Origin of the sequence: Microbacterium sp. S1037 (genome assembly GCF_048381605.1) — a bacterium.
Taxonomy (GTDB): domain Bacteria; phylum Actinomycetota; class Actinomycetes; order Actinomycetales; family Microbacteriaceae; genus Microbacterium; species Microbacterium testaceum_B.
Genome location: NZ_JBLWIG010000001.1, coordinates 932676 through 1046619 on the forward strand (window position 1 = coordinate 932676; position 113944 = coordinate 1046619).

Sequence of the window (113944 nt, forward strand, 5' to 3'; positions counted from 1 at the left end):
GGGCGGCGACCTCGGGGCCGAGGCCGAGCCAGTTGAGCACCTTCACGCCGTTCGACCACAGCGACAGGGCGGCGCCCACCGGGCGGTTCTCGCGCATGCGGTCGTACACGACGACCTCGTGGCCGAGCTTCTGCAGGGCGAGGGCCGCGGAGGTTCCGCCGACTCCCGCCCCGATCACGATGACTCTCATGCCTCTCCTCAGCTGCCGCGGTAGGTCGAGTAGGCGAACGGGCTCAGCAGCAGCGGCACGTGCAGATGCGCCTCGCCGCTCACGGTGAACGCGACCGTCGCGATCGGGTGGAACGACGCGACCCCGCGCGCGCGGAAGTACGCACCGGTGGCGAAGGTCAGCGCGTAGTCGCCGTCGTCGAGTCGTTCGGGGCCGAGGGCGAGGCGTCCGTCTCCGTCGGTCGTGCCCTCGGCGACGGGGGTGCCGTCGAGTCGGGCCAGTGCGACGGCGACGCCGGTCGCGGGCGTGCCCGCCGTGGCATCCAGGATGTGGGTGGTGAGGTGGGTCATTCGGCGTCCTCGGGGTCGGCCGGCGCCTCGTCGGCGAACGTCGTCCGCAGGCGCAGCAGGGCGATCTCGGCGAGCTGGCGGGTGGCTTCCACGGTCTCGGTGTCGGGGTCGTTGCCGAGGCGACGTTCGAGCTCGGCGCGCATCTCGCTCGGCGTGCGTCCGGCCGCGCGGATGAGGAAGACGCGGCCGAACCGCTCCTCGTATGCCGCGTTCCCGGCGGCGATCGCGGCGACGTCGTCGTCGGCGGCGGAGGCCATGGACCCCTGTTCGCGACGGGATGCCGCGGCCTCGGCGCCGTCGCCTGAGACCTTCGCGCCGATGCGGGGGTGCGCGTGCAGCGCCGCCTCGAGGTCGTCCGGCGACCAGACGGCGGCGAGGTCTCCGGCGTACGCGGCGAGGGCGTCGACGTCGGCGTAGGGGCGACCCGCGACGACGGCATCGACCCAGCCCGGGATGTCGGCCCAGACGCGGACGACGGCCGTGGCATCCGCCGTCGAGGCCGCGTTGAAGTGGTGCAAGTGCATGCCGGTCAGGCTAGGCGCGCCGCGTTACGGGGCTGTGGCGGGATGTGTCGGCGATGTTGCTGTGGGGAACATTCGTGTGCGGCGATCGGCCGCGCCCGTCCACGCGGCGAGAACCCGCCGTTCATCTCTAGATACCGCCCGTGAGAGTTGCCGGGCAGATCGCGTGGATAGCTTCTGTCCGGCCCGCCCGAGGGCCGACGCCTGGAAAGGGCGCCCCATCCGCGAGAGGACCCCGTTTCCCATGCCCCCCACGTCTCCGAGACGGTCCCTGCGACTTCTCGCCGCCGTCGCCGTCTCACTCGTCGGGCTGATGGTCGCCGCACCGGCTTCAGCCGCGCCGATCGACCGCGTCCAGGCATCCACCTCCGCCCTCCCCTCGGGAGTCGGGGCTCCCACGCTCCTGCTGCTGGAGAGCGTGAACGCGACAGGAAAGGTCCTGCAGATCGGCGACACGAACGCGCAGGTGTCATCGGCGCCCGGCGCGACGGACCGCGCCGCCGCCGCGATCGAGACCATGAGGACCGGCAACGCAGCGTCGCTGAAGGCGCAGGCGTTGCGCTTCTATCCCGTCACGGGATCGGCCAACACCTACCTGATCGCCGATCAGCAGGACCGGGTCCTCGTCCGTTCCCGCAACAGCGAGACGGCCTTCCGCTACCTCCAGCTCGCCGATGTCGCGGACTCCGCGTCAGATCCCTACGCCCAGTGGGAGGCGCGCGACGCCGGCGACGGCACCGTCAACCTCGTGAACGTGCAGCCGGATCCGTCGTCGCAATCCGCCGCGCTCGATCTGTACAACTGGAAGACCACCGACGGCTCGGAGGTGCAGACGTACACGCTCAACACGGGTGCCGCCGTGCAGAAGTGGCGGATGCACACGCTGCAGGCCACCGTGGCGGTCCCCAGCGCGGTGGTCCCCGCGGGGTCGGCGCCGTCGATGCCGACGAGCCTTGCTGCCCGATACGGCTGGGGAGGATCGGTTCCCCTGACGTCGATCGCCTGGCGCATGCCCGATCGATCGGTCTGGAACAGCAGCGGCGAGGTCGACGTGACCGGAACGGCATCCGGTTTCTTTGGTGAGGCGGTCGCGGTCACGGCGCACTTCTCCGTCGGTTCGCCCGGTCAGGCGGACGATTCGGCGCTGAAGTCCTACGCGGGTGTGAGCGTGAAGGAGCTGCGGATGCTCGCCCCGCGCACGGTCGTCCGCAAGGTCGGCGGAACGGCGGCGACCGTGACCTCCCCGGTGTCGTGGGACTGGTCGGCGCTCACGGATGCCGCGCTCGCGCAGCCCGGAACCGTCACGGTCGAGGCGGTCGCCGGATCGGGCTTCAGCGCGCGACTGATCATCACGCTCGTCGCACCCGAGCGCGTGAACCTGCTGCGGCAGAACGGTGTGCGTCCGGACTGGACGTTCAAGGACGGCACGACGTTCGCCCTCACCGATGGCAACCGCAACGCCGTCGGTTTCGCCGACTGGCGCAGCGGTGGAGCCGCCAACCGGGTCAACCCCAACCGGGTGTCGTTCTCGTTCGATCAGCCTCGCCAGATCACCGGGGTGAACGTCTACGACATCGGCGGGAAGCAGAACATCGGCACCGTGACCGTCCAGTACCGCACCCTGCTCGGCGGGTGGAAGAACCTGCCGACCGCGTCGGGCTGGCCCGTCACCAACGCGACCGCCAACCTCTCCCTCGAGGTCACCTCCACCCCCGTGCTCGCCACCGGCCTGCGCGTGATCGTCGGCAACAAGTCGTCCGGCACGTGGATGACCCTCTCGGAGGTCGAGGCCTACGGGCCCCGCACCCCCGCTTCCTGACTCGCCGTTCCGCTTTCCCGCATCTGATGAGAAGAGAGATGTCCATCCAGCCTCGTCGCGCCTCGCGCGCACGTTCCGTGGTCGCCGCCGTGACGGCGTTCGCCCTGTCCACCCTCGTCCTCGGCAATGCCTCCGTCGCGCTCGCGGCTGACGGGAACACCCCCTCGTCGGCCCCGTCCGCCGCCGCATCAGCCGACGCGCCCGCCACCGCGGACCGATCCAGCTTCCTCCTGCCGGTCCTCCCCGACACGCAGTTCTACTCGCGCTACAGCGCGTCGCAGTTCTACCCCCAGTACGGAACGAACCCGTTCGAGGCGCAGACGCAGTGGGTCGTCGACCACAAGAACGACCTGAACATCCCGTTCGCCGTGCAGCTCGGCGACGTCGTCGACCAGCAGTGGGTGGGCGATCAGTGGACCGCCGCGTCGAAGGCCATGCGGATCCTCGAGGACGGGGGCGTGCCGTACTCGATCATCCCGGGCAACCACGACGTGGCCGACCAGGGCGCACGCTCGTCGGAGGCCAACGCGGCGAACTACCTGACGAACTTCGGGGCGACGACGCTGAAGCGGCAGGCCGGAGGAACGCTGCTCGGCACCTTCCAGAACGGGTACTCCTCGGCTTACGACTTCCAGGCGGAGGGACACGACTGGATCGTCCTCTCGCTCGGCTGGAACGCCTCCGACGACACGTTCGCGTGGGCACAGGGCATCCTCGATGCCCACCCCGGTGTCCCCGTGATCTTGAACTCGCACGCGATCATCGGCATCGACCAGGACCAGATCTCGCCCACGAGCTGGTGGTACGGCGACCTGCTGTGGGACAAGCTCATCCGCAAGAACGACCAGATCGTCCTGACCCTGAACGGTCACTTCCACGGGGCGACCCAACGAACCCTGACCAACGACTTCGGACACCCCGTGTTCGAGGTGCTGACGGACTACCAGATGGCCGCGGACGGCGGTAACGGCATCATGACGCTGTTCGAGTTCGACCTCACGAACAACAGCATCGACGTCGACACCGTCTCGCCCTGGGTGTCGAAGAAGCACGCCGATGCACTCACGTCGACGGACACCCCCGTGCTCGACGGGAAGTGGCAGCAGTTCAGCCTCCCGATCGACTTCGGCGCCCGCTTCGGTTGGTCGGCCCCCACCGCGGCGCAGGCCGACAACGTCGATCTGTCGGAGCGAGCCAAGCAGATCGTGTCGGCGGGATGGACCGGACAGGGGAAGGAGCAGCAGCTCGCCGTCGCCGGGAACGACAGCGACTACGTGCGCGTCGACGGGACGATCGCGCACTGGCGGTTCGGCGGCGTCGCCGGGGGCGACATGACGGACACGACCGAGATCCCCGACATCGCCGGGTCGAGCCCGATGTACCGCAACCCCGTGGACGACACCGACGCGCCCGACACGAGCGACGACGTCTCGATCTCGCACGCCAACGTGCCGGTGTACTCGGCCGACAAGGGCGCGGTGTGCTTCACCGACGTCCACCGTAATGCGGGCGCGCGCGACAACCTCGGCTACATCACCACCGAGTACGGGGCCCCGGCCACCTTCGCGCACCTCGACGCGAGCACCGGTTACACGCTCGAGACGTTCCTTCAGATGGACACCAACTGGACCGAGGCGGCCAACCGCTGGGGAGCAGCCATCACGCGCGGCGGTGCCCGGCAGTGGATGGGGATCAACGACTCCTCCGACCCCGGTGCCGGTGCCGCCTGGCTGGGCATCTCCAACCTCCGCGAGTACCAGTACTCGGCAGCGGATCCGCGCTCGAAGAACTCCTACACCCTCTGGTCGGGCGAGATCATGCCCGGGGCGTGGCACCACGTCGCGATCGTGAACAACCCGGCCTCGGGGACGGTCATCATGTACGTCGACGGCGTGCCGGTGCTGCGCAACGCCTCGCAGGTCGGCGGGATGATGGCCGCGGACTTCATGCCGTGGATCATCGGCGCCTCGACGTGGAACACCGAGCCGGAGCACGGCTGGTACGGCTGCGTCGGTGAGACGCGTCTCGTCGACCACGCCCTGACCACCGACCAGTTCCTGTACCAGCGTCAGAACATCGACGCCGGCGGACCGCAGTTCGCCCTGGCGACGGACGTGGCGTCGGCGCAGCCGGCGGGGACGTCTCTCGCGTCGTTCGAGGGCACCGGGCTCGCCGGCGCCGACGTGCGCGTCGTCGACCAGGGCCGCACGATCGGTCGGGCAGCGGTCGCCGCGGACGGCACCTGGCACATCGCCCTCGACACCCCCGTCTCGGGCGCCGGTGCTCACCCGCTGAGCTTCGTGCAGTCGCTGGGCAGTCGCGACGGGAAGCCCCTCGAGGCGACGGTGACCATCTCGGCGCCCGTGCCGACGCTCACCGACCCGTCGGAACAGCGCGTGCTGGTGGGGGGAACGGCGACGTTCTCGGTGACCGCGGGGGGATCGCCCGCTCCGACCGTCGCCTGGCAGTCGTCGGCAGACGGATCGACCTGGGCGGATGTCGCGGATGCCACCTCGTCGATCCTGACGGTGAAGGATGCCACGACCGCGATGAACGGCCGGAAGTTCCGCGCCGTGGCCTCCAACGTCGAGGGCGGCAAGACCGTGTCGGCGGCGGCGACCCTCACCGTCATCGATCCGACCCCGTCGGTGCCGTCCTCGTCGGACCTGGCTCCCGTGGACGTCACGGGTCCTCTCGACGGGGGGACCACCGTGACGGTGCACGCGGGCGCGGCGCATAAGGGTCAGACTCTGCGGGCGTGGGCGTGGTCCTCGCCGACGGACCTCGGACAGGTGACGACGGATGCCGCGGGCGACGCGATCGTCGACGTCTCCGCGCTCGAAGCGGGCCGCCACACCGTCGCGCTCACGCAGCCGAACGATCCGACCGTCCTCGCCTGGGGCACGTTCGAGATCCCGGTGCACCCGACCACGCTGCGCGACAACGCGGAGCTGCGCACCACGGTGACCGCGAGCGATCTGTGGTCTCTCGATGCGCAGAAGTCCTCGGTGGACTTCGGCTCGGTCGAGCGGGGGATGCGTGCGACGGCGAACCTCGGCAAGGTCACCGTCGTGGATGATCGTGCCGCGCTGACGGGATGGACGCTCACCGCGACGGCCACGCCTTTCACCAGCGGCACCTACTCCGCCCCGGCGGACGCGCTCGGCATCCGACCCATCTCGTTCGCGGGCGAGGTCCTGCTGCCGGGTCTCGCCGTCGGCACGGGCGGAGGGGTCATCGCCACGGGCGCGGCCGGCGTGTCCACGGGGGTCGGCGGCGCGCGCTTCGACGCCGGCCTGGACTTCACGCCACCCAAGGATGCGCCCGTCGGTGTCTACCACTCGACGCTGACGCTGACGCTCGTCGCGAAGTAGAGCACGGAGGAGCCCCCGTCGACCTTCGGGTCGGCGGGGGCTCCGCCGTGCTGTGAGGTCTTCGCAGGTCCGCGCGGTCGCGCCCCGCGTCAGGCGTGCACGATCAACCAGTGCGCCACGGCATCCGTCTCACCGGTGTTGTGCAGGCGGTGGGGGACCGAGCAGGGGTAGCTGATGGCATCCCCCGCTCGCAGGATCACGCGCTCCGCTTCGAAGTCGATCGTGAGCTCACCCGCGACGACCGTGCCGACCTCGTAGCCCTCGTGATGGAAGAGGCCGTCGGCGCCGTGGGCGGACGCCCCGGGCGGGTAGATCGACTCGAAGTAGTCGACGCCGGGCGACGACCCGGGGGTCAGGCGACGGAACGAGACGCCGCTGTCGAGCACGATGTCGGGCGACTGCCCCGCGCGCTGAAGGGTGAAGCCCGAGGGCCCGGCGGGTTCGACGGGACGGTCGGATGCCGGATCGAAGGCCGCGACGAGCGGAACGCCGAGCGCGTCGGTGATGGCGATGAGCCTCGAGACGCTCGGCTGCATGACCCCGCGCTCGATCTGCGAGACGGCGCTGGGGGAGATGCCGAGCTTCGCGGCGAGCGCGCGGGCGGAGATCCCCCGCGCGGTGCGCAGCGCGCGGATGCGCTCGCCGACGCCGCCGGCGGGGACGGCGGTCTCCTCAATGGTGGCGGGCTGCGTCATGCCCCCGAGTCTAGGGAGCCGCGGAGCGTGAAGGAGCGACTTCACACGCTCGTTACATGAGCGAAACCAGCGGCGTTGTGTGAACCCATAACTTCACATCAGAGCTCCACTCCGGCCGCGGACTCCACGTCGTGGCATCCATCGTCCTGAGAGGAATGACATGACTTCCACACCGCTCACCGGCCCCCACGATCTCGTGGAGGCCGCCGGCCACCCCCACGGGGGCGGCAACATGAAGCCCCACTACGACGACCGTCTCGCCAACGAAGACCTCGCGCCGCTGCGCAAGCAGAAGTGGTCGAGCTACAACATCTTCGCGTTCTGGATGAGCGACGTGCACTCGGTCGGCGGCTACGTCACCGCCGGTTCGCTGTTCGCCCTCGGTCTGCAGTCGTGGCAGGTGCTCGTCGCGCTCATCGCCGGCATCGTCATCGTGCAGGTCTTCGCGAACATGGTCGCCAAGCCCAGTCAGAAGACGGGTGTTCCGTACCCGGTGATCAACCGTGTGGTGTTCGGCATCCGGGGTGCGAACATCCCCGCGATCATCCGCGGCCTCATCGCGATCGCCTGGTACGGCGTGCAGACGTTCCTCGCCGCGGAGTCGCTGAACATCATCTTCCTGAAGTTCGTGCCGGGATCCGCGGCGCTGCTCGACGTCTCGTTCGCAGGTCTGTCGGCGCTCGGGTGGATCTCGTACGCGATCCTGTGGACCGCGCAGTTCCTGCTGTTCTGGAACGGCATGGAGGTCATCCGCCGCTTCATCGACTGGGCGGGCCCCGCCGTCTACGTCGTGATGATCGTGCTCGCGGTGTACCTCGTGTCGCAGGCCGGCATCCAGAACATCTCGTTCACCCTGTCGACGAACCAGCTCGACTTCTGGGCGTCGATCCCCGTGATGTTCGGCGCGATCGCGCTGGTCGTCTCGTACTTCTCCGGTCCGATGCTGAACTTCGGCGACTTCGCCCGTTACGGCAAGAGCTTCGCCGCAGTGAAGAAGGGCAACTTCTGGGGCCTGCCCGTCAACTTCGTGTTCTTCTCGCTGCTGACGGTCATCACGGCATCGGCGACCGTGCCGGTGTTCGGCTCGCTCATCACCGATCCGATCAAGACGGTGGAGCAGATCGACACGCCCTTCGCGATCCTGCTGGGCGGCCTGACCTTCGTCACCGCCACGGTGGGCATCAACATCGTCGCGAACTTCATCTCGCCCGCCTTCGACTTCTCCAATGTCGCACCGAAGAAGATCTCGTGGCGCGCGGGCGGCATGATCGCCGCCGTCGGCTCGACGTTCCTCATGCCCTGGAACTGGTACTCCAACAGCGATGCGATCCACTACTCGCTCGGCGTCCTCGGCGCGCTGATCGGTCCCCTCTTCGGCATCCTGATCGCCGGGTACTACATCGCCGCCCGTCAGCGCGTGAAGGTCGACGCGATGTTCACGATGGATGCCAAGGGGCCCTACTGGTACCGCAACGGTTTCAACCCGAACGCGGTCAAGGCCGTCATCGCGACGGGTGTGCCGACCGTGGCGATCGCCGTCTTCCCGAAGCTGTTCGCCGACCTGGGACTCTTCAACGTCTCGTGGATCAGCGACTACAGCTGGTTCATCGGCTGCGGCCTCGGCTACGTGCTCTTCCTGCTCTTCGAGCGTCTCGACCCGCGGGTGCCGACGTTCGAGGGCGAGACCGAGGGCATCTCGGACGGCACGGTGGATGCCGTGGAGGCTCCCGCCGAGGCCGAGGCCGAGGCCGAGGCGCTGGTGCTGGCGCAGACGGCCGCGGATGCCGGGACCCCGGTGCCGGGCTCCGGAGCCGCGGCGCCCGCGGTGCTCGCGCAGACGGTTCAGGATGCCGTCGTTCCGGAGCGCGGGACAGCAGCGTCCGGGCGCCCGACCGCCGCCGGCCCGCGCGAGGCGCTCGCGTGAGGATCCTGCTCATCAACCCCAACACCTCCCGGGCGATGACCGCGAAGATCGCGGAAGCCGCCCGGGGGGTGGCGGGACCCGACGTGGTCGTCGACGCGGTGTGTCCCGCGGTCGGAGCGTCCGCGATCGAGAGCCACGTCGACGAGGTCGCCGCTGCCGCCGCGGTCGTCGAGCTGGTCGCCGCCGACCGCGACGGCGCGAGCCCCGCGGATGCCTACGTGATCGCGTGCTTCGGCGACCCGGGGCTCGACGCGGCGCGCGAGCTGGTCGACGCTCCCGTCGTCGGGATCGCCGAGGCCGCGATGCACCTGGCCACGGTGTCGGGTCGGCACTTCGGGGTCGTCACGACACTCAGTCGGACCCTCGGTCGTGCCCACGACCTCGTCGCGCGGTACGGCATGGAACGGGCGTGCGTGTCGCTCGCCGCGACCGGGATCCCCGTGCTCGACCTCGAGGAGACCGGGTCGCTCGCGGTAGAGACCATCGCGAGTTACAGCGCCGACGCCGCCGCGGGCGGAGCCGACGTCATCGTGCTCGGCTGCGCCGGCATGGCCGACCTCTGCGCCGAGCTGACGGCACGCGTCGGTGTCCCGGTCGTGGACGGGGTCGCGGCGGCGGTGGGGATGGCATCCGGGATGGTCCGCATGGGACTCGGGACGAGCAAGCGCGACGAGTACGCGCTTCCGGCTCGTGGGGCAGCTGCGCCCGCCCTTCCTCCCCAGGCGGCGAATCTCGAGGTGTTTGCATGAATGTTGATCACGGTTACATCTGCGAAACGCGGGGCGCTTAGCGTGGCCGGTATGAGCACACGGATCGCCGCACGACGGGTCTATCTCGACGGGGAGTTCCGCCCCGCGACAGTCGTGAGCGAGGGCGGGGTCATCACCGCGGTCGAGCCGTTCGACGCCGCGGCCGAGACGGTGCTGCCGGGCGATTCCGTGCTCCTGCCGGGCCTCGTCGACTCGCACGTGCACCTCGACGAACCGGGCCGCACCGAGTGGGAGGGCTTCGCGACCGGCACCGCCGCAGCCGCCGCCGGCGGCGTGACGACCATCGTCGACATGCCGCTGAACAGCCTCCCTGTCACAACCACGACGGATGCTCTGGATGCCAAGCGCGCGGCCGCCGCGGGAAAGCTCGCGGTCGACGTCGCCTACTGGGGTGGCGCGGTGCCCGAGAATCTCGGATCCTTGCGCGAGCTCGCCGACGCCGGGGTCGTGGGTTTCAAGTGCTTCCTGTCGCCGAGCGGCATCGACGAGTTCGGACATCTCGATGCCGAGCAGCTCGAGCGCTGCCTCGCCGAGCTCGCCACCTTCGACGGACTGCTGATCGTCCACGCCGAAGACCCCGCGCACCTGCACGCCGACGGCGCGCTCGGTCCGCGCTACCGCGATTTCGAGGCCAGCCGTCCGCCCCTGAGCGAGAGGGCGGCCATCCGCCGGGTCATCGAGGCCGCGCGCCGCACGGGCGCCCGAGCGCACATCGTCCACGTGGCCGACGGGGGAGCGCTCGACGACGTGCGCGCCGCCAAGGCCGAGGGCGTGCGGCTGACGGTCGAGACCTGCCCGCATTACCTGACGCTCGACGCCGAGGCGGTGCCCGACGGGGCGGGCGCGTTCAAGTGCTGCCCTCCGATCCGCGGCGGTGACAACCGCGACCTGCTGTGGGCCGGGATCGTCGACGGCACGATCGACGCGATCGTCAGCGACCACTCGCCGGCGACCGTGGAGCTGAAGGGCAACCCCGATTTCGGTCTCGCCTGGGGCGGGATCGCGGGCCTGCAGACCGGACTTTCGGCCGTGCACTCCACGGCCCGCGCCCGGGGCTTGGCGTTCGAGAGCATCCTGCCGCTCCTCACGACCGGGCCGGCCCGCATCGCGGGCCTCGACGGGCTCGGCGTCATCGAGCCGGGCGCCCCGGCGCACCTCGTCGCGTTCGCTCCCGATGAGGAGTTCGTCGTGGATGCCGCCGCCCTCGAGTACCGCAATCCGGTCTCACCGTGGCATGGGCAGACGCTCACGGGCGTCGTGCGAGAGACCTGGCTCCGCGGCGAGTCGGTGTACCGCCGCGGCTCCGCGGTGACGGAGCGCGGGGGACGCGAGATCCTGCGCGCAACCGCGGCGGTGGACGCGTGAGCGGTGGCGAGGCGCGCCGCGCCGCGTCCGAGGTCCCCGTCCCGATCCTGCAGCCCGGCACCGGTCCGATCCCCGGTGACCACTACCTCCCCGCGACCCCGACCACCGTCCTCTGGGGTCGCCTTCCCTGCGCCGCCGACGCCGCCGTGCTCGAGATCGCGTCCGGCGAGACCGTGACCTTCGACACCGTCAGCCACGAGGGAATCCTCGACGATCAGGGCAAAGACCCGGGCGCCTACTTCGCGGCCCACGGGGTGCCGCGCGAACAGGTGCTCGACGATGCGGTCGAGATCGCGGCATCCGTTCTCCGCGATCCCGTCGCCGACGGACCCCACGTGGTCGTCGGACCCGTGCACGTGGACGGAGCGCACCCGGGCGACCTGCTCAAGATCACCGTAGAGACCCTCGTGCCGCGCGTGCCGTACGGCGTGATCTCGAACCGCCACGGCAAGGGCGCGCTCGTCGGAGAGCTGCCGCGCGGTGAGCACAACGTCAGCGTGTTCGCGGCGGTCGCCGAGCGAGAGGGAGTCCTGCACGGAACGCTTCCCGTCGTCGAGGGCGGCGAGCCCGTCGTGGCGTTCCCGCTCGCGCCGTTCCTCGGGACGATGGGCGTCGCGGTCGCGGACGATGAGCGCCCCCACTCGGTCCCGCCCGGAACGCACGGCGGCAACATCGACATCAACCTCCTCGTCGAGGGCACCACGCTGTTCCTCCCCGTCCAGGTCGAGGGCGCGCTCGCGTACGTCGGCGATCCGCACTTCGCGCAGGGCGACGGCGAGGTGGCGCTGACCGCCCTCGAGGCGTCGCTGCGCGCCACGCTGCGCTTCGAGGTGATACCCGCGGACGCCGCGCGCGCGGCATTCGGCGAGGTCACCGGGCCGCTGGTCCGGACGCCGGAGTACCTCGTCCCGACCGGGATGGACGTCGACCTCGACGAGGCGATGCGCGCGTGCGTCCGCGCCTCGCTCGCTCTGCTGAACGGGCGGTGGGGGATGGACGAGCACGTCGCCTACGCCTACCTCAGCGCCGCGACCGATTTCGACATCTCGCAGGTCGTCGACATCGTGTCGGGAGTGCACGCGCGGATCCGCGAGGCGGACTTCGCGGGCGTGCCGTCGATGGAGCCCGAGGGCGTGGCATCCGGGCTCCGGTCTTCAGTGTCCAGAACACCCGGAGGTTTCGCCGAGGAGTCCGGGTTTCTTGGACACTCAACGCCCGAGCGCGAAGGAGACACCGCATGACCCCCGCCCTCGCCGCCGCAATCGCCCGCGCTGAAAACTCGGGCGCGCCGGGTCGCGCCCTGCGTGCCGATGCCGCCGCGCTGTCCGCCGCCGCGCGCTCTGCCGCCGCGCGCTCTGCCGCTTCAGTGTCCAAAACACCCGGACGTTTTTCCGAAGAGTCCGGGTTTCTTGGACACTCGACCGACCAGCCCGACGGTGACGCACGCAGGAACGGACGACGGCCATGACGGATGCCACGATCCCGGCCGAACTCCGCGACGCCTTCGACGCGTACGAGCGCGCGATCGTCGCGAACGACCTCGACGCTCTCGACGCCTTCTTCGCCCCGGGGTCCGACACACTCCGCGGCGACCCCGCGGGGCTGCTCGTCGGACACGACGCGATCAGCGGGTTCCGCTCACTTCGTGGCGGCGTACCCCCGCGCGACATCACCGACGTGCACTATCGCCCGCTCGGGCCCGACGTCGCCCTGCTCATGTCGGTCTCGCGCTTCCGCGGCGGAGGCCGGGGCCTGCAGACGCAGGTGTGGCAGCGCATCGACGGCACCTGGCTCATCACCGCGGCCCACGTCGCCCCTCGCACGCCCGCGCTCGACCGGTCGATCTGGCGTAGCGTCGGCGACCCCTTCCAACAGGGCGCCTGGGAAGGTCCGCTTGCCGGACTCACCGTCGCCGTGAAAGACCTGTTCGCGATCGCGGGTTTCCGCATCGGGGCGGGCAACCCGACCTACCTCGAGGGGGCGCGGCCCGAGAAGGTCACCGCGCCCGCCGTCGCCGACCTCCTCCGCGCCGGAGCGTCACTGCGCGGCATCGCCCGCACCGACGAGTTCGCCTACTCGATCGCCGGCGACAACGTGCACTACGGCACCCCGCCCAACGGTGCGGTCGTCGGGGCGCTCCCCGGCGGATCGTCGAGCGGTCCCGCATCTGCCGTCGCCGTGGGACACGCCGACATCGGCCTCGCCACCGACACCGCCGGGTCCATTCGCGTCCCCGCGTCGTACCAGGGCCTCTGGGGCCTGCGCACGACGCACGACCTCGTTCCGCGACAGGGCATGCTGCCGCTCGCTCAGTCGTTCGACACGATCGGTTGGCTCACCCGCGACGGCGACACGCTCGAGCGTGTGGCCGAGTGGTGCCTCAGCTACGACGGCTCGGCGTCGACCGAGAACGTCTACGGCGCCTCCGGCGGCGACCTGCCGTGGCGGTTCCTCGTCCCCGACGAGATCCTCGCGTGCGTCGAACCGACGACCCGCGAGGCGTTTTCGAAGCTGTTGGCCGCGCTCTCGGCATCCGACGATCCGCCGCCCTTCCGTGCCGTCGAAACGGGCGATCTGGATGCCGCCTTCACGGCGTTCCGTACCGTGCAGGGGGCCGAAGCCTGGCGCAACAACGGCGAGTGGCTGCGGGCGCACCCCGGGGCGGTGGGTCCGGCGGTCGCCGAGCGCTTCGCCGTCGCGGCGCGGATCACCCCCGCCGACGAAGACGCGGCGCGTCGAGACCTCGAACCGATCGCGGCGCACCTGGCCGAGCTCGTCGACGGGGCCGTCCTCGTGTTCCCGACCGTTCCGGGCCCCGCGCCGCAGCGCACGGCCGATGTCGACGCCGTCCGCGCGGCGACCCTGCGCATGACGGCTCCGGCCGCGATCGCGGGCCTTCCCTCGATCTCCGTACCGCTCCTGACGGTCGACGGCGCACCCGTCGGCGTGTGCCTCGTGTCGCGCGCGGGCACCGACATCGCGCTGGTGCGCCTGGCGCGGCGCCTTGCGGCCCTGGTCGAGGCGGGGGGCGGCCGATGACCCGTGTCGCTCTGTCGCCTCGCCGTGCGAAACTCCTGACTTTTCGCCCTCAAATGGCGGCCAAGCCCATTCCGGTGGCACCCATCGTGCGTTCTTCAGGAGCTCGGCCCGCTCACCCTGGGCCAACGACCCGGACTCGGCGCCCCGGCTCCTCGCTCGGCGCTGGCGCGGCGCACCGAGCGAAACTCCTGAGATTCACGCGCCACCTCGCCATGAGACCGGTGCAGGCGGCCTCCGCGGCCGAATTCTCAGGAGTTCGGCCCGCCGGCTCGCTCGCGCCGCTTCACCCCGCCCACCCCCGCACCACGGAGTCCCGATGACCCACCTCCCCGGCCCGATCGACCCGCCCGCCCGCCTGCTGATGGGCCCGGGCCCCATCTCGGCGTACCCGAGCGTGCTGCGCGCGATGGGGGCGCCGCTCGTCGGGCAGTACGACCCGTTCATGACCGCGACGATGAACGAGACGCAAGAGCTCTACCGCCAGGTCTGGGGCACCGCGAACGACGCGACCCTGCTCATCGACGGCACGAGCCGCGCCGGCATCGAGGCCGCGATGGTCTCGCTCATCCGCCCCGGCGACCGCGTGCTCGTGCCCGTCTTCGGCCGCTTCGGGCACCTCCTCGCAGAGATCGCCGAGCGCGCGCTCGCCGAGGTCCACACGATCGAGGTGCCGTGGGGCCAGGTGTTCCCCGTCTCGACAATTCGCGAGGCCGTCGAGCGCGTGAAGCCGCACCTCGTCGCGTGCGTGCAGGGCGACACGTCGACCACGATGCTCCAGCCGCTCGACGAGATCGGCGAGATCTGCCGCGCCCACGGCGCCCTGTTCTACACCGACGCCACGGCCTCGCTCGGTGGCAACCCGTTCGAGATGGATGCCTGGGGCCTGGATGCCGCGACCGCGGGCCTGCAGAAGTGCCTCGGCGGACCCTCGGGCTCGGCGCCGATCAGCCTCTCCGACCGCGCTGTCGAGGTGGTGCGCTCGCGTGCCCGCGTCGAGGCGGGGATCAGGGAAGAGGGGGATGCCGTGGCATCCGACTTCATCCGTTCGAACTACTTCGACCTCGCGATGATCCTCGACTACTGGGGACCGCGGCGCCTCAACCACCACACCGAGGCGACCACGATGCTCTACGGCGCGCGCGAGTGCGCCCGTGTGCTGCTGCTCGAGGGCCGCGACGAGGTGATCGCGCGGCACCAGCTGCACGGCGACGCGATGCTCGCCGGCGTCGAGGGCCTCGGCCTCACCGTCTTCGGCGACGTCGCGCACAAGATGACGAACGTGGTCGCGGTCGAGATTCCGGATGCCGTCGTCGGCGACGCGGTGCGCAGCGAACTGTTGAGCGACTTCGGGATCGAGATCGGCACGTCGTTCGGCCCGCTGCACGGGCGCGTCTGGCGCATCGGCACGATGGGCTACAACGCGCGCAAGGACGCCGTGCTCACCACCCTCGCCGCCCTCGAGACGGTGCTCCGCCGCCATGGCGCGTCGGTCGCCGCGGGCGGTGGCGTCGAGGCCGCGCAGGGCGTGTACGGGTCCGCCGGATGAAGACGCGGCTCCAGGTCGAGCCCGAGCGCATCGCCGCGGCCGCGCGGCGCGTGATGGGGCGGTGCGAAGAGCTCGCGCGGGTCTCGTCGATGACCGACGGCATCGAGCGCGTCTACCTCTCGCCCGAGCACGCCCGCGTGAACCGCCTCGCGGCCGAGTGGATGCGCGAGCTCGGCATGTCCACCCGGCAAGACGCGGCGGGCAACCAGGTCGGTCGCCTCGCCCCCGCCGCAGACCGCGATGCCCCCGCCCTGCTGATGGGTTCGCACCTCGACACGGTTCCGGATGCCGGTCGCTTCGACGGCATCGTGGGTGTGCTGATGGCGCTCGAGGTCGTGCGGCTCCTCCGCCGCGTCGACGACGAGGGGATGGCATCCAGTCCCTTTCCGTTCGCGCTCGAGGTGATCGCGTTCTCGGACGAAGAGGGCACGCGCTTCGGCAAGGCGCTGCTGGGCTCGTCGGCCGTGGCCGGCCGGTGGGATCCCGCCTGGTGGGACCTGACGGATGCCGACGGCTCGACGCTGCGTGAGGCATTCCGCGAGTTCGGTCTCGACCCGGGTCGCATCGGCGAGGCCGCGCGGCGGCCCGACCAGCTCGTCGGGTATCTCGAGGCGCACATCGAGCAGGGCCCCGAGCTCGACCGGGCGGGGTTGCCGCTCGCGGCGGTGTCGTCGATCGCGTCGGCGCGGCGGTTCCAGCTGGTCGTCGAGGGCGAGGCGCGGCACGCCGGTGGGACGCCGTATGACATGCGCCGCGACGCGCTCCTCGGGGCGAGCGAGGCGGCACTCGCGGTGGAGCGCATCTGCCGCGCCGAGCACCACATCGTCGGCACAGTTGGGCAGCTGGAGGCGTTTCCGGGAGCGGTGAACGTCGTGCCCGGTGAGGCGGTGTTCTCACTCGACCTGCGCGGCGAGTTCGACGAGACCCGCGACCACACGTGGGATCAGATCTCGGCGGAACTGGATGCCATCATGGGCCGCCGCGGCCTGCGCTGGCGGTCACGCGAGGTGCACTCCGCGCCGGCGGTGTTCTGCGAGCCGCTGCTGCAGGACGTCGTGCGCGCGGGTATCGGTGGTGAGGCCCCGACCTTGTTCAGTCGCGCCGGTCACGACGCGATGGCGATCGGGGCCATCACCGGGGTGGGGATGCTGTTCCTCCGCAACCCCGACGGGATCAGTCACCACCCCGACGAGGCCGTCTCCTCCGCCGACGTCGCGGCGGGGATCCGGGCACTCGCCGAGGCGGTGCTGGGGTTGGGGGCGGAGCGGCGCTGAACCTAGGCGACCAGTCCACGAACCCGCGACTGGTCTCCTCCCGTGCCGGGCGCGGTCGGCGAGAATCGTCGCATGACCGAGCCCCCTGGCATCCTGCAGCTGCTCGCTTTCGCCGAAGTTCCGGGCGGCGGCAACCCCGCGGGTGTGGTCCTGGATGCCACGGCCCTCGACGACACCGAGATGCAGCGCATCGCGACCGACCTGGGGCACCCCGAGACGGCGTTCGTGACGGAGCGCGACGGGCGGCGGCTGCGCGTGCGCTACTTTTCGCCCGGCGCGGAGGTTCCGTTCTGCGGACACGCGACGATCGCCACGGCGGTGGCGCTCGCCGAGGCCGAGGGCGTCGGCCCGTTCACGTTCGACACGGCCGCCGGGCCCGTCGAGGTGGTCACGACGGCCGAGGGCGCGCGGATCGTCGCGGGCTTCACGAGCGTCGAACCTCACGTGGACGACCTCGACGACGACACCGCCGACCGTATCCTCGCTCTTCTCGGCCTGACGCGTGATGACCTGGATTCCCGGATGCCACTCGCCCAAGCCTTCGCGGGCAACGTGCACCCGGTGGTTGCGGTGGCCTCCCGGGATAGGTTCGATGAGTTCGGCTTCGACCCCGCGGCGCTGCGCGCCCTGATGGACGAGCGGGACTGGCGGGGGACCGTCATCGTCGTCCACGTGGGCGGTGAGGTGGCGGACGGTCTCGTCGCCGAGGCGCGCAACCTCTTCCCGGTCGGCGACATCACGGAGGATCCCGCGACCGGGTCCGCCGCCGCGTCGCTGGGCGCGTATCTGCGCGATCGGGTGGGTGTGCCGGCACCGTTCGGGTTCACGGTGCGTCAGGGGAAGCACGTGGGGCGGCCGAGTGTGCTGGGGGTCGAGGTCCCAGTGGTGGGTGGTGTGTCGGTGCGGGGTGAGGCGACGCGGCTTTAGGTCGCTTCACGGACGGGGAATGAAGACCGTGGCGGCCTTGTGTGGCGGTCTTCCCGCTAGCGTCCGGCGGAGTTGCCGGGGTGGGCGCGGCATCCGCTGGCGTGCCCGCAGGGTGCACTCCGCGCCCGCGGTGTTTGCGAGCCGCTGCTGCAGGACGTCGTTCGGGCGGGTATCGGTGGGGAGGCCCCGACCCTGTTCAGTCGCGCCGGTCACGACGCGATGGCGATCGGGGCCGTCACGGGGGTGGGGATGCTGTTCCTCCGCAACCCCGACGGGATCAGTCACCACCCCGACGAGGCCGTCTCCTCCGTCGATATCGCGGCGGGGATCCGGGCACTCGCCGAGGCGGTGCTGGGTTAGGGGGCTGAGCGGAGTCGTGTGCTTAGCACGCCGGTGCGCTGGTGAACTCGATGACGTACTGTCCGTATTCGTCTATTCCGCCGACTGCTTTCGAAACGCCTGTTGCTACCTTCCCGTTGTTTGCCCAGTAGAGGTCGCCGGCGGGAGAGAGGAAGCCGATTCCGCCGACGGGCGTTGATCCGTTGGGGACGCTTGTGAAGTCTGCGATTCCTGAGTTGCCGTTTTTGTTGTGGGAGTAGCGGTGTACAGACCCGTCGTTCGAACTGGTGAACTCGATGACGTACTGTCCGTATTCGTCTATTCCGCCGACTGCTTTCGAAACGCCTGTTGCCACCTTCCCGTTGTTTGCCCAGTAGAGGTCGCCGGCGGGAGAGAGGAAGCCGATTCCGCCGACGGGCGTTGATCCGTTGGGGACGCTTGTGAAGTCTGCGATTCCTGAGTTGCCGTTTTTGTTGTGGAAGTAGCGGTGCGCAGAGCCGATCGCGGGTGCGGAAAGCGAGGAGGAGGCAACCGCTGAGTTGCTCGATGTCGCGGACGCGACCGCGCTTCCTCCCGAGCTCGGAACGTTGATCGTCGGCAGATTCACACGCCCATCCGCCCCGCTCACTTGCGTGTTCGTCGTTGTGTCGTCGGAGAACTTGTACCCATTGCTCAGCGTCGTGGTTACGCTCTTCCCCGCGGTAGCGACGTTGTTCACCGTCACCGTGACGTACGCGCCGGTGATCGTGCCGCAGGCCGTGCCGTTGTAGGTCGACTTGTCGAAGGCGAGAACCGGCGCGTTCGAAGCCGCGGCCATCGGCGTGATGGTCGCCGCGGCGATGACCGGAAGCGTCCAAGCAGCGCCGGTGAGGACGGTGCGGCGGGTCGGGGAAAGAGCGGGAGCGTTCTGCTCGATGTCGTGCGTCATCAGGGACCTTTCGGGATGGGTTGCCGCCACCCTGTCGAGGCAGGCGCGCGTGCGCCAAACGTGAGTTGTCATCGTCGCCACAGGTGAGGACGGGACGGTGGTTTCGGCATCCGGGATCGAGAGGGAGTGAACGTGAGGGTGAACGGGTCGGGGGGTGGCGGAGGGACCGGTGGGGCGCCGGAGAGGCTGAAAGAACACCCCTGAGATCGGAGCCGCATGACCCGAACCCTGCGTACCGAGGGGAGCGCGGTCGTCGAATGGTTCGCTCAGCGCTCGTTCGTCGCGACGCCCGTCGGCTCGGGCCCATCAGCGCTCGTCGTCGATGAGGTGGAGGTCGCGGGGGTGGCGGTCCGTCGCCTGTGGCATACCCCGCTCACGATCGAGCCGACACCGGGGCTTCGGAACGGCTCCACGCTCGTCCTCCAGGCCGAAGGCACCGTCGCGCTGAGCTTCGTGGGCGGCCACATGTCAGATCTCGACGCCGGTGACGCGCTCGTCTATCCCGAGACGGTGCTGTCCTGCGTGACGGCCACGCAGCCGAGTGCGCGCATCGAGATCGTCTCGGCGCACCGACTGCTCGATGAACCCACGTCGCTGCCCGGCGCCGATGATGGGCCGGCGTGGAGGGCTCTGGCATCCACCGTCAATGCGATCCTGAACGGCGACCATCGCGTGAGCATCGCCGTCGAGTCGGCCCTCGGCCATGCGATCGAGAGTCTGTGCGCGGCGCTCGTCGCGGGGCGGGCGGGAGCGGATGCCGACGGCTCGGCGGTGCGATCTGCTCAGGCCACGTTCGCCGCCGCCACACGGATCCTCATCGAGCGAGCCGAAGACCCGCTCTTCACCGTCGAAGAACTCGCCGATGCCCTGCGCGTGTCGCGGCAGTACCTCTCTCGCGTGTTCGCGCGGCGAGGGAGCACGCCGAGCGCCGCCCTCCGCGCGCGGCGCCTCGAGCTCGCCGACGCCCTCGTGGGGAGCGGCTTCCCGATCGCCGAGATCGCTCGTCGCTCCGGCTTCGCTTCCGCGCGGGCTCTGTCACGGGCGCGGCGGGAACGCGATTCGCGAGTTGCGGAGTCATGGGAGTGAGCGGGAACGTCGTGGCAGGAGGCGCGGCGCGGGCCCGTGGCATCCAGGTCTCGAAGACGACTGTGCCGATCCAGAGCAGCGCCTGATGTCCCACTTCGTGCAGAAATCGGCCTCGCCACCTGCACAAAGTGGGACATGCCTGGTGGGGGCGCGGCGGGCGTTAGCGCTGAGGGGCAGCGCCGCGTCGCGTGTCCCACTTTGTGCATGGCTGAGCCGCCGAAATCGCACAAAGAGGGACACGCAACCTCGCGCTGAGCGACGTGGCGTCTCACGCGACGCCGCGCTGCGCTACCCGGCGGCGCGCGCAACGCCTCACCGCACCGGCCGCAGCCTCACTCCCCGCCCGCCAACCTCCACACGCGGTCGCGCGAGAACGGCAGCTCGTAGCCGCGGCGACCGAGCGCGCGCGAGACCGCGTTGCCGATCGCGGCGCCGACCGGGTTGTACGGCGACTCGCTCATCGACTTCGCGCCGAAGGGGCCCAGGGTGTCATCGGTCTCGGCGAAGTACACCTCGGTGTCGGGGACGTCGGCGAACTGCGGCACGCGATACGTGCGGAACACCGGGTTCTGCACCACGCCGTCCTCGAGGTACACCTCTTCGTACAGCGCGCCGCCGAGGGCCTGAGCGGCCCCGCCCTCGATCTGCCCGCGGCACTGCGCGGGGTTGATCACGACGCCGGCGTCGGCGGACTGGACCGACTGCAGCACTCGCACCGTCCCCGTCTCGGGGTCGACGGCCACCCGCACGGCGTGCACGTTGAACGCGAGCGACCGTACCTCGCCGAACTCCGCGCCGTCGGCGGTGAGACCCTGCTCGTCACGCATCGTCGCGGGCGCGGCATCCACGATCCGTTTCCACGAGACGATCTCGTCTCCGGCGAGGATTCCGGATGCCACGACCTCGGCGGACGCGGCATCCCCTCCGGCGAGCTCCGCGGCGATGTCGATCATGCGTCGCCGCAGAGCCGTACAGGCGCCGAACAGGGCCTTGCCCGCGACGACCGTGCCGGCCGAGGCGAAAGCGCCGGTGTCGTGGCGGACGGCGTCGGTGTCGGCGGCCCAGAGCTCCAGCCGGTCCGGCGAGGCGTCCAGCACCGTCGCGGCGATCTGCCGGTGCACCGTCGAGGTGCCGTTGCCGAACTCGGCGGTGCCGACGCGCAGCAGGAACGTGCCGTCGGGGCGGAGGGTCGCGGTCGTGTGCGCGATGTGCCCGCGCGGGGCCATCGTCGCGATCATCGCGGCGGCCATTCCCTCGCCGACGGCCCACCCCTTCGGGGCCTCGACGCCGTTGCCCCGGCGCAGCGCGTCCTGTGCGAGGTCGAGGCACTGGTCGAGGCCGTAGCTGCCCCAGATCAGGTCTTCCTCGTACTTCTCGTCGTCGTCGGGGTGGAGGGGGTCGCCCTCCTTGACGGCATTGATGCGGCGGAGGTCGAACGGGTCGATCCCCAGCTTCTCGGCGAGGGCGTCCATCGCCGACTCGACACCGAAGACCACCTGCCCGAGCCCGTAGCCGCGGAACGCACCCGACGGCGGGTTGTTCGTATACACCGCTTCGGCATCGATCCACTTCGTCGGCACCCGGTACAGCGTCGTGGACTCGGCGCACGAGTGGAACAGCACGCCGATCGCGTGGTTGCCGTACGCGCCGGTGTCGCTCAGGACGTCGATCTTCATCGCGGTGAGGGTGCCGTCGGCATCCGCCCCGAGGGTGACCCGCACGCGCATCGGGTGCCGGAGCGACGCCCGAACGAACTGGTCGGTGCGCGAGAACTCGTATGCCACCGGACGACCGAGCTTCAGCACGGCGAGGGCCGTGAGATCTTCGGTGAAGAGCTCCTGCTTGCCGCCGAAGCCGCCGCCGACGCGCGCCGCGAAGACGCGGATGCGGTCGCGCTCGAGCCCGAAGATGTGCGCGAGCTCGTTGCGGGCGAGGAACGGCACCTGCGTCGACGAACGGATCACGAGACGGCCGTCGTCGTCGAGCCAGCCGACGGCGCCGTGCGTCTCGAGGGCCGCGTGCGTGACGCGGGCCGAGGTCCATTCACCGGAGACGGTGGCGTGACTCGCGGCCAGCGCCGCGTCGATGTCGCCGCCGTGGCCGGTGTGGAATCCGGCGACGACGTTGCGTCCGGCATCCATCACCCGCTCCTCGGGCGTGCGGTCGGGGTGCAGCAGCGGAGCGCCCGGGGTTCGTGCCTCTTCGGGGTCGAAGACCGCGGGGAGCACGTCGTAGACGACGCGGACGGCGCGGCAGCCGGCATCCGCCGCCTCCGCCGACTCGCCGACGACCGCGGCGACCCGCTGGCCGACGTGGCGCACGACGTCGTCGAGCATCCGCGTGTCGTCGGGGTCGTCGGTGCGGTGCTCGTGACGACCCGTGGAGTAGCGGATGTCGGGGACGTCCTCGTGCGTGAACACCGCGACGACGCCGGGGACGGCGAGGGCCGCCGCGGTGTCGATCGCGACGATCCGCGCGTGGGCGTGCGGAGAGGTGACGACGCGCAGCACGAGCGGCGGGCCGCCGGGCACGGGCTCGTCGAAAGTGAACGGCTCGCGACCCTGCACGATGCGCCGCGCGGCCTCGGGGATGGTCGAGGAGCCGATCCGGCCGCTCGTTGCGTCTGCGCGTGGTTCACCTGCATGACCCGTGGGGCAGGAGTGGTCCGGTGGGGCGGCGGGGAGGGCGTGATGGGCGTCGGTCATGCATCCGGACCGCTCTGCTTGCGCGGCACCGGCGCCGGTCTCGCGCACGGGCCCCAGGACAGACTCGCGGATCGCCGCGCGGATCGGGCGGTAGCCCGTGCAACGGCAGAGGTTGCCCTTCATGCGCCGGTCGAGGTCGGGAAGGTCGGCGGCGGTCAGGGTCGAGGCCGTGACGCTCATCCCCGGCGTGCAGAACCCGCACTGGAAGCCGAAGCCCGACGCCAGGGCCTCCTGCACGGGGTGCAGCTCGTCGCCGGGCGCGAGGCCCGCGGCGGTCGTGATAGCGCGCCCCTCGAGACGCATCGCCGGGATGATGCACGAGTGCGTCGGCTCCCCGTCGAGCAGCACCGAGCACGCGCCGCAGTCGCCCGCGTCGCAGCCCTTCTTCACCTCGACGTGGCCCGTCTCGCGCAGCAGTGTGCGCGCACTCTGACCGGGGCGGGGCTCGGCGTCGACCGGCTCCCCGTTGACCTGGAACTTCACGCGGTGCCCTCCCGTTGCGCCCCGACCGGGCGCCCTGCGTGCCGTGCTCCGGAAGAAGCCGGCCGAATCCGCCAGGGGCAGACCGCGGTGCGCGCCGCGGCGCCCGGCGTTCCGGAGCGCGGGACAGTCATCAGGCGTGCCGCGCTCACGCGGTGCCCTCCGCGAGATCGCGGGCGAACGCCGCGCGCAGCCGCTCGGCGAGCACGACGCTCACGCCGCGCCGCCAGTCGGCGCTGCCCAGCGGGTCGGTGTAGAAGTCGGTCGCGGAGGCCACGGCATCCCGAAGCTCTCCGGCACCCGGAACGCGGGCGAATCTCAGGACGCGCGGACGTCGGACGGCGGCGGTGACGACGAAGACCGCCGAACCGTCCGGATCGACGCGCGCGGTCACGACAGCCCCGGACCGGCCGAGCTCGGCGAGCGCGATCTTCTGCAGTCCGACGCGCGAGCGCAGCGCGTGCATCGGGATGTCGAGGGCGCGCACCACCTCGCCCGGGGCGAGAGAGGTTGCCTGGTTGTCGATCACGAGGTCGGCCACCGCGATCACGCGCTCGCCGCCGTCGGGGGTCCAGATGAGCGCCGTGGCATCCAGGGTCGAGAGCATCGCGATCATCGCGCCGGCTGCGAAGGCCTGGCAGACGTTGCCTCCGACGGTCGCGGTGTTCCAGATCTTGAACGACGCGAGGAGGGCATCGGCGGACGGGCGGGCCAGGGCGAGCGAGGTCCATTCGGCGGGGGCCTCGGTCTCGGCCCAGGCGAGAAGGCGGGCGATCGTGCAGGTCGCGCCGATGCGCAGGCCGTCGGGCGTGATCTCGACGTCGGGCCAGCCGAGGGTCGTGAGGTCGACGAACCCGGTCGTCGTCGGTTGCGGCTCGCTCATCAGCCAGGTGCCGCCCGCCATGACGACCTCGCCCGGCGCGAGCGCGAGATCGGCGCGCGTGCGCGCGGGGCGGAACGAGGTGACGGTGGTGATGTCCATCTCAGCCCGCCAGGATCCGACCCGACCAGCGGCCGTCGGCGAGCGTGTAGTGCTGGCGCGTGCTCTGTCCGATCGGGTCGCCACGCCAGAACGTCAGGGTGACGGGGCGCAGGCGGAAACCGACCCAGCGCGGAGGCGGATCGAGCGTCGGGTGCGCGGCATCGAACTCGGCCCACAGGTGCTGGCGGGCCGCGGTGTCGAGCTGGGCGTTCTCGCGCGTGTTCAGCCACGCCAGCAGCTGCAGGTAGCGCGAGCGCTGGGCGTACACGGCCGCGGCCTCCGCGGGGGTCACGCGCTCGACGATTCCCCGCACGACGAGCTGGCGCCCGACCTCGGGCCATGCCACCGCCACTGCGGCCACCGGGTTCGCGACGATCTCGGCGACCTTCGCGCTCGCCTCATCGGTGTGGAAGGTCAGGCCCGCGGCATCCCTGTCGCTGACGAGCACATGGCGGAGGGACGGGATGCCGTCGAGCCCGATCGTCGAGAGGGCGGCAAGGGGGCGCAGCTCGCTGTCGTGCGACGGCAGCCACCGGACCATGAGCGCGATCGGGTCGGCGACGAGCTCGTCGGTGACGTCGACATCGGAACCGAAGGTGGTGCCGGCCGTGATCATGGGTCCTCCCGGGTGCTGGGGTTATCGCCGAGCGTAGGGACGCCGCGTTTCGGCGATGTTGCCACCACGAACATTCGCTGAAACACGCGGTCCCTACACTCGCGGCCATGAGCTCGCTGCCCCTCATCGACGCGTGCCCCAAGCGCATGGAATACGGCCCGTGCGGGGGTGTCGGCTTCGACGGCGCGTGCGAGATCGACGCGGCCCACCGCTGCGCGTTCCTCCCCCGCCCGACCGTGCCGTGGACCGGCGTCGACCGCACGACCCCGGTGAGCCCCGGCCCGCGCACCGCAGCGGCGGCGGACACCCTGACCTCCCTCGACACGCGCCCGTGGGTCGTGGCCGACCTGCCGGCGCGCGCGTTGAGCGTGGCATCCATCGACGCCTGCGCCGCCGTCCTCGCGGGAGAAGTGGATGCCGTCCTCGCCGGCGACGCGGGAAGCGCGCGCGTGCAGTTCCCTCCCGCCTATCGCGCGCACCTGTTGCAGCGACGGGGGCTGCGCGTGTGGACGGGGCTGAACATGCGCGACCGCAACCGCGTCGCGATCGAGGGGGAGCTCGCGGCGCTCGCCGTGGAAGGCGTGGCCGGGGTCCACTGCGTCACGGGCGACCACACTCAGACGGGACACCGGCCCGACGCCGCCCCCGTGTTCGACCTCGACTCGACCGAGGCCACGGCGCTCGCGCGCGCAGCGGGGCACGTCGTGTCGGTCGCCGGGTCGCCCGCGGCCCCGCCTGTGGAGCGCCGCGCCGCGCGATTGCGCGAGAAGCTGCGCGCGGGCGCCGACGTGTGCTTCGTCAATCACGCGGGCGGCGCGGCGCCGGTGCGGCGGTTCATCGACGAGGTGGGGGAGCCGGTGCGGTACATCCCGTGCGTCCCGGTGGTGGTGGATCACGCCTCGGCCGCTCTGCTCGAGTCGTTCACGACGCTCGTGCTGCCGGACGGGTTCCTCGCGCGGGTTCGTTCGGCACGGGAACCGCGGGCCGAGGGGATCGCGCTGGCGGTCGCGCTGGCCGAGGAGATGCTCGCGCTCCCCGGGGTCGTGGGCGTGAATCTCTCCGGCGGTCGCGAGGGCGCCGAGGAGTCGTTCGCCGAGGCGATGGCGGAGGTCGCGCGGCGTCTGCGGTGAGTGGCGCGGCCGCCGTGCTGCGTGTGAGGCGTCCCGCGGGCGCGCGCTCGCCAGGTTGAGTGTCCAAGACACCCGGACGTCGAAAAAATTCGTCCGGGTGTTTTGGACACTCAATGTTGGTACGGCGCCGACCCGAGGGGAGCGTCCGCGGGGGCGGAGCGGGCACGGCGCACGGGACGGGCGCCGCGGCGCCGCACGCCGTGTCAGCGCGGCGCGGGCGTCAGCGCGAGAACGCCCAGCGCCGCTCGGACACCGCGGCCACCGCCTCGGACACCGCGCCCGCGACGCGGTCGGTGTGCCGGAGTGACAGGGCATTGGAGCGCGGGCGGGTGAACGCCCCGGCCTCCATGCCCGAGGTGAAGGGGCCGATGGCGAAGAGCGTCGCGTGCGGGATGCCGTTGCGTGAGACGACGCGTCCGTCGGCGTCGGTGTCGATGCGGCCGAGCGAACCCGTGAAGGTCTCGTCGGCGACGTGCACCTCGCGGCCGTGCCGCGTCGCCAGTTCGCGCAAGGCCGCGTTGTCGCTCGAGGCCGCCTCGGCGCTCGGGAGCCACGCGTCGAGGAGCGCGCCCGCGCGAACCTCTCCCGGAACCCGCGGAGAGGATGCCACGAACCGCCCGTCGTCGACGCGAACCGCGATCTCGGGTCCGAGGAACCGCACGATCCCGGCATCCGCGAGCGCGCCGATCTCTTCGAGGCGATGGGCCGGCGGCCCCGACGCGACGTAGCTGAAGAAGGTGTGCCACGTCACGGGGAGATCGATCGCGCGCGACCGCGCGCCCCACCGCTCGGCGGGGATCTCGGACACCGCGAGGAACGACTGCAGGATCGTGAGGAACAGCGCCTGCGCGGTGCTGCGTTCGGGGGTCGTGCGCAGATGCAGGTCGTCCACGATGTGCTGGCGGACGCGGCGGTGCACCTCGGCGGCATCCGCGAACGCCTCGTGGCCGAGAGGCACATCGAGCGCGGGGACGTCGAAACGGTCCAGCGGGTCGGGGACGACCTCCGCGACCGCGCGCCGCAGGGCTGCCGTGTCACCGTCCACGGCGCTCAGCGTCTCGCGGAAGACGCCCCACGCGACCAGGACCCGCTCGGGGTGCCCCGTGAACAGCTCGCGGTAGTGCCCCCACACGAGCTCGCGGGCGATCAGCGGCCATACGTCGTCGAGGAAGTCGATCGTGCCGGGACGCGCCAACAGGTCCGCGATCGCGGCGGGGGTGAGCACCTCGCGCGCGGGAGGGTCGCCCCTCAGCTCCGACGACACCTTCGAGCGGTACGGCACGCCGCGGCGCGAGCCGAGGTGCAGACGCGGTTCCCGCCCCGAGGGCTCGTACCGCACGCGTCCCTCCGGCGTTCGGACGAACCGGCCGCCGCGTCCCTCGGCCAGCAGCACGACGGCATCCACCGCCGCCAGTCCCATGCCGCGCACGATGACGTCGTCGCCCGCACCGAGCACAGAGAGGTCGGCGTCGGCGGTGAACGACGGCGGCACGTAGGTCAGGCCCGCGTCCGCGGCCGCGGTGATCAACGCGCGGGTCTCGCCGTCGGGGTCGCGTCCGTTGTGCCCGAGCGCGTACACGACGATGTCGGCGGGAAGACGGATGCCATCGGCCAACGCCACCTCGTACCCCTCGGTCGTGTCATCGACCCACTGCACGATTCCGCGGTGCTCGTGCACCTCGACCCCGGGTGGCGCGATCGCGACCGTGCGTCGCCAGAACCAGTCGAGGTAGACGCTCTGGAGGCGGCGCGTGGGGAAGCTGTCTCCGCGCAGCGTCAGGAGCTCGGCATCCAGATCCGGATCGTCGATCGCGACATCGGGGAGGGTCCCGGCGCGGACGCGCTCGGCCCACTCGATGAGCGACGGCCCGGAACGCACCGGCCCCGAGATCGTGCATGTCTCGTCGGTGAACACGGTCACGTCGCGCGCCATCGAGTTGAGCTTCAGCAGCGGCGACTGATCGCGGCGCCAGATGCGTCCGGCCCCCGGCGGGTGCGGGTCGACGAGCGTGATGTGCAGGCGCGGACTGGCCGCGCGGGTCCGGCGGGCGAGCAGGCGCTCGACCAGCATCACCGCGCGCGGGCCGGCCCCCACGATGACCACCCGGATCATCGCACGGCGGGAGTGAGGACGGGCGGCAGGCCCAGCAGATCGTGCAGCGTCGCCCCGTCGTCGTACGAGCGGCGGTACGAGCCGCGCTCCTGCAGCAGCGGCACGACCCGGTCGGCGAACTCGTCGAGGCCGTGCGGGGTGACGTGTCCGACGACGGTGAACCCGTCGGTCGCGCGCTCCTGCACGTAGCGGTCGATCTCGGATGCCACGTGCTCCGGCGTCCCGACGAAGGTGTGCTTCGCGGTCAGACGGATCACGAGCTCCCGGATGCTGAGGTTCTCTGCGGCCGCCTGCTCGCGCAGCTGCCCGACGCGCGCGCGGATCGCGGCGTGGCGGCCGGCGAAGCCCTGCGCGGTCTCGACGCCGGTGTCGGGCTCGACGTCGGGGAGCGGACCCTCGGGGTCGTACCCGCTGAGGTCGCGGTTCCAGATCTGCTCGAGGTAGGTGATCGCGGTCTGCGGGCGCACCTGGGCGAGGGCGATCTCGCGCGAGCGTTCGCGGGCCTCGTCGGCGGTGTCACCGAGCACGAAGGTGGCTGCCGGGAGGATCTTGAGCGAATCCTCGTCGCGGCCGTGCGCCGCGAGGCGGCCCTTCACATCGCGGTAGAACTGCTGCGCGTCGGCGAACTCGGTGTGCAGCGAGAAGATGACGTCGGCGTGCTCCGTGGCGAAGTCGCGGCCGTCGGGGGAGTCCCCGGCCTGCACGATCACGGGTCTCCCCTGCGGGGAGCGCGGAACGTCGAACACCGCGTCGACGTCGAACAGACGGGACTCGTGCCGGACCCGCTCGATCGCGTCGTCGCGGAGGAACGCCCCGGTCTCGGCATCCGCCACGATCGCGTCGTCGCGCCACGACGACCAGAGCGCCTTCGACAGCGCCGCGAACTCCGACGCCCGCACGTACCGGTCGGCGTGGTCGAGGTAGCCCCCGCGGCGGAAGTTCGCGCCGTGGAACGCGTCGGAGCTGGTCACGGCGTTCCACCCAGCCCGGCCGTTCGACAGCAGGTCGAGCGTGCCGAGCTGACGGGCGAGCTCGTACGGCTCGTTGAAGGTCGTGTTGAGCGTTCCGACGAGCCCGATGTGTTCGGTGACCGCCGCGAGTGCGGTGAGGATCGCGAGGGTGTTCGGGCGCCCGGCGACGTCGAGGTCGTGCAGCTGCCCGCGGTGCTCCCGCAGGCGCAGGCCCTCGGCGAGGAAGAGGTAGTCGAAGAAACCGCGCTCGGCCGTGCGGGCGAAGTACTCGAACGACGAGAAGTCGATCTGGCTCCCCGCGCTCGGGTCGGTCCAGACGGTTGTGTTGTTCACACCCGGGAAGTGGGCGGCGAGGTGGATCTGACGGCCGGTCATGCGCCGACCTCCTGACGGGCGTAGCGGCTGGCGAGACGGGGGAGTCCGACGCGTTCGCGCAGCGTCGGTGCGCCGTCGTCGGGGAGCAGGATGCCGGCGGCCGCCGCGCGCGGCACGACCCGCTCGGCGATCGCGTCGAGGTCGGCGGGCAGGCGCGCGGGGCGCAGACGGACGCCGTCGGCCCCGGCCTCGGCGAGGGCGCGGATCTCGTCCACGACGTCGTCGGCGGTGCCGACCACGACCCGGGCGTCGGTGGTGAGCGGGGAGCGGTCCTGGAGGCGGTTCCAGACCGCCTCGGCCTCCCGGCGTGTGTCCTCCACGAGGATCAGGAGGTCGGCGAACACGCGCAGCGGCTCGTCGAGCGTGCGCACCTCGTCCGCGGCATCCGCCAGTTCGTTCAGGATGCCGCCGACCGCCGCCGCATCCGCGGGTGTGACGAAGACGAGGTCGGCGTGCTCCGCGGCGAAACGGTACGGGATCGTCTGGTGCGCGAGGGCGGTGATGAGCGGCTGGCCCTGCGGGGAGCGCGGCACGATCGAGGCGCCCGTGATCGAGAAGAACTCGCCCTCGAACTCGACGTTGTGCACGCGCTCCCGGTCGAGGAACTTCCCGGTCTCGAGGTCGCGCACGATCGCGTCGTCCTCCCACGAGTCGGCGAGACGCCGGATGACCTCGGCCACTTCGCCGGCCTCGCGGAACGCCGCGAGCAGCGCGGGGTCGGCTTCGACGCGACCGGATGCCGGGATCCCGGTCGGTCCGTCGGCGCGGCGCCCGAAGTTCGCGCGCTCCTGCGGCGTCGAGCCCGCGACGAGGCGGACACCCGCGCGGCCCCGGCTGGCGTGGTCGAGGGTCTGGAGTCCGGTGGCGAGATGGAACGGTTCGGGATGCGCGGTGGTCGCGGTCGGCACGAGACCCAGGCGACGCGTGACCGGGGCCAGGAATGACGCCAACAGCACCGCGTCGAGGCGGCCCCGCACGCGGTCGCGCCGGGTCTCGGCATCCGGCTCGAAGGATCGCCCGCCCAGGCTCAGGGCGTCCTCGATGGTCGCGAAGAGGAGCCCGGCGCCGTCGGCCGTGCGGGCGAGGTCACGCCAGTAGGCGGGCGTCGTGAGCTCGGTGGGGCGCGCGGTGGACTCGCGCCACGCGGCCGGGTGCCAGCCGGCGCCGTCCAGGGCGACGGCGAGGTGGATGCGGTCGGGCATCGGGACTCCTTCGCAGCGGGCCGGTCCCGCCGAAACGCCCACTGTGCCGCCGGTGCCGCGTCGGCACAATCGCGTCCGTAACGCAGCGCCGCGAGGCGTCATTGTTACGGCGGTTCGGTGTCCGCGCCGGGCGTTGAGTGTCCAAGACACCCGGACACCGCGTGCCGCATGTCGCGCGCCCGGCGTTGAGTGTCCAGAACACCCGGACGCCGCAGAAATTCGTCCGGGTGTTTTGGACACTCGGCGTGCATGGCGCAGCGAGGGGCGGCGAGGCGGGGGCGGCGGCGCGGGCGTCGTGTCCGCGCCCGGCGTTGAGTGTCCAGAACACCCGGACTCCGCGAAAATTCGTCCGGGTGTTTTGGACACTCGGCGTGCATCGCGCAGCGAGGGAGGTGCGGGCGCGGAAGGGTAGCCCGGGCCGCCTGCGCGGTGCGGGAGTGTGACGCCGCGCGACGTTCCGTGACGGACCGCGACGCATCGCGACGGCGCGTTTCCGCCGAGATGACCGCCGCCCGGGCATCGCCCTACCTTCGGCTGCACTCCCGTCCCCACCCAGAGAGGCACGCCCATGAGCGCTTCCACCGCGACCGCCCCGCGCACGGGCCTGTCCGCCCTGCTCGACGACATCGAGCGCGACGCCCCCGGCATCGACGTGCGCCCGTCGTCCCCCGAGACGGCGCACTACGCCCATGACGCGGGCACCGCGCCCCGAACCGTCACGGGCGCGACCGACGGACCCGCGGTCGCCTTCCCCGCCACCGTCGGCGAGGTCCAGCAGCTCGTGCGCCTCGCCGCGCGTCACGGCGTGAGCATCGTTCCCCGGGGCGCCGGTACCGGTCTCTCCGGCGGCGCCGTGGCGCACGCCGAGCAGCTCGTCGTCTCGACCGACCGCCTGAACCGGATCGTCGAGGTCTCGCCCGCCGACGAGGTCGCGGTCGTCGAGCCGGGTGTCCTCAACGCGACGCTCAACGAGCACCTCGCCCCGCTCGGCCTCTTCTACGCCCCCGACCCCGCGAGCTGGCGCATCTCGACCATGGGCGGCAACATCGCCACCAACGCCGGCGGCCTCCGCTGCGCCAAGTACGGCGTCACCCGAGAGTCGGTGCTCGCCCTCGACGTCGTCCTCGCCGACGGGAGCCTCGTCTCGATCGGCCACCGCTCGATCAAGGGCGTGACCGGACTCGACCTCGTGTCGCTGTTCGTCGGGTCGGAGGGGGTGCTCGGCATCCTGGTCGGCGCGACCGTTCGCATCCGTCCCCTCCCCGTCGCCCGGCGTACGGTGTCGGCGTTCTTCGACTCCACCCCCGCGGGGGCCGCGGCCATCGGTGCGATCACGGCCTCACGCGTGCGCCCGAGCGTGATCGAGTTCCTCGACGAGCCGACCCTCGAGGGCATCGACGCGGCGAACGACTCGGGCCTTCGCGCCCGCGGCGCGGCCCTCCTGCTCATCGAGCTCGACGGGTTCGGCATCGACGAGCAGACCGCCGAGCTGACGACAGCGCTCGCCGCCGCCGGTGGGCGCGTGCAGGTCGAGAGCGGACCGGATGCCGAGGTCCTCTGGGAACTGCGACGTTCGGGGCGGCGCTTCGACGAGGGATCCTGGTTTGTCGGCGGCGACGTCGCGGTCCCGAAGTCGCGCATCGCCGAGGTCTTCGCGGCCTTCCCCGCGATCGAGGCGCGACACGGGGTGGCGGTGAGCGCCGTCGCCCACGCCGGCGACGGCAACCTGCACCCCGTCGTCACACTCCCGGTTCCGGCGGGCGCCGATGCCGCCCTCGTCCCTGCGGCGCTGCACGACGCCGCCGACGACATCGTGCGCACCGCCCTCGCCCTCGGCGGAACCGTCAGCGGCGAGCACGGCATCGGCACGGTCAAGCGCGCGCTCGCCGCCGAGGAGCTCGCCGCGCGCGTGCGGTCGGCTCAGCTCGCGATCAAGGACGCGCTCGATCCCGCCGGTCTCTTCAACCCCGGCAAAGCCCTGTAATCCGTTTCCCCAGCACACTCCCCACGACACGTCTCCACAGCACAAGGACCCTCATGACCACTCGCTTCCGACGCCTCCTCGGCGTCGCCTCCGCCCTCACCGTCGGCGCCGTCCTCCTCAGCGGATGCGGCGCGGGAACCTCGGCCGCTCCGGCCGAGAGCTCCACGCCGAAGCCCGGCGGCGACCTCGTCTTCCTCATCGACTCGCTCGGCGCCACCTGGATCCCCAACAACAGCGCGATCTCGAGCTACCAGGGCCAGATCTGGGGCAACGTGACCGACAAGCTGGTCTACGTCGACGCCGAGGGCAACCTCAGCCCGTGGATCGCGGAGAGCTGGGACGAGAACGCCGACAAGACGCAGTTCACGCTCCACCTCAAAGAGGGCGTGACCTTCTCGGATGGCACGCCGCTGGACGCGGCCGCGGTCGTCGCGAACATCGAGATCTGGGCGAAGGGTCGGCCCGACGAGGGCATCAACCGCATCGGCCTGTTCCCCTCCGCCAACTACGCGGGGGCGGAGGCGGTGGATGCCACGACGGTGAAGGTGTCGTTCTCGGCACCGACGCTCAGCTTCATCCCGACGCTGGCGTATCACGGCTCGATCCTCCTGTCCCCGGCCACGCTCGCACTCCCCGCCGACCAGCAGGCCGATCTCACGAAGGACATCGGCAGCGGACCGTTCACCGTCGAGAAGGTCGCCGAGGGTGACAGCGTCGTGCTGAAGAAGCGCGACGACTACGACTGGGGTCCCGAAGCCGTCGGCCACGAAGGTGCCGCGTACCTCGACACGATCACCTACAAGCAGGTCGCGGAGCCGACGCTGCGCACCGCCTCGGTCGAGTCGGGCCAGGCGCAGGTCGCCTACAACGCGAGCCCGCAGGACCTCGACGCGCTGAAGCAGGAGGGGCTGACCGTCGAGACCCCGCGCTACCTCGGGTTCGTCAACGGATACGCGCTCAACACCTCCGTCGCCCCCTTCGACGACGTGAAGGTGCGCCAAGCCGTGCAGCACGGCATCGACCGCGACGAGATCCTCTCGACCGTCTACACCCCCGACTGGCACGCGGCGGAGTCGCTGTTCCAGAGCACCGTGCCCGAGGCGACCGACCACAGCGCCGACTTCGCGTACGACCCCGACAAGGCCGCCGCTCTCCTCGACGCCGCCGGCTGGGTCAAGGGCGCCGACGGCGTCCGCACGAAGAACGGGCAGAAGCTGTCGTTCACGCTCTACCCCAACCCGTACCTGCAGGCGTCCCAGTCGGTCGACGAGCTCGTCGACCAGCAGCTCACGAGCCTCGGCTTCGAGGTGAACCTCGAGACCTACGACGTCCCGACCTACGGCCAGAAGGTCATCGGCAACGCCACGGTCCCCGCGAACGAGATCACGCGCAGCTTCGTCGACGTGGGAACCGTCGCCGGGGTCCTCACCTCGCAGAAGAAGGGCGACGAGGACTGGTTCAAGCTCGGAACCTCGGATGCCACGCTCAACGACCTCTCGACGCGCATCGCCACGGCCACCGACCGTGACGCCCGCGCGAAGGTCGCCGACGAGCTGCAGAGCTACGTGCTCGACCAGGGGTACTTCGTCCCGCTGACGCAGATCGTGCAGCGCGTGTACGTGCAGGCCCCCGAGGTGAGCGGCGTCAGCTACAACGGCCTCGCCTACGCGTACTACCTGGACGCCTGGCTGAACGGCTGATCCCGGAAGGGGCGGATGCCATGGCGTCCGCCCCTTCCCGACTCACTGACACGAAAGGACGAAGCATGCTCCGCACCTATGGGCGCTTCGCGCTGCGACGCACCGGGCAGGCGATCGTCGTCGTCCTGTTGGCGTACCTGTTCACGTTCCTGGTGATCAGCATCCTCCCGGGCGACCCGATCACGAGCACGCTGCGCAACCCCGACAATGGCTTCACCGAAGACGACATCGCTCGCATCGTGGCGTACTACGGGCTGGATCAGCCGTGGTGGGTGCAGCTCGGCTCATCGCTCGGCCGCTTCGTGGTCGGTGATCTCGGGGTCTCGCTGCGGTCGAACCTGCCGGTGGGCGGACTCGTGCTCGATGCGCTCGGGTCGACGCTCGCGCTCGCGGGGGCGGCGCTCGTGGTCGCCGTCGTGTTGGCCGTCGTGATCGCGTACGGCACGCAGTTCCTGCCGCCGCGATTCGGCCAGGGCGTTCTGCGCTCGCTGCCCTCGCTGTTCCTCTCTGTGCCGAACTTCGTGATCGGCCTGCTGCTGATCCACGTGTTCGCCTTCGGTCTCGGGCTGTTCAGCATGATCGACACCGAGACGCCCTGGGGAACGTTCTTCGCGGCGGTGGCGCTCGGCATCCCGGTGTCCGCCCAGCTCGCCGAGGTGCTCATCGCCTCTCTCGATCACGAGTCCCGGCAGGAGTACGTGGCGGTGGCCCGCTCGCGGGGGCTCCGGCAGGGGGCGCTCTTCCTCCGCCACCTCGTGAAGCCCTCGTCGCTGCCGACGGTGACGGTGCTCGCGCTGATCGTCGGAGAGCTGCTCGGCGGGGCGCTCATCACCGAGGCGATCTTCGGCCGCGTGGGCATCGGCACGCTCGTGCAGTCGGCCGTGGCGAGCCAGGATCTCCCGGTGCTGCAGGCGGTGGTCTCTCTCGCCGCGATCGTGTTCGTGGTCGTGAACCTCCTCGCCGACCTCGCCTATCCGCTGCTCGACCCCCGCGTGTCGATCGGGGCGCGCGGGCGCACGGCGACCGCGGCTCCCCAGGACGATCCCGCGCCGCTGCTGCGCGAGGAAGTGAGCATCGTATGACCGCGACCCTCACCGCCCCGGGGCGGGTGACGAACGCCCGAGTCCGTGGCATCCGTCTCGCCGTTCCGGTCAGCGTCATCGTCTCGTTCGCGGTCGTCGCCGTGGTGCTGGCCTTCTCGATCGCGCCCGCGCTGTTCACCTCGCAGAATCCCGCGCAGGGAGTGCCCGCCGACAAGCTGCAGGCGCCGAGCGCCGCGCACCTGCTGGGCACCGATCACCTCGGCCGCGACCTGTTCGCGCGGATCGTGTTCGGTGCGCAGTCCTCGGTCACCAGCGCTCTCGTCGCCGTGGCGATCGGGGTCGTCGTCGGCGGGCTCATCGGCCTGCTCGCGGGCTTCCTCGGATCGTGGACCGACGTCGTGCTCGCGCGTTTCGTCGACGTGCTGCTCGCGATCCCGGCGTTCCTGCTCGCGGTCGTGATCGTCAGCTCGCTCGGCTTCCAGACCATCAACGCCGCGATCGCGACGGGCGTCTCGGCCGTCGCGGTGTTCGCCCGGGTGATGCGATCCGAGGTGATCCGCGTGCGCTCCTCGGTGTTCGTCGAGGCCGCGCGGCTGCAGGGCGGCTCGACGGTCCACGTGCTGTTGCGCCACGTGCTCCCCAACGCGTCGCGCTCGCTGATCCCGCTCGCCGTGCTGCAGTTCGGGCTGTCGATCCTCGTCATCGCGGGGCTCGCGTTCCTGGGGTACGGCGATCCGCCCCCGGCATCCGACTGGGGGTTGCTCATCTCGGCGGGCAAGGACTACCCGCGGGCACCGTGGCTCGTCGTCTGGCCCGCCCTGGTCACGGTGGCGACCGTGCTCTCGATCAACCGCATCAGCCGCTGGCTCCGGAGGACGTCATGACCACCACTCTTCCCGTGCGCTCCGAGGCGCACACCGCGACCGCGCTCCTCGCTGTCGAAGGTCTGTCGGTCGCCTACGGCCGCACCCCCGTGGTGCACGACGTCTCGTTCGCGATCCCGCGCGGCGGCAGCCTCGCCCTCATCGGCGAATCGGGCTCGGGGAAGTCGACGATCGCGCGCTCGATCCTGCGCCTGCTGCCACGCGGAACGGCGACCGCACGGGGGCGCATCGCGTTCGACGGCGACGACCTGCTGGGGCTGTCGGAGGCGCGGTTCCGCCCGTTCCGGGGGCGTCGTATCGGCTTCGTCCCCCAAGACCCCTCGCACGCGCTGAACCCCGTGCGCACCGTCGGGTCGCAAGCCCACGAGGCAGCGGCCCTGGCAGGGCTCACCGACGCCCGCGCGCAGCGCGCGGCGATCCTCGACGTGTTCGCGCGCGTGGGCCTGCCCGACCCCGCCCGTGTCTACGGGGCGTACCCGCACCAGCTCTCCGGGGGGATGCTCCAGCGCGTGCTGATCGGTCTCGCGGTGCTGCCGCGTCCCGACCTGCTCGTCGCCGACGAGCCGACCAGCGCCCTCGACGTCACGATCCAGAAGCGCATCCTCGATCTGCTCGACGACCTGCGCGAGGACCTCGGGATCGGTCTGCTGCTCGTCACCCACGACCTCGCGATCGCGGCCGAGCGCACCGACGAGATCGTCGTGCTGAAGGACGGGCGGGTCCAAGAGGCGGGGGCCACCCGCGAGGTCTTCGCGGCCCCCACCTCGCCGTACACGGTGCAGTTGCAGGCCGATGCCCCCGCACTGAACCCCGACCGCTACCGGCGTGACGTCGACGAGCGCGGCGTCGACGCGTGGACCACCGACACCACCGCGACCCGCATCGACGTGCGCGAGGTGTCGAAGAGCTTCGTGGTCGACGGGGTGGCCCGCCCCGCCGTCTCGGGCGTCTCGTTCCGCGTCCCGCCCGGCACGACGCACGCCCTCGTGGGGGAGTCGGGCTCGGGCAAGACCACCACGGTGCGTCTGCTTCTGGGGCTCGAGAGCCCGGATACCGGAGAGATCCTCGTCGACGGCGTGGCGGTCTCGGGCCGGACGCCGGCGGAGCTCCGCGGCATCCGTCGGCACCTCCAGCTCGTCTACCAGAACCCCTTCACCTCTCTCGATCCCACGTGGAGCGTCGGGAGCATCGTGCGCGAGCCCCTCGACCAGTACCGGATCGGCACGCGCGCCGAGAGGGCGGCGAAAGTGACGGAGGCTCTGGATGCCGTGGGCCTCCCGCCGCACCTCGCCCGCCGCCGTCCGGCCGAGCTGTCGGGCGGCCAGCGTCAGCGCGTGGCCATCGCGCGCGTCCTCGTGCTCGAGCCCGACGTGATCGTGCTCGACGAGCCGACCTCGGCCCTCGACGTGACCGTGCAGGCCGGGGTGTTCGACGTGTTGCGTCGCCTCCAGCGCGAGCGGGGCCTCACGTACCTCTTCGTCTCGCACGACCTCGCCCTCGTGCGCCAGATCGCCGACACGGTGTCGGTGCTGAAAGACGGGCGGGTGGTCGAGTCCGGCCGCGTCGCCGACGTGCTCTCGCGCCCCCGCGAGGAGTACACCCGCGCCCTCGTCGACGCGATCCCGTTCCGCGACCCCCGGAGTTCCCGATGACCCTGCTCTCCCCACCCCGCTCCCGTCCCGCGCTCATCGAGGCGTTCACCGCGCCGAAGGGGTTCGGTGACCAGACCCTGCGCGATCGTCGACCCGACGCGATCGAGCTGCTCGGTGGCATCCCGGATCCGTCGGTGCTGCCGACCGCCGAGCTGGCCGCCGCGACCGCTCGGGTGCTGAGCGCGCCGGGGGCGCCGTCGCTGCAGTATTCGCGGACCGAGGGCATCCCGGCGCTGCGCGAATGGATCGCGGCCCGCGAGGGCGTCGCCGTGGACCGCGTGCTGATCACGAACGGCGGCTTCCACGGCCTCGCGATCGCGGTGCAGACGGTGCTCGAGCGCGGTGACCTCGTCGTGGTCGACAACCCCGTGTTCCCGCTGTTCCTGCGGGGCCTCGAGCTGGCCGACGCGCGCGTGCTCCCGATCCGCGTCGGCGCCGACGGGCTCGACGTCGACGCGCTCGCCGCGGAGCTTCGGGCCGGGGCGCGTCCCGCCGCGGTGTACACGGTGCCCGAGTTCCACAACCCGTCGCAGTCGTCGCTGCCCACGGCCCGCCGCCGCGAGCTCGTCGACCTCGCCGAGAGGTACGGCTTCGTCGTGTTCGCCGACGATCCGTACCGCGAACTGCGCTTCGCCGGCGAGCCCGAGTCGATCGCCCCGTTCCACGACTCCGAGCACGTCATCCACGTCAACACCTTCACCAAGACGCTGGGCCCGGGGCTCCGCCTGGGCTGGGTCGTGCTGCCCGAGCGGTTGGTCCCGGATGCCGTGGCCCTCCGTAGCCGCCAGGATTCGCACTCGTCGACTTTCGTGCAGGCGGTGGTCGCGGAACTGCTGACGAGCGACGCCGGGCTCTTCGACCGGGTGCTCGGGCGGGCGCGGGCGCTGTACCGGTCGCGGGCTCATGCCCTGGCCGATGCGCTCTCGGCATCCGGAGCCTTCGACGTGACCGTGCCCGACGGCGGGTTGTTCCTCTGGCCGCGTCTGACGGACGACTCGCTGGACGCCGACCGGCTCGCCGCCGACGCGAGCGCGGAGGGCGTCGAGTACCAGCGCGGCTCGTTCTTCCCCTCGGGGCCCGGGACGGACGCCGACCGGCACCTGCGCCTGGCCTACGGCGACACGTCGGAGGAGCTGCTGCGCGAGGCCGCTGCGCGGCTGGGACGGGCGGTCGAGCGGCAGCGCTGAGCGGCGTTCCCCGGCATCCCTGCCCGTCGAGTGTCCAGAACACGCCGTTACGCGCCATGCCGTTGCGGCGTGTTCTGGACACTCATCGGGCTCGTGACGACCCTCGCGCCGCCGACCGGTTCAGGGGGGTGAGTGTCCACAACACCCGGACGCCTCGAAGAATCGTCCGGGTGTTCTGGACACTCGATGCGGCTTGCGCGCGCGTCAGGCGGGAGCCGCGGGCTCCCAGCCGAGGAGCAGTCCGAGTCGGCCCGCGATGTCCTCGAGGATCTGCGCGTAGTCGTCGGGGGCGAACGAGAACGGCAGCGCGAAGGCGACCTCGTCGACCTCGGGGAACGCCCGCGACGACAGCAACCGCTCGGCGATCTGCTCCGACGTGCCGACGAGATCTTCGGCGAACAGCATCCGGCGCGGACCCTGAGGGATGCCGACGCGCCCGCGCCGCGACTCGGCATAGGCCTCGTACCGTCGACGCTGATCGGGCGTCGCCGAATCGGTCGGCACGACCACCAGGCCCTGCGAGACCCGGGCGCGCTCGCCGTCGGGGTGCGTGTCGCGGTAGAGGCGGATCTGCGCATGCTGCTCGGCGTCGAAGTCGGTCGAGGTCGTCGACTGGATCACGCTGCTGGTCAGCAGGTGGAAGCCGTTCTCGGCCGCCCACGTGGTCGAGGCGGGGCTGCCGGCGCCGTACCAGAGGCGGTCAGTGAGGCCGGCCGCGTGCGGCTCGACGCGCTCGGAGTACTCCTCGATGCCCTCGGTCCCGGCGCGGGCACTGACGGGTTCCCCCGCGAGAAAACGGCGCAGGCGCGCGAGGCGTTCGTACCCGAACTCCTCGTGCTCGACGGTGTCGGGGTAGAGCGCCGCCGCGACGTCGTCGAGGCGCGGCGGTGGACCGACGGAGAACCCCGGTTCAAGGCGTCCTCCCGATAGCACATCGACGGTCGCGAGGTCTTCGGCCAAGCGGAGCGGGTTCTCCCATCCCAGGGGAATGACCGCCGTGCCCAGCCGGATCCGGCTCGTGCGCTGGGACGCCGCGGCGAGCACCGCGACGGGGGAGGAGATGCCGTACTGCAGGTGCCGGTCGCGCAGCCAGGCGCTGTCGAAGCCGAGGCGCTCGCCGCGCTCGATGATCGACAGCGTGGTCTCGTGCCCCGCCCGCGGGTTCTCGCGGTCGAAGAGGCCGATGGTGAGGAAGCCGAGGGAGCGCAGTGCACGGGCCATGTCGGTCACGCTAGCCGGGGCGCGAACGGCGAGGGCCGGGCGCCGTCACGGACAGTCACGTGCGGTCACGGCATCCGGTGTCCAAAACACCCGGACGCCTCAGAAATTCGTCCGGGTTTCTTGGACACTCGGTGGGTCTGAGCAGAGCGGCCGCGCTTTCGTGCCGTCACGTGCTTCGGTACCGTCTCCCCATGGGGAAAACAGTGGGGTTCGTTCTCGCAGGTGGTCTGCTGATTGCAGCGTTCCTCACCTGGATGCTCCTGAAGGGGACGGACGCGGTCCAGGCCTGGCTCGAACCCAACCCCGTCCTCGGCTTCCTCGTCTGGGGTGTCGCGGTGCTGTGCGGCTTCGCGGGCGCGGCCCTCATCGCGCGCGTCGTCTTCCGTGGCGGACCCCGGACGACCGACGAGGCTCGCTGACGCGCCTCGGCGCGGGAGGGCGAGCTTCGCGTCCGGCGTCGGGGCGTCGAGCGCCACGTCGAAGACGTCGGCGGTGCCGTCGCTCGTGAAGTTCGCGGCGCTGGTGGTGCTGTCACGGATGTGCACGCACGGGTCGGCGCCTGCCCCCACGGCCAGGGGAGGCCGCATCGTCACGGGCCGTCATCGCGGAACGCATGCGGGTCGAGCAGCGACGAAACGCGGTGCCGAACTCCGGAACAAGCGCCGTCTCCGGTCATTCCCATCCCGAAAAAACCGTCCGCCCGCCGATCTTTCCGGAGTTTCGCACACCGTGCCTGGCCCCCACGCCGCCGCAGGCGCCTCCGCGACGCACCCTCCTGCGGGATCGCGAAACAGAACCGCTATCCGCTCGACGTCGTATCGAAACACCCCGTCGTTCTACTGGACTGCATGGACAACGCTTCAGCGCTCGCACCCGCAGACCGTGACCGCGTTTCGACGCGTGTCAGCCTAGCCCTGCTCGGCGTCCGCAGCGACGCACCCGTGCGCCGCACGGGCGGGGCCGGCCCCAGTGACGACGGTCACTTCGTCATCGACGGCGACGGGGCCGCGATCCCCCTGAACCCGAACAGTCCGTACGTGATCACCGCCTCCGGACGACTCACCCGTGACGGCGCCGATCTCGGTTTCGACGTCGCCCCGGTGGTTCGCCCGCGGTTCTACGACCTCGAGACCGCCGAGGGCGTCTCGTACGACAAGATCGCGAAGCTGCACGGCAAGAACGTGCTCGCGACGACGGTCGTGCAGACGTGCGTGCGCTACGACGAGAGTGAGCGGTGCCGCTTCTGCGCGATCGAGGCGTCGCTCGATGCGGGTACCACCATCGCGGTCAAGACGCCCGCGATGCTCGCCGAGGTCGCCGAGGCCGCGGTCCGCCTCGACGGCGTGACGCACATGGTCATGACGACGGGCACGTCGAACGGCTGGGACCGCGGTGCCAAGCACCTGGCCCGATGCGTCCGCGCGGTCAAGGCCGCCGTTCCCGAGCTCGAGATCCAGGTGCAGTGCGAGCCGCCCGCCGACCTGCAGGCCATCACCGACCTGTACGACGCAGGCGCCCGGTCCATCGGCATCCATGTCGAGTCGATGGACGACGAGGTGCGTCGGCGATGGATGCCAGGAAAATCCCGCGTGAGCATGGACGAGTACCGCGCCGCGTGGCGTGAAGCCGTGCGGGTGTTCGGTTGGAATCAGGTGTCGACCTACCTCATCGTGGGGATGGGGGAAGACCCCGACGAGGCGGTCGAGGGAGCCCGCGAACTCATCGACATGGGTGTCTACCCCTTCGTCGTGCCGTTCCGGCCGCTGAAGGGCACGCTCGCGACCGACGTCGACAAGGTCCCGGCGCCGCACCGCGCGGTCGTGGACGACATCACCTCTCGCGTGGCCGGGTTGCTGCACGCGGCCGGCATGCGCGGCGAGGACCAGCGCGCGGGCTGCGCCGCCTGCGGGGCGTGCAGCATCCTGAAGACGGCGGGCGCGTGATGTTCGACGTTCCCGTGCTGACCGGGGCGCCCCGGCGGCAGGAGGCGCCGCCATGGGTGATCCGGGTGGCGGATGCCGCCGACATCGCCGCCTACCGCTCGATCCGGCGCGACGTGTTCGTCGACGAGCAAGGGCTGTTCGCCGGCACCGACCACGATGACATCGACGACGACCACCGCACCGTGGTGTTGGTTGCGGCCACCGCCACGGGCGATGTGCTCGGCGGGGTGCGCCTCGCCCCCGCCACCGCTCGAGACATCGGCTGGTGGACGGGCGGTCGGCTCGTCGTACGGCGCGGTGCCCGGCAGGCCGGCGGCATCGGCTCAGCGCTCGTGAAGGCCGCGTGTCGCGAGGCGGTGAGCCGGGGCGTGCTGCGCTTCGACGCGACGGTGCAGGAGCGCAACGAACCCCTGTTCCGCCACCTCGGCTGGGTGCGCGGGGGAGAGACCGCGATCGGCGGAGCCCCGCACGTGCGGATGCGCTGGCCCATCGAGCGCATCTCCGACCTCGTCGGGGCGATGAAGCTCCCCCTCGGCGACGTGCTCGCAGGCATCCGCGATGACCACCCCGAAGCCCTGGGCGGCGACGGCTGGGTGGGCGACGATGGCGCGCTGGTTTCGGGTACCGACGTGGTGGTCGCCACCGACGCGATCCTGCCCGCGCTCATCGACAAAGACCCCGAGTGGGCGGGCTGGTGCGGCGTGCTCGTCAACGTGAACGACCTGTCGGCGATGGGCGCGCGGGCGGTGGGACTGATGGATGCCGTGTCGGCTGCCACCCCGTCGGCGGTGCGCCGCATCGTCTCGGGGCTGCGCAGCGCTGCCGTGGCGTGGGACGTCCCGGTCCTCGGCGGGCATACACAGCTACGTGGGGCGGCGTCACTCGCGGTGACGGCCCTCGGGCGCACGACGGCGCCGATCCCCGGCGGGGGCGGACGGGTCGGGCATCGGCTCGGTCTGACGGTCGACCTTCACGGCCGCTGGCGGCGCGGCTTCGAGGGGCGCCAGTGGGATTCGACCTCGACCCGCACGGGGGAGGAGCTCCGGCACCTCGCGGGCCTTCTCGCCGCGCACCGGCCGGCCGCGGCCAAGGACGTCAGCATGGCCGGCATCGTCGGCACGGCGGCGATGCTCGCTGAGGCGTCGGGAACCGGCGCGCTGATCGACGTGGCCGAGATCCCCGCGCCGCCCGACGTCGCCTTCGGCGACTGGCTGACCTGCTTCCCGGGGTTCGGCATGCTCACCGCCGAGGCTCCCGAGATCCGCTCGCCCCTCGCGCAGTCGGCCACCATCGGCGTGCTCAGCGCCGAGCCCGGCGTCGTGTTGCGCTGGCCCGACGGTGTCGAGACCCGCGCTCTCGACACGGATGCCACCGGGCTCGGCAAGGCGTAACGCAAGCTCATTCCCGTTGAAACCAATCCGAAACACACGGACGCGAGCCTGGTATCAGGCACACGCGCTCCATCCCCGGCTCCACCCGACGCGAAGGACACGACAATGACCACCGACATCGACGCTCAGATCGCCGAGAACATCGCGAAGTCCCTCGGCGAGGTTCCGCACCCGTCGCTTCCCAAGGGCAGCAACATCTATGGCTCCACCAAGCTGTTCCCCGACTTCCAGGCCGAGAACGGCGAGTCGTACTTCACGCTCATCCACGGCATCCCGCACGAGTCATCGGTGAGTTTCGTCGCGATCCTCCAGGCCACCCGCGCCCTGCGGAAGGGCTTCGAGTCGGCCATCTACCTGTACGGCCCGGGCACGCTCGCCGCCACGGCGAACCGTGGCTTCCCGACCACGGGCGACGCGGGCTTCCCGGGTGAGCTCAACATGAACAACTCGCTCGAGACGTTCATCAAGGAGGGCGGCACGGTCTACTGCTGCCGCTTCGGCCTGGCCCTGCACGGCATCCGCGAAGAGGACCTCATCGAGGGCGTCATCCCCGCGCACCCGCTCGATGTGCAGGACGCCCTCATCTACTACGCGCGCAAGGGCGCCATCATCAACTCCACGTACAACCTCTGAGGCTCGCCATGTCGATCACCGTTGCCTCCGTCTCGGCCAACTTCACGCGAGACCTGGAGCAGAATTACGCGCTCATCGCCGACCTGGTGGCCGAGGCGCGGGCCGCGGGGGTGTCGTTGCTGGCGTTCCCCGAGGCCGCGATCGGCGGGTACCTGTCGTCGCTCGGCAACCACGGCGACACGATCAAGACCACCACGAAGTCGATGCCGCCTGCCATCCGCCTCGACGGCCCCGAGATCGCCCGGGTGCAGGAGCTCGTGGGCGACATGATCGTCACGATCGGCTTCTGCGAGCTGGCCGACGACGGCGAGACCCGCTACAACGCGGCGGTGTGCCTGGACGGCGAGAACATCTACGGGTCCTACCGCAAGGTTCACCAGCCGCTCGGCGAGAACATGTCGTACTCTGCCGGCGACACCTACGAGGCGTTCGACACCCCCGTGGGGCGCGTCGGGATGCAGATCTGCTACGACAAGGCGTTCCCCGAGGCCGCGCGCATGCTCGCCCTCGACGGTGCCGAGATCGTGGTGAGCATGTCGGCCTGGCCCGCGGCCCGCACCGCCACCGCTGAGAATCTGCAGGACGACCGGTGGACGTACCGGTTCAACCAGTTCGACATCGCGCGGGCGCTCGACAATCAGGTGTTCTGGATGGCATCCAATCAGTCGGGGACCTTCGGGTCGCTCCGCTACGTCGGCAATGCGAAGGTCGTGGATCCGGGCGGCAACATCCTCGCCACGACCCTGCTCGGCACGGGTCTCGCGATCGCCGAGATCGACATCGAAGAGACCTTCCGGGCGATGCGCGGGGGCATGTTCCATCTGCGTGACCGTCGCCCCGATGTCTACGGCCCGGTCGCCGAGACCGTCGGCGCGCACGTCGAGGGATGGAAGGAGTTGGCCCGTGCCTGAGATGCGCTTCGCCGTCCGCTGGCCCGACGGTGCCGAGACGTCGCACTACTCACCGAGCCTGGTGATGCACGACTACCTCTCTACCGGCGGCCGCTACGGTGTGACCGACTTCGTCGAGCGCTCGCGTGAAGCTCTGGATGCCGCAGCCGAACGCGTGCGGGCCGCTTACGGCTTCGCGTGCACCTCCGCCATGGCATCCCGAGACGAGATCGTGCGGACCGCCGCCGCGTATGCCGAGGGAGAGGTCACCGTGCTGCGCATGGAGCCGCCCCTCCCCGCGAGGGCGTCGTGATCCCCGTCGAGCTGCGGGCGGGCGACCACTATCCCGCCGTGATCGTCGGTGGGGGACAGGCCGGGCTGTCGGTCAGCTGGCACCTCGTCCAGGCCGGGGTGCGGCACGTGGTCATCGAGCGGGATTCGGCGGCGCACGAATGGCGCGACGGTCGCTGGGACAACTTCACGCTGGTGACGCCGAACTGGCACTGCCGGCTGCCCGGGTACGCCTACGACGGTCCCGACCCCGACGGGTTCATGACCCGCGACGAGGTCTACGCGTGGGTGCATGGCTATGCCGACACCTTCGATGCGCCCCTCGCGGAGGGAGTCGAGGTGCGGCGGGTCGACCGCCGCGACGACGGGGTGTTCGTCGTGCAGACCAGTGCAGGAGAGATCACCGCGGATGCCGTCACCTCGGCGACCGGGGGGTATCACCGCCCCATCACCCCGTCGTGGGCCGAGGACCTGCCCGCGCGCATCGTGCAGATGCACTCCCACCACTACCGCAACGCGGGGCAGCTCCCGGGAACCGTGCTCGTGGTCGGCACGGGCCAGTCGGGCACCCAGATCGCCGAAGACCTCCACCTCGAGGGGCGACAGGTGCACCTCGCGGTCGGCCGGGCACCGCGCGTCGCGCGGTTCTACCGCGGCCGCGACTGCATGACGTGGCTCGCCGACATGGGCGTCTACGACGTGCCGGTGGGGGAGCAGGCCGCGGCCAAACGCGCCGCGACCAACCACTACGTCACCGGGCGCGACGGGGGGCGTGACATCGATCTGCGGGCGTTCGCCGCCCAGGGGATGGGCCTGCACGGGCGAGCGATCGGCATCGTCGACGGCATCCTGGCGTTCGATGACACCCTGACGTCCAACCTCGATCGTGCCGACTCGGTGGCCGAGTCGATCAAGAACGACATCGACGCCTACATCGAGCGCGAGGGGATCGACGCGCCGACCGAGGAGCGTTACCGACCGGTGTGGACGCCCGACGGGGGTCCGACGCACCTCGACCTCGACGAGATCGACGCGGTGGTCTGGGCCATCGGCTTCCGGGCCGACTGGTCGTGGCTCGGCGACCTCGACGTCCTCGACGCGGGCGGGCACCCCGTGCACGAGCGCGGCATGACCGCGGTACCGGGTTTCTCGTTCGTCGGTCTTCCCTGGCTGCACACGTGGGGCTCAGGGCGGTTCCACGCGATCGCCCGGGATGCCGAGCACGTCGCGGCCGGAGTCGTCGAGGCGTCGCGCGGTGTCCTCGCGGTGCGCTGATCGGCCACCGCGTACTCTCGGGGAATGGCATCCGTCACGATGGCTGCGGTGGCGGCCCACTTCGGTCGCGACGTCGAACGCACGCTCGCGAAGCTCCCCGGCATCGTCGAGGACGCACGCGGACGCGGGGTGAACCTCCTCGTGCTGCCGGACGCCACCATCGGCGGCTACCTGCTCGACCTGCACCACCCGGTGGAGGAGGGCGACGGCATCCCGCACTCCGTCGAGATCGACGGGCCCGAGGTGGCGGCGATCATGCAGCTCGCGGGCGACATGACGGTGTGCTTCGGCATCGCCGAGCGAGCCGTCGAGAACGGCGAGGAGCGGCGCTACAACACCGCGGTGTGCGTGACCGGCGACGGCGTGCTCGGCGTGCACCGGAAGGTGCACCTGCCGCTGGGCGAGTCCGACGTCTACGCCGCGGGCGCCGACTTCCGTGCCTTCGACACCCCGGTGGGGCGGGTCGGCATGCTGATCGACTTCGACAAGACCTTCCCCGAAGCGGCGCGCTCGGTCGCCCTCGACGGCGCGCAGATCATCGCGTGCCTGAGCGCGTGGCCGGCGAGCGTCACCGACCGATCCGACCGCATCCGCAACGACCGTCAGGCGCACCTGTTCGACCTGTACGACTGCGCGCGCGCGGCGGAGAACCAGGTCTACCTCGTGTCGTCGAACCAGACCGGCGTGCTCGGCGGGCTTCGGTTCCTCGGCCAGGCGAAGGTCGTCGACCCCGCCGGTGAGATCATCGCGAAGACCTGGGCCAAGGGTGGGCTCGCCGTCGCCGAGGCCGACGTCGCCGCCCACATCGCGCGCGCCCGGCGCAAGCTCAACCACCTGGCGCAGCGGGCGGAACACACCTACCGGCTCAGCGCCCCCGCGTGAGCCGCCCCGGAAAGGACATCGATGCGCATCGCGCAGCTGACGTACTCCACCAAGCCCCGCGGTGGGGTCGTTCACACCGTCGCGCTCGCCGAGGCGCTCACCGCCCGTGGCCATGAGGTCGAGGTCTGGACGCTCGGACGCGGCGACGACACGACGTTCTTCCGCCCGGTCGATCCGCGCGTGCGCGTGCGGGTCGTGCCGTTCCCCCCGCTCGACGGTGAGGGTGTGGGGGAGCGCATCGAGCGCTCGATCGAGCTGATGGCTGCGGCTCTCGAAGCCGACGCTGACATCGTGCACGCGCAGGACTGCATCTCGGCGAATGCGGCGCTGCGCCGCGGCATCCCGGTCGTCCGAACGATCCACCACCTCGACGCGTTCACGACCCCGCAGCTCGTCGCGTGCCACGACCGTGCGGTGGTCGAGCCGGTGGCCCGGCTGTGCGTCTCGGACGCGGTCTCCCGCGAGGTCGAGCAGAGGTACGGCGTGCGCCCCGAGGTGATCGCGAACGGGGTGGATGCCGAGCGCTTCGCCGCCGCGGTGGGCGCCGACGACGCACGCGCCGCCTGGCGGGCACAGCTCGGCGCCTACGTGCTGGCGCTCGGCGGCATTGAACCGCGGAAGGGCTCCCTCGACCTGCTCGAGGCATATGCGCGTCTGCGCGACGCCCACCCCGAGGTGCGCCTCGTGTTCGGCGGCGGCGAGACGCTGTTCGACTACCGCGAGTACCGCGAGCGGTTCGAGTCTCGCGCCGACGAGCTCGGCATCCGACCGACGATCCTCGGCCCGGTCGACGACGACGCGTTGCCGTCCCTCGTCGCGGAGGCCCGTGCGCTGGCTTTCGTCTCGACGAAAGAGGGCTTCGGACTCGCCGCGATGGAAGCGCTTGCCGCCTCGACACCGGTCGTGGCGCGCGATCTGCCCGTGATCCGGGAGGTGTTCGGCGACACCGTGCTCTACGCGTCGACTCCCGGAGAGATCGCCGTGCGGCTCGACGCGGTGCTGCGGGGCGATGCGCCGACCGACACGGCCGCCGGGCTGGCACTCGCCCGCGCGCACACCTGGGAGCGGGCTGCCGAGGCACACGAGCGGTTCTACGCACGCGTGCCGCAGCGGAGCGCGCGGTGACCGAGCGCTCGTTCTCGGCGATCCTCGCCGACCGCGCTCGGGGCGCCCCCGACGAACCGCTCGTCATCGACGGTGCCGGCGTGATGACGGCGGGGGAACTGGATGCCGCCGCCTCGGCCCTCGCGCACGAGCTCCTCTCCCGCGGCGTCCGCCGCGACGACACGGTCGCTGTGTCTCTGCCGAACGGGCGGGACATGGTCATCGCCTGCTTCGGGATCTGGCGGGCAGGTGCGACGCCGCAGCCGCTGTCGACCTCGCTCACCGCGGCGGAGCGCACCGACCTCGAGGCGATCGCCCTGCCCGCCGCCGCCGTGGGCGTGCGACCCGCGTCACCCGACGTCACATGGGTGCCCGGAGCGCGGGTCGAGCCGTGGGCGGGCGATCTCCCCGATGTCGCGGCGTCGTGCTGGAAGGCACCGGCCACTTCGGGATCGACGGGGCGGCCGAAGATCGTGCGGGCGGCGGCACCGGCGACGCTCGATCCCTCGCGCCCGGTGGCAGCTTTCCTCCCGCGGGCGGCGACGCAGATCGTCGCCGGTCCGCTGTGGCATTCGGCGGTTTTCACGTACGCGTTCCGGGGTCTGCTCACGGGGCACCGGCTCGTCATCCTGGAGCACTTCGACGCGCACGCATGGGTCGACGCCGTCGAGACGCACGGTGCGACGTGGGGGCTGCTCGTGCCGACGATGATGGCCCGGCTGCTGCGCCTGCCCGCCGAGGCACGGCGGCCCGTGCGCGTCGCGAGCCTCGAGAGAGTGCTGCACATGGGAGCGCCGTGCGCGCCGGCTCTGAAGCGGGCGTTCCTCGACTGGCTCGGCGCCGAACGGGTCGACGAGGTGTACGCGGGCAGCGAGTCGAACGGCCTCACGCGCATCACCGGAACGGAGTGGCTCGAACGCCCGGGCAGCGTCGGGCGACCCATCGGCGGCACCGAGGTTCGTGTCCGCGACGATGTCGGAGCCGACCTCCCATTCGGGCAGAGCGGTCTGGTGTGGATGCGCCGGGGCGATACGGCGGCGTACTCCTACGTGGGAGCGACCTCCCGCCGCGACGACGAGGGGTGGGACACGCTCGGCGACGTCGGACACCTGGATGCCGAGGGCTACCTCTTCCTGCACGACCGGGCCGACGACCTCATCAACCGCGGCGGCGACAAGATCGCGCCCGCTGCCGTCGAGGCGGTGCTCGAGGAACACCCCGCCGTCGAGGAGGCCGTCGCCTTCGGCATCCCGGACGACGATCTGGGCCACGTGGTCCACGCCGCCGTCCGGCTCGCCGACCCCGCGGCATCCGCGTCGGTGATGGTGCACGCGCGGACGCATCTGGGCCGGCGATCGCCCGTCACGTTGCACGTGGTGACGACGTCGCTACGCAACGACGCCGGAAAGGTTCGGCGTTCCGCGCTCGCCAAGCAGTTCGGCGGCTGAGAGAGGCGGGATCAGATCTCGACGTCGTACGTCGGCACGTCCGCCTCGGCCGTGCTCGTCTCCCCGAGGGTCGCGGGCGTCCGCGCCGTGCGATCGACCGTCAGCGTGAACACGTCGGGCCGGCTGTAGTGGCCCACGGGGTCGGCGAACTTCTTCGCGATGTCGATCGCGGAGAGATCGATGTCGGCATACACGAGCCCTTCGGTGTGCGTGTCGAGCGGCTCGGTGAGCAGCGCGCCGTCCGGCCCGTAGATGCGCGCGTAGCCCCCGCCGAAGTCGACGATGGGCGACGGTGCGCCGTTGACGAGGAAGTTCTGCGCCCCGGTCTCGCTGAGGATCTGGGTCGACACCACCACGAAAGCACCGCCCTCCAGCGCGTAGGTGCGGCTGACGGCCATCGACGGCTCCCACCCGAGGGAGGGGTGCTCGGCGAAGATGCCGAAGCACGGCCAGCCGGCGACGTGGATCTGCTCGTGCTGCGCGTACATCGTGAATTTCACGAGCGGTTGCAGGTGCTCCCAGCAGTTGAGGGCGCCCAGGCGACCGTGCGGGGTCTCGATGACCTGCAGGTCGCCGCCGTCACCCTCCCCGAAGAGCGTCCGTTCGGCGTGCGTCGGCTTGAGCTTGCGGCGGTGGAGAAGGATGTCGCCGGTCGGACCGATGATCAGCTGCGCCATGTAGAGCGAGCCGTGGTCCTGCTCGCTCAGGCCGAGGACGACGGTGATGCCGTGCGCGGCGGCTGCTGCACGGATCGTCGCGATCTCCGGGCCATCCACGGTCGGTGATGCGGCGTGGTAGCGGGCGAGGTGGGGGATCTGCTCGGGGACCGGGTACGCCCACAGGAAGACCGGGTAACCGGGAAGCCACGTCTCCGGGAAGGTGACGATCTCGGCGCCGTGGGCGGCGGCTTCGGCGATGAGATCGACCGTCTTGGCGACGGTTGCGGGAAGGTCGAACCAGCCGGGTTCGGCCTGAACGGCGGCGATGCGAGTGGTCATGGGATCTCCTCGGGGTCGTGGTGAGGAGACAGTAGGACTGCCGTGGGGGCACGGCGAAGACGATTCGTGCGTCCCGTCGTGCAATTTCTGCATCGTGGCCCGGAGAAACAGAATCGTCATCGGGCGCTACCTCCGCGGCATCCGGATGGCACATCATCGATTCATGACAGTGCGCACCGCGGTGTCCGCTCCCGAGTGGGAGACGCTCTCGAGTCAGGCGTTCGTGCCGCTCCGTGTGCGAACGGGCGCTCATTTCGTCGCTTCCCTCGATCACCGCGGGTATGCGAGCGCGGCGCTGTCGGCCATCCACTCGGGTGCCTGTCACATCGCGCGGGATCGGGCTCTGTTGTCCCCGGCCGCGGATGACATGGCGTTGTTCTCCTTCCAGGTCTCGGGTCGGAATCTGGTGGAGCAGAACGACCGGCAGGCGACGATCGGCCCGGGCGACGGCGTCCTGTACGTCACCCGATCCGCGTACGACCTCGACTTCCCCGACGACGCGGAGCTCGTCGTGCTGCAGGTGCCGACGGAGTGGCTGGGTCTATCGGCATCCACCCTTTCCACGATCGCGGCGCAGCGTCTGTCCGCGCGCCGTGATCTCCTGCTGCGCACCGCGAGCCGGGTTGTGCGCTCGCACTTCACCGGCAGGCCGGTCCTCGACGACACCGCACAGTCGATCCGCGTGGCGACCGAGTTGCTCGCCGCGGCTCTGCGCGGGGGAGGGCGGCGCAGCTCCCCACCCCGTTCTCACGCGGCGCTGTTCGCCTCGTTCCACCGCATCGTGGCGGAGCACCTGGACGACCCTCGCCTCGATGTCTCCGCGCTCGCCGCGGTCGAGAACGTCTCCGTGCGCACGGTGCACCAGGTCTTCTCCGAGCGCGGACTGCGCGCTGCCGCGTTTATCCGGTCGGAGCGCATGTCGCGCGCGTGCCGTCTGCTGCGCGAGACGACGCTCGCCATCCCGGACATCGCTCTGCGCTGCGGCGTCGCCGACCCGAGCGTGTTCGCGCGGACGTTCCGCAACGAGGTCGGCATGAGCCCCACGCGGTACCGCGCGCAGCTCGCCGCTGATTGACGTCCCGGCGCGAGACGCCGCGTGCGACGCGGAGAACGGCCCCGCCGCGCCGGCGCGCAACGGGACCGTTCGACGGAGGGGCCGTCAGGCCCGCATCACCCCGCGGATCGGGCTGACCGTCTGCTCGGCCTCGTGGTCGGGACCGAGGGGGATGCCGCTGCGGTCGCGCAGAAGCAGCGTCGCTACGACGCCGATCAGGGTCATGCCGGCGAGGTACCACGTCACCGCCGTCGTGCCGCCCGTCGCATCGACCAGCGCCTGCGCGATGGACGGCGCGAACGCGCCACCCAGGACGGCTCCGAGCGCGTACGAGATCGACACTCCCGAGAAGCGAATGGATGCCGGGAACAACTCGGCGTACAGGGCGGCCTGGGGGCCGTACGTCAGTCCGAGACCGACCGACAGGATCACGAGGCCCAGGGTGAGCAGCCCCACGCTGGCCGTGTTGACCAGGGGGAAGAGCAGGAAGACGCCCACGAGCTGCGCGGCCCAGCCGACGAAGTAGGTGTTGCGTCGGCCGATCCGGTCGGCGACCCACCCGCCGATCCAGGTGAACAGCAGCCACGACGCGGCCGAGAGGGTCACCGCGCCGAGCACGTCGGCGGTGGCGAGACCGACGGGACCGTCGGGGTTGGTGGCGTAGCGCTGGATGTAGCCCCCGGTGGTCATGTAGCCGACGGCGTTGTTGCCCGCGAAGACGAGGGCGGCGATGAGAACGAGAAGGGCGTGCTTGCGGAACAGCTGGACGATGGGGGCGCGCGTCTTCTCCTTGCGCTCGCTGAGTTCGAGGAAGACGGGGCTCTCCTCGACCTTCTTGCGCACGTAGTAGCCGACGATGATGAGGACGAACGACAGCAGGAACGGCACGCGCCAGCCCCAGGCGAGGAACGCGTCGCCGGAGGCGATGAGCGCCATCAGCCCCAGCATGCCGCTCGCGAGCAGCAGGCCGAGCGGCGTGCCCAGCTGCGGCGCGGCTCCGAACACTCCGCGCTTGGTCTTGGGGGCGTGCTCGACGGCCATGAGCACCGCACCGCCCCACTCCCCGCCGGCCGAGATGCCCTGGAGGATGCGCAGCAGGATGAGCAGCACGGGCGCGGCGACCCCGATGACGTCGAACGTCGGCAAGAGGCCGATGAGCGTCGTCGAGGCACCCATCAGCGTGAGCGTCAGCATCAGCACCACGCGTCGGCCGTACTTGTCGCCGAGGTGACCGGCGAGGAAAGCGCCGAGGGGGCGGAAGAGGAAGCTGAGGCCCACCGTGAGGAACGACAGCACCTGCGCGATGCCGGGGCCGGCGGGAGCGAAGAACAGCTGGCCGAAGACGAGTCCGGCGGCCGAGGCGTAGAGGAAGAAGTCGTACCACTCGACGGTGGTGCCGACCACCGTGGCGAACACGACGCGGCGTCGGTCGGCGGGGGCGGAAATCGTGCCGGTCGGGGTGAAACCGCCCGACCGGCGCGAGGGGTGGGTGGACATGGGAGCGCTCCTGTGACGTCGTTGTCGGAACCGCGGCTTCTCGTCGCGGGGGTGTGGCGGGCGGGCTCAGCGCTGAGAGAGCTGAGGGACGACCGCGAGGCGGGGACCGGTCGCGGTGGCGGCGCCCCGGACGAACTCCTCGAGGTCGTCGAGGCTGTCGAGGCGGTGCGCGTCGACGCCGTAGCCGCGGGCCACGGCGCACGGGTCGAGGCCGGGGAGGTCGAGGTAGCCGCCGTCGGGGACGTCCATGATCCGCGAGAAGCGCTGCAGCGCTCCGTACTCCTCGTTCTGGGGGATCACGAAGGTCACCGGGATGCCGTAGCGAGCGGCCGTCCACAGCGCCGCGGGGGTGTACTGCATGGCGCCGTCACCGATCAGCGCCACGACCGGCCGCGACGGGTCGGCGAGTTGCACCCCGATCGCCGCGGGGAGCCCCCAGCCGAGCCCGCCGTTGGCGGGGAAGTAGTACGACTGGGCGCGATCGAAGGTGAACCGCGCCCAGAGGGCGTCGGCGGAAGTCCATTCCAAGACCACCACGGCGTCGGCGGGCTTCGCGCGGTCGACGGCGTCGAGGATTGCCTGCGCCGAGTGGCGTCCCCCGACGGTCGGGGGAGCGGCATCCGGAACGAAGGCGCCGTCCGCGGGACCGTCGCTCTCGCGCACCCGTGCCGCCAGTCGCGCCGCCGCATCGACGGGGTCGCCCACGTGGATCGCGCCCGCCGCCGCACGCGCCGCCTCGCCCGGGTCGGACGTGACCCCGATGAGGCGCGTTCCCGGACGCAAGGGCGCGCCTTCGACGAACTGGTGGTAGCGGAAGACGGCCGCGCCGAGGGTGAGGACCACGTCGTGCTCGGAGAGGAGCTCCGCCACCGCGCCGAGGCCCGTCGGGAGGATGCCGCGGAAATGCGGATGCCGGGTGGCGAACGGCGCACGCGAGGGACTCGGTGCGACCCACACCGGCAGGCCGCGACGCTCGCTGAGCGCCCGTGTTGCCGCCCACCCGGCCTCGGTGTCGACGCCCGGCCCGAGGACGAGAACCGGCGAGGAGGCGGCATCCAGCTCCGCGACGATCTCGTCGATGCTCGCCTCGGACAGCACCGGTGTCCCCGCCACCGAACGCGCTGGGAGGCCGGCAGAGACCTGCTCGTCGGCCGGTCGTGCCCAGTCGTCGAGCGGAATCGAGACGTAGGTCGGTCCGGTCGGTGCCGACATCGCCAGCAGCGCCGCCTGGGACACCACCGCGGGGACGTCCTCGGGGCGGAGAGGCTCGGCCGACCATTTCACCAGCGGATCCGCCAAGCGTGTGGCATCCACGTTCGTCAGCATCGCGTTGAGCGGAACGTAGCGCCGGCTCTGCTGGCCCGCGATGACGAGCACCGGCGCGTGCGCCGCTGCGCTGTTCGTCAGGTTGCCCATGGCGTTACCGGTGCCCGACGACGAGTGCAGGTTGACGACGCCGAGCGATCCGGAGGCCTGCGCGTAACCGTCGGCCATCGCGACCGCCGCCCCCTCTTGCAGGGCGAGGACGTACTCGATGTCGTCGGGCAGGTGCTTCAGCATCGTCAACTCGTTGGAGCCGGGGTTGCCGAAGATCCGGGTGACGCCGCGCGCACGCAGCACCTCGTAGAACGCCTGGGCGACGTCGGGAGCAGACATGGGGGTCCCTTCGCGGGTGTCAGAACGGGTAGGTCGCGACGTCGGCCTGCATCGTGACCCACTGGGTCTCGGTGAACGCCTCGATGTTCGCCTCGTGCCCACCGAACCGGGCACCCGTACCGGACGCGCCGACACCGCCGAACGGTGCCTGCGACTCGTCGTCGACGGTCTGGTCGTTGATGTGCAGGATGCCGCTGGGCAGGCGATCGGCCAGCTCGTAGGCGCGGAACGCGTCTTTCGCGAGGATGCCGAGGGACAGGCCGTAGTCGCTCGCGTTGACGAGGTCGACGAGCTCGTCGACCGAGCTGAACCGCGTCACGGGGGCGACGGGCCCGAAGATCTCCTTCTGGAAGGCGGCGTGCTCGGGGGTCACGTCGGCGAGCACCGTCGCCTCGAAGAAGAGCCGGTCGTAGCCGCCGCCCGCGGTCACGCGAGCTCCGGCGTCGACCGTCTCGCGCACGATCGCGTCGATCTTGTCGCGCTGACGCTCGTCGATGATCGGGCCGAGGGGCGCGCCGGTCGAGGGGTCGCCCGCGGGGAGGGCCGCCGCCTTCGCGCTGAGGGTCTCGACGTACTCGTCGTAGATGCTGTCGTGCACGAGGTGGCGTCCGGTCGTCATGCAGATCTGCCCCTGGTGCAGGAACGATCCCCAGGCGCCCGCGGATGCCGCGGCCGCGACGTCGACGTCACCGAGCACGACCAGGGCGTTGTTGCCGCCGAGCTCGAGGTGCGCGCGCTTGAGCAGTTGTCCCGCCCGCGCGCCGATGATGCGGCCGGCCTCGGTCGACCCGGTGAACGAGATGATCGGCACGGCGGGGTGGTCGACGAGCGCCGAACCGACCTCGACGCCACCGGGCAGCACCGAGAAGACGCCGGCGGGAACGCCCGCGGCTTCCAGCACCGCGGCGAAGAACAGACCGCCGCTGACGCTCGTGCGCGGGTCGGGCTTGAGGACGACGGCGTTGCCGAGCGCGAGCGCGGGGGCGATGGACCGCGCGGACAGGATGCCGGGGAAATTGAACGGAGAGATCACACCGACCACTCCCACGGGGCGGCGACGGCTGAGGCTCAGGCGCGGGCGGGCCGAGCGCAGCAGCTGACCGTACGGCATCATCGCGGTCGCCGCGGCGAGGTGGAACTCGTTCGCGACGAGGCTCGCCTCGAAGTGCGCCTTGCCCTGGGCCGAGCCCGCCTCGTCGCTGAGCCAGCGGGCGAGGGTCTCGGTGTTCTCCTCGATGATCGCCGCGGCGCGGCGCATCACGGCGGCGCGCTCCTCGGCGGGGGCGCTCGCCCACGCGGTCTGCGCGCGGCGCGCGGCCTTCACCGTGCGGTCGAGGTCGGCGGCGGTCGCGGCGGCGACGCGGCCGATCGTCTCACCGGTCGAGGGGGAGACGACCGCGGCGGTGTCGGGGGTGCTCACCCACGATCCGTCGAAGTAGCGGCCATCCCAGGTCTGCGGGTCGAAGAACGTCATCGGTCGGTCCCTTTCCAGTGGTTCAGTGAGTGAGTGCGCCGGCGCGTGATGCTTTGTCGGCGAGGGCCGCGGAGGCCTCGTCGACGGCGGCGCGCTCGGCGTCGTCGAGGTAGTCGAGGGGAGTCGGCACGACCGCCCCGTCACGAACGACGGCGAGCAGCGTCGTGTGCGAACCGTTGCCCTCGGCGTCGCGACGCCACACCGCGACCGGCATCGGTTCGTCGGCGGCGAGTCCCGCGATCGTGCGGGCGGATCCCAGCGGCGTGGTCCAACCGGAGCTCCGGCCGGGCCGGAGGTCGGACCACCGGCGGAACCACCCGCGCGCGTCGGCGTCGATACGGGCACGCTGGTCGGCGGTGAGCTCGAGGGGCGCGCTGTCGAGTCGGAGGCCGCTCCACACCGGGACCTGGCCGTCGCCGTGCTCGCCGACGACGAGGGCGTCAATGCGCGTGGGGTCGACCTTCAGCTCGCGGGCGATCGCCGCGGTGAAACGGATGCTGTCGTTCAGGCAGTAGCCGAAGATGCGCGCGGGGTCGATGTCGCTGAGGTGCGCGAGGCACGTGGCGAGCACGTCGGCCGGGTTGGTGAGGATCATCACCAACCCGCTCTCGCCCGCGAGCGCGGAGATCGCCGGTTGCACTGCCCGCAGGACACCGAGGTTGCCCTCGAGGAATGCCTCGCGGCTGCCGTCAGGCGTCTCGGGGAGAGAAGCGGCGAAGACGACGAGGTCTACGGGAGTCTGGGCGACGGCCTCGTCGAGAGGGAGGACCGTGAGGCGGGCGCGTGTACGGCCGGCGACGATCTGCGCTTCCCGCATGTCGATCGCGTGCGCCTGCAGCACGTTCTCTTTGAGGTCGAAGAGCAGGATCTCGTCGTACTCGTCGGCCAGCGAGAGCTGGTGGGCGAGGCCTGCGCCGGTGAGGCCGGAAGCCCCGAGGATCGCGACGCGTCGCGGCGACCATGTCTGCGTCATTGCACATTCCTTCCGCGCCGTCCCTGGCGCCGTTATCGATTGAACGCCTCGATGAGTGGTGCGTCCAGACGAGGTTTCGGATGCCACGGATAGAATCTCTCTATGTCGCACGCGGACGTGCGCGGAAAGGCCGGGTCATGACATCCGTGGATCTGGATCTGATGCGGACGTTCGTCGCGATCTACGAACGGCGCAGCCTGACGCTCGCCGCGGGCGCGCTCAACGTCACCCAGCCCTCGGTGAGCTACGCGCTCGGGCGTCTGCGGCGTGATCTGGGCGACACCCTGTTCGTCCGGTCGGCGCAGGGCATGGCCCCGACCGCCCGCGCGGATCAGCTCTACGCGGTCGCCCGGTCGGCGATCGACGCGATCGACGACGTCGTCGCCGGCCGCGAGTTCGACCCGGCCACCGCTCGCACGCGGTTCCGCGTCGCGCTCACCGACATGGGGGAGTACGCCTATCTCCCCACCCTCATGGAACGCCTCTCCCTGGATGCTCCCGGAGTGGGCCTGGATGTCGTTCCCGTGGATGTCGACGCCGTCGACCGGTGGATCGCGAGCGGCGAGGTCGACGCGGCCGTCAGCAGTGCGGCGCCCAGCGGGCGGACGGCCTCAGTCGACCTCTTCAGCGAGACGTACGTCTGCGTGGCGACCTGGCCCGACGACCTGCGGGGCGTCGCGGTGAGCCCCGCGGAGCTGGCCGATCTGCGACTGGCCGTGATCGACACCTCTTCGGGCCACGACCGCGTCGGCCGCGCACTCGACGACGCCGGCATCGCCCCCCTGGCGGTGCTGCGCGCGCACCACTTCTCGACGCTTCCCGAAACCCTCGTCCGTTCGGGCGGGGCGGCGATCGTGCCGCGCCGGGTCGCGGGGATGTTCGCCCGCCGCTGGCCGCTGCACGCTCGGCCCCTGGACGGGCTGGTCGAGGAGTTCCACGTCCGTCTCTTCGCCAATCCGGCGCTGCACCCGACGGCCGCGCGTCGGTGGTTTCTCGGCGTCCTCGAGGAGGCGGTGCGCTCCTTCGCCGCCGAGCACGATCCTCAGTCGGACGCGGCGGGGAGCGACGCCCGCGCGATGTGAAGAGCGAGGTACGCGACCTCTTCGTCGGGCACCGCCACCCCGTACTCGCGGTCGATGAACGTGCGCACGCGTTCCGCGGTGGTCACGGCGTCGGGGTGCCGCGTCCGCATCGTCTGCAGCAGGAAGTCGTCGTCACCGAGCATCCGCTCCGCGAACAGGCGCTCGGCGAAGAAGTGGAGATGCGTCAGGAAGCGTGCGCCGTGCAGGTCGTCGCCGACGACGGCGATGGTGCTCGCGTGCGTGACGATCTTGATGATGGATGCCACCAACGACACGACGCCCGCGGCATCCATGTCCTCACGTCCCACCTGCGCATTGACGAGGTGGAAGGCGATGTTCGCGGCCTCATCGGTGGGGATGTCGACGCCGAACTTCTCGCGCAGGAGGCCCACCGCCCGCAGGCCGATGCGGTGCTCGAGCGGATAGAGGTTGCGCACCTCGGCCACGAGACGGTTGACGATCGCGATCCCGCGACGCTCGCGCTCGATCGCGAAGTGCAGGTGGTCGGTGAGGGCGAGGTAGATGTGGGGATCGAACTCCAGTCCCTCCGACTCGGCATCGGCGACGATGCGCCGCGTGAGCTCGACGAAGTCGACGGGGATCTGCGAGACGAGATCGACGAAGTTGCGTTGATCGGTCTCTCGGAGCTCGACGAAGACACGGTCGTGCGCGCCGGGCGGCACGACGTCTCCGGGGCGGTGGGCGAACCCGATGCCCTTGCCGAGGAGAACGCGCTCGACGCCGCGGTCGTCCTCGACGAGCACGACGCTCGAGTTGAGGACCTTCTTGATGATCTGCATGGTGGTTGTCTCCGTCGACACCGTCCGATGAAGCGTCGCGGGTGTGGGGGCCGACGTGTGCCGGCCCCCGAACCCGTCAGGTGAGGTCGGTGCCGCCCGACGCGATGACCTTGCGATACCAGTCGAACGAATCCTTGCGGATGCGCTCGCCGCTGCCCCGGCCCTCGTCGTCCTGATCAACGTAGATGAAGCCGTAGCGCTTCGACATCTGCGACGTGGACAGGCTGACCGTGTCGATCGGCGACCAGCACGCGTAGCCGAGCATCTCGACGCCCTCGTCCACGGCGACGATCATCTCCGCGAGGTGCGAGCGCAGGTAGTCGATGCGGTAGTCGTCGTGCACCTTCCGGTCGTCGGTCAGCACGTCGCGCATGCCCACGCCGTTCTCGACGATGAACAGCGGCTTGCGGTAGCGGTCGTACAGCGCGATCAGCGAGATGCGCAGCCCCACGGGGTCGATCTGCCACCCCCAGTCCGTGGACGGGAGGTAGGGGTTCTTCACTCCGAACACCGTGTTGCCCGGGGTGCGCTCGACGGTCGGGTCGACCGACTCGGTCATCGACATGTAGTACGAGAACGACACGAAGTCGACGGTGTTCTCGCGCAGGATGTCGAGGTCGCCGGGTTCGATCGGGATCGTCACGCCGCGCTGAGCGAGCGTGCGTAGCGCGAGCGGCGAGTACTCCCCGCCGGCCTGCACGTCGCTCGAGTGGTACATCAGGCGATCCTTGGCCTGCGTGGCGGCCACGTCGTCGGGGTGGCACGTGAGCGGGTAGGTCGTCAGCATCGTGAGCATGCAGCCGAGCTTCGCGTCGGGGTGCAGCTCGCGGAGCATCGCGGTGATGCGGGCGGATGCCACGAGCTGGTGGTGCAGCGCCGTGTAGCACGCCTGCTCGAGCGAGCCCTCGACCAGTTCCTCGATGATGGCCCCCGAGGTGAAGGGATGCCGCAGCACGCTGTCGATCTCGTTGAACGACAGCCACAGCTTCACGAGGTGGCCGAAGCGCTCGAAGCACGTGCGCGCGAACCGCTCGAACAGCGCGATGAGGCGTCGATCGGTCCAGCCGTTGTACGTCGTCGCGAGGTGCAGCGGTGCGTCGTAGTGGGCCAGGGTCACCAGGGGCTGGATGCCGTGGACCCGCATGTTCTCGAACAGGGCGAGGTAGAAGGCCACCCCCTCTTCGTTCGGCTCGGTCTCCTCCCCGGTCGGGTACAGCCGCGACCACGCGATGGAGACGCGCAGCACCGTGAACCCCATCTCGGCGAACAGCGCGAGGTCCTCCGGGTAGCGGTGGTAGAAGTCGATCCCGCGCCGCTTGCCGTAGAAGGTCGGGTCGGGGTCGCTCATCGCCTCCTCGATGGACGCGAGGCTGACGTGGTGCTGAGCCGCGTAGTCCTTCGGGTCGGCGTTCGGGCGGTACTTCGAGATGTCCGACACGGCGGGCCCCCGCCCGCCCTCGCGCCAGGCGCCCTCGGCCTGGCTCGCGGCGATGCCGCCGCCCCAGAGGAAGGTGTCAGGAAGCGGCATTGGTCGTCTCCTTGATCGAGGTGAGAGTGGCGATGGGCTGCCCGGCCTCCACGGATCCGTTCGCCGACGGCGCGACCTCCCAGGCCTCGCTGTTGAGCACGACCACGGGAGTGGTGATGTCGTAGCCCGCGGCGCGGACGGCGTCGAGGTCGACGGTGACGAGCAGATCGCCCGCGGCGACCCGGTCGCCCTGGCCGGCGTGCGCCTCGAAGTGCGTTCCGGCGAGCTTGACGGTGTCGATGCCGACGTGCACGAGCACCTCGACGCCCTCGTCGGTGCGGAGTCCGATCGCGTGGCGGGAGGGCAGCAGGCTCACGATCTCGCCCGAGACGGGGGCCAGGACACGCCCGTCCGTCGGGACGATCGCGACGCCCTCGCCGAGGGCAGCCGAGGCGAAGACGGCGTCGTCGACCTGCGACAGCGGGATGAGCTGGCCGGTGAGCGGCGCCTGCAGCTGCACCGAGGCGCCGGTTGTCGCGCGAACGGCGGCGGGGTCCTGAACGGATGCCTCGGCGGCGACGTCGGCGTTCTCGCCGAGCACGCGGAGGGTGGTCGAGGCGGAGTCGCGCCACAGCACGAAGCACACCGTGAACGAGACGGCCCACGCGATACCCGCGCCGACCAGGGCGTTGACGAGGTTCCACGGGTTCTCGGCATCCACGAACATCGAGATGCTGGCGAGACCCGGGCCCACGGCGACGAAGCTGACGACGTTCGTGATGCCGAGGTACGCGCCGGCCGTGACGGCACCCGTGATGACGGCGATCAGCGCGCGGCGGTTCTGCAGCGTGACACCGTAGAGGGCGGGCTCGGTGATGCCGAAGAGTGCCGAGACACCGGCCGAGATGGCGGTCGCGCGGAGCGTGGGGTTCTTCGTGCGGAAGGCGACGGCGAAGCTCGAGCCCGACTCGCTGATGTTGTGAGCGAGCGACGACACGTTGTAGAACGACTCGCGGCCGGTCTCGGCGATCGTGGCGACCGTCGGCGGGATGAAGGCCTTGTGCATGCCCACCGAGATGATGAAGGGCAGAACGCCCGCGAGCAGGGCGACAGCCACCCAGCCGAGCGTGCCGTGCAGCCACAGCATGCCACCGGTCAGGAGCGAGCCGAGCCAGAAGCCGAGCGGGCCGAGCAGGAAGATCATCGCGGGGGCGACGACGATGATGCACACCAGCGGCACGAAGAAGACGCGGATCGGTGCCGGGGTGATCTTGGTGACCCAGTGCTCGACGGCCCAGAGCAGCAGCACCGTCAGGATCGGCGGGAAGACCTGCGCGCCGTAGGAGACGGCCGGAACGGCAACGCCGAACACCGAGGTGCCGTTCGTCACCAGTGTCGAGAAGCCGGGGAAGACGAGGAGCCCCACGATCCCGAGGGCGAGCGGGATGTTGACGCCGAGGCGACGCGCGGCGGTGAAGGTGACCAGCAGGGGCAGGAAGTAGAAGACCGCGTCGGGGATCGCGACGAGCGTCAGATAGGTCGGGTTGTCCTTCGCGACCCAGCCCAGCGCCACCGCCGCGATGAGCAGCGACTTGAAGACACCGGCACCGGCGATGGCGGGGATGATCGGGGTGAAGACGCCGACGACGAACTCCATGAACACCGAGCCCGCGCGCTTGAGCGTCAGCGGCTGTCGCTTCGCGACGACGTCCTTCGGCGAGCGCTCACGCTCGACGGCGCGGTACACGTCGGCGACCTTGGCGCCCACGACGACCTGCGTCTGCGGTCCGACGACGACGCCGAGCACGCCGGGCAGCGCCTCCAGCCGCGCACGGTCGACGCGCGAGTCGTCGGCGAGCGTGAAGCGCAGTCGCGTCGAGCAGTGCTGCAGGGTGGCGATGTTCTCATCGCCACCGACCCCCGCGATGATGTCGCGGGCGAGGTCTTGGTTCGTCATGGGCGCTCCTCCTTCGTTGGATGGACGTCCCGGGGCTGCTCCGCCACCGCTTTCGGGCAATAAAAAAAGGACCCGACCGCAAAACATCGTTTGCGTTCGGATCCTGCCTGCTTGACCAGTCACACGTCCGTGAGATTTCTACCACAGGTGCGACCGGGCGGCAAGACGTCGCGTCTCGACGGTGGGCTCGACGCGGGGTATCGTCGCCGTCGAGACGGTGCGACGGTGCCCGTCGCTATCGGCATCCCGGTGTCACCGCCCGGAAACATGCGCGATCGGCGGCGCGACTAGGGTCGGCCCGACGCAGCGCGACAGGAGGACGCCGTGAGCCGCGTGTCGTGGAAGATCATGGAGACCCTGACCGCCGACGCCCCCCTGCCCGAGCGCCGCCGGCGGCTGGGGCGCCAGCTGCTGAGGGCCGTCGAGGGAGACACGTTCGTGTCGTACCGATGGACGCCAGCGGGCCCGTACGCCGATCCCGTGGGGGTGCAGTTCGACGACGAGCACCTGCGCGCCTACGACGCGCGTTTCCGGCACATCGACACGATGACCCCGCGCTTCCTCGAGGCGCGCGGGGCGTCGGCGATCAGCCCCCGGCGCGATAGCCGCGACGAGTTCGTCCGCGATTTCCTGTTCCGCTCGGGCATGTTCCATGGCATGAACTACTTCGCTCCGCACCCGGTCGTCGGCTCCATCGATCTGCGCGTGTGGCGTTCCCAACGGCGGGGCGCCTTCACCCCCGATGACGTACGCAAACTGCAGGCGATCGGGGATCTCATGCACCGACTGTGGAGCGACGAGCCATCGGCGGCATCCGCTCTCACCCCGCGGCAGAAGGAGATCGTGTCGCTGGTGGGCGACGGGCTGACGGACAAGGCGATCTGCGACCGGCTCGGCATCTCCCTGCCGACTCTTCGCACCCATCTCGCGCAGGCGTTCGCCAAGACGGGAACGCAGAATCGCACGTCGCTGGCCATGGCGGTGCGCACCCCTCGTCATTAATGACGATGCCGACGCGGGTCCGCGTCGAGGATGCTCGGTCGCACGCAACCGCTTCAGCATCCCGGGAGAGAAATGTCCACACTGCGCGCGGGGGTCTCGCCCCTGTCCCGACTCGATCGATTCCCCCGGTGGGGACTGAGCGCGATCTCCGTCCTCACCATCGGGCTGGGCATGCTCTTCGTCCAGTACGACATCTTCAACATCAACGTCTCGTTCGTCCAGACCTGTGCGCAGATCATCGGCGGCTGCACCCCGGCCACGTCGGATCAGTTCATCGGGCTCCCGATCTTCCTCAGTCTCCTGGGGTACGGCATCGGGGCGCTCGTCCTGGGGCCGATGTCCGACCGTTTCGGGCGCCACCGCCTGCTCATCATCGCGATGGTGATCACGGGTCTGGGGTCGCTGTTCTCGACCTTCGCCGGTGACGCGACGTCCTTCAGCCTCTCGCGCCTCGTGACCGGTATCGGCATCGGCGCCGACCTGGCCATTATCAATGTGTACGTTAGCGAGATCGCACCGCGGCGCATGCGCGGCCGCTACACGAGCGTGCTGTTCTTCATGGCCGCTCTCGGCTCGGCGCTCGGGATCTGGCTGGGTCTGTTCCTCACCACGCCCATGACCCCCTGGCCTCAGGGTCTGCCTTTCGCCCTGGCATCCGACTCCTTCACATCGGGCTGGCGCTGGGTCTACGCCGTGGGAGCCATCCTCGCGGCGGTGTCGATCGTCCTGCGTATCGCCCTTCCCGAGTCGCCGCGGTGGCTCGCCACCCGCGGCCGTGACGCCGAGGCCGCCGCGGTCGTCGAGCGCATGGAGCAGCTCGCGACGCGTCGTCACCCGCTGCTTCCCGCATCGCCCGAAGACAGCAGCAGCACCGAGGTCGCCACGGGCGGCACCTGGTCGGGCGTGCGCGAGCTCCTCACATCGCGCGTGTACCTTCGTCGACTGCTCGTGATCGGCGCGGCCTGGCTGCTGGGATACGTGACGCTGTACTCCTTCGCCGGGGCATTCACGTCGGTGCTCGTGCGCCAGGGCTACACCGCGCCGGAGGCCGGCATCGTCAGCGCCGTGGGTCTCACCGGCTTCCTCGCGGCGGCGGTGGTGGCCCGCTCGGTCGTGGACCGCATCGAGCGCAAGTGGTGGATGCTCATCGGTGGCGCGATCACCGTCGTGGGCGCCGTCATCGTCGTGGCCGGGGGCGGGGCGACGGTCATGACGTTCCTGGGGGCCATCCTCGTCTTCTTCGGGCAGAACATCTGGGTTCCCGCGCAGTACGCGCTCACGGCTGAGAGCTTCCCGACCCGCTTCCGCACCACGGCCTACGCCCTGGCCGACAGCATCGGGCACGTCGGGGGAGGGCTCGGCGTCTTCCTCCTCGTCGGGATCTTCTCGCAGTTCCCGCTGCTGGGTTCGCTCCTCGGACTCATCGCCTTCCTCATCGTGGGCGCGCTGATCAACCTCCTCGCCCCGCGCACGCGCAACCGTTCGCTCGAGGAGATCTCGGCATGACCGTCGCACGCACGGCGGTGCCCGACGATCTCGGCATCTGGACGCAGCTCTCCGACGACGACGCGCTCGCGTCGCAGCGCTCCACCGCCGGACCCGACGCGTTCCCGGTGGCCGTGAAAGCGAACATCGCCGTGCGTGGTCTTCATCGGTCGGCCGGATGCCGGGTGCTCGATGTGGCGGCGGAAGAAGCCGACGCGCCGGTGGTGGCGGCGTTCAGGCAGCGCGGGGCGGTCGTCGTCGGCATGACGAACATGCACGAGCTCGCTCTCGGGGTCACCTCCGACAACGCCGCGTACGGATCGGCACGCGTCCCGTCGGCTCCGCGCCTCTCCGCCGGCGGCTCCTCGGGGGGCAGCGCAGCGGCGGTCGCCGCGGGGCTCGTCCCCCTGGCGCTGGGCACCGATACCGGGGGCTCCGTGTCGATCCCGGCCGGCAGCTGCGGGGTCGTCGGCTTCCGTCCCAGCACGGGGCGCTGGCCGACCGCGGGGATCGTGGGGCTGTCGTGGACACGGGACACGCCGGGAGTGTTCGCCACGACCGTCGAAGACGCGGCGCGCGCCGATTCCTGGGTCACCGGGAGCCGTTCGGCACCACCCGTGGAACGGGCGCGTCTCGGCATCCCGACCACTTTCCTCCAAGACCTGGACGCGCGGACGGAGGAGGCGTTCTTCCGCACGCTTGACGACGCGCGGGGCGCGGGCATCGACGTCGTGGACGTCGACATCGCGGACGTGCTCGCCCGCGCGCGCAGGGCCGAGTCGCTCGTCGTCGGGTGGGAGGCTCCCCGCGAGCTCGCGGCCGCCGCTGCTCGCGCGCTGAACCTCCCGCCCGACGAGGCTTTCGAGGTGCTCCGCGCGGGGGTGGAGACAGCCGATGTCGCCGACTTCCTCCAGGGGTTGGTGGACCGCCCGGTCTCGGCCGACGAGTACGCGGATGCTCTGTCGCTCGTCCTCGAGGCGCGCATACTCGCCGACGACGCGCTGGCACGGCTCGGCGTCGACGCACTCGTCTTCCCCACCACGCCGGCGCCCGCACCCTTGTCAGGTGGGGGTGCGACCGTGAGACATCGCGATCGTGAGACGTCGGTCTTCGGCCTGTACACGCGACACACCGGCCCCGGGACGATCCTCGGCGCGCCGATGGTCACCGTTCCCGCACGGGGGATCGGAGCGCCGGTCGGGATCACCGTGCAGGGACGGCGTTCCGACGATGCACGGACGTTGGGCATCGCGAGGAGGCTCCACGACGACTCGCGCGACGAGGCGGTGCCGCGCGCGGGCGTCAGCGTCGAGCACGGGGCCTGACGCCGTCGAGCCTCAGGCGGGCGTGCGCACCGACGCGAATTTGTTGCGGCGACGCAGCGCGAAGCCGAGCTTCTCGTACGCCGCGATCGCGTTCACGTTCGCCGCCGCCGCGTGCAGCAACGCCCGGTCTCCGCGCTGCTGAATGTGGAAGGCGACGTCGAGCACCAGGCGCGAGGCGAGGCCCTGGCGCCGGTGATCGGCATCCACGGCGACAGCGCTGATCTCGGTCCACCCGGTCGGGTGGAGGCGCTCGCCCGCCATCGCGACGAGTCGACCCTCACGACGGATGCCGATGTACCGGCCGAGCTCGTACGTGCGGGGCCGGAAGGGGCCGGGCTGATTGCGGTCGACGATCGCGATCATGTCGGCGGCGTCCTCCGCGCCCAGTTCGATCGCCTCGTCGTCGGGGCGGGGTCGGAGGGCGTCGGTCTCGACGAGCTGCACGCCCTCGCCGCCGCCGAGGTACTCCCACCCGTCGGGGAAGCCGCCCTCGTAACCGGAGAGTCCCACGTCGGCGCCGGGGCCGACGAGGTCGCGCAGGGCATCCCAGACGCCGGGCTCGTCCCACGTACGGACCGCGACGAACGGCGCGACATCGGCCGGATACCGGCGCACGAGGTCGCCGCCGATCGCGAACGAGGAGTGCGGGCCCGCGAGCGAATGCCACGCGGCGTTGTCGAGGACGGTGGCGTCGGCGTGCGGAATGTCGAGGGCGGGAGCGGTGGTCACCGAGACACTCTCCGCCGGTCCTGGCCGTCACGCAAACCGGTGGCCACCGCGGCCGGGTTCTCGTGACGGGGCGTGACGCTTCGCAACGCTGTGTGTCGGCGGCGGCGCCGCGACGGTGAGGACGGCGCATGCTGGAGGGGGTGGCATCCGGTCCGCCCGTCACCCGAGGAGAACGATGATCCGAGTCGACACCTCCGCCAGCGCGCGGCCCGCCTGGTGCGAGACGACGGATGCCGGGATCGTGGCGAGCGGGACATGACGGGGTCGGTGTCTTCCGGCGCAGGCGTGGAGTCGATCGCATGGACGATCGAGCGCGTCGACTGGGACGACGAACGAGCGGCGGTGCTGCGCGCGGCGATGGACGGCGAGATCGGCCCGCGGTACGCCGAGGTGTTCGCGGCGTTCGACGACGAGACCGCCGCCCTGCTCGCGCAGGACTTCGCGGTCGATCCGGCCACGATCGTCGACGTGATCCTCGTGCTCGATCCGTCGGGCAAGCCGGTGGGCCACGCGGCTCTGCGCGCCCTCGGCGACGACCTCGAGGTCAAGCGCGTATTCGTCGATCCCCGTGCGCGCGGGCGCGGGGCGAGCCGCGTGCTGATGGCCGCGCTCGAGCGCCTCGCGGTGGCACGCGGTGCCGAGCGGCTCATCCTGCAGACCGGCGACCGGCAGCCCGAGGCCATCGCCCTGTACGAGCGCATCGGCTACCGCGCGATCCCGGTGTTCGAGCCGTACGTGCGGTTCGCGGGGTCACGGTGCTTCGCGAAGGCGCTGACCGCGGAGATCCGGCGCCCCTGACCGGTGACATCCACCCCTGTCAACGCCCGCGCGCACGGTCGCGGGGCGGCCGTACGGTCGCGCCATGACCGTCACCCGACTCCTGCTGGCCCGCCACGGCGAGAGCGAGGGCAATGTCGCCGCCTCGAAAGCGGAGCGCGAGGGTTCGCCCACGATCGACCTCGACGTCCGTGACGCCGACGTCCCGCTCTCGCCCACGGGGGAGGAGCAGGCGCGGGCGTTGCGCACGTGGTGGGAGGGTGCCGGACCCATCGACGAGTACTGGGTCTCGCCGTACCTGCGCGCGCGACAGACGCTTGCGCTCGCGATCGACGACGCGGTTCTCTCGACCCGCACGCGCGTCGACGATCGGCTCCGCGACCGCGAGCTCGGCATCCTGGATCTGTTGACGTCGCGCGGGGTGCGGGAGTTCCACCCCGAAGAGGCGGCGCGGCGGCGCCACCTCGGCAAGTACTACCACCGGCCACCCGGGGGCGAGTCGTGGGCGGATGTCGCTCTGCGGCTGCGGTCGTTCCTCGGCGAGAACCTCGATCGCCCCGTCGACACCGTGATGGTCGTCGCGCACGACGCGGTCGTGATGCTGATCCTGGCCGTGCTGCTGCCCCTCGACGAGACCGAGCTGCTCTCCTTCGCCGCCGAGAACACCGTGCGCAACGCCTCGGTGACCGAGCTCGTCCGCGGTGGGCTCGTCCGCGGTGGGCTCGTTCGGGGCGAGAACAAGTGGGAGCTCACGACCTTCTCGTCGGTCGAGCACCTCGCCGTCGAGGGCGCCGACATCACCGTCCACTCGGGAGAAGACGATGGCCTCGAGCACTGAGAACGTCACGCTGTCGCTGCTGCGCGAGTGGGGGCTTCCCGAGCCCGGTGGGTCGAAGAAGTCGCGCGGCCAGGTGGTCGTGGTGGGCGGGTCCACGCGTTCGCCGGGCGGCGTCCTGCTGTCCGCGGAGGCGACGTTGCGCGTGGGCGCGGGCCGCGTCGGTCTCGCCGTTCACACCGATATCGCACCTCCCCTCGGACCGGCGATGCCGGAGGCCGGCGTCTACGTGCTCCCGACCGGGTCGCACCCTCTCGACGAACACCTGCGATCCGCGGTCGAGTCCGCCGACGCGGTCCTCCTCGGGCCGGGTTTCGATGATCCGGATGCCACCCGCGCGGCGCTCCTCGCCGTCGCCGACGCGGACGTCGACAGGCTGGTGCTGGATGCCTTCGCGCTCGGCATCCTGCCCGATGTGGACCGCGGCATCCTGCCGGACGAGCTCATCATCAACGCGAACGAAGAGGAAGCGGCGCTGCTGCTCGGGCGCGATCTGGGGGACGACCGCGTGGCCGATGTCCGCGAGATCGCCGAGCGTTTCTCGGCGGTGGTGCACTGCTTCGGAACCGTCGCCGCTGCGGACGGGCGGGCGTGGAGGGCGGAGCCCGGAGGCTCGGGCTTGGGGACCGCGGGCAGCGGCGACGTGCTCTCGGGCGCGATCGCGGGGTTCGCGGCGCTGGGCCTCGAGGCCGAGCGTGCGGCGGTCTGGGGCGGCTGGACGCACGCGCGGGCGGGGGACCGGTTGACCGAGCGCCTCGGCATCGGGTTCCTCGCGCGCGATCTGCTGGCGGAGCTGACGGCGGTCGTTCACGACAGCTGAGCCGTCGACACGCACCTGCTGGGCGACGGACGCAACATCGAGGTAAAGCGCTGATCGCGCCCTGACGTTGCGACGCCGCCGGTGTCAGAGCGTGCCCGCCGCCCCGGGGGCGTGCGCGCGGATCCGTGCGGCCGCAGCCGCCGCGGCGGTGTACTGCACGAGATGCCGGTGGCCGGGAATGCTCGACACCGATCCGACGGGTGCCCGCGCGGCGAGCCGCTGAACCCACCTCTCGCGCGCGATGGGGTCGGCGGCCCCGCGCAGCACGAGCAGGGGGACCGCCAGGAGCGCCACGCGCTCCTCGATCGGGTAGCGCACCATGTGACGCGCCTGCCGCGCGTACCAGAACGGCCCGCAGCGAAGGTAGTCGGTGAGCACGATCGCGTTGGCCCGGGGCGGTTCGAGTGCGGAGTCGCGCGCGAGCAGGAGAGCCTGTGTCACCGCACTGCGCCGTTCGTCGTCGGTCACGGGTCCGATGACCACGACCGCGCTCGCGAGATCCGGACGCTGCACGGCCGTCTCCACCACCCACTGTGCTCCCATCGAATGCCCGACGAGCACGGCCGCGCGCGCACCGAGATCATCGAGCACCGTGCCGAGCGCTCGGGACATCGCGGCGATATCGGGGGAGGCCTTCGGCTTCCGAAGGCCGCCGAAACCGGGAAGGTCGATCGAGTGCACCTCGGCATCGCGTGCCAACTGCGCGTGAAGGCGGCTCAGGTATCGGTGGGACATCCCGATGCCGTGGACCAGGACGTAAACCGCGCTGTTCGGGCGCCGACTCGTCCAGGATCGGAAAGCGAGGCCGTCCACCGTGTGCATCACGAGCGCGATCGTATGGTCGGCGCGGTGGGGCTGGTCGAGGGTTGCGCGATCTCTGCCGGGCGTCCAGAGTTCCGGCGGTTACAGGGGGCGGACCTCGGCAGGGGAAGCGGTATCGACCGACGCGCGTCCGCCGTCTCGGGAAGCGGGTCGTCGCTCAGAGGTCGAACCCGAAAGCCCGGAGGTCGAGGAATCGCCCGGGTTCCACCTCGACCGGGTGTTCGCGCTCGGTGAGACGGCGGAAGCCGAGCTTGAGGTACAGGGCGTGCGCACCGATCATCTCGGGTCCGCTGTTCATCACGACGCGCCGAGCGCCCCGAGCGCGCGCGAGATCGATGACGTGACGGGTGAGGGCCTCGCCGACCCCGCGCCCCCGTGCTGCGGGAGCCACCGCGAGTTGGCGGAAGTCGAGCTCGCCCTCCCGGGCCAACGGCGACAGGCGCTCGCCGGGTCGCGGGACCCACACGGTGCCGACGATCTGCCGCGCGGCATCCAACGCGACCCACACCTCACCCTGCGCGAGCCGCCCGGCGACATCGGCGAGCGAGGCGAGGTAGCCCTCGGTGAGCCCGTCGTAGCTGTGGCGGTAGGCCTCGACGGTGACCCGGCCGGCTTCGGCGTGCTCGTGCGGCTCGACCGGGCGGATGGTCAGTGTCGATGGGGTCGCGGAGGTCATGGCATCCATTCTTCTCGGGCGTCGCGCGGTGTGGCCCGGCCGCGGACGACCGGGCCACGCGTCGCGTTCAGGACTTCGGGAGTCCCGGCGGGTTGATCTCGCTCTTGTCGACGCCCTCGGACTCGAGGCCCCACGCGTCGAGCACCTTGGCGTAGGTGCCGTCGGCGATGTACGCGTTCAGCACGATGCTGACCGGTTCGATGAGGCCGTTGCCCTTCTTCGTCGCCGCGGCGATGTCGGCCGCGAGCGGCCAGCCGCCGGGGATGATGCCGACGAGTTTCGTCTCACCGGTCTCGCGTGCGGCCCAGGCTGCCGTGGCATTCGGGCCGAAGGTGGCGTCGACGCGGCCCGACTGCAGCGCAAGGGTGGCGGCGGCGTTGTCGTCGTAGTAGTTCAGCTCGGCGGGAGCCTTGCCCGCGGCGGTCAGCTCCTCATTCCACTTCAGCAGCACCTTCTCCTGGTTGGTGCCGGAGCCCACGACGATCTTCAGGCCCGAGATGTCGTCGGCCTCTTCGATCTTCGAGATCGGGCTGTCGGACCGGACGTAGAAGCCCAGCAGATCCTGGCGATAGCTGGCGAAGTCGTACAGCTCCTTGCGCTCCTCGGTGACCGTGACGTTCGAGGTGATGAGGTCGTACTTGCCCGATTGGATGCCGAGCGGCCAGTCGGCCCACGCCACCACGACGGGGTTGTACTCGAGGCCGAGTCCTTCGGCGATGAGCTCGCCGAAGTTGGGCTCGGTGCCGGCGACGTCGGTCGCGGCGGTGGTTCCCTCGGGCTGGTAGCTCAGCGGCGGGACGAACGCGCCGATCGCCACCGTGAGCTTGCCGGGCTCGATCGGCGTGAAGCCGCTCGCCTTCAGGGCGGCGACGGCCTCGGGCACGGCTTCCCCGGTGATGCGGGGGATCTCGCCGGTGTCGGGGTTGGCCCCGGTGGTCGCCGTGGGGTCGGCCGCCGCGACCGCGTCGGCGGGACGGTTGAGACCGATCGTGACGCCGACGCCGACGACGGCGACGAGGGCCGCCGCGATCACGCCGACCGCGATGCCTTGTTTCTTGCTGAGGGCCATGCTGTGTCTCCTTGTGAGGGTGGGGATGGGCGCGCCTTGAGCGGCGGGTCAGCCGAGCACTTTCGCGAGGAACTCCCGCGTCCGCGCGTGCCGTGGCCGCTCGAGGACCTCCTGCGGCGTCCCCTGCTCGATGACGCGGCCCTGGTCGAGGAACACGACGCGGTCGGCGACCTCGCGGGCGAAGCCGATCTCGTGCGTGACGATCACGAGGGTCGTGCCGAGCTTCGCGAGATCGCGGATGACGTCGAGAACCTCCCCGACCAGTTCGGGATCGAGCGCGCTCGTCGGCTCGTCGAACAGAAGCACCTGAGGCTTGAGGGCCAGCGCCCGGGCGATCGCGACGCGCTGCTGCTGACCGCCCGAGAGCTGGCGCGGATACGCATCCGCCTTGTCACTCAGTCCCACGCGGTCGAGCAGACCGAGCGCGAGCTCGCGAGCGTTGTCCTTGCTTAGGCGCTTCAGGGCGACCGGTGCCTCGGTGACGTTCTCGAGCGCGGTCAGATGAGGGAAGAGGTGGAAGTTCTGGAACACGATCCCGACGCGCGTCCGGCGCTGCAGAATCTCGCGCTCGTGCAGCTCGTGCAGCTTGCCGTGCCGGAGCTCGTAGCCGATGAACTCGCCGTCGACCGTGACCGACCCGGCATCCACGCTCTCCAGGTGGTTGATCGTGCGCAGGAGGGTCGACTTGCCCGAGCCGCTCGGCCCGAGCAACGCGACGACCTCGCCGGGGTGGACGGTCAGGTCGATCCCCTTCAGTACCTCCACGCCGTGGAAGCTCTTGTGCACGTTGTGGATTTCGACGAGCCCGCGGCCGTCGGTGACGACGCTCACGCGCGCACCCCCTTCGAGGAGGCCGGATGCTCGGCATCCGTCGCTCCCGGCGGGGCATCGCCGAGGCGCGCCCACTGCGTGCTCACCCAGCGGCGGGCGCGCTGCAACGGCGTCGGCGGCAGGGCACGGGCGGAGCCGCGGGCGTAGTGCCGCTCGATGTAGTACTGCGCGATGCTCAGGACGGTGGTGATGATCGTGTACCAGACCACCGCGACCAGCAGCAGCGGGATCACGCGGCTGTTGCGGTTGTAGATCACCTGCACCGCGTAGAACAGCTCGGGGATCGCGATGACGAAAACCACCGACGCGCCCTTCACCAGACCGATCACCTCATTCGTGGCGTTCGGGACGATCGAGCGCATCGCCTGCGGCAGGATGATGCGGAACAGGCGACGGGATGCCGGGATGCCGAGGGCCGCCGCCGCCTCGTGCTGGCCGGGGTCGACCGAGACGAGCCCGCCGCGGATGATCTCGGCCGAGTACGCGGCCTGGTGCAGGCCGAGGCCGAGGATCGCGGCGGCGAAGGCGCTGACGAGCTGGACGGTGGGGAACTCCACGATCCAGAAATCCGTGGTGAACGGGGTGCCGAGACCGAGCGTGGGATAGAGATAGCCGAGGTTGTACCAGACGATGATCTGCACGACGAGCGGCACCGACCGGAAGAACCAGATGTAGCCCCAGGCCACTCCGCTCAGCAGCGGAGAGGCCGAGAGACGGCCGAGGGCCAGGAGCGTGCCGAGCGCGAACCCGACGACCGCCGAGATCGCGGTGAGACCGAGGGTGTATCCGATGCCGATCAGCACCGGCTCGGCGAAGAAGTACTGCGCGAACGTGCCCCACATGTACCGGTCATTGGTGAAGAGGCTCCACACGAACTGCGCGACGACGAAGAGCAGCAGGGCGCTGAGGGTCCACCGCCACCAGTGGCGGGTGGGCACGACGGCGACGGTGCCGAGGTCGACTTTCTCGGCCGCCTGCGGCGCGGCGACGGGGCGGGCGGCGGGGGCCGGCGCGGTGGTGGTCATGGCGTGCTCCTCGGACTCCGGAACGACGCGGGGCGTCGATGGGTGAGGGTCACGGTACGACCGAGCGGGAGCGCGCCGCGAGACAAGGATTCACGGGTCGAAACGCTCCGCCACGTTCCGCAATCCGGTGCCACGGACGGTAATACGCTGGCGCGCGGCGGGCCGACGGACTAGCCGCGCGGCCCGGCGTGCCGGGCTCCGGAAGAATGCGCTGATTCACCGGCATCCGTGGTGATCGGTGGGGCGGGGGCGGGTTTCTTCCGGAGTCCGGCACGGCGGGCGTCCCGGTCCGAGGCCGACCCGCGGCACGGCGGGCGTCCCGGTCCGCAGCCCGGCGCCCGGGCGGGCCGGGACACCCCGGCGGGACGGGCGTCCCGGTCAGGCCTCGCGAAGGATCCGCGCCGTCACCCGCGCGCCGAAGAGCAGCGCCTCCACCGGCACCCCCTCGTCGGCGGCGTGGAACTGCCCGAACACGTCGAAGTCGGCGGGTACGCGCAGCGGGACGAAACCGTACCCGTGGATCCCCAGCTCGGCGAGGTGCTTGTTGTCGGTGCTGGCCGGAAGCAGGTACGGCACGACGGTGCCGTCCGGGTCCTCGGCGGTGATGGCATCCTGCAGCACGCCGATGATCGGGGCGTCGACCGGTGCTTCGATCGCGGGCACCGCGCGGGCCCATGTGACCTCGACGTCGGGGCCGACGAGGGCCTCGATCTCGGCGCGGAGCGTGTCGTCGCGCCCCGGCAGCATGCGGATGTCGAGGCGAGCGCATGCCGTCGAGGGGATGACGTTCGTCTTGCCCCCGGCCTCGAGCACGGTGGGGGAGACGGTGTGGTGCATTCCCGCGTCGATGAGGGATGCCGTGAACCCGAGGTCGTCGACATCGCCGCCCGCTCGCGCGTAGACGTCGAGGAAGCGGTCGAGGGTCGCCGTGCGGACCACGGGGAACCGATGCTCGCCGATCGCGACGACCGCGCGCGCGAGGCGCACCACGGCGTTGTCGGCGGTGGGGTGGGAGCCGTGCGCCGCGTGCCCGCGCGCCGTCAGGGTCGCCGAGGTGACGCCCTTCTCCGCCGTCGCCACGAGGTACGCGCGACGATCCCCGGGCAGCGGGATCGAGAACCCGCCGACCTCGCTGATCGCCTCGGTCGCTCCCGCGAACAGCTCGGGTCGGTTACGGACGAGCCACCGCGCGCCCCACACGCCCCCGGCCTCCTCGTCGGCGAAGAAAGCGAAGATGAGGTCGCGCCGGGGCACGATCCCGTCGCGGCGGAACGACCGGGCGACCGCCAGCAGCATGCCCGCGAAGTCCTTCATGTCCACGGCCCCGCGACCGTAGAGGATGCCGTCGTGGATCTCGGCGCCGAACGGCGGATGCGTCCAGTTCTCGACCTCGACCGGCACCACGTCGAGGTGAGCGTGGGCGACGAGGGCACCGGCATCCGGATCCGACCCGGCCAGGCGCGCGATCACGCTCGCCCGGCCCGGGACGGGTTCGACGAGGGTCGTCTCGTAGCCCACCTCTTCTAGCCGCGCCTGGACGAAGAGGGCGGCGCGCGTCTCGCCGTCGCCGATCGTCGAGGCCTCGCCGGTGTTGACGCTGTCGATGCGGATCAGGGCGCGGACGAACTCCAGCGCCTCCGCCTCGAGGGGTGACATGGGTCAGTGCTCGTGCGGACGGGCGTCCTCGCCGAGCTTGAACGCGAGACGGCCGTGCGCGTACCCGCCGCCCGCGCGGATGGCGGTGGCGACCCAGGCGGCCTCGGCCAGCTCGGCCTCGGTCGCGCCCGCCTTCACGGCGTTCTGCGAGTGTCCGTCGATGCAGTACACGCACTGCGTGGTGATGCCCACGGCCAGGGCGATGAGCTCGCGGTACTTGAGCGGGATCGCGCGCCCCTCGGGGGCGAAGACGGCCTGATCGAACGCGGCGAACGCCGCGAGGATGTCGGGCGTCTCGGCCTTGTAGACCTTCGTGTAGGTCTTGTCGGCGGTGCGGTCGAAGTACTCGGACATGTGCTCTCCAGGTCGAAACGGCGGACGGATGCCAAAGCCCCACCGTAACCACCGCCCTGCCGCGCCGGTCGGCCCGCGTCACGCGCGGTCACACGGGGCGGTCGGCGCTCCGGCCCGGGCGAAACTCCTGAGAAACCGAGCGATGTCGCCTTCCCGCGGTCCGTGAGGGTCGCCGGTGCCCGAATCTCAGGAGTTTCGCCCACGTTCGCGCCGAGACCAGCGCATCAGTGCATGACCATCCCGCCGGTGACGTTGATCGCCTGGCCGGTGAGGTAGCTCCCGGCCGGTGAGGCGAGGAAGTGCGTGACCCCGGCCACGTCCTCCGGGATCCCGAGCCGGCCCAGCGGAGACTTCGCGCTCCACGCGGCGATGTCGGCCTCCGAGCGGGTGTCGGCGCCCATCTCGGTGAGCACGTAGCCCGGGCACACCGCGTTGACGGTGACGCCGTGGCATCCCCATTCCTGCGCGCCCGCGCGCGTCAGCGCGACGACCGCGGCCTTCGAGGCGGCGTAGTGGCCCTCGCCTCCGCCGCCCTGCTTCGCGGCCATACTCGCGATGTTGACGATCGCGCCGCGGCGGGCGTCGAGCATCGCGGGGGCGACGGCCTGCATCGTCACGAGGGTGGCGCGGGCGTTGATGTCGAGCACGCGATCCCAGTCGTCGACCGTGATGTCGAGCAGCGAGGCATGCTGGAAGATGCCCGCGCAGTTCACGAGCACGTCGACGCCACCGAGCACCTCGATCGCCTCCCCGACCGCGCGCCGCGTGTCGATCGGATCGAGCAGGTCGACGGCGACGAAGTCGGATGCCGACTCCTCGGCCGGCGCGCGACGATCCAGCACCACGACACTCGCGCCATCGGTGAGGAAGCGTTCGACGATGGCGGCGCCGATGCCGCCTGAGCCTCCGGTGACGATGACGCGGTGGGACACGGTGCTCCTCTCTCCGGGCGTCGGGTCGCCCTGCGGCGTCACGGTACGCCCCGCGTCGTACGGAGTCGCGACGGTGCTGTTTCGGCGGCGTAAAGCCGCGAGGTGGCTAGGGTGAGGCCATGATTCAGACGGTCCGCCCCGACGCCGCGGCGCGGCGAGGTGCCGGTGCGGCCGCGGGGAGCATCGCTCTTTCTGTGCTCGTCATCGCTGTGTTGGCCTTCGCGTGGTCGGCGCTGGTCGGTGTTCTGCTCCTTCTCGCCTGGGTGCCGGGGGGCGTCATCGCCTGGTTCCTCATCCCGGTCGGTCTCACGACCTTGGCGATCCTGGCGGCGTTCTTCGCCGTCCGCTCGCGTCGTCTGGTGCCCCGAATCGTCGCCGGTGCGGCCCTCGTCTGCGCGGGGGCCTCGTTCGGTCTGCCGCTCATCGCGCAGGCGATGTTCGCGCAATCCTTCGGCTGATCGGGCGCGGAACGTCGTTTCAGGCGCCACCGCGCGGGCACCGGCCGTACCCTCACCGTGCGGTCGCGCGAAGCGCCCCCTGCCGCCTCACCCGGCGAGGACCTGCCAGACCGCGTCCACGTCGACCTCGATCCGCGCGTCCGTTCCGCGCGAACGCCAGGCGTCGCGATCGAAGACGTACGCCCGCTCGACCTCGAGAACGTACAGGTGCTTGGTTCGCACCGCGAGCACCGCCGCCACCTCGGCGTCGAGCTCGGCGGCCGGCCCAGCGTCACGGGGAAGCCGCGCGGCCAGGACCGCTCGCACGGCCGGCTCCGTGGCATCCACCTGCCGGGCCGAGAACGCCAGCTGCACCCCGTCGGCGTCGGCGACAGCCGCCGACGAGTCGTAGACGACACCGGATGCCATGCCCGACACCGCGATCGCCCGGGCGTGGCGAGACCCGCGGTCCGACTCGACGTACAGTCCGCGCGGAAGGAGGCGGTACTGCGCTGCCGCCGTCCACGGGCCGTCCGCGTCGGTCGTGCCGATGACGACGAAGCGTTGGCTCGCAAGAATCGCGGCCGCGCGTTGCTCGGGTGAGGACATGCCGCCATCGTCGGGGGCGCGCGCGACGGCGGTGTTTCCTGGTCGTAACGCTTCGCCCTCACGTCGTCTCGGCGATCACGCGGCCCTCTACGCTCGCCCTGTCCCCGTCGCCCGTCACGGCGACGCCCGAGCCGCAGGAGAACCGTGAGCGTCCACCCCGCCATCACCGACCCCGACGTGCGCGCGCACCTCGAACGACTTGCCGCTCGCGCGGGAACGATCCCTTCCGGCGCCACGGATGCCGACGGCGACGACGCCGCGCGGATCGCCGAGCTGCGCGCGAACCCGTCGTGGGTGCGCCTGCCCGACGACGAGGTCGTCGAGTCGCAGGATCTGGATGCCGACGGCCTCGCGCTGCGCCTGTACCGGCCCCGCGCGGGGCACCGCGGCACGCTCGTCTTCGCCCATGGCGGCGGCTGGGTCGCGGGCGACCTCGACAACAACGACGCCCTGTGCCGCGCGCTCGCCGCCGCCACCGATGCTCAGGTGCTGAGCGTCGACTACCGGCTGGCGCCCGAGCACCCCTTCCCGGCCGGACTCGGCGACTGCGAGCGGGCGCTGCGTTTCGCCGCCTCCGGGGCCGGTGGGCTGATCGACCCCGCGTTGCTCGGGGTCGCCGGGCACAGTGCCGGGGGCAACCTCGCCGCCGCGCTCGCCCTGCGCTCGCGTGAGGGTCGGGCTCCCGGCATCCGGGTCCAGGTGCTGCTGTGCCCCGTGCTCGACGCCCCCGACCCCGACCGGCCGAGCTACCGCGCGCACACCGAGAACCTGCCGCTGACCGCGAAGGGAATGCAGTGGTACTGGGGGCTGTACCTGCAGGAGGCCGCGGGCGCGGGGAGCGTCGGTCCGGCGGTGGCGCCCGGGGGCGTTGCGGCGTCCGCACCCGAGGGTTCCGCGCCCGGGCCGGTCGCGCAGGTCGCCGCTCCGGCGGGAGCCGCGTCCGATGGTGCGGTCCCTGTCGAGGCGGCCCCGGTGCGCGCGCCCGATCTGGCCGGATCGGCTCCGGCCGTGATCGTCGCGGCGAGCGTCGACCCGCTCTCCGACGAGGCGGAGGAGTACGCCGGGCGGTTGGCGGCATCCGGAGTCCCCGTCGAGTTCGTGCGCCGCGAGGGTGTGCCGCACCTGTTCCTGGTGTTCCCGTCGACGCCCGCGCGCGACGAGGTGCTCGCGGCGATCGCACCCGCGGTGCGTCGCGCCTTCGCCTGAGCTGCTCGACCCTCGTCCCACTTGTGGCGGGTTGCCGGGCTGCTGCCCGACCACTTCTGGGACACGCACTGTCATAAGTGGGACGAGGCCCTGCTTCGGCGGTGCCCAGCGGGATGCGTGTCCCACTCGTGGTGGGTGCGGAGGTCCGTAACCCGCTTCTTCTGGGACACGCACCGCCATAAGTGGGACGAGGGTGTTGAGCCGCGCTGGGCCACGCGACCCTCGTCCCACTTGTGGCGGGTGCGGGGATCCGCGACCGGCTCCCTCTGGGACACGCACCGCCATAAGTGGGACGAGGCCCTGCAAAACATCCGCCGCACGCCCGGAACACCGCGGAAACACGCGATTGTTACCGTCATCAACATGTCGCTCCTGGTCACGAACGCACGTCTCATCACGGTCCCCGCGGGCACCGACGACCCCGGATACATCGAGCGCGGGTACATGCTCGTCGAAGACGGACGCATTGCCGCGATCGGCGCCGGCGACCCCGACCCGGGGCTGACCGCCGACGACATCCTCGACGTCGACGGCAAGTTCGTCGCGCCGGGCTTCGTGTCGAGCCACAGCCACCTGTTCACGAGCGGCTCGCGCGGCCTCGGCGTCGACCAGACGCTGTACGGCTGGTGCACCTCGATGTTCAGCGTGCTCAACAACGCCTCGCCCGACCAGATCTACTGGGCGACGCTGCACGGTTCGCTCGACTTCCTCGCCAACGGCGTGACCACGGCCTACAACTTCACCGATCCGCTCCTGCCCTGGGAGCCGATGGTCGACGGCAAGCGCGCCGACGGCGGCGGCATCCTGCGCGATCACGCCTGGCACACCCGGCAGGCGGATGGATGCCTCGACGCGGGGCTCCGCTTCGTCGACTCGATCGCGCTCGATGCGACCGTCGGCACCGACGAGGAGATCTTCGCCCGGTTCGAGGCATCCCTTGATCACGTCCTCGCGATGGATCCGGACATCGCGCTCGGCGCCTCGATCATGGGGCAGGTGCAGTGGTCGACCAGGCCCGACGCCGCCGAGATCGAGGTCGCGGTCATGGACCGTTTCGGCGTCACCAATCAGGCGCACTTCCTCGAGACGTACGAGGCGATCGAGCACCAGCAGACGAAGTTCCAGCTGTACAAGAACGCCGGCGCGCTGCGCCCCGGGATGATGTTCGGCCACTTCATCCAGACGACGCCGGAGATCATCGCGGATGCCGCCGCCGGTGGCGCGAGCATGTCGTGGCAGCCGGCATCCAATGGGCGTCTCGCGTCGGGTGTCGCGCACGTGCCAGAGATGCTCGACCAGGGCATGAAGGTCGGCATGGGCCTCGACGACCAGGCCTGCACCGACGTCGCCGACCCGTGGCAGAACATGCGCATGGGCATGTTCATGCAGCGCGCCCGTACCCACGACCCGCTGTCGATGATGCCCGAGCGGGTGTTGCGCCTGCACACCCTCGGGGGAGCGGAGATCATGGGCGTCGACGACCGCGTCGGCAGCCTGGAGGTGGGCAAGTTCGCCGACTTCGTGGTCGTCGACCCGCGGCTCCCGGACGTCGGTCCGCTGTGGAATCCGGTGCGCAGCTACGTGCTCGCGTGCGGGCTCCGCAACCTGAAGCAGGTGTACGTCGGCGGCAAGCTCGTGAACGACCGCGGTGTGTCGACGAACCCGCTGGCCGAGGAGGCATCGCGGGTGCTGCACGAGGAGCTCCCCGCGCTCGCGGAGGAGTTCGGCGTCATCCTCTAGCGTCCGCGTCTGCAGGGTTGAGTGTCCACGAAACCCGGACGGTCCTCGCGGGGCGTCCGGGTGTTGTGGACACGCGGCGATGAGGGCGCCGCGTCAGGCGCAGAACTCGGCCCGCACGTCGGCGGTGTCCCCGAGTTCGTCACGGAGTCGGGCGACGAGCTCTCTCCCCTCGGCGAGCCATCGGTCCAGGTCGGGGAGCTCCTCGTCGATGTCCCGGTTCTGCCAGTGCTCGTTCCATGCCTCGAAAGCGTCCTGCAGCTCGGACGAGAGGGGCAGGGCATCGCGCTCGAACGGGTAGTTCTCCGTGAAGTTCTCCCAGAGGGGAAGGCCGCTGATCCACTCCGGGAAGACGCGGATGAGACGCCGTCCGTCTTCGAGCCGTGGGGGCGTGGTGGATTGCAGGGATCGGTCCTGCCAGCTCCAGTGAGCCAAGCGCGATCGCTGCTCCTCGGTCTCGGGGTCCACAAAGACCACGCTACGCGGCGTACGTCCGTCGGACCCGCGCGGCGGCGGAGTCCGTCAGATCGCCGACCATCCCCCGTCGCTCGGCAACAGCACGCCGTTGACGTTGGCGGAGTCATCGCTGAGCAGCCAGGTGATGGCGGCGGCGAGTTGCTCCGGCTGCGCGACGGGCGGCACGACCACCTGGAGGAGCGGGCCGATGCGGCCGGCGGCGTACTCGCTCTTCATGGGCGCCTCGATGTTGGTGGCGACGGCCCCCGGCGCGACCGCGTTCGCGCGGACGCCCTGCGGACCGTGGAAGAACGCGACGCTCTTCGTGAACCCCGCGATCGCGTGCTTCGACGACGTGTACGCCGCGCCGGCCGTCGAGCCGCGCAGCGCGGCCTCCGAGGCGACGTTGACGATCGCGCCGGCGCCCGCCCCGATCATGAGCGGCAGCACCGCGCGCGTCAGGCGCATCGGGCCAGTGAGGTTGACGCTCAGGACCCGGTCCCACGTCGCGTCGTCGACCTCGCTCGGCGGAAGGAAGGCATCCATGATTCCGGCGACGTTCGCGAGTCCGTCGACCCGGCCCCCTGCTGTCTCGAGGAGCGCCGCGATGGTCTCGGGAGCGGAGACGTCTCCGACGACCGTCTCGACGGCCAGTCCGCTCAGCTCGTCGCGGAGGGCCTCGAGTCGCTCGGCGACGACGTCGGTCGCGATGACGCGCCCGCCTTCGTGCGCGATCCGGGTCGCCGTGGCGCGTCCGATACCGGACCCGGCACCGGTGACGATGATGGTCTTGCCTGCGAATCGTGCGACGGTCGACGCGGTCATGGTTTTCTCCTTCGTGAGGGCGCAGGTGCGCCACTCACGGTTTTAGCACTCAGTGCCGAAAGGTGTCTATGGAAAGTCCGAACGAGCGTCCCGGGGGGCGGCCGCGCACAATCGATCCCGCCCGCGTCTCCCTCATCGCGCTCCGCCTCTTCGACGAGCGCGGATTCGATGCCGTGTCGATGGACGAGGTCGCAACGGCGGCGGGGGTGAGTCGGCGGTCGTTGTTCCGGCTCTTCCCGAACAAGGCCGCGCTCGTCTGGGACGGGCTCGAGGAGTCATTCGATCGCTTCCGCACCTCCCTCTCGGCGAGCGGCGACGAAGAGCCGCTCTGGGAGGCGATCCGCCGTGCGTTCGAGGCCGGCGCCACCATCCCCGCCGAGTCTATCGAGGTCACGCGCCACCGGCTGCGCGTGATTCGCGCGAACCCGTCGCTCGAGCAGGTCGGGGCCCCGACGATCGGGATGATGACGGATGCCGCGGCACGCTTCGCCGCGGAACGGGCGGGCTGCGCACCGGACGACCTCTTGACGACGGTGCGCGTGCACGCGCTGATGGCCGCGGTCAACGCATCCCTCGCCTGGTGGGCCCTTCATGGAGGAACGGAAGCCCCGCAGAGCGTGGTCCGTCGCGCGCTCCGCGAGGTCGCCCCGCGCTGAGCCGCTCTCGTCTCGTAAGGTGGGCGTTCTCACGAACGAAGGGGGAGCGCGATGGGTCTCACATTCCCGGACGGGTCGGTGTCGCTGACGACGGCGCAGGGGGAGACCGTCGTCCTCCGCATCTGCGACCTGTGCGGCGCGGGCGTCCCCGATGCCGCCGACACGGACCTCGCGTTCCACAAGAGGTGGCATCGGCTCACCGGCTCTGGCAACTGGGTCGACCCGGCGACCGGCCGCGTCCATCGCCTCGACTCCTCGGCCGGCTGACGCTCGGCTCCGGGGGGGGGGGGGGGGGGCGTCGCCGGTGCGTGAGACGGTCGCGGCCTCCGGGCGGCGAGAGCAGGTTCCGGTCCCTTCGGCAGGCTCAGGGACGTTCGTGGCGAGGTGGCGGTGGCTGAGCTCGTCGAAGCCTCCGCCCCCGCCCCTACCGCCCCCTCACCCGCAGCAGCGCCTCGCCCGCAGCGGCGATCGCCGCCGCCAGAGCCAGCGACACCGTGATGGTGATCAGAGCGGTCGCGGGGCCCGTGGCATCCAGGGCCGCTCCCGCGATCACGCCGCCGATCGGCACGCCGAGCGACATCGCGGCGGTCGGGTAGGCCAGCGTCTCGGTCACGCGCCCCTCGGGCGCCCGAGCGGACGCGACCAGGATGCCGGACACCATCACCGGCGACACCGCCAGGCCGAGCAGCAGGATCACGCCGAACAGCACGGGCGCCGAGCCCTGCGCCAGAGGGAGGCCGGCGGCGACGACGGCGGCCAGCGCCGCGAAGCCGATGTATCGCGCGGCGGGCGACAGCTTCCATGCGCGCGCTCCCGTGATGACCGAGCCGATGGCGATGGCCACCGCCAAGGCGCTGAACGCCGGACCCGCGAGCCACGGCCGTTCGCTCAGCTCGGCCCACCCGACGAGGCTGACGTCGAAGGCGCCGAACACTCCGCCGAGGGCGATGCACGCGATCGCCACGGGGATCACGCCGGCCGGGGGAAGGACGAGACCGCGCCGCGGCCCGCGCGGGGTCGCGAGGGGCTGCGTCCCCCGCTGCGACGCGAGCCAGACGCCGCCGAGAACGCCGAGTCCGAGCGAGCCGAGCATCGCCACGGCGGGATCGATCGCTGCGGCGACCGCCGTGATCGCGGGTGGACCCGAGATGAACACCATCTGATCGGCGATCGTCTCGAGCGCCAGCGCGGCGGTCCGCTGCGACTCCGGCGCCAGGACCGTCCACCGCGCCCGCACGGCCGAGGTCAGGTCGGGAGTCGACGCCCCGGTCACGAACGCGGCGACGAACCATGTCCAGAACGGCGCCCCCGTGAGCACGAGGGCGAGGAATCCGGATGCCGCGAGCACGAGGCATCCGAGAGACACCAGGATCACTCGCGCCTGGCCGTGCCGGTCCATGCGCGACGACCAGAGCGGTGCCGCGATCGCCATGCCGCCGACGAGGGGCGCGACGACGAGTCCCGCGGAGGCGAAGCTGCCGGTGACCGCCGACACCAGAAGGATGATGCCGAGCGACAGCGTCGCGCGGGGGAAACGGGCGAGGATGCCCGCCGCGACGAAGCTTCGCGCCCCGGGCAGGCGCAGCACCTGCCCGTAGGCGCGAACCCCCTGGCGCGTCTCGGCGGCGGCGCTCACGCGCGCGCCGCCGAGCCCGTCGCGTCCGGCGTCACGGCGCTCACGCCGTGTAGTCGAATCGGCTGATCTCCTCGAGGGCTTCGACGACGAACGACACGCTGTCCTCGAACAGCTGCGCCCCGTGGGCGGCGTTCGCCCCCGTGGGGTCGCCGAGCACCCCCGTGGGACCGAAGTCGTTCGACAGCCAGCCGAAGGTCACCGGCTTGCCGTTGAAGCCGATGTGCCGGAAGTCGCCGATGTGCGCCGGCACCGTCGCTTCGAATTTCGACGCGTCGACGAGCTCGGGCCGCAGGTGCATGATCATGCTCGTCTCGCCGTGGCCGGCGTGGATGCCGGTGCCGTGCTCGTCGGGGCCGCCGTCGGTGCCGTCGAACGAGGGCACGCGCGCGGCGGGCATGAAGAACGTGCGCAGGCCGAAGCGGCGGCGCAGCTCGCGGTTCGCGACGTTGAGTAGCGCGACGTTGCCGCCGTGCCCGTTGAGGAACACGAGGGTGCGGGCGCGCGTGGTCAGAAGCGACCGGCCGATGTCGACGATCGTCTGCATCATCGTCTCGGGCGTGAGCCACAGCGTCCCGGGAGCCCAGGAGTGCTCGTCCGACTTCGTGATCGACAGGGTCGGCAGCTGCCAGACGTCGAGGCCCTGGGCCGCGGCGCGCGCGACGGCGGCCGTCGCCGAGGCCTCGGCCACGATCGCATCCGTCGCCAGGGGGAGGTGCGGACCATGGTGCTCGATCGCGCCCGTGGGGAGCACGACGATCGACCTCTCGGTGAGGGCTTCGGCGGCGGCGGGGCCGCTGAGCTCGGCGAGCAGACGGGTCATGAGATGATCGCTCCCTTGCGCGCACCGGTGTAGTCGGGGTTGAGCTTGCCGGGGTTCAGCAGCCCGTTCGGGTCGGTGACCCGGGCCGTCTCGACGGTCTGCTCGACGTTGAAGTCGACGTTCCACTGGTGCGGGTTGTGCACGCCGACGCCGATCGCATTGAGCTCGGCGATGCCGCGGTACACGTCCTCTTCGCTGACGTAGGGGGCGGCCAGCATGCCGATCGGGAACGCCTTGGTCGACTCGATGTGCAGCTTGCCGCCGGCGAACACGCCCTCGACGGCTTCGATGTCCTCGGCGAGGGGAGCTCCCGCGACCTCGAGGTGGAAGACCTCGTGCGGCTGGCTCTTCTGGTACCACTCGATCGGGTGGTTGTAGCTGAGCATCGACAGGCGGATGCTCGCCTGCGGCCCCTCGCGCACCGCCTCGACGCGCCCGCCCGCGCCCTCGATGATCGCGGTCACGGTGTCGATCTGGGCGGCATCCAGGATCACCCGAAGGCTCGAGCGCCCCTCGGGGATGGCCTCGTCGCTGGGGAGGGATGCCGAGATCTCGGGCCCGTCGCCCGACACGAGGCGTGGCGAGGGGTCGAGGTTCCCGATGGTCTGCACCACCGAGAGCGTGCCGGCGAAGTCGGGGAAGCTCGCCCAGAGCCCGCGCCACTCGCGCAGCGGCTCGAGGTGGACGGTCGCGCGGACGATCACGCCCGCGGTGCCGTAGTTGTGCACGTACTTCTGGGCCTCGTCGCCCTCGACGTGGTGGATCTCGGCGCTGCCGTCGGCGTGCACGACGTCGAGGGCGGCGACGAAGCCGCGGTCGTTGGAACCATAGGCGATCGAGCCGGTGCCGCCGGAGCCTCCCGAGAGGAAGCCGCCGATGGTGGACTGCGCGGTCGAGGGGTACATCCAGAGCGCCTGCCCGCTGGCCCACGCGGCCTGCTCGAGCAGCACCATGGGGGTGCCCGCCTCGGCGGTGATGAAGCCGTCGCCGACCTCGACGATGGCCTTGGCGCGGGTGGTGTCGATCACGAGGCCGCCCTGCATCGGAATGGCCTGACCGTAGTTGCCCGTGCCCTTGCCCCGCACGGTGATCGGGACCCCGTGACGGGATGCCGCGGCTACGGCCGTGGCGATCTGTTCGGCGTCGGCGGCGAAGACGACCAGGTCGGCCAACCCGAGCGGGAGCTGCGCGGCGATGATCGGCGACATCGGCGATCCGTCGACGCTGGCGCGCTCGCGGACGCGCGGTTCGGTGCTGACGGCGGCGGGGCCGAGCAGGTCGAGGAGCTCGTCCTCGAGGGAGAGGACGCGGGTGGCGGTGTCGCTCATGGGTGTTTCTCCGGGTGACGCGGGTGGGGTGGATGCCGGGTGTCGGGGCCGACGGTCGGGGCGGGGCCGGGGTGGGGCGTGGATCGCCGAGACTGCATGGGGCTGACATCCGCGTTGCAGTCTGCAAAGGAGTTGTCAGGCGGATGCGGTCTCGGCGAGATCACGGCCAGACCGAGCGGCCCGGCCCGCACGAAGCGGGCCGGGCCGAGGCGCGCGTGCGAGCCTGGCGGGGATCGGGTGAAGGGTCGGCGCGAGCCGACCCGACCACCCGGGTCAGAACGAGATCGAGGTGTCGATGAACTCGTTCGTGTAGAGGTCCTTCGCGGTCTCACCGGCGGCCGGCGGGGTGCCGAGGTCGGTGTAGACCTTCGCGGCCTTCGTGTAGAAGTCCGCGAAGCGGGTGTCGTCGAAGTTGCCGTAGGTCGAGTCGGGGCCGTTGCCGACCAGGCCGAGGTCGACCTGCGTCTTCACCGAGTAGTCGGCCACGCCCTGCGTGTAGGTCCAACCGGTGGCGTACTCGTCGACGAGCTTGAGGATGAGGTCGTTCGCGGCCTTCGGGTCCTTGTAGTACGCGACGCCCGCCTTCTGGAGAACGGGGACGAGCTTCGACAGGCACGGCGACAGCTTGTCGAAGTCGTCCTTCTTGACCGACATCGACGACTGGTAGGTCTGCCATCCGGCGTCGTGGATCAGGGCGAACTTCACCGGCTTGCCCCAGGCCGAGACCTCGTTCTGGTAGACGTACGGCTCAGCCGAGGCGAAGCCCTGCTGCATGTCCTTGCCGCCGGCGGCGACGAAGTTCGACGGGGTGCCGTCGTACGAGCCGTCGAGGATCGAGGCGTTGGCCAGGCCCGCGCTCTTGAGGTACTCGATGTAGGCCGAGCCGTCGAAGTAGCGCCAGACGCCGCCGTTCTTCTCGAGCGCCGGAGCGACGTCCTGGATGGTCTTGACGTCGGGGTAGGTCGCGGGGTCCCACATGACCATGGTCGGGCTGATGTCCAGCGGCGCCATGACGGCCTTGGTGGGGGTGGTCGCCGAGAGCTGGATGGCCTCGTCCGTGCTGACGTAACCGAGGGTGATCTTGTCGTCCTGGTACATCTGCGCCGACACGGTTTGGAAGCCGATGGCGGGGCCACCGGCGCGGATCTCGAGGTTGACGCCGGTGTACTCGCCGTCGGACATGAGGGGGCCCGTGACCGACTTGGTGTTCGCGTCGATCGTGTAGTCGTCCTTGATCATCTCGTAGAGGTGACCGTGCTCGGCCTCGGGGTTCCAGTCGGTCTGGACCACGATCGTCGAGGGGCAGTCGGCCGAGAGGTCGACCGAGCCGATGGGCATGTCGGTCGCCGGCGCCGCCTGCTCCGCGGCGCTCCCGGCGCACGAGGTGAGCGTGAGGGCGATCGCGAAGGCACCGGTGGCGGCGGTGGCGCGAAGAAGGGTGGAGCGCTGCATGCTGGGTCGCTTTCTGTGACGGATGGAACTCGGGTGCGGAAGGTGAAGCAGGTGCGGAGTGTGTTTCGGGTACGCCGGATGCCGCCTCCCCGCCTGTGACGCGGCGGGAGGCCGTGGCATCCGGGGTCTGGGTCAGCGCGTGCTGTCGTACCAGCGGCCGACGGCGACCTTCGACAACCAGCCGAAGAACGCGAAGATCGCCACGCCGAGGAGGCACGCCGCGAGGATCGCGGCGAACAGTTCGGCGCTCTGCAGGCGCGACTGGTAGTTCGAGATGAGCGAGCCGATGCCCGGCTCACCGCGGCGGAAGAAGTAGTCGCCGACGATCGCGCCGATGACCGAGAGGCCGGCCGAGGTGCGCATGCCCACGAAGATAGAGGGGAGGGCGGCGGGGAGCGTGAGCTTGGTGAGCACCGTCCACTTGTCCGCCTTCTGCAGGCGGAAGAGCTCGCGCTGCGACTTGTCGACCGACTGCAGACCGAACAGCGTGTTCGACACCATCGGGAACAGCGCGATGAGCACGCAGACGATCACGCGGGCGAGGAACTCGTAGCCGAACCAGAAGCCCACGAGCGGCACCAGCGCGAGGATCGGGATGCACTGGAGCATCACGGCGTACGCGTAGGTGGACCGCTCGACCCAGCGCGCCAGCGACATCGCGATGGCCCAGCCGATGCCGATGATCATGGCGATCGCGAGACCCGTGAGGGCGACGCCGGTGGTGCGGAACAGCGAGATCCAGATGTCGGCGCCGACCTGCGGGTCGAAGAAGCCCTGCGTGAACATCTCGTGGGGCATGGGCATGAGGAAGCCCTTGCCCGACGCCGCGAGGGCGATCGAGACGCCGTACCAGGCGCCGAGCAGGACGACCAGCACGCCGAGCGGCGGCAGGATCGACGCGGCGCGGGCGCCGAAGCCGCGACGACGCGCGGGCGTGCTCTTCTTCGGCGGAGTGGGCGGAGGAGTGGATGCCGTGGGCTCGGGCGACAGGGCGGCGACCGGCTCTGCAGAGGTGGTGCTCATGAGTGTCCTTCCCGAAGGGCGTGGGAGACCTCGCCGACGAGCTTCGCGTACTCGGCCGTGTAGCGGATCTCGGGGTCGCGGGGCATGTCGAAGGGGATCTCGAAGGTGTCGACGAGGTGGCCGGGGCGACCCGACATCACGACGACTTTGGTGGAGAGGTAGATGGCCTCGGAGACCGAGTGGGTGATGAAGAGGCCGCCGAACTTCTGCTCGACGAAGATCTTCAGCAGCTCGTCGTTCAGGCGTTCGCGGGTGATCTCGTCGAGCGCGCCGAACGGCTCGTCGAAGAGGAAGAGCTCGGGGTCGAGGGTGAGCGAGCGGGCGAGCGAGGCGCGCATCTTCATGCCGCCTGACATCTGCTTGGGCAGGTGCTTCTCGAAGCCCTTGAGTCCGACGAGGTCGATCGCCCACTGGGCTTTCGGCGTGCGGACGCGCTTGGGCTGCCAGTTCAGCTCGGCCAGCAGCTCGACGTTCGACTGCACGTCGCGCCAGGGCAGGAGCGTCGCGTCCTGGAAGACGTAGCCGATGCGGTCGGTGTTGACGGTCGCCGTGCCCTCGCTCGCGGTCTCGAGACCGGAGGCGATGCGCAGGAGCGTCGACTTGCCGCAGCCCGAGGGGCCGACGACGCTGACGAACTCGCCGCGACCGACCGTGAGGTCGACGCCGGAGAGGGCGGTGGTGCCGTTGGGGAACGTCATGGCGACGTTGCGGAAGTCCAGCAGGGGCGCGGTCGGATCCGCGATGTCTGCGGGAGCGGGAGAGGCCAAGGTCACGGGGGCGCTCACTTTCCGGTCGGGTTCAGGGAGTCGTCGCGGGTGCGGCGGCGCGGGAGGGTTCGGTGGGCAGGGGAGTGGCGGTTCGGGTCGAGACGGTGGTGCGGCTGACGAGCCGGCCGCGGTGGACGACGACGCGGTCGGCCGAGGCGAACGCCACGGCCTCGCCGATCGAGTCGGCGCGGACGGCGACGAGGTCGGCACGGGCTCCCGGCACGGGTCCCGCCGCGGGCAGGCCCATCACGTCGCGCGCGCCGACGGTCACGGCATCCATCGCCTCGGCCGGAGCGAGATGACCCGCCGACACGAGCAGGGATGCCGTCTCGAGGTGGTCGCAGCGTCCGACGGGGTTGAAGGGGTCGCGCACGTTGTCGGCTCCCGCGGCGACGCGGACGCCGGCGGCTTTGAGGCGGCCGATCGGCGCGATGCCGCGGGGCACCGCGTGATCGGCATCCCATCCCTGCAGGTACAGGTTGGTGATGGGCAGGGCGATCACGCCGATGTCGGCGACGCGGATCTCTTCGGCGAGCTCCGCGAGATCGGTCGCGGGCATCATGCTCAGGCGCACGCAGTGGCCGGCACTGCGGGGGCGATGCCAGCCGGTCACCGCGCGGGCGTACGTCGCGAGGGTGTCGGCACCGGCGAGGCTCTCGTCCGTGTGCAGGTCGAGACCGACGTCGCGGCGACGGGCGAGCGCGATGAGGCGCTCGAGGTCGGCGATCGGGTCGTCGGCGAGGTGGGGTGCGCCGCCCACGAGGTCGACGCCCGCGTCGAGCGCGGCCTCGAAGACGTCGTCGGTGATCGTGGGTCCGCCGAGGGCGACGAGCTCGATGTCCATGAGGCCCGCGAGTTCGTCGCGCAGACGGACCATCGCGCGCACGCCCGTGAGGGGGTCGTCGCCGCGGAGGAGGTCGACGTGGGTGCGCACGGAGGTGATGCCGGATGCCAGCATCCGCAGCGCCGTGGCACGCGCCCGCCCGAGGGTCTCGTCCTCGTCGAGCGTGACGGCGAAGGCGTGCCAGCTCTCGATCGCGCGTTCGAGGTCGCCGAAGGGGGGCTGGATGGCATCCCACGACAGCGCCTTGTCGAGGTGCGCGTGCGGCTCGGCGCCGGCGGCGGTGACGAGGTAGCCGCTGAGGTCGAGGGTCTCGCCGTCGGTCTCGGGGAGCGGGCTCCCCGCCGGGACGACCGCGAGCACCTCGTCACCGTCGAGCGCGATGTCGACGAGCGCGCCGGAGGGCAGGCGCGCACCGCGGAGCGCGGCGATCGAGACGGGTGGAGCGGCAGACACGGGGGCCTCCGAGGAGTCGGGTAGACGGTCGTCGAGACGGGAGCCACGGCATCGGGGCGGGTCGCCTGAGGCGGCCGGCCAGTGTTGGTGTGACCAACATCCGGCGATGTTCCGATGCTAGGAACCACGCGTTTCCGCTGTATTTCCTCGGCGTGACCCTCGTGACAAACCTTTCGGGGCTTGTCCCGCGGGCGGGCAGTTCAGCTCGGGATCGCGATGATCACTTTCCCGAGGACCGCGGCCAGTCGTGCGTTGCTCCCGGTTCGCTGCGATTCGTATCGTGCCTCGACGAACTCCTTGCGAAGCGGTGATGCGGGTGCGAACGCTGCGGTATCGATCCGGTAGCCGGCATTCTCGGCAAGCTGCGAGAAGAACACGAACTGCGTGCGGGTGTTGCCCTCGCGAAAGCTATGCACGACGTTGAGCTCGCCCCACACCTCGGCGAGCTCCCGGACGAACGCCTCGTGGTCGAGTCCCCGGAGGTAGTCCTTCGCGGCGAGCCCGGCATACTGCTGCTCCGCCGCCTCTGTCAGAGCGGGGCCAGCGGCGTAGTAGCGGTGCCCGTCCTTCTCCATGTGCGTGTCGGGCCCGACACGTTCCTGTCCGGCCCACTCGTAGACGTCTTGGAAGACGTGCTTATGGATTGCCTTCATGTGCTCGTAGTCGAAGCGGCCCGCAATCGGGTTCTCGCGTAGCTCGCCCAGGCGAACGGCGGTGATCGCCTCTTCCATCGCGGTGAGTTTGCTCTGATCCGACTCCCCGAGCTTGTTCCTCAAAACGGAAGTACCTGGAATGAAGTAGTCATTCCAGGTACGAAACGGGGTGCCGCGGGGCGTCATCCTTGAACATGGCGGCGTATCGCCGCAATGGCCTGATCGCCGCTGATCTCATGGCGGGCCGCCTGAGCAACGAGAGACCGAAGGGCGGGATCGACGACTTCGTGACCCGCCGCGGCGAGGGCTGCGTCTGCAAAGGACACGCGGTCTGCCGCGCTGATCGTTCCCTGCTTCGCGGACGTGAGTACGCGTACCATGCACGCCCCCTCTCGACGTTCGTCCAGTCTACCATTCAGCCGTTCAGCACCCTCTGCCCCTCCGGTCCGCAGGAGCGCGAAGTTGCCGTGAGGGCGACCCGCCCGCGTCAGAGCTCGAGCGTGATCCGCTCGCACGCCGCCCGCGACACGCACACCATGATCGAGCGGTTGGCATCCTGTTCCTCCGGCGACAGGACGGAGTCGCGGTGCTCGACCTCGCCGTCGACCACCGCGACCTCGCACGTCCCGCAGGTGCCGACGCGGCAGCTCGACGGCACGACGGCTCCGGCCTCCTCGACGACGTCGAGGATCGAGCGCTCCGGCGGGACCGTCACCGTGATCCCCGACATCATGAGGTCGACCTCGAACGGCTCACTCCACACCGGCGGGCCGAGCACCTTCGCCTCGAAACGCTCGAGGTGCAGGCTGCCGCGCGGCCAGCCGGCCATCGCGTCCTCCAGGGCCTCCAACAAGCGCGCCGGTCCGCACGAGTACACGACGGTCCGCGCCGTCGGCGTCCCGAAGCGCTCGGTGAGGTCGAGGCGGCGCCCCTCGTCGGCCGCGTACACCTCGACGCGCTCGCCGTAGCGCTCGACCAGCTCGTCGACGAAGGCCATCGTGCGCCGCGATCGGCCCGCGTAGAGGAGCGTCCAGCTCGCGCCCGCGGCCTCGGCAGCCTCGATCATCGGCACGATCGGCGTGATGCCGATCCCGCCCGCGACGAACACGTACGAGCGGCCGGCGGTCGGGGCGAAGAGGAAGTGGTTGGCGGGTCCGCGCACCCGCAGGGCGGCGCCGACCTGAGCATTCTCGTGCAGCCACACCGAGCCCTCCCGCTCGCGCAGCACGCCGATGCGCCATGTGCCGCGCTCGCTCGGCGACCCGCACAGCGAGTACTGGCGCTCGATGCCGCCGGGCAGCACGACGTCGATGTGCGCGCCCGGCGACCAGTGCGGAAGCGTTCCGGTCGCGCGCTCGAGATCGAGGACGATCACGCCGTCGGCGGCCTCCCGTCGCTCTCGGACGACGGCCTCGAAGGTCACTCCACCGCTCATGTGTCTCCCTGGCTCCCGTCATCCACCGATCCGTGCACGAGTTCCTTGACGATCAGCAGCCGGTACGGAGAGCCGTCGGGGGAGTGCCAGCGGTGCGGTGTGCCCGAACGGCAGTAGACCGAGTCCCCCACCGTCAGTCGGCGTTCGCCGAACGGCCCGAACGAGATCACGATCGTGCCCTCGAGCACGGTGAGGAACTCGTCCTCCTCGTGGATGTAGTGGTCACCCGGCGCGGCGTTCGAGCCCGAGAACTCCAGCGGCTCGAACCGGCGCGGTCCGTCCGCGAGCAGTCGCGCCGTGCCCTCGGCGTACGGCCCGATCGCTCCCTCGTCGGCGAGCACGAACGACGGCTCCGCGTCGGCGTCGGTGCGGCGCGGCTCGGACGCGGCGATCAGTTCGACGCGGCTCGTTCCCAGTGCGCGCGCGAGGCGTTCGAGGCTCGCCATGCTCGGACGCGCCAGCCCCCGCTCGAGCTGGCTGAGGAAGGGGTGCGACAGCGCGGCGGCCTCGGCCAGCTGCGTGAGGGTGAGCCCGCGCGCCTTGCGCAGCCCCCGTACCCGGGCCCCGAGCATCTCGTCACCCGTGGGGGAATCGTCGACCGATGTCGCAGGAGCCATGGTCGTCATCGTCCCACCCTCTCGAACAGTCGCGCGACGACCTCGTCCTCGTCGGCGGTCAGCAGGCGCCACTCGTCGACGACGAGGCGTCCGCCGACGACGACCGTGCGCGGCCGCCGTCCCGGCGATGCCCACAGGAGCCCGGCCACGGGGTCGGCGACGCCGGCATCCGCGACTCCCGAGACGTCCCAGAGGCAGAGGTCGGCGGCGGCCCCGGGCGTCAGGCGGCCCAGCTCGGGCCGCCCCAGCCCGTCCGCCGAGCCGCTCGTCGCGAGCGAGAGGACGTCGGATGCCGGCAGCTGCGGCCCCACGAGAGCCGACACCTGCATCGCCAGGCGTGCGTCCGCGAGCAGGTGTCCCGCGTCGTTGCTGCCGCCGCCGCTGGTCCCGAGACCCACGGCGATGCCGGCGTCGAGCAGCCGACGCACGGGGGCGATGCCCCAGCCCATCGGCACATCGCAGCCGGGTGCGTGGGTGGCGGAGGCCCCGGATGCCGAGACCCGGGCGATCTCGTCATCGGTGACGTCGCACAGGTGGGCGAGGGTGACGTCGGGGGCGAGCCAGCCCCACTCCTCGAGGAGGTCGAGCGGACGCGCGCCGTAGCGATCCAGCGCGATCTCGACGTCGACGACCTCGTTGGCCTGCGTGCGTCGGCGCAGCCCGTGCTCGCGGGCGGCCTCGCCGAGCAGCTCGAACGTCTCTCGCGGGTCGCTGTGCACCCCGGCGGGTCCCACGGCGACCTGCAGCATCCCGTCGGCGGAAACCCCGCCCGGGGCACCCGGGACCAGCGCGCGCACGATCGTGTCGGCCGAGGCCGCGGCCTCTTGGGGATCGTCGCGCGCGGCTCCCCGCACGAACACGAGGCGTGCCCCGAGCCCGGCGGCGGCTTCCGCCGCGGCCCGCGCCATGCCGACGGTGTCGGCGCCGCTCGGCCAGGTGAGGTGGTGGTCGGCGACGGTCGTGACGCCGCTCAGCAGCGCTTCGGCGAGACCGGCGCGTGCCGCGAGTCCGGTCAGTTCGGGGTCGACTCCCGCGGCGGTGTAGGCCGCCGCCATCGCCGGCAGCCACTCGCGCATCGGGATGCCGCGGGTGCCGGGAAGCGTCCGGAACGCCGTCTGCAGCAGGTGGTGGTGAGCGTTCACGAGACCCGCCGTGACCACGCACCCGGTGGCATCCACGACCGTAGCGCCCGCCGGGGCGGGGCCGTCGACGATCACTCCGTCGACGCTGACGACATCTCCCGTGTGCACTCCGCCGACGCCGTCGACAACCGCGACCGCGCCGCGCACGACCAGAGCGTTCACGCGCTCCTCACCGCGCAGGACTCCGCCGCCGCGTCTCGCCGTCGCACGGACCCCTGCCCCTCGCGGAGGGGCCGCGCGCTGGCGGAGTTCCGGGATGCCACGATCTCGGCGATCACCGACAGCGCCGTCTCTCCCGGAGTGGCGCCGCCGAGGTCGAGGCCGAGCGGGGAGTGCAGGCGTGAGAGCTCGGCATCCGTGACCCCGGCGGAGCGGAGGAGCATCGCGCGACGCGCGACCGTGGCCCGCGCGCCCATCGCGCCGACGAAGCCCACCGGCATCCGCAGGGCGGCGCGCAGCGCGGGCACGTCGAGCCGCTCGTCGTGCGTGAGCACGCACACGGCGGTGCGCGCATCGGGGGAGTCGAGGGTCTCGAGGTAGTCGTGGGGGGCCGCGACGACGAGCTCGGCGGCATCCGGGAACCGTTCGCGCGTGACGAGGAGGGCCCAGTCGTCGCAGACGGTGACGGCGAAGCCCGCGGCGGCACCGAGGCGGCAGAGGGCGGCGGCGTGCTCGCCCGCACCCAGCACGATCAGCCGCGGGAGGGCGGGTCGGTGCAGGTCGAGCGGCTCGCCGTCGAGGTCGAGGCGAAGCGTCGCCTCCCGGCCGGCGCGGGCGTCCCCCAAGGCCGCCCGCACCGCGGCACCCTCGACCGGGTAGGCCACGACGTCGACCGCCCCGCCGCACGCGAGTCCCGCGGCGATGGGCGTGACGACGCCGTCGTCCGAGAAACCGAAGCGTGCGCGTCGCACTTCTCCCGTGCGCAGCGCGTCGAGGCCGAGCATCACGGCGTCGTTCTCGACGCAGCCGCCCGAGATCGACCCGATCACCCGCGCGTCACGCGTGACGGCGAGCGTGGCGCCCACTCCGCGCGGCGCGCTGCGCACGACCGCGGTGACCGTGACCGCGGCGACGGGCACGTCCGCGTCGAGCAACGGCAGCAGGTCGGCGGCCAGATCGAGCATGGACGCGACGGTAGTCGGGGCGTGTTTCGCGCACGCTACGCTGTCGTGACCATGCCCGCCGCCGCCCTCGAACCGCCCTGCGGAGTCGTCCTCGCGGCCGGTGCCGGGCGCCGTTTCGGCGGCCCCAAGGCACTCGCCCGCACCCCGGCGGGCACCCCCTGGATCGCCCTCGCGGTCCGCGCGCTGCGCGCGGGCGGGTGCGGCGAGATCCTCGTTGCGCTCGGGGCGTCGCTCGAAGAAGCCGCTCCGCTCGTCCCTTCCGACGCCACGGTCGTGCCCGTTCCCGACTGGGCGTCGGGCGTCTCGGCGCCCCTTCGCGCGAGCCTCGCGCACGCGGCATCCGGGACCTCTCCGGCCGCGATCGTCATGCCGGTCGACACCCCGGATGCCACCCCCGCGGCGATCGCGCGCCTCGTCCGTCGGGCACAGCCCGACGCGCTCGCGCAGGCGGTCTACGACGGGTCACCCGGACACCCCGTGCTGATCGGACGCGCGCACTGGGACGCGGTGAGCGCCGCGGTGCGCGGCGACATCGGGGCCCGGCCGTACCTGATCGCGCAGAACGCCGAGCTCGTGGAGTGCGGTGATCTGTGGTCCGGGAGGGACCGCGACGAGCGTTGATCACGGTCTGATCACGGCCGGGATGAATTTTGACGTGGCTATAGACAAAACCCCCTCGGCTGGATAATTTTTCGGAGCCGTCATAATTGCGACGGCGACCAGAGAGCCGGGACGAAGGCGTACCCGATCTGTGCCGGGGAGGGCACGGGTACGACCATGGGGGTCCCTGCAGTTCAGAGAGGAACGCAGATCACATGCTGAAGAAAATCCTGACCGGTGCGGCCATCGCCGCTCTCGCCGTCGGTCTCGGAGCGTGCAGCTCGGAGCGCGCGACCTCCGGTGGCGGCGACGCCGCCAGCGGTGGCACCGAGTGCAACGTCGGTATCGCGATGCCGACCCGCAGCCTCGAGCGTTGGATCAACGACGGTGAGCAGCTGCAGAAGAAGCTGCAGGACGCCGGCTGCACCGTCGACCTGCAGTACGCCGACAACAAGACCGACCAGCAGATCAGCCAGATCCAGAACCAGATCTCGGGTGGCGCGAAGATCCTCGTGATCGCCGCGATCGACGGATCGACCCTGGGCCCGGTGCTGCAGGAGGCCAAGGCGCAGAACGCCACGGTCATCGCCTACGACCGCCTCATCAACGGCAGTGAGAACGTCGACTACTACGCCACCTTCGACAACTACAAGGTCGGTACCCTGCAGGGTCAGTACATCGAGACCCAGCTCGGCCTGAAGGACGGCAAGGGCCCGTTCAACCTCGAGCCCTTCGCCGGCAGCCCCGACGACAACAACGCGAAGTTCTTCTTCGCCGGTGCCTGGGATGTCCTGAAGCCGTACGTCGACAAGGGCCAGCTGGTCGTTCCCAGCGGTAAGTCGCCGGCCGACGACGACGCGTGGGCGTCGATCGGCATCCAGGGCTGGGCGTCCGACAAGGCGCAGGCCGAGATGGACAACCGCCTCTCGTCGTTCTACGGCGACGGCAAGAAGGTCAACGTGGTGCTCTCGCCCAACGACAGCCTCGCCATCGGTATCGAGGCGTCGCTGAAGTCGGCCGGATACACCCCGGGCGCCGACTACCCGATCATCACGGGCCAGGATGCCGACAAGGCCAACGTCAAGGCGATCCTCGACGGCGCTCAGGCGATGACCGTCTGGAAGGACACTCGCGCCCTCGGTGACCGCGTGTTCACGATGATCCAGGAGATCAAGGACGGCAAGACCGTCGAGGTCAACGACGAGAAGACCTACGACAACGGCAAGAAGGTCGTGCCCTCCTACCTGCTGACCCCCGAGGTCGTCGTGAAGGACGACGTCCAGTCGAAGCTCATCGACTCGGGCTTCCTGAAGGCGTCCGACGTCGGACTCTGATTCACCCTTCGCGACGGGGCGGGCTTCGGCCCGCCCCGTCGCTCGATCCCTGACGGAGGGACAACCATGACCGAACCGATCCTGCGCATGTCGGGGATCTCGAAGTCGTTCAACGGCATCCCGGCGCTCGCCGACGTGTCGATCGACGTCCACCGGGGCGAGGTGCACGCGATCTGCGGTGAGAACGGCGCCGGCAAGTCCACGCTCATGAAGGTGCTGAGCGGCGTCTACCCGGCCGGCAGTTTCGAGGGCAGCATCACCCTCGAGGGCGAGGAGATGGCGTTCCGCTCGATCAACGACAGCGAAGCCGCCGGCATCGTCATCATCCACCAGGAGCTGGCGCTCAGCCCGTACCTGTCGATCGCCGAGAACATCTTCCTCGGCAACGAGAAGGCCAAGCGCGGCGTCATCGACTGGAACGCGACGAACACCGCGGCCGCCCAGCTGCTCAAGCGCGTGGGACTGCGCGAGAACCCCGCGACGAAGATCTACGAGATCGGCGTCGGCAAGCAGCAGCTCGTCGAGATCGCGAAGGCGCTGGCCAAGGAGGTCAAGCTCCTCATCCTCGACGAGCCCACCGCTGCGCTGAACGACGACGACTCGGCGCACCTGCTCGACCTCATCGATCAGCTCCGCGATCAGGGCATCACCTGCATCATCATCAGCCACAAGCTGAAGGAGGTGCTCCGCATCGCCGACCGCATCACGATCATCCGCGACGGCCGGACGATCGAGACCATGCGCCGCGACGATCCCGACACCGACGAGGGCCGGATCATCCGCGCGATGGTCGGCCGCGACCTCAACAGCCTCTTCCCGCCGCGCGAGCCCGACATCGGCGAGGAGCTGTTCCGCGTCGAGAACTGGACGGTGCACCACCCCGTCGACACCGAGCGCGTCGTGATCGACAACGCCTCGTTCATGGTGCGCGCGGGCGAGATCGTCGGCTTCGCGGGGCTCATGGGCGCGGGGCGCACCGAGCTCGCGATGAGCATCTTCGGTCGCATGTACGGCACGGGCATCTCGGGCGAGGTCTACAAGAACGGCCAGCCGATCGATGTACGTACGGTGGACGCCGCGATCAAGCACGGCATCGCCTACGCGACCGAGGACCGCAAGAAGTACGGCCTCAACCTCATCGGCGACATCCAGGTCAACGTCTCGGCATCCGCCCTCGCCCGCCTCGCGCGTCTGGGCGTCGTCGACCGCTACCGCGAGTACAAGGTCGCCGACTCGTACCGCTACAAGATGAACATCAAGGCCCCGAGCGTCGCCGCGATCACCGGACGCCTGTCCGGCGGCAACCAGCAGAAGGTCGTGCTGTCGAAGTGGATGTTCACCGGACCCGACGTGCTCATCCTCGACGAGCCCACCCGCGGCATCGACGTCGGCGCGAAGTACGAGATCTACGGAATCATCAACGAACTCGCGGCCCAGGGTAAGGCCGTCATCGTCATCTCGTCGGAGCTGCCCGAGGTCATCGGCCTCTCCGACCGCATCTACACCATCTCCGAGGGGCGCATCACGGGCGAGGTCAGCCGCGCGGATGCCACCCAGGAGACGCTCATGCGGCACATGACCGCCGGAAGGAACTGACAGCAATGGCCACCGCATCCACCCAGACGGTCGAAGCGCCGACCCAGCCCGGGCCTCGCCGCCGCGGCATCCTGTCGCGCATCAACTTCCGGCAGTTCGGCATCCTCGCCGCCCTGGTCATCATCATCGTGCTGTTCCAGGTGCTCACCGGCGGGCGACTGCTCATGCCGGGCAACGTCAACAACCTCATCCAGCAGAACGCCTACGTGCTGATCCTCGCGATCGGCATGGTCATGGTCATCATCGCCGGGCACATCGACCTGTCGGTCGGCTCGGTGGTCGCCATGGTCGGCGCGATCGCGGCGATCGCGATGAACCAGTGGGGCCTGCCGTGGTGGCTGGCCGTGATCCTCTCGCTCGCCGTGGGCGCCGTCGTCGGTGCCTGGCAGGGCTTCTGGGTCGCCTTCGTCGGCATACCCGCGTTCATCGTCACGCTCGCCGGCATGCTGCTGTTCCGCGGTCTGACCCTCGTGCTCCTGACGGGCGGAACCATCGCGGGTCTGCCCGACGGCTTCACGGCCATCGGCGCCGGCTGGCTGCCGCCCATCCTCGGTTACGTCGGCGTGTGGGACTCCCTGACGGTGGTCCTCGGCTTCGTCGCCGTGGTCGCGCTCATCGCCCAGCAGCTGCGGACGCGGGCGACGCTGCGTCGCCTCGAACTGCCCCGCGAGGTCGCGTGGTCGTTCTGGGCGAAGAACGCCATCGCCGCCGTCGCGATCATGGCGGTCGCCTTCACCCTCGCCGCCTACAACGGCACCCCGATCGTGCTGATCATCCTGGCCGTGCTCGTGCTCGCCTACACGTTCGTGCTCAACCGCACGACCTTCGGTCGTCACGTCTACGCGATGGGCGGCAACCTGTTCGCCGCCGTGATGAGCGGTGTGAAGACGAAGTGGGTCAACTTCTTCATCTTCGTGAACATGGGCGTGCTCGCGGGCCTGGCCGCCGTGGTCAGCACCGCTCGCGCCGGTGGCGCCGTGGCATCCGCCGGTCAGAACTACGAACTGGATGCCATCGCCGCCGTGTTCATCGGTGGAGCGGCCGTCCAGGGCGGCATCGGCACCGTGATCGGCGCCGTCGTCGGTGGTCTCGTCATGGGCGTGCTGAACATGGGCCTGTCGATCCTCAGTGTGGATGCCGCCTGGCAGATGGCGATCAAGGGCATCGTGCTGCTGCTGGCCGTCGCGTTCGACATCTTCAACAAGCGCCGCAACGGCGGTGCGTGATCGGATGGGGAGCGTGGCCCCGGGGCCCGCTCCCCATCCGCCCGGCTCCGATGGGATGATGGGGGAGGTGCGCCCCTCATGACCCCTGCCGTGTTCGAGCCCGCGACGCCGCTCGCACCCCCGGCCGGTCGTACGACCAACGACCTGATCCGCCAGCAGAACCTCGCGTCCGTGCTGTCGCTCCTTCACTCGCGGGGAGCGCTCTCACGCGCGCAGCTCGGCGCCACCACCGGCTTGAACCGCTCGACCGTGACCGGCCTGGTCATGGAGCTCACCGAGCTGGGGCTCGTCCGCGAGGCCCCCGGCGGGGAGCGCACCGGCAAGGTCGGGCGCCCCACGCTCGACATCGAACCCGAAGACCACGTCGCGGCCCTGAGCGTCCGCGCCGAGCCGCACGCGGTGACCGTGGCGCTCGTCGGACTCGGCGGCGTGGTGCACGCGCGACTGCGTCACGACACCGCGAATGCGCCCTCGCCGCGCCGGTTCGTGCAGATCGTCGAATCGTCGGTCGAGGCGATGCGCGCCGACATCGATCGGCACTACCGCGTGGTGGGAGCCGGTCTCGCGGTGCCGGGCCTGGTCAACGCGAACGGCTCGGTCCTCGTCTCTCCGACGCTCGGGTGGAAGCGCGAACCGGTCGCCGCGCGCCTCAGCGACCAGCTCGGCATGCCGGTCACGGCCGGCAACGACGCGAGCATCGGCGCCCTCGCCGAGTCGCGCTTCGGTGTCGGGGTGGGGGTCGGCAACCTCCTCTACCTCGGCGGCGCGATGCACAGCATCGGCGGCGGGCTCATCATCGACGGCACCCTGCTGCGCGGAACCTCGGGCTACGCGGGCGAGCTCGGCCACACGGTCGTCGACCCTCGGGGTCGGCGCTGCGTCTGCGGGAGGAAGGGATGCCTCGAAGCCGAGGTGAGCCTCGACCTCCTCGAGCCGCTCCTCGGACGCCGCAAGCTCGACGAAGACGAGCTCGACGTCGAGCTCGGGGTCGCTCGCGATCCCCGCGTGATGGCCGAGGTCACCCGCCAGGTCGAGGTGCTCTCGGTCGCACTGACCAACTTCGTCAACGCCTTCAGCCCCGAGACCGTGGTGCTCTCGGGCTACCTCGGCGCGCTGCTGTCGGTGAGCCGCGAGCGCCTGGCCGAAGCGGTGCGCGTGCACCCCCTGGGCGCGGAGGGGCGGACGATCCGCCTCGAGCGCGCCCACCTCCGCTCTCGCCTGATGCTCGTCGGCCCGGCCGAGCTGGCCTTCGCCGACCTGCTGTCGAATCCCGCGGGCTTCCGCGCCTGACGTCGTCCCGCGCCGCCGCACCCGCCCCCCCGTTGAGTGTCCAAGACACGCCGCAACTGCCGGGGCCATTACGGCGTGTCTTGGACACTCAACGCTGGAAGTGCGGGGGCGGCGCGCCCCGCGGCGGCGGGGCGGGGCGTCAGCCGCCGAGGACCACGTTCAGCGGCTCCTCGCCGGCGCGGAGGCGGTCGATCTGCCGACGCACGAGGCGAGCGATGCGGGGGCGCATGGCATCCGTCGCTCCTCCCACGTGCGGGACGACGAGGGCGCCCTCGAGGCTCCACAGCGGGTGCCCCGCCGGCAACGGTTCGGGGTCGGTCACGTCGAGCGCGGCGCGGATGCGGCCGCGTCGCACGTGGTCGACGAGGGCGTCGGTGTCGACGAGCGGACCGCGTCCGACGTTGACGACGAGCGCTCCGTCGGGGAGCGCCGACAGCGCCGCGTCGTCGATGATGTGCCGGGTCGCGTCGCCGCCGGGGAGCGACGCGATGAGGATGTCGGTGCCGGCGAGCACCTCGGCCAGCTCACCGATCGGGGAGACCTCGACGTCGTCCTGCAGGCGTCCGTGCGAGGCGACCGCGCGCAGCTCGACCTCGAACGGCTTCAGGCGTGCGGCGATCGCCCGACCGACGCCCCCGAATCCGAGGAGCGTCACACGGCGGTCGGCGAGGCCGGGTGCACCTCCGCCGATCCATTCGCCGCGGTCCTGCGCGCGCACGAACTCGGGCAGGCGACGCTGCGCGGCCAGGGCGAGCGCCACGGCGAGCTCTGCCGTCGCGGTCTCGTGCACCGACGACGCGTTCGCGAACACGATCCCCTCTGGCAGGCGTCCTTCGACGTTGTCGTAGCCGATCGACTGGCTCTGGACGAGCCCGACCTCGACGCTCGAGAGGGCCTCGATGACCCCGTCCATCGACATGTACGGCGGCACCACCATGTCGAAACGCTCACGCGGGGCGGCATCCTTCATGTCCCAGATCACCACCTCGACGCCGTCGGGGAGCTCGCCGAGGTCATCGCGGAGCTGGGCGGTGGGCACGGACACGGTGAGGGGGGTCGCGGTCGTCATCCCGAGAACGCTACCGCCGGCGTCTCGCCCGTGGAGGCGGGTTGCGCGCGGCGGCCGATCTGCACGCCCACGGGCACGTCGTAGGCGAGATACTCGGCCAGCAACCGGTCGGAACGCTGGGCGAACAGACGCCGCGAGAGCGCGGCGGCGAGCTTCGTCGCCCCGCCCACGAGTCCCGGGATCTGATGGCTCAGCATCCCCTGGCTGATCCGCGCGCCGTGGTTGAACAGGTGGATGCGCGACAGCGCTTCCCCTCCGCGGCGGTCCACGAGGCCGAAGTCGTCGTCGAGGTAGGGGAACGCGGCGAGTCCCGGGTTCTGCGCCGCGGCCTCGGGGCTGAGGCGGTCGCTCCAGAGGGTGGCATCCGCGGCCACCGTCGAGAGCTCCGGGCGTCGAGCAAGGTCGGCCACGATCCCCGTCGCGGCGAAGACGACGTCATAGCGATGGATGCCATGCGGCGTTGTCACGACGATGTCGCTGCCGTCCCACTCGACGCTCTGCCACGGCGAAGCGGTGAGGAATCGGAAGCCGTCGAAGGCGTGTGCGCGCCAGATCGCGTTCTGCGTCGCGGGCTGGTCGACGGCCGAGAGGTGGACGTTGAACGCCCATTTCTGCTCGTCGGTGAAGGAGCCGTAGTTCTCGATGAGGCCGGCGAACTCCATCCAGCGGTACGGGCTGACCTGCGGCATGGCGGGGCGCCGCATGTGCACGTCGACGGACACCGCGCCGTGCTCGAGGGCGGTCGCGGCGTTGTCGAACGCGCCCGTTCCCGCGCCCAGGATGCCGATGCGCAAGCCGGCGAGACCCGCGAAGTCGATGTCGTCGTGCGTGTGGTGCACGCGCTCGGTCGGGATGCCACCGAGGAGCGCCGGGATATGACGTCCGCCCGCCCCCTCGATACCCGTGGCGAGAACCACGTGGCGGGCCAGCAGTACCCACGAGCCGTCGGGTCCGTCGAGGTGCATCCGCAGCGGACCGTCGGGCTCGGTCGGGCGGATCGTGCCGACGCGGGTGGACCCGACCACCTCGATGCCCGAGACGACCCGGTACCACTGCAAGAACCCCTGCCACGCGACGGTGGGGAAGAACGTGATGGCCTCCCATGTGTCCTCGCCGTAGACGGCCTCGAACCAGGCTCGAGGACTCACCGCGGGAACGCCCCAGGTGGGCCAGGCGATGTCTTTGGGGGTGCGCAGCGTGTGCATGCGCGCGTAGGTCGTCCACGGCCCGGTGGCGTCGACCGGGGCGGCGTCGATCACGACAACGTCGTCGATCCCGCGTCGACGGAGTCCGCGCGCGAGCACGAGCCCGGCTTGGCCTGCACCGACGATGACGACCGGGTGCTCGCCGTCGCTTTCGCCGACCCACGCCCGCTCGTCGCCGGCGCTCAGTCGCTCCTGGTGCGCCGCTTCGCGCTCGAGGGCGGCCAGACGGGCGGCTGCGTCGGGGCGCGGTTCGAGCGCGTTCACTCGACGACGACTCGCACGCCGTACGCGTCGTCGAGTCGGAAGTTGTGGTGGTCGGTGACGTTGGTGTCGTCGAGTTCGAGGTTGACGAAGTCCACGCTCGGCTCGTCGAAGAACGGGCCCGCGTGCCACGTGCCCTTGAGCATCGTGATCGCGGTGCGCGGCGGGATGCGGAACGCGCGCAGGTCGTCGAGCGTCGGCTCATCGATGCCCTTGGGTGCGACGGCGATCGTCCACTCGACGTCGCCGACCGCCATGAGCGTCTGGGTCGTCTCGAGGTGACGCGTGACGCGCACGAACTCGGGCTTCTTGTCGTCGAGTGACATCAAGTAGAAGCGCGGGATGCCACCCGAGACGTCGAGGACGGCCTCCTCGGACGTGAAGGGCGTGCCGTCGGCCATCGGCGTGAGGACGACGCCGAACGGGGCGAAGTTCTCGGCGGTGACGGTCTCTGCGGCGAGGGCGTGCGGGGTGAGGGTCTCGGTCATGCCATGAAGCTATACCTGTCAGACAAGTTCGATCCCCTCTTGTCTGACACGTTTACGACCTCGTTACGACCCCGAAACGCCCCGCTCGTGGCGCACGCGCCGGATCAACGCGTTGCGCAGTCCCGCCGGCGCCGCGACCTGCACCTCGCGCGACCAGTACCCGACCGTGTCGCCCGTGCCGTAGCCGCAGTACGTCATCTCGACCACGGGCACGCCGGGCTCCGTCGACAGCAGCTCCGCGCGCGCGGCATCGAGCGCGACCGCGTCGACCCAGAGTGTCTCCCACGCGACATGGATGCCATTGGCTTCCTCGGCCAGCTCGAACACGGGTCGATGCGGGTCGAGGCCGACCTCGCGAACGAGGGGCACGAGGTCTTCCGCGAGGGCGTAGGGCGTCCCGTCGACGCTCCAGACCTTCACGGTTCGGAAGACGCGCGTGCCGTCGGGCAGGTCGTCGTAGCGGTGCGGGTCGCCGGGCAGAAGAACCCGGACGTCGGATGCCGCGACCTCGAGCCGCGGCTCGTACCCGGCCGCGCGGATCGAGAGCGAATGGTCGAACTGCTCGTCGATCCGACGCCCCACGTGGGGGAGTCGGCGATTCGGCGTGGTGCGGGTGCCCTGCGTGCGGTGCACGTATCCGCGCTCCTCGAGCCGCACGAGCGCCTCGCGCACCGACGCGCGGCTGGCACCGGTCAGCTCAGCCAGCCGCGGCTCGGACGGAAGCGTCTCGAGGTCGCCGCTCCATAGAGCCAGGATCCGGTCGATGACGGCATCCTGATCGGTCGTTGCCATGGGCTCCTCGTTCGTGTCGAGCGGCGGCTCACGTCGGAGAACCCCGCAGGATCCCGACGGCCTCTTCGCGGCTGGACACCCCCAGCTTGCCGTAGATCGAGCGGACCTGAGACTTCACGGTGTTCATCGACACGCTTCGGACGCGCGCGATCTCGGCCAGGCTCAGGCTCGAGGTCAGGAGGTGGGCGAGCTCGCGCTCCGTCGCCGTGAGAGCGGAGAGGGCGTCGGCGGAGGTGGAGGGGGCGGCGACGCGGGGCAGGATCTGTCGGGTCGCGGCGACGGTGGGAGCCAGATCGGGGGTGTGATGGGCCACCAGGTCGAGGAGGCGGTCGGTGTCGGAGAACGGGATCATGAGGAACGGCATCATCGAGCCGCCCGTTCGCTCGATGAGGCGGACCGCAGCGACCATGCTGTGCACGGCCCGCTTCTCGCCTCCCAGCCGGAGGAAGGCCACGGCTCGCAGCGTGAGGATCTGCGTCAGAGTGCGCAGACAGTGCTCGTCGTGCAGGGTGACGCACACGTTCGTGCTGTCTATGACCTCGCGTTCGCGTCCCATCTGCAGCAAGACCCGTGCTCGCTGCATCGGAAAGCAGACCGCGTGTCCGGGGGCGCTGACGGCGTTCTCGAGCACGGCAAGGGCCTCGTCGAACTCGCCGAGCGCGGTGAGCATGTCGGAATGAAGCCCGAGCAGGAGGCCCCGCACGATGCGGAAGCTTCGCGCTCGGCTCGAACTGTGCAGCAGTTCCCGGCTCTTGGCGAGTCCCTCGGTGATCTCACCCGCGATGAAGCGGGCGGCAACGCGCGTCATGCCCGCGCTGAAGTTCAGGTACGGGTTGTCGGGCTGCGTTCGGTCCAGCTCATCGGCGATCTCGAACAGTCGAACGCTGTCGGCTCGGCTCGCGGCGACGAATCCTTCACCCAGTAGCAGGCAGTGTGAGACATCCTCGACGTTCCACTGCTGCTCTCGGAAGAGGCGTCGGGCCTGGTCGGCGGCCTCCGCGGCCGCGAGGTATTCGGCGTTCAGCCCCAGATTGAGCGTTTGCGTGCCGAGAGCGCGATACCTCTGCCCGGGGGTTTCCGCGAACATCAACGCCTCAGCCGCGTAATGCCCGCCGAGCTGGGGCCACCCCACGGCGGCGCAGTACTCCGCGACGCTCGCGAACAGCCCCGACCGGACCGGTTCCGAGAGGGCGGCGGGGCGCGTGAGGCGGCCGGTGTCGAAGTAGCGCGAGACGAGGTCGAGCCCCTCGCCGAGCGCATCGTGGCGCGCGCGGGCGACGAGCATCGCCGAGAGCATCATGGCGCGGGCGTCGGTCCACAGCAGCGGAGGAGGGCCGGGCTCCGCCTCGGCGAGCAGCGCCAGGTGGCGCGCGAGCGGTTGGCCGTGCCCGGGCTCGAGGCGCAGCACGGTGTGCGCCGCGGCCGCCCGCAGAGCGGTGCCGGGATCGGTCGAGCTTTCGGGTTCGCTCATGAGGCCCTCCGGAGGCGAACACGGGCGCATGGACACAGCGTGCGCGACCGCGGTACGAAGAGCGCCCCTGTGAGCGACGATCGATCGCGGCTCTGGGGCCGCGGGCGAGGGTCGGAACCACCGCCCCCGGGAGCGATCCCCTTGCGAGAATACGCCCGACAGTCGGGCGGAGGCGCTCTCCACATCATCGTCAGGGCGCGATCCGGGGCGAGCGCGATCAAGCGCCCCGGGGTGCGGTCCCGCGTGGATCCGACGGACGGCCTCAGTCCGAGTGCACGTCGAGGATCGCCACCGCTTCCTCGCGCCGCGAGACCCCGAGCTTGCTGTAGATCGACCGCATCTGCGACTTGACGGTGTTCACCGATACCCCGCGCGCGCGAGCGATCTCCGCGGTGGTCTGATCCGTCCGCAGGAGGGTCGCGAGCTCGCGCTCCGCGGGGCTGAGCGGCGAGAGCGCGGGCGACATCGACTGGCGTGCCGCGAGCGCGGGGAGGGCGGCGCGCATCGCGGTGATGGTCTCGACGAGGTCGCCGCGCTCGTCGGCCACCAGGTCGAGCAGTCGCGCCGCGTCGGCGCTCGGGATCATCAGGAACGGCATGAGCGATCCCCCCGTCCGCGAGATCAGCTCGATGGCCGACTCCATGCTCTGCGTGGCGCGACGGGGGTGGCCCAGGCGGAGGAAGGCGACGGCGCGGCGGGTGAGGAGGGGCGTGAGGGTGCGCAGGCAGTGCTCATCGTGCATCGCGACGCAGGCGTTCGTCGACTCGATCACCTCGCGCTCTCTCCCCGTCAGCAGAAGGGTCGCCGCCCGCTGCATCGGGAAGCACACGGCATGGCCGGGCTGGGTGACCCCCGTCGCGAGCACGGCCAGCGCTTCGTCGAACTCGCCATGCAGGGCGAGCATGTCGGCATGCATCCCGAGCAGGAGGTCGCGCTGCAACCGCGGGCTCCGAGCCCGGTCGGAGGCGTGGAGCAGTCGGCGACTCTCGGCGAGGCCGGCCGCGAGGTCGCGATCGAAGAAGTGCGCGGCGACACGCATCACCGCCGCACCGAAATTCCAGTACGGCTGATCGGACGGCGTTCTCTGCAGCGCGTCGGCCAGTTCGCGGAGGCGCCCGACGTCGGCGCGAGTGAGGGCGAGCATCGCTTCGCCGAGGCAGAGGCAGTGCGAGAGGTCGTCATCGTGCCAGCCGTGCGCCGTGAAAAGGGCATGGGCCCGCTCGATCGCCGCAGCGGCCGCGATGTACTCCGCGTTGAGGGCGAGGGCGAGGGCATGCACGCTGTGGGCCCGGTACCGCTGCGCATCGGTCTCGGCGAACAGCAGCGACTCGGCCGCGTATCGGGCCGCGATCTGCGGCCACCCGGTGGCTGAGCAGTACTCGCTCACGCTCGCGTACAGGCGGGAACGCGTGCTGGCCGACATCGACGCCGGACGCGTCAGGCGTCCGTCCTCGAAGTAGCGTTGCGGCAGAGCCAAGCCGTCCGCGAGGGCATCGCGCCGCGCTCGGGCGGCCAGGATGCTGGCGAGGACGCCGGCGCGCGCGTCGGTCCAGACGGCCGGTGCGGGCCCCGGATCGACCTCGGCGAGAAGGGTCAGATGGCGCGCGGTCGGCTGACCGTGTCCGGGCTCGAGGCGCAGGAGCGTCTGCACCGACGCCGCGCGGAGGGCGTCGCCGCCTTCGGGCACCTCCACGATCGGCACATCCTCTCTCCGCCCGGGCGCGCGGCGAAAGGCGTCGGGTCCCCCATCCACGGGCTCGATGGGGAGGTCGGGAAGCGCGAAATCGGGACGCGGGTATGGAGAACGATAGTGGCGCGGGTGAAATTCCGCATGCACTGTCGGCGCAGCCGCCGATCGCGCGGTACGGCCGGCCGGAAGCTCAGGCTGCGGCGGAGACCACGGCGGAGATCGCCGAGGTGAAGAAGCCGAGCCCGTCGACACCGGAGCGCATGGCGGCGGAGGTTCCCGGACCGAAGCCCGGCTCGACCGCGTGCTCGGGGTGCGGCATGAGACCGACCACGTTGCCGCGCTCGTTCGTCAGACCGGCGATGTCGTCGAGCGACCCGTTGGGGTTCACGCCCAGGTACCGGAAGGCCACGAGACCTTCACCGTTCACGCGGGCCAGGGTCTCGGCATCCGCGATGTAGCCGCCGTCGGCGTTCTTGAGGGGGATGACGATCTCGTCGCCCTCGGAGAAGTCGCTCGTCCACGCGGTCGAGGCGTTCTCGACGCGCAGGCGCTGGTCGCGGCGGATGAACTGCTGGTGGGCGTTGCGGATGAGACCGCCCGGGAGCAGGTGCGCCTCGACGAGCATCTGGAAGCCGTTGCAGATGCCGAGCACGGGCATGCCCTTGTTCGCGGCGTCTTTCACCTCGGCCATGATCGGTGCGAACGCGGCGATGGCTCCCGCGCGCAGGTAGTCGCCGTAGCTGAAACCGCCGGGCAGGACGAGGGCGTCGACGCCCTTCAGGTCGTGCTCGCCGTGCCAGAGTGCAACCGGCTCGGCGCCCGCGAGACGGATCGCGCGCTGGGCGTCGCGGTCGTCGAGCGAACCGGGGAAGGTGATGACCCCGATGCGGGCGGTCACTCCACGACCTCGATGTTGACGACGTCTTCGATCACGGCGTTCGAGAGCATCTCGTCGGCGAGCTCGCGCGCGCGGGCGAGCGTGGCCTCGTCGACCTCGCCCTCGACGGTGAGCTCGAAGCGCTTGCCGATGCGGACGTCGGAGAAGCGCTTCTCGCCCAGACGCGACAGGGCGCCGGCGACGGCCTTCCCCTGCGGGTCGAGAAGCTCGGCCTTGGGCATGACGTCAACGACGATGGTGGGCACAGCAGCTCCAGAAGTCGGTGGGGTTGTGCCCCCCATTCTACGCAGGGCGCCCCGGCTGCCGCGGTCGCGGACGGGGTCTCGGTGATCTGGCCGCGAGACAGCATCCCGCTGACATCTCCATTGCAGGCTGCAGTGGGTTTGTCAGCGCAATGAAGTCTCGCGAGGCTCCTTCCCGGATAGCACGGCGCGTAACGATGTGGGAGCGCTCTCTTGACGTTGTGGGAGCGATCCCATACTCTCGTCGAAATCGATGAGAGCGCTCCCACACCTGAGGCCGGGGGCTGATCACTCCGTCGGTTCGCATCCACCACAAAGGAGTGTCCTGTGAAATCACGCGCCCTGCGCCGCGTCGCCCTGGCGGCGTCCGTCGCTTCCACCTCTGCCCTCGTGCTGGCCGGTTGCTCCGGCGGCGGGGGCGCTGCAGCCGGCAGCAGCGACGAGGAGATCACCCTCACCGTCGCGACGTTCAACGACTTCGGCTACACCGACGAGCTGCTGAACGCCTACACCGCCGAGCACCCGAACGTGAAGATCGTGCACAACCGCGCGGCCAAGTCGAACGACGCCCGCGCCAACTACTTCCAGAAGCTCGGCAAGAGCGGCCTGGCCGACATCGAGGCCATCGAGGTCGACTGGCTGCCCGAGGTCATGAAGTACTCCGACCTGCTGGCGCCGGTGCCCGACGACCTGAAGGATCGCTGGCTCGACTGGAAGTCGAAGGCCGCGACCGACTCCTCCGGCAATCTCATCGGCTATGGCACCGACATCGGCCCCGAGGCCATCTGCTATCGCGCCGACCTGTTCGAGGCCGCGGGCCTTCCCTCCGACCCCACCGAGGTCGCCGCCGCCCTTCAGGGCGACTGGTCCAAGTACTTCGAGATGGGCGACAAGTACGTCGCCGCCACCGGCAAGCCGTTCTTCGACTCCGCCAGCAGCGTGTACCAGGGCATGATCAACCAGGTCGAAGCCGCGTACGAGGACCCCGACACCGGGGAGATCACCGCCACGACCAACCCCGAGGTCAAGAAGATCTACACCGAGACCCTCGACGCCAGCAAGACGCAGTCGGCGCACTTCGAGCAGTGGTCGACCGACTGGTACGCGGGCATGGCGAACGGCGCGTTCGCGACGCTCTCCTGCCCCGGCTGGATGCTGACGCAGATCGAGGGCAACGCTCCCGAGGTCTCGGGCTGGAAGATCGCCGACGTCTTCCCCAACGGCGGAGGCAACTGGGGCGGTTCGTACCTGACCGTCCCCGCCAACGGCGCGCACGTCGCCGAGGCGCAGGCCCTGGCCGACTGGCTGACCTCGCCCGAGCAGCAGGTCAAGTTCTTCGAGCAGGCGGGCACCTTCCCGAGCCAGGTCGACGCTCTGAAGTCGCCCGAGCTCCTCGGTGCGAAGAACGCCTACTTCGGCGACGCGGCGATCGGTGAGATCTTCACCAACCGCGCGAACGCCGTGTCGGTGACCCCGTTCAAGGGCCAGTACTACTTCCAGGTGAACGACGCGATGTCGAAGGCGCTCCTCCGCGTCGATCAGAACACGCAGGACGCCCAGACCTCGTGGGACCAGTGGGTCTCTCAGGTGGATGCCATCGGCTGACGTCGGACGTCGCGGGCCGGGCGCCGTGTGCGCCCGGCCCGTACCCCCGGAAGGAAACCCATGACCACCACACTGCAGCCGCCCGCGAACCCCGCGGCATCCGCCCCCGACGGTCCCCCCGCTCGCACGCCCCGACGCGTCGGGTTCGGCTCGAAGCTCAGCGCCTGGGATCTGAAGCTTTCCCCGTACCTCTACATCTCCCCGTTCTTCATCCTCTTCATCGTCACGGGCCTCTTCCCGATCCTGTACACGGGCGTCATCTCGTTCATGGACTGGGACCAGATCCGCGGCTCGGGCACCTTCGTCGGCTTCGACCAGTACGCCTACGTGCTCTCGCAGCCCGCGTTCTGGGACGCCCTACGCAACACCTTCAGCATCTTCGTGCTGTCGACCGTGCCGCAGCTGATTCTCGCGGTCTTCATCGCGGCGATGCTCGACCAGAACATCCGGGCGAAGACCCTGTGGCGGATGGGCGTCCTCGTCCCGTACGTCATGGCCCCCGTCGCCGTCGCGCTGATCTTCAGCAACATGTTCGGCGACCAGTACGGCATCGTGAACACCCTGCTCGGCCGCATCGGCCTGCCCGGGGTGGGATGGCACTCCGACACCTTCGCCAGCCACATCGCCATCGCGACGATGGTCAACTTCCGCTGGACCGGCTACAACACCCTCATCCTGCTCGCCGCCATGCAGGCCGTCCCGCGCGAGTACTACGAGGCGGCCACGGTCGACGGCGCGGGCAAGGTCCGTCAGTTCTTCTCGATCACGCTGCCGAGCCTCAAGCCGACCCTCATCTTCGTCGTCATCACGTCGACCATCGGCGGCCTGCAGATCTTCGACGAGCCGCGCATGTTCGACCAGGGCGGCACCGGCGGGTCCAACAACCAGTGGCTGACGATCTCGCTCTACCTCTACAAGCTCGGGTGGGGCGAGTGGAACTTCGGTCGGGCGGCCGCGCTCGCGTGGATCCTCTTCCTCATCATCCTCGTCATCGGGGCGGTCAACCTCTTCATCAGCCGCTCGCTCGTGCGTGACGAGGGCGCCCGCGACGGCCTCACCCGCGCTCAGCGCCGTGCCGCCTCGCGTGCCGCGAAGCAGCGCCTCGCCGCCGAATCCACCGGAAAGGGCGCACGGTCATGAGCGTCATCGACACCTCTCCCGTCACCGCGGCCGCAGACCCGAAGCCGCCACAGCGCCAGTCCCGGGTCCGCCGGCCCCGCGCCGTGCGGGGCTCGCGTCCCGGCTGGTTCGTCTACGCCAGCCTCGGCGTCGTCCTGCTCGCGGCGATCGTGCCCTACTACTGGGCGCTGCTGATCGGCTCGGGCGACTCGTCCACGATCCGCAACACCGAGCTGTCGTGGATCCCGGGCGGCAACTTCTTCACGAACGCCGCCGCGGTGCTGAACAACCCGGCCGTCAACTTCTGGACGGG

Annotated in this window: 103 protein-coding genes (2 of these 103 only partly in view); 51 read left to right on the forward strand and 52 right to left on the reverse strand. The window is 70.8% G+C overall.

Annotated elements, in window-relative coordinates; all coding sequences use genetic code 11:
- The 3 genes in view from hpxO to uraD are tightly spaced (at most 8 nt apart) and all read right to left on the reverse strand, a layout consistent with a single transcriptional unit that may run on beyond the window.
- Positions 1-190 carry the 5' portion of an FAD-dependent urate hydroxylase HpxO gene (gene hpxO, locus ACMW4R_RS04110; RefSeq protein WP_418299231.1) on the reverse strand. The gene continues 995 nt to the left of window position 1, outside the view, so only the first 190 of its 1185 coding nucleotides appear in the window; its start codon is at positions 188-190; the stop codon falls past the left edge of the window.
- An 8-nt stretch (positions 191-198) separates the two neighbouring features.
- Positions 199-519, reverse strand: a complete 321-nt coding sequence (gene uraH, locus ACMW4R_RS04115) for a hydroxyisourate hydrolase (protein WP_058629988.1) — start codon at positions 517-519, stop codon at positions 199-201.
- A complete protein-coding gene (uraD, locus tag ACMW4R_RS04120) occupies positions 516-1043 on the reverse strand; it encodes a 2-oxo-4-hydroxy-4-carboxy-5-ureidoimidazoline decarboxylase (RefSeq protein WP_418299232.1) in 528 nt (175 codons plus the stop codon). The genes uraH and uraD overlap by 4 nt, the downstream gene beginning before the upstream one ends.
- Before the next feature lie 241 nt (positions 1044-1284).
- On the opposite strand from uraD, the gene ACMW4R_RS04125 reads away from it, so the two are divergent.
- Both ACMW4R_RS04125 and ACMW4R_RS04130 read left to right on the forward strand, forming a co-directional pair.
- Positions 1285-2859: an RICIN domain-containing protein gene (locus ACMW4R_RS04125; RefSeq protein ID WP_058629986.1), complete on the forward strand. Its 1575-nt coding sequence runs from the start codon at positions 1285-1287 to the stop codon at positions 2857-2859.
- 38 nt (positions 2860-2897) lie between these two features.
- A complete protein-coding gene (locus ACMW4R_RS04130; protein WP_418299233.1) occupies positions 2898-6233 on the forward strand; it encodes a LamG-like jellyroll fold domain-containing protein in 3336 nt (1111 codons plus the stop codon).
- 89 nt (positions 6234-6322) lie between these two features.
- On the opposite strand, the gene ACMW4R_RS04135 is transcribed toward ACMW4R_RS04130, so the two are convergent.
- Positions 6323-6928 (reverse strand): helix-turn-helix domain-containing protein, encoded by a 606-nt coding sequence (locus ACMW4R_RS04135; protein WP_418299234.1) that lies wholly within the window; start codon positions 6926-6928, stop codon positions 6323-6325.
- Between the two features lie 160 nt (positions 6929-7088).
- Here ACMW4R_RS04135 and ACMW4R_RS04140 point away from each other — a divergent pair, with 160 nt between their 5' ends.
- From ACMW4R_RS04140 to ACMW4R_RS04185, 10 genes are all read left to right on the forward strand, one after another.
- On the forward strand, positions 7089-8852 hold the full coding sequence (locus tag ACMW4R_RS04140) for an NCS1 family nucleobase:cation symporter-1 (protein WP_418299235.1): 1764 nt from the start codon (positions 7089-7091) through the stop codon (positions 8850-8852).
- Entirely contained in the window at positions 8849-9601 is a 753-nt protein-coding gene (locus tag ACMW4R_RS04145) for an aspartate/glutamate racemase family protein (RefSeq protein WP_418299236.1), read from the forward strand. The genes ACMW4R_RS04140 and ACMW4R_RS04145 overlap by 4 nt, the downstream gene beginning before the upstream one ends.
- Before the next feature lie 51 nt (positions 9602-9652).
- Positions 9653-10987: an allantoinase AllB gene (gene allB, locus ACMW4R_RS04150; protein ID WP_058596481.1), complete on the forward strand. Its 1335-nt coding sequence runs from the start codon at positions 9653-9655 to the stop codon at positions 10985-10987.
- Positions 10984-12228, forward strand: coding sequence for an acetamidase/formamidase family protein (locus tag ACMW4R_RS04155; RefSeq protein ID WP_418299237.1), 1245 nt, complete (start codon positions 10984-10986; stop codon positions 12226-12228). The genes allB and ACMW4R_RS04155 overlap by 4 nt, the downstream gene beginning before the upstream one ends.
- Positions 12225-12455 (forward strand): hypothetical protein, encoded by a 231-nt coding sequence (locus tag ACMW4R_RS04160; protein ID WP_418299238.1) that lies wholly within the window; start codon positions 12225-12227, stop codon positions 12453-12455. The genes ACMW4R_RS04155 and ACMW4R_RS04160 overlap by 4 nt, the downstream gene beginning before the upstream one ends.
- The gene (locus ACMW4R_RS04165) at positions 12452-14026 is read left to right on the forward strand and encodes an AtzH-like domain-containing protein (protein ID WP_418299239.1); all 1575 of its coding nucleotides are present in this window, start codon (positions 12452-12454) and stop codon (positions 14024-14026) included. The genes ACMW4R_RS04160 and ACMW4R_RS04165 overlap by 4 nt, the downstream gene beginning before the upstream one ends.
- A gap of 316 nt (positions 14027-14342) precedes the next feature.
- Entirely contained in the window at positions 14343-15572 is a 1230-nt protein-coding gene (locus ACMW4R_RS04170; protein WP_418299240.1) for a pyridoxal-phosphate-dependent aminotransferase family protein, read from the forward strand.
- Positions 15569-16846, forward strand: coding sequence for an allantoate amidohydrolase (locus ACMW4R_RS04175; RefSeq protein WP_418299241.1), 1278 nt, complete (start codon positions 15569-15571; stop codon positions 16844-16846). Before ACMW4R_RS04170 ends, ACMW4R_RS04175 begins: the two co-directional genes overlap by 4 nt.
- Positions 16847-16918: 72 nt before the next feature.
- The gene (locus tag ACMW4R_RS04180; protein ID WP_418299242.1) at positions 16919-17773 is read left to right on the forward strand and encodes a PhzF family phenazine biosynthesis protein; all 855 of its coding nucleotides are present in this window, start codon (positions 16919-16921) and stop codon (positions 17771-17773) included.
- 72 nt (positions 17774-17845) lie between these two features.
- A complete protein-coding gene (locus ACMW4R_RS04185; RefSeq protein ID WP_418299243.1) occupies positions 17846-18133 on the forward strand; it encodes a hypothetical protein in 288 nt (95 codons plus the stop codon).
- A 22-nt stretch (positions 18134-18155) separates the two neighbouring features.
- Here ACMW4R_RS04185 and ACMW4R_RS04190 read toward each other — a convergent pair whose 3' ends face one another.
- Positions 18156-19040: a hypothetical protein gene (locus ACMW4R_RS04190; protein ID WP_418299244.1), complete on the reverse strand. Its 885-nt coding sequence runs from the start codon at positions 19038-19040 to the stop codon at positions 18156-18158.
- A 216-nt stretch (positions 19041-19256) separates the two neighbouring features.
- Here ACMW4R_RS04190 and ACMW4R_RS04195 point away from each other — a divergent pair, with 216 nt between their 5' ends.
- Positions 19257-20126: a helix-turn-helix domain-containing protein gene (locus tag ACMW4R_RS04195; protein WP_418299245.1), complete on the forward strand. Its 870-nt coding sequence runs from the start codon at positions 19257-19259 to the stop codon at positions 20124-20126.
- A gap of 332 nt (positions 20127-20458) precedes the next feature.
- On the opposite strand, the gene ACMW4R_RS04200 is transcribed toward ACMW4R_RS04195, so the two are convergent.
- The 3 genes from ACMW4R_RS04200 to ACMW4R_RS04210 form a co-directional block, all read right to left on the reverse strand.
- Entirely contained in the window at positions 20459-23314 is a 2856-nt protein-coding gene (locus tag ACMW4R_RS04200; RefSeq protein ID WP_418299246.1) for a molybdopterin-dependent oxidoreductase, read from the reverse strand.
- A 145-nt stretch (positions 23315-23459) separates the two neighbouring features.
- Positions 23460-24293: an FAD binding domain-containing protein gene (locus tag ACMW4R_RS04205; RefSeq protein WP_418299247.1), complete on the reverse strand. Its 834-nt coding sequence runs from the start codon at positions 24291-24293 to the stop codon at positions 23460-23462.
- Position 24294: 1 nt separating this feature from the next.
- Positions 24295-24909 carry a pyridoxamine 5'-phosphate oxidase family protein gene (locus tag ACMW4R_RS04210; protein WP_418299248.1) on the reverse strand — a complete coding sequence of 205 codons (615 nt, stop codon included), beginning with the start codon at positions 24907-24909 and terminating at the stop codon, positions 24295-24297.
- Between the two features lie 107 nt (positions 24910-25016).
- Between ACMW4R_RS04210 and ACMW4R_RS04215 the strand changes: the two genes are divergently transcribed.
- Positions 25017-26039 carry a methylenetetrahydrofolate reductase C-terminal domain-containing protein gene (locus ACMW4R_RS04215; protein WP_418299249.1) on the forward strand — a complete coding sequence of 341 codons (1023 nt, stop codon included), beginning with the start codon at positions 25017-25019 and terminating at the stop codon, positions 26037-26039.
- Between the two features lie 220 nt (positions 26040-26259).
- On the opposite strand, the gene ACMW4R_RS04220 is transcribed toward ACMW4R_RS04215, so the two are convergent.
- From ACMW4R_RS04220 to ACMW4R_RS04230, 3 genes are read right to left on the reverse strand one after another with little or no spacing between them, the layout of a single operon-like run.
- Complete coding sequence (locus ACMW4R_RS04220) at positions 26260-28143, reverse strand: FAD/NAD(P)-binding protein (RefSeq protein ID WP_418299250.1); 1884 nt, start codon at positions 28141-28143, stop codon at positions 26260-26262.
- A 5-nt stretch (positions 28144-28148) separates the two neighbouring features.
- Positions 28149-29498: an NtaA/DmoA family FMN-dependent monooxygenase gene (locus ACMW4R_RS04225; protein WP_418299251.1), complete on the reverse strand. Its 1350-nt coding sequence runs from the start codon at positions 29496-29498 to the stop codon at positions 28149-28151.
- Positions 29495-30700 carry an LLM class flavin-dependent oxidoreductase gene (locus ACMW4R_RS04230; RefSeq protein ID WP_418299252.1) on the reverse strand — a complete coding sequence of 402 codons (1206 nt, stop codon included), beginning with the start codon at positions 30698-30700 and terminating at the stop codon, positions 29495-29497. The genes ACMW4R_RS04225 and ACMW4R_RS04230 overlap by 4 nt, the downstream gene beginning before the upstream one ends.
- Positions 30701-31268: 568 nt before the next feature.
- Between ACMW4R_RS04230 and ACMW4R_RS04235 the strand changes: the two genes are divergently transcribed.
- The 6 genes from ACMW4R_RS04235 to ACMW4R_RS04260 all read left to right on the forward strand — a co-directional run bounded on the left by ACMW4R_RS04235 (position 31269) and on the right by ACMW4R_RS04260 (position 39150).
- Positions 31269-32684, forward strand: coding sequence for an FAD-binding oxidoreductase (locus ACMW4R_RS04235; protein WP_418299253.1), 1416 nt, complete (start codon positions 31269-31271; stop codon positions 32682-32684).
- A gap of 53 nt (positions 32685-32737) precedes the next feature.
- Positions 32738-34384, forward strand: a complete 1647-nt coding sequence (locus ACMW4R_RS04240; protein WP_418299254.1) for an ABC transporter substrate-binding protein — start codon at positions 32738-32740, stop codon at positions 34382-34384.
- Between the two features lie 65 nt (positions 34385-34449).
- Complete coding sequence (locus ACMW4R_RS04245; protein ID WP_058612864.1) at positions 34450-35466, forward strand: ABC transporter permease; 1017 nt, start codon at positions 34450-34452, stop codon at positions 35464-35466.
- Positions 35463-36311, forward strand: coding sequence for an ABC transporter permease (locus ACMW4R_RS04250; protein ID WP_418299255.1), 849 nt, complete (start codon positions 35463-35465; stop codon positions 36309-36311). Before ACMW4R_RS04245 ends, ACMW4R_RS04250 begins: the two co-directional genes overlap by 4 nt.
- Entirely contained in the window at positions 36308-37963 is a 1656-nt protein-coding gene (locus ACMW4R_RS04255) for a dipeptide ABC transporter ATP-binding protein (RefSeq protein WP_418299256.1), read from the forward strand. Before ACMW4R_RS04250 ends, ACMW4R_RS04255 begins: the two co-directional genes overlap by 4 nt.
- Positions 37960-39150 (forward strand): PLP-dependent aminotransferase family protein, encoded by a 1191-nt coding sequence (locus ACMW4R_RS04260; RefSeq protein WP_418299257.1) that lies wholly within the window; start codon positions 37960-37962, stop codon positions 39148-39150. The genes ACMW4R_RS04255 and ACMW4R_RS04260 overlap by 4 nt, the downstream gene beginning before the upstream one ends.
- A 204-nt stretch (positions 39151-39354) precedes the next feature.
- On the opposite strand, the gene ACMW4R_RS04265 is transcribed toward ACMW4R_RS04260, so the two are convergent.
- On the reverse strand, positions 39355-40371 hold the full coding sequence (locus ACMW4R_RS04265) for an LLM class flavin-dependent oxidoreductase (RefSeq protein WP_418299258.1): 1017 nt from the start codon (positions 40369-40371) through the stop codon (positions 39355-39357).
- 191 nt (positions 40372-40562) lie between these two features.
- On the opposite strand from ACMW4R_RS04265, the gene ACMW4R_RS04270 reads away from it, so the two are divergent.
- The 10 genes from ACMW4R_RS04270 (at position 40563) to ACMW4R_RS04315 (ending at position 50228) form a co-directional block, all read left to right on the forward strand.
- A complete protein-coding gene (locus tag ACMW4R_RS04270; protein WP_153001274.1) occupies positions 40563-40790 on the forward strand; it encodes a hypothetical protein in 228 nt (75 codons plus the stop codon).
- 429 nt (positions 40791-41219) lie between these two features.
- A complete protein-coding gene (locus tag ACMW4R_RS04275; RefSeq protein WP_058595833.1) occupies positions 41220-42314 on the forward strand; it encodes an MSMEG_0568 family radical SAM protein in 1095 nt (364 codons plus the stop codon).
- A complete protein-coding gene (locus tag ACMW4R_RS04280; protein ID WP_418299259.1) occupies positions 42284-43705 on the forward strand; it encodes an MSMEG_0567/sll0787 family protein in 1422 nt (473 codons plus the stop codon). The genes ACMW4R_RS04275 and ACMW4R_RS04280 overlap by 31 nt, the downstream gene beginning before the upstream one ends.
- A 105-nt stretch (positions 43706-43810) precedes the next feature.
- On the forward strand, positions 43811-44338 hold the full coding sequence (locus ACMW4R_RS04285) for an MSMEG_0572/Sll0783 family nitrogen starvation response protein (protein ID WP_058595835.1): 528 nt from the start codon (positions 43811-43813) through the stop codon (positions 44336-44338).
- Between the two features lie 8 nt (positions 44339-44346).
- Positions 44347-45249 carry a carbon-nitrogen hydrolase family protein gene (locus tag ACMW4R_RS04290; RefSeq protein ID WP_058595836.1) on the forward strand — a complete coding sequence of 301 codons (903 nt, stop codon included), beginning with the start codon at positions 44347-44349 and terminating at the stop codon, positions 45247-45249.
- A gap of 1 nt (position 45250) precedes the next feature.
- Positions 45251-45541, forward strand: coding sequence for an MSMEG_0570 family nitrogen starvation response protein (locus ACMW4R_RS04295; RefSeq protein ID WP_241490498.1), 291 nt, complete (start codon positions 45251-45253; stop codon positions 45539-45541).
- Positions 45538-46794 (forward strand): MSMEG_0569 family flavin-dependent oxidoreductase, encoded by a 1257-nt coding sequence (locus ACMW4R_RS04300; RefSeq protein WP_418299260.1) that lies wholly within the window; start codon positions 45538-45540, stop codon positions 46792-46794. The genes ACMW4R_RS04295 and ACMW4R_RS04300 overlap by 4 nt, the downstream gene beginning before the upstream one ends.
- A 24-nt stretch (positions 46795-46818) precedes the next feature.
- Positions 46819-47676: a carbon-nitrogen hydrolase family protein gene (locus ACMW4R_RS04305; protein WP_058595838.1), complete on the forward strand. Its 858-nt coding sequence runs from the start codon at positions 46819-46821 to the stop codon at positions 47674-47676.
- 21 nt (positions 47677-47697) lie between these two features.
- Entirely contained in the window at positions 47698-48801 is a 1104-nt protein-coding gene (locus ACMW4R_RS04310; protein ID WP_418299261.1) for an MSMEG_0565 family glycosyltransferase, read from the forward strand.
- On the forward strand, positions 48798-50228 hold the full coding sequence (locus ACMW4R_RS04315) for an AMP-binding protein (protein ID WP_058595840.1): 1431 nt from the start codon (positions 48798-48800) through the stop codon (positions 50226-50228). Before ACMW4R_RS04310 ends, ACMW4R_RS04315 begins: the two co-directional genes overlap by 4 nt.
- An 11-nt stretch (positions 50229-50239) precedes the next feature.
- Here ACMW4R_RS04315 and ACMW4R_RS04320 read toward each other — a convergent pair whose 3' ends face one another.
- Positions 50240-51226 (reverse strand): carbon-nitrogen hydrolase family protein, encoded by a 987-nt coding sequence (locus ACMW4R_RS04320; RefSeq protein WP_418299262.1) that lies wholly within the window; start codon positions 51224-51226, stop codon positions 50240-50242.
- A gap of 163 nt (positions 51227-51389) precedes the next feature.
- Here ACMW4R_RS04320 and ACMW4R_RS04325 point away from each other — a divergent pair, with 163 nt between their 5' ends.
- The gene (locus ACMW4R_RS04325) at positions 51390-52301 is read left to right on the forward strand and encodes an AraC family transcriptional regulator (protein ID WP_193754841.1); all 912 of its coding nucleotides are present in this window, start codon (positions 51390-51392) and stop codon (positions 52299-52301) included.
- Between the two features lie 84 nt (positions 52302-52385).
- On the opposite strand, the gene ACMW4R_RS04330 is transcribed toward ACMW4R_RS04325, so the two are convergent.
- The 4 genes from ACMW4R_RS04330 to ACMW4R_RS04345 all read right to left on the reverse strand — a co-directional run bounded on the left by ACMW4R_RS04330 (position 52386) and on the right by ACMW4R_RS04345 (position 57880).
- Positions 52386-53777: an MFS transporter gene (locus ACMW4R_RS04330; RefSeq protein ID WP_418299263.1), complete on the reverse strand. Its 1392-nt coding sequence runs from the start codon at positions 53775-53777 to the stop codon at positions 52386-52388.
- Positions 53778-53843: 66 nt separating this feature from the next.
- The gene (mdlC, locus tag ACMW4R_RS04335; RefSeq protein WP_418299264.1) at positions 53844-55433 is read right to left on the reverse strand and encodes a benzoylformate decarboxylase; all 1590 of its coding nucleotides are present in this window, start codon (positions 55431-55433) and stop codon (positions 53844-53846) included.
- Positions 55434-55452: 19 nt separating this feature from the next.
- The gene (locus tag ACMW4R_RS04340; protein ID WP_418299265.1) at positions 55453-56907 is read right to left on the reverse strand and encodes an aldehyde dehydrogenase family protein; all 1455 of its coding nucleotides are present in this window, start codon (positions 56905-56907) and stop codon (positions 55453-55455) included.
- A gap of 22 nt (positions 56908-56929) precedes the next feature.
- A complete protein-coding gene (locus tag ACMW4R_RS04345; protein WP_418299266.1) occupies positions 56930-57880 on the reverse strand; it encodes a lactate/malate family dehydrogenase in 951 nt (316 codons plus the stop codon).
- Positions 57881-58017: 137 nt separating this feature from the next.
- Between ACMW4R_RS04345 and ACMW4R_RS04350 the strand changes: the two genes are divergently transcribed.
- Positions 58018-58962, forward strand: coding sequence for a LysR family transcriptional regulator (locus tag ACMW4R_RS04350; protein WP_058595846.1), 945 nt, complete (start codon positions 58018-58020; stop codon positions 58960-58962).
- On the opposite strand, the gene ACMW4R_RS04355 is transcribed toward ACMW4R_RS04350, so the two are convergent.
- The 3 genes from ACMW4R_RS04355 to ACMW4R_RS04365 form a co-directional block, all read right to left on the reverse strand.
- Positions 58923-59762, reverse strand: coding sequence for a PRD domain-containing protein (locus ACMW4R_RS04355; protein ID WP_058595847.1), 840 nt, complete (start codon positions 59760-59762; stop codon positions 58923-58925). The two genes, ACMW4R_RS04350 and ACMW4R_RS04355, sit on opposite strands and share 40 nt — an antisense overlap.
- A 76-nt stretch (positions 59763-59838) precedes the next feature.
- Positions 59839-61290 carry a family 1 glycosylhydrolase gene (locus tag ACMW4R_RS04360; RefSeq protein ID WP_058595848.1) on the reverse strand — a complete coding sequence of 484 codons (1452 nt, stop codon included), beginning with the start codon at positions 61288-61290 and terminating at the stop codon, positions 59839-59841.
- Complete coding sequence (locus tag ACMW4R_RS04365; RefSeq protein WP_058612848.1) at positions 61277-63187, reverse strand: beta-glucoside-specific PTS transporter subunit IIABC; 1911 nt, start codon at positions 63185-63187, stop codon at positions 61277-61279. Before ACMW4R_RS04365 ends, ACMW4R_RS04360 begins: the two co-directional genes overlap by 14 nt.
- A gap of 324 nt (positions 63188-63511) precedes the next feature.
- Between ACMW4R_RS04365 and ACMW4R_RS04370 the strand changes: the two genes are divergently transcribed.
- The 3 genes from ACMW4R_RS04370 (at position 63512) to ACMW4R_RS04380 (ending at position 66999) form a co-directional block, all read left to right on the forward strand.
- On the forward strand, positions 63512-64189 hold the full coding sequence (locus ACMW4R_RS04370; RefSeq protein WP_058612847.1) for a helix-turn-helix transcriptional regulator: 678 nt from the start codon (positions 63512-63514) through the stop codon (positions 64187-64189).
- A 72-nt stretch (positions 64190-64261) separates the two neighbouring features.
- Positions 64262-65695 carry an MFS transporter gene (locus ACMW4R_RS04375; protein WP_058595851.1) on the forward strand — a complete coding sequence of 478 codons (1434 nt, stop codon included), beginning with the start codon at positions 64262-64264 and terminating at the stop codon, positions 65693-65695.
- Positions 65692-66999, forward strand: coding sequence for an amidase family protein (locus ACMW4R_RS04380; RefSeq protein ID WP_418299267.1), 1308 nt, complete (start codon positions 65692-65694; stop codon positions 66997-66999). Before ACMW4R_RS04375 ends, ACMW4R_RS04380 begins: the two co-directional genes overlap by 4 nt.
- A 12-nt stretch (positions 67000-67011) precedes the next feature.
- On the opposite strand, the gene ACMW4R_RS04385 is transcribed toward ACMW4R_RS04380, so the two are convergent.
- A complete protein-coding gene (locus ACMW4R_RS04385; protein WP_058612845.1) occupies positions 67012-67728 on the reverse strand; it encodes a GNAT family N-acetyltransferase in 717 nt (238 codons plus the stop codon).
- 267 nt (positions 67729-67995) lie between these two features.
- Here ACMW4R_RS04385 and ACMW4R_RS04390 point away from each other — a divergent pair, with 267 nt between their 5' ends.
- The 3 genes from ACMW4R_RS04390 (at position 67996) to ACMW4R_RS04400 (ending at position 70160) form a co-directional block, all read left to right on the forward strand.
- On the forward strand, positions 67996-68526 hold the full coding sequence (locus ACMW4R_RS04390; protein ID WP_418299268.1) for a GNAT family N-acetyltransferase: 531 nt from the start codon (positions 67996-67998) through the stop codon (positions 68524-68526).
- Between the two features lie 64 nt (positions 68527-68590).
- On the forward strand, positions 68591-69343 hold the full coding sequence (locus tag ACMW4R_RS04395) for a histidine phosphatase family protein (protein ID WP_418299269.1): 753 nt from the start codon (positions 68591-68593) through the stop codon (positions 69341-69343).
- Entirely contained in the window at positions 69327-70160 is an 834-nt protein-coding gene (locus tag ACMW4R_RS04400) for an ADP-dependent NAD(P)H-hydrate dehydratase (RefSeq protein WP_418299270.1), read from the forward strand. The genes ACMW4R_RS04395 and ACMW4R_RS04400 overlap by 17 nt, the downstream gene beginning before the upstream one ends.
- Positions 70161-70244: 84 nt before the next feature.
- On the opposite strand, the gene ACMW4R_RS04405 is transcribed toward ACMW4R_RS04400, so the two are convergent.
- The 8 genes from ACMW4R_RS04405 to ACMW4R_RS04440 all read right to left on the reverse strand — a co-directional run bounded on the left by ACMW4R_RS04405 (position 70245) and on the right by ACMW4R_RS04440 (position 77525).
- Positions 70245-70982, reverse strand: a complete 738-nt coding sequence (locus ACMW4R_RS04405; protein ID WP_418299886.1) for an alpha/beta fold hydrolase — start codon at positions 70980-70982, stop codon at positions 70245-70247.
- Between the two features lie 157 nt (positions 70983-71139).
- Entirely contained in the window at positions 71140-71658 is a 519-nt protein-coding gene (locus ACMW4R_RS04410; protein WP_418299271.1) for a GNAT family N-acetyltransferase, read from the reverse strand.
- Between the two features lie 67 nt (positions 71659-71725).
- Entirely contained in the window at positions 71726-72727 is a 1002-nt protein-coding gene (locus ACMW4R_RS04415) for an ABC transporter substrate-binding protein (protein ID WP_418299272.1), read from the reverse strand.
- A gap of 48 nt (positions 72728-72775) precedes the next feature.
- Positions 72776-73558: an amino acid ABC transporter ATP-binding protein gene (locus tag ACMW4R_RS04420; protein WP_058595856.1), complete on the reverse strand. Its 783-nt coding sequence runs from the start codon at positions 73556-73558 to the stop codon at positions 72776-72778.
- Complete coding sequence (locus ACMW4R_RS04425; RefSeq protein WP_418299273.1) at positions 73555-74583, reverse strand: amino acid ABC transporter permease; 1029 nt, start codon at positions 74581-74583, stop codon at positions 73555-73557. The genes ACMW4R_RS04420 and ACMW4R_RS04425 overlap by 4 nt, the downstream gene beginning before the upstream one ends.
- Before the next feature lie 378 nt (positions 74584-74961).
- Positions 74962-76239, reverse strand: coding sequence for a M20/M25/M40 family metallo-hydrolase (locus tag ACMW4R_RS04430; protein ID WP_418299274.1), 1278 nt, complete (start codon positions 76237-76239; stop codon positions 74962-74964).
- Between the two features lie 3 nt (positions 76240-76242).
- Entirely contained in the window at positions 76243-76593 is a 351-nt protein-coding gene (locus tag ACMW4R_RS04435; protein WP_058598107.1) for a carboxymuconolactone decarboxylase family protein, read from the reverse strand.
- Between the two features lie 224 nt (positions 76594-76817).
- Positions 76818-77525 (reverse strand): SDR family NAD(P)-dependent oxidoreductase, encoded by a 708-nt coding sequence (locus ACMW4R_RS04440; RefSeq protein ID WP_058612840.1) that lies wholly within the window; start codon positions 77523-77525, stop codon positions 76818-76820.
- A 119-nt stretch (positions 77526-77644) separates the two neighbouring features.
- Between ACMW4R_RS04440 and ACMW4R_RS04445 the strand changes: the two genes are divergently transcribed.
- Positions 77645-77983: a hypothetical protein gene (locus ACMW4R_RS04445; RefSeq protein WP_418299275.1), complete on the forward strand. Its 339-nt coding sequence runs from the start codon at positions 77645-77647 to the stop codon at positions 77981-77983.
- An 87-nt stretch (positions 77984-78070) separates the two neighbouring features.
- On the opposite strand, the gene ACMW4R_RS04450 is transcribed toward ACMW4R_RS04445, so the two are convergent.
- Positions 78071-78571: a pyridoxamine 5'-phosphate oxidase family protein gene (locus ACMW4R_RS04450; protein WP_418299276.1), complete on the reverse strand. Its 501-nt coding sequence runs from the start codon at positions 78569-78571 to the stop codon at positions 78071-78073.
- Between the two features lie 144 nt (positions 78572-78715).
- Here ACMW4R_RS04450 and ACMW4R_RS04455 point away from each other — a divergent pair, with 144 nt between their 5' ends.
- Positions 78716-79777, forward strand: a complete 1062-nt coding sequence (locus tag ACMW4R_RS04455) for an alpha/beta hydrolase (protein WP_418299277.1) — start codon at positions 78716-78718, stop codon at positions 79775-79777.
- A 363-nt stretch (positions 79778-80140) separates the two neighbouring features.
- Positions 80141-81517 (forward strand): amidohydrolase family protein, encoded by a 1377-nt coding sequence (locus tag ACMW4R_RS04460; RefSeq protein WP_418299278.1) that lies wholly within the window; start codon positions 80141-80143, stop codon positions 81515-81517.
- A 93-nt stretch (positions 81518-81610) separates the two neighbouring features.
- Here ACMW4R_RS04460 and ACMW4R_RS04465 read toward each other — a convergent pair whose 3' ends face one another.
- The gene (locus tag ACMW4R_RS04465) at positions 81611-81982 is read right to left on the reverse strand and encodes a hypothetical protein (RefSeq protein WP_241490576.1); all 372 of its coding nucleotides are present in this window, start codon (positions 81980-81982) and stop codon (positions 81611-81613) included.
- Positions 81983-82036: 54 nt separating this feature from the next.
- Complete coding sequence (locus ACMW4R_RS04470; protein WP_058598112.1) at positions 82037-82795, reverse strand: SDR family NAD(P)-dependent oxidoreductase; 759 nt, start codon at positions 82793-82795, stop codon at positions 82037-82039.
- A 68-nt stretch (positions 82796-82863) separates the two neighbouring features.
- Here ACMW4R_RS04470 and ACMW4R_RS04475 point away from each other — a divergent pair, with 68 nt between their 5' ends.
- Positions 82864-83451, forward strand: a complete 588-nt coding sequence (locus ACMW4R_RS04475) for a TetR/AcrR family transcriptional regulator (RefSeq protein WP_058627865.1) — start codon at positions 82864-82866, stop codon at positions 83449-83451.
- Between the two features lie 51 nt (positions 83452-83502).
- Entirely contained in the window at positions 83503-83718 is a 216-nt protein-coding gene (locus ACMW4R_RS04480) for a hypothetical protein (RefSeq protein ID WP_058598114.1), read from the forward strand.
- A 157-nt stretch (positions 83719-83875) separates the two neighbouring features.
- Here the strand turns inward: ACMW4R_RS04480 and ACMW4R_RS04485 are convergent, their stop codons facing one another.
- The 12 genes from ACMW4R_RS04485 to ACMW4R_RS04540 all read right to left on the reverse strand — a co-directional run bounded on the left by ACMW4R_RS04485 (position 83876) and on the right by ACMW4R_RS04540 (position 96745).
- Positions 83876-85087 (reverse strand): MFS transporter, encoded by a 1212-nt coding sequence (locus tag ACMW4R_RS04485; RefSeq protein WP_418299279.1) that lies wholly within the window; start codon positions 85085-85087, stop codon positions 83876-83878.
- A 40-nt stretch (positions 85088-85127) separates the two neighbouring features.
- Positions 85128-85907 (reverse strand): creatininase family protein, encoded by a 780-nt coding sequence (locus ACMW4R_RS04490; protein ID WP_418299280.1) that lies wholly within the window; start codon positions 85905-85907, stop codon positions 85128-85130.
- Positions 85904-87235 carry an FAD-binding oxidoreductase gene (locus ACMW4R_RS04495; RefSeq protein WP_418299281.1) on the reverse strand — a complete coding sequence of 444 codons (1332 nt, stop codon included), beginning with the start codon at positions 87233-87235 and terminating at the stop codon, positions 85904-85906. Before ACMW4R_RS04495 ends, ACMW4R_RS04490 begins: the two co-directional genes overlap by 4 nt.
- A gap of 273 nt (positions 87236-87508) precedes the next feature.
- On the reverse strand, positions 87509-88687 hold the full coding sequence (locus ACMW4R_RS04500) for an ABC transporter substrate-binding protein (RefSeq protein WP_418299282.1): 1179 nt from the start codon (positions 88685-88687) through the stop codon (positions 87509-87511).
- Between the two features lie 132 nt (positions 88688-88819).
- Positions 88820-89710, reverse strand: a complete 891-nt coding sequence (locus ACMW4R_RS04505; RefSeq protein ID WP_058595186.1) for an ABC transporter permease — start codon at positions 89708-89710, stop codon at positions 88820-88822.
- Positions 89707-90483 (reverse strand): ABC transporter ATP-binding protein, encoded by a 777-nt coding sequence (locus ACMW4R_RS04510; RefSeq protein ID WP_206542529.1) that lies wholly within the window; start codon positions 90481-90483, stop codon positions 89707-89709. The genes ACMW4R_RS04505 and ACMW4R_RS04510 overlap by 4 nt, the downstream gene beginning before the upstream one ends.
- 25 nt (positions 90484-90508) lie before the next feature.
- Positions 90509-91774: an amidohydrolase family protein gene (locus ACMW4R_RS04515; protein WP_058595187.1), complete on the reverse strand. Its 1266-nt coding sequence runs from the start codon at positions 91772-91774 to the stop codon at positions 90509-90511.
- 200 nt (positions 91775-91974) lie between these two features.
- Entirely contained in the window at positions 91975-92613 is a 639-nt protein-coding gene (locus ACMW4R_RS04520) for a Fic/DOC family protein (RefSeq protein WP_058595188.1), read from the reverse strand.
- A 301-nt stretch (positions 92614-92914) separates the two neighbouring features.
- Positions 92915-93862, reverse strand: coding sequence for a PDR/VanB family oxidoreductase (locus ACMW4R_RS04525; RefSeq protein ID WP_058595189.1), 948 nt, complete (start codon positions 93860-93862; stop codon positions 92915-92917).
- Positions 93859-94479 carry a helix-turn-helix domain-containing protein gene (locus ACMW4R_RS04530; RefSeq protein ID WP_418299283.1) on the reverse strand — a complete coding sequence of 207 codons (621 nt, stop codon included), beginning with the start codon at positions 94477-94479 and terminating at the stop codon, positions 93859-93861. Before ACMW4R_RS04530 ends, ACMW4R_RS04525 begins: the two co-directional genes overlap by 4 nt.
- 5 nt (positions 94480-94484) lie before the next feature.
- Positions 94485-95783: an amidohydrolase family protein gene (locus tag ACMW4R_RS04535; protein ID WP_418299284.1), complete on the reverse strand. Its 1299-nt coding sequence runs from the start codon at positions 95781-95783 to the stop codon at positions 94485-94487.
- Positions 95780-96745, reverse strand: coding sequence for an XdhC family protein (locus tag ACMW4R_RS04540; RefSeq protein WP_418299285.1), 966 nt, complete (start codon positions 96743-96745; stop codon positions 95780-95782). Before ACMW4R_RS04540 ends, ACMW4R_RS04535 begins: the two co-directional genes overlap by 4 nt.
- 51 nt (positions 96746-96796) lie before the next feature.
- Between ACMW4R_RS04540 and ACMW4R_RS04545 the strand changes: the two genes are divergently transcribed.
- The 5 genes from ACMW4R_RS04545 (at position 96797) to ACMW4R_RS04565 (ending at position 102791) form a co-directional block, all read left to right on the forward strand.
- Entirely contained in the window at positions 96797-97366 is a 570-nt protein-coding gene (locus tag ACMW4R_RS04545) for a nucleotidyltransferase family protein (RefSeq protein ID WP_418299887.1), read from the forward strand.
- A gap of 194 nt (positions 97367-97560) precedes the next feature.
- Complete coding sequence (gene chvE, locus ACMW4R_RS04550) at positions 97561-98679, forward strand: multiple monosaccharide ABC transporter substrate-binding protein (RefSeq protein WP_058629756.1); 1119 nt, start codon at positions 97561-97563, stop codon at positions 98677-98679.
- 66 nt (positions 98680-98745) lie between these two features.
- Positions 98746-100275: a multiple monosaccharide ABC transporter ATP-binding protein gene (gene mmsA / locus ACMW4R_RS04555; RefSeq protein ID WP_418299286.1), complete on the forward strand. Its 1530-nt coding sequence runs from the start codon at positions 98746-98748 to the stop codon at positions 100273-100275.
- A gap of 5 nt (positions 100276-100280) precedes the next feature.
- Positions 100281-101501, forward strand: coding sequence for a multiple monosaccharide ABC transporter permease (gene mmsB / locus ACMW4R_RS04560; RefSeq protein ID WP_058595194.1), 1221 nt, complete (start codon positions 100281-100283; stop codon positions 101499-101501).
- A 78-nt stretch (positions 101502-101579) separates the two neighbouring features.
- On the forward strand, positions 101580-102791 hold the full coding sequence (locus ACMW4R_RS04565; protein WP_058595195.1) for an ROK family transcriptional regulator: 1212 nt from the start codon (positions 101580-101582) through the stop codon (positions 102789-102791).
- Between the two features lie 139 nt (positions 102792-102930).
- Here ACMW4R_RS04565 and ACMW4R_RS04570 read toward each other — a convergent pair whose 3' ends face one another.
- The 8 genes from ACMW4R_RS04570 to purS all read right to left on the reverse strand — a co-directional run bounded on the left by ACMW4R_RS04570 (position 102931) and on the right by purS (position 110910).
- Positions 102931-103860, reverse strand: a complete 930-nt coding sequence (locus tag ACMW4R_RS04570; protein ID WP_058627665.1) for a 2-hydroxyacid dehydrogenase — start codon at positions 103858-103860, stop codon at positions 102931-102933.
- Positions 103857-105329 carry an FAD-dependent oxidoreductase gene (locus ACMW4R_RS04575; protein WP_418299287.1) on the reverse strand — a complete coding sequence of 491 codons (1473 nt, stop codon included), beginning with the start codon at positions 105327-105329 and terminating at the stop codon, positions 103857-103859. The genes ACMW4R_RS04570 and ACMW4R_RS04575 overlap by 4 nt, the downstream gene beginning before the upstream one ends.
- Positions 105326-105814, reverse strand: coding sequence for an ureidoglycolate lyase (locus tag ACMW4R_RS04580; RefSeq protein ID WP_418299288.1), 489 nt, complete (start codon positions 105812-105814; stop codon positions 105326-105328). The genes ACMW4R_RS04575 and ACMW4R_RS04580 overlap by 4 nt, the downstream gene beginning before the upstream one ends.
- Before the next feature lie 63 nt (positions 105815-105877).
- Positions 105878-106606: a GntR family transcriptional regulator gene (locus ACMW4R_RS04585; RefSeq protein WP_418299289.1), complete on the reverse strand. Its 729-nt coding sequence runs from the start codon at positions 106604-106606 to the stop codon at positions 105878-105880.
- A gap of 28 nt (positions 106607-106634) precedes the next feature.
- Positions 106635-108077, reverse strand: a complete 1443-nt coding sequence (locus ACMW4R_RS04590) for a response regulator transcription factor (RefSeq protein WP_058595200.1) — start codon at positions 108075-108077, stop codon at positions 106635-106637.
- A gap of 262 nt (positions 108078-108339) precedes the next feature.
- Positions 108340-109770 (reverse strand): helix-turn-helix transcriptional regulator, encoded by a 1431-nt coding sequence (locus tag ACMW4R_RS04595; protein WP_153003258.1) that lies wholly within the window; start codon positions 109768-109770, stop codon positions 108340-108342.
- A gap of 187 nt (positions 109771-109957) precedes the next feature.
- Positions 109958-110665, reverse strand: a complete 708-nt coding sequence (purQ, locus tag ACMW4R_RS04600; protein ID WP_058595202.1) for a phosphoribosylformylglycinamidine synthase subunit PurQ — start codon at positions 110663-110665, stop codon at positions 109958-109960.
- Positions 110662-110910 (reverse strand): phosphoribosylformylglycinamidine synthase subunit PurS, encoded by a 249-nt coding sequence (gene purS / locus ACMW4R_RS04605; protein ID WP_418299290.1) that lies wholly within the window; start codon positions 110908-110910, stop codon positions 110662-110664. Before purS ends, purQ begins: the two co-directional genes overlap by 4 nt.
- Positions 110911-111234: 324 nt before the next feature.
- Between purS and ACMW4R_RS04610 the strand changes: the two genes are divergently transcribed.
- The 3 genes in view from ACMW4R_RS04610 to ACMW4R_RS04620 are tightly spaced (at most 60 nt apart) and all read left to right on the forward strand, a layout consistent with a single transcriptional unit that may run on beyond the window.
- Complete coding sequence (locus ACMW4R_RS04610) at positions 111235-112512, forward strand: ABC transporter substrate-binding protein (RefSeq protein ID WP_058595203.1); 1278 nt, start codon at positions 111235-111237, stop codon at positions 112510-112512.
- 60 nt (positions 112513-112572) lie between these two features.
- A complete protein-coding gene (locus ACMW4R_RS04615) occupies positions 112573-113652 on the forward strand; it encodes a carbohydrate ABC transporter permease (protein ID WP_058595204.1) in 1080 nt (359 codons plus the stop codon).
- A protein-coding gene (locus tag ACMW4R_RS04620) for a carbohydrate ABC transporter permease (RefSeq protein WP_058595205.1) crosses the window boundary here: on the forward strand, positions 113649-113944 show its 5' end (the start). The gene runs 619 nt beyond the window's last position; 296 of the gene's 915 nt are visible here — the first part of the coding sequence; the start codon lies at positions 113649-113651; its stop codon lies beyond the right edge, outside the window. Before ACMW4R_RS04615 ends, ACMW4R_RS04620 begins: the two co-directional genes overlap by 4 nt.

What these genes read in the sequence shown, in the direction of transcription:
- ACMW4R_RS04285 (WP_058595835.1), top strand. Translation starts at nt 43,811, where the DNA reads ATGACCACCGACATCGACGCTCAGATCGCCGAGAACATCGCGAAGTCC.
- ACMW4R_RS04410 (WP_418299271.1), bottom strand. Translation starts at nt 71,658, where the DNA reads ATGACCTCCGCGACCCCATCGACACTGACCATCCGCCCGGTCGAGCCG.
- ACMW4R_RS04235 (WP_418299253.1), top strand. Translation starts at nt 31,269, where the DNA reads ATGAGCGCTTCCACCGCGACCGCCCCGCGCACGGGCCTGTCCGCCCTG.
- ACMW4R_RS04130 (WP_418299233.1), top strand. Translation starts at nt 2,898, where the DNA reads ATGTCCATCCAGCCTCGTCGCGCCTCGCGCGCACGTTCCGTGGTCGCC.
- ACMW4R_RS04525 (WP_058595189.1), bottom strand. Translation starts at nt 93,862, where the DNA reads ATGAGCGGTGGAGTGACCTTCGAGGCCGTCGTCCGAGAGCGACGGGAG.
- ACMW4R_RS04450 (WP_418299276.1), bottom strand. Translation starts at nt 78,571, where the DNA reads ATGTCCTCACCCGAGCAACGCGCGGCCGCGATTCTTGCGAGCCAACGC.
- allB (WP_058596481.1), top strand. Translation starts at nt 9,653, where the DNA reads ATGAGCACACGGATCGCCGCACGACGGGTCTATCTCGACGGGGAGTTC.
- ACMW4R_RS04425 (WP_418299273.1), bottom strand. Translation starts at nt 74,583, where the DNA reads ATGACCACCACCGCGCCGGCCCCCGCCGCCCGCCCCGTCGCCGCGCCG.
- mdlC (WP_418299264.1), bottom strand. Translation starts at nt 55,433, where the DNA reads ATGTCTGCTCCCGACGTCGCCCAGGCGTTCTACGAGGTGCTGCGTGCG.
- ACMW4R_RS04290 (WP_058595836.1), top strand. Translation starts at nt 44,347, where the DNA reads ATGTCGATCACCGTTGCCTCCGTCTCGGCCAACTTCACGCGAGACCTG.
- ACMW4R_RS04540 (WP_418299285.1), bottom strand. Translation starts at nt 96,745, where the DNA reads ATGCTCGATCTGGCCGCCGACCTGCTGCCGTTGCTCGACGCGGACGTG.
- ACMW4R_RS04520 (WP_058595188.1), bottom strand. Translation starts at nt 92,613, where the DNA reads ATGACGCCCCGCGGCACCCCGTTTCGTACCTGGAATGACTACTTCATT.
- ACMW4R_RS04175 (WP_418299241.1), top strand. Translation starts at nt 15,569, where the DNA reads ATGAAGACGCGGCTCCAGGTCGAGCCCGAGCGCATCGCCGCGGCCGCG.
- chvE (WP_058629756.1), top strand. Translation starts at nt 97,561, where the DNA reads ATGCTGAAGAAAATCCTGACCGGTGCGGCCATCGCCGCTCTCGCCGTC.
- ACMW4R_RS04565 (WP_058595195.1), top strand. Translation starts at nt 101,580, where the DNA reads ATGACCCCTGCCGTGTTCGAGCCCGCGACGCCGCTCGCACCCCCGGCC.
- ACMW4R_RS04165 (WP_418299239.1), top strand. Translation starts at nt 12,452, where the DNA reads ATGACGGATGCCACGATCCCGGCCGAACTCCGCGACGCCTTCGACGCG.
- ACMW4R_RS04295 (WP_241490498.1), top strand. Translation starts at nt 45,251, where the DNA reads ATGCGCTTCGCCGTCCGCTGGCCCGACGGTGCCGAGACGTCGCACTAC.
- ACMW4R_RS04495 (WP_418299281.1), bottom strand. Translation starts at nt 87,235, where the DNA reads ATGAGCGACACCGCCACCCGCGTCCTCTCCCTCGAGGACGAGCTCCTC.
- ACMW4R_RS04325 (WP_193754841.1), top strand. Translation starts at nt 51,390, where the DNA reads ATGACAGTGCGCACCGCGGTGTCCGCTCCCGAGTGGGAGACGCTCTCG.
- ACMW4R_RS04275 (WP_058595833.1), top strand. Translation starts at nt 41,220, where the DNA reads ATGGACAACGCTTCAGCGCTCGCACCCGCAGACCGTGACCGCGTTTCG.
- ACMW4R_RS04475 (WP_058627865.1), top strand. Translation starts at nt 82,864, where the DNA reads ATGGAAAGTCCGAACGAGCGTCCCGGGGGGCGGCCGCGCACAATCGAT.
- ACMW4R_RS04210 (WP_418299248.1), bottom strand. Translation starts at nt 24,909, where the DNA reads ATGATCACGGCCGGCACCACCTTCGGTTCCGATGTCGACGTCACCGAC.
- ACMW4R_RS04230 (WP_418299252.1), bottom strand. Translation starts at nt 30,700, where the DNA reads ATGCCCGACCGCATCCACCTCGCCGTCGCCCTGGACGGCGCCGGCTGG.
- ACMW4R_RS04505 (WP_058595186.1), bottom strand. Translation starts at nt 89,710, where the DNA reads ATGAGCACCACCTCTGCAGAGCCGGTCGCCGCCCTGTCGCCCGAGCCC.
- ACMW4R_RS04415 (WP_418299272.1), bottom strand. Translation starts at nt 72,727, where the DNA reads ATGGCCCTCAGCAAGAAACAAGGCATCGCGGTCGGCGTGATCGCGGCG.
- ACMW4R_RS04570 (WP_058627665.1), bottom strand. Translation starts at nt 103,860, where the DNA reads ATGACGACCGCGACCCCCCTCACCGTGTCCGTGCCCACCGCCCAGCTC.
- ACMW4R_RS04245 (WP_058612864.1), top strand. Translation starts at nt 34,450, where the DNA reads ATGCTCCGCACCTATGGGCGCTTCGCGCTGCGACGCACCGGGCAGGCG.
- ACMW4R_RS04480 (WP_058598114.1), top strand. Translation starts at nt 83,503, where the DNA reads ATGGGTCTCACATTCCCGGACGGGTCGGTGTCGCTGACGACGGCGCAG.
- ACMW4R_RS04345 (WP_418299266.1), bottom strand. Translation starts at nt 57,880, where the DNA reads ATGACGCAGACATGGTCGCCGCGACGCGTCGCGATCCTCGGGGCTTCC.
- ACMW4R_RS04405 (WP_418299886.1), bottom strand. Translation starts at nt 70,982, where the DNA reads ATGCACACGGTGGACGGCCTCGCTTTCCGATCCTGGACGAGTCGGCGC.
- ACMW4R_RS04125 (WP_058629986.1), top strand. Translation starts at nt 1,285, where the DNA reads ATGCCCCCCACGTCTCCGAGACGGTCCCTGCGACTTCTCGCCGCCGTC.
- uraD (WP_418299232.1), bottom strand. Translation starts at nt 1,043, where the DNA reads ATGCACTTGCACCACTTCAACGCGGCCTCGACGGCGGATGCCACGGCC.
- ACMW4R_RS04180 (WP_418299242.1), top strand. Translation starts at nt 16,919, where the DNA reads ATGACCGAGCCCCCTGGCATCCTGCAGCTGCTCGCTTTCGCCGAAGTT.
- ACMW4R_RS04375 (WP_058595851.1), top strand. Translation starts at nt 64,262, where the DNA reads ATGTCCACACTGCGCGCGGGGGTCTCGCCCCTGTCCCGACTCGATCGA.
- ACMW4R_RS04365 (WP_058612848.1), bottom strand. Translation starts at nt 63,187, where the DNA reads ATGACGAACCAAGACCTCGCCCGCGACATCATCGCGGGGGTCGGTGGC.
- ACMW4R_RS04215 (WP_418299249.1), top strand. Translation starts at nt 25,017, where the DNA reads ATGAGCTCGCTGCCCCTCATCGACGCGTGCCCCAAGCGCATGGAATAC.
- ACMW4R_RS04460 (WP_418299278.1), top strand. Translation starts at nt 80,141, where the DNA reads ATGTCGCTCCTGGTCACGAACGCACGTCTCATCACGGTCCCCGCGGGC.
- ACMW4R_RS04585 (WP_418299289.1), bottom strand. Translation starts at nt 106,606, where the DNA reads ATGGCAACGACCGATCAGGATGCCGTCATCGACCGGATCCTGGCTCTA.
- ACMW4R_RS04160 (WP_418299238.1), top strand. Translation starts at nt 12,225, where the DNA reads ATGACCCCCGCCCTCGCCGCCGCAATCGCCCGCGCTGAAAACTCGGGC.
- ACMW4R_RS04590 (WP_058595200.1), bottom strand. Translation starts at nt 108,077, where the DNA reads ATGAGCGAACCCGAAAGCTCGACCGATCCCGGCACCGCTCTGCGGGCG.
- ACMW4R_RS04395 (WP_418299269.1), top strand. Translation starts at nt 68,591, where the DNA reads ATGACCGTCACCCGACTCCTGCTGGCCCGCCACGGCGAGAGCGAGGGC.
- ACMW4R_RS04545 (WP_418299887.1), top strand. Translation starts at nt 96,797, where the DNA reads ATGCCCGCCGCCGCCCTCGAACCGCCCTGCGGAGTCGTCCTCGCGGCC.
- ACMW4R_RS04330 (WP_418299263.1), bottom strand. Translation starts at nt 53,777, where the DNA reads ATGTCCACCCACCCCTCGCGCCGGTCGGGCGGTTTCACCCCGACCGGC.
- ACMW4R_RS04305 (WP_058595838.1), top strand. Translation starts at nt 46,819, where the DNA reads ATGGCATCCGTCACGATGGCTGCGGTGGCGGCCCACTTCGGTCGCGAC.
- ACMW4R_RS04340 (WP_418299265.1), bottom strand. Translation starts at nt 56,907, where the DNA reads ATGACGTTCTTCGACCCGCAGACCTGGGATGGCCGCTACTTCGACGGA.
- ACMW4R_RS04435 (WP_058598107.1), bottom strand. Translation starts at nt 76,593, where the DNA reads ATGTCCGAGTACTTCGACCGCACCGCCGACAAGACCTACACGAAGGTC.
- ACMW4R_RS04270 (WP_153001274.1), top strand. Translation starts at nt 40,563, where the DNA reads ATGGGGAAAACAGTGGGGTTCGTTCTCGCAGGTGGTCTGCTGATTGCA.
- ACMW4R_RS04320 (WP_418299262.1), bottom strand. Translation starts at nt 51,226, where the DNA reads ATGACCACTCGCATCGCCGCCGTTCAGGCCGAACCCGGCTGGTTCGAC.
- ACMW4R_RS04265 (WP_418299258.1), bottom strand. Translation starts at nt 40,371, where the DNA reads ATGGCCCGTGCACTGCGCTCCCTCGGCTTCCTCACCATCGGCCTCTTC.
- ACMW4R_RS04380 (WP_418299267.1), top strand. Translation starts at nt 65,692, where the DNA reads ATGACCGTCGCACGCACGGCGGTGCCCGACGATCTCGGCATCTGGACG.
- ACMW4R_RS04250 (WP_418299255.1), top strand. Translation starts at nt 35,463, where the DNA reads ATGACCGCGACCCTCACCGCCCCGGGGCGGGTGACGAACGCCCGAGTC.
- ACMW4R_RS04170 (WP_418299240.1), top strand. Translation starts at nt 14,343, where the DNA reads ATGACCCACCTCCCCGGCCCGATCGACCCGCCCGCCCGCCTGCTGATG.
- ACMW4R_RS04135 (WP_418299234.1), bottom strand. Translation starts at nt 6,928, where the DNA reads ATGACGCAGCCCGCCACCATTGAGGAGACCGCCGTCCCCGCCGGCGGC.
- ACMW4R_RS04470 (WP_058598112.1), bottom strand. Translation starts at nt 82,795, where the DNA reads ATGACCGCGTCGACCGTCGCACGATTCGCAGGCAAGACCATCATCGTC.
- ACMW4R_RS04350 (WP_058595846.1), top strand. Translation starts at nt 58,018, where the DNA reads ATGACATCCGTGGATCTGGATCTGATGCGGACGTTCGTCGCGATCTAC.
- mmsA (WP_418299286.1), top strand. Translation starts at nt 98,746, where the DNA reads ATGACCGAACCGATCCTGCGCATGTCGGGGATCTCGAAGTCGTTCAAC.
- ACMW4R_RS04140 (WP_418299235.1), top strand. Translation starts at nt 7,089, where the DNA reads ATGACTTCCACACCGCTCACCGGCCCCCACGATCTCGTGGAGGCCGCC.
- ACMW4R_RS04310 (WP_418299261.1), top strand. Translation starts at nt 47,698, where the DNA reads ATGCGCATCGCGCAGCTGACGTACTCCACCAAGCCCCGCGGTGGGGTC.
- ACMW4R_RS04500 (WP_418299282.1), bottom strand. Translation starts at nt 88,687, where the DNA reads ATGCAGCGCTCCACCCTTCTTCGCGCCACCGCCGCCACCGGTGCCTTC.
- ACMW4R_RS04430 (WP_418299274.1), bottom strand. Translation starts at nt 76,239, where the DNA reads ATGTCACCCCTCGAGGCGGAGGCGCTGGAGTTCGTCCGCGCCCTGATC.
- ACMW4R_RS04205 (WP_418299247.1), bottom strand. Translation starts at nt 24,293, where the DNA reads ATGGACATCACCACCGTCACCTCGTTCCGCCCCGCGCGCACGCGCGCC.
- ACMW4R_RS04615 (WP_058595204.1), top strand. Translation starts at nt 112,573, where the DNA reads ATGACCACCACACTGCAGCCGCCCGCGAACCCCGCGGCATCCGCCCCC.
- mmsB (WP_058595194.1), top strand. Translation starts at nt 100,281, where the DNA reads ATGGCCACCGCATCCACCCAGACGGTCGAAGCGCCGACCCAGCCCGGG.
- ACMW4R_RS04190 (WP_418299244.1), bottom strand. Translation starts at nt 19,040, where the DNA reads ATGACGCACGACATCGAGCAGAACGCTCCCGCTCTTTCCCCGACCCGC.
- ACMW4R_RS04400 (WP_418299270.1), top strand. Translation starts at nt 69,327, where the DNA reads ATGGCCTCGAGCACTGAGAACGTCACGCTGTCGCTGCTGCGCGAGTGG.
- uraH (WP_058629988.1), bottom strand. Translation starts at nt 519, where the DNA reads ATGACCCACCTCACCACCCACATCCTGGATGCCACGGCGGGCACGCCC.
- ACMW4R_RS04195 (WP_418299245.1), top strand. Translation starts at nt 19,257, where the DNA reads ATGACCCGAACCCTGCGTACCGAGGGGAGCGCGGTCGTCGAATGGTTC.
- ACMW4R_RS04255 (WP_418299256.1), top strand. Translation starts at nt 36,308, where the DNA reads ATGACCACCACTCTTCCCGTGCGCTCCGAGGCGCACACCGCGACCGCG.
- ACMW4R_RS04445 (WP_418299275.1), top strand. Translation starts at nt 77,645, where the DNA reads ATGATTCAGACGGTCCGCCCCGACGCCGCGGCGCGGCGAGGTGCCGGT.
- ACMW4R_RS04360 (WP_058595848.1), bottom strand. Translation starts at nt 61,290, where the DNA reads ATGCCGCTTCCTGACACCTTCCTCTGGGGCGGCGGCATCGCCGCGAGC.
- ACMW4R_RS04225 (WP_418299251.1), bottom strand. Translation starts at nt 29,498, where the DNA reads ATGACCGGCCGTCAGATCCACCTCGCCGCCCACTTCCCGGGTGTGAAC.
- ACMW4R_RS04240 (WP_418299254.1), top strand. Translation starts at nt 32,738, where the DNA reads ATGACCACTCGCTTCCGACGCCTCCTCGGCGTCGCCTCCGCCCTCACC.
- ACMW4R_RS04355 (WP_058595847.1), bottom strand. Translation starts at nt 59,762, where the DNA reads ATGCAGATCATCAAGAAGGTCCTCAACTCGAGCGTCGTGCTCGTCGAG.
- ACMW4R_RS04530 (WP_418299283.1), bottom strand. Translation starts at nt 94,479, where the DNA reads ATGGCTCCTGCGACATCGGTCGACGATTCCCCCACGGGTGACGAGATG.
- ACMW4R_RS04260 (WP_418299257.1), top strand. Translation starts at nt 37,960, where the DNA reads ATGACCCTGCTCTCCCCACCCCGCTCCCGTCCCGCGCTCATCGAGGCG.
- ACMW4R_RS04490 (WP_418299280.1), bottom strand. Translation starts at nt 85,907, where the DNA reads ATGACCCGTCTGCTCGCCGAGCTCAGCGGCCCCGCCGCCGCCGAAGCC.
- ACMW4R_RS04580 (WP_418299288.1), bottom strand. Translation starts at nt 105,814, where the DNA reads ATGACCGAGACCCTCACCCCGCACGCCCTCGCCGCAGAGACCGTCACC.